This window comes from Salegentibacter holothuriorum (assembly GCF_900168045.1).
Taxonomy (GTDB): domain Bacteria; phylum Bacteroidota; class Bacteroidia; order Flavobacteriales; family Flavobacteriaceae; genus Salegentibacter; species Salegentibacter holothuriorum.
Window position 1 is genome coordinate 115,344 of record NZ_FUYY01000004.1, and the last position, 115,343, is coordinate 230,686.

A 115,343-nucleotide genomic window follows, 5' to 3' on the forward strand; every position below is an offset into this window, starting at 1 on the left:
AAAACCCTTTGAAAATACTCAAAGGGTTTAACGAATCGATTAAATTATTAATTACAGACGGCGTCCGGTTAATAATTTATACAAAATTAGGATTACGGCTACTACAATTAGAATGTGGATAATGCTTCCCAAATCTGGAAATGCAAAATAGCCAACAAGCCATCCTATTACTAGTAATACTACGATAAGCCAAATTAAATCTTTCATATTGGTTGGTTTTGTGTAGCTAAGCTACTTGGTTAATGGTTTATACAAGTTAATAAATAAATTCTCACTTTTAAAGGAGTGGAAATCATAATAATTTGATTTTTAGACCTCTATTCCTTACTAAGTAAATTTAATTCTTAGTTTTAAACGAATTTATAGAATAACTGATTTGGAATAATAGCTTTTAACTAGTGTTTAACTCGAATGTTAAAATTTTTCAGGATTCTGAATTATAGCATTTGCTCGTTCTTTTATTCTAAATAATTCATCCTCAGGCTTTTTATCCAACATATTGAGCATCATGGCCATTCTGCGATTGTCTTTAAAAAATTCTCGTTTATCATCTAAAAAATTCCAGTATAAGCTATTGAAAGGACAGGAATTCTCACCGGTTTTTTGCTTTACGTCATAATGACATTCTTTGCAATAGTTGCTCATTTTATTAATATAGGAGCCACTGGAAACATAAGGTTTGGTAGCCACAATTCCGCCATCGGCAAACTGGCTCATGCCGCGCGTATTGGTTATTTCTACCCATTGAATGGCGTCTATATAAATACCAAGATACCAGGCGTCAACTTCATCGGGATGGGTTTGGGTGAGCAGGGCATAATTACCTGTAATCATAAGTCGCTGAATGTGATGTGCGTAAGCGTTATCCAGACTTTGCCTAATACTATGCTTTAGGCAATTCATTTTTGTATTTGCAGTCCAGTAAAAATCCGGTAATTTGTTCTGATTATCCAGTTTATTACTTCTTCTATAACCCGGCATTTCTTTCCAATAAATTCCGCGCATATATTCGCGCCAACCTAAAATTTGACGTACAAAACCTTCTACCTGAGAGATGTCTACCTCATCTTTATTTTCTCTCCAATAACAAATTACCGATTCTATAACTTCTTTTGGATGGAGCATCTTGGTGTTTAAAGCGAACGAGAGTCGGGAATGAAATAAGTAGGCCTGCTCAGTATGTAAAGCATCCTGGAAATCTCCAAAATGAACCAACAGGTTTTTACAAAAAGAATTTAAAACCGAAAGTGAATCTTCCCGGCTGGTTGGCCAGTTAAATTTTTCGGCATCAATGTTTCCAAAAGTTTTTATGCCTGCTTTTTCTACTTCCTGAAGTAATGCTGAAACATCTTTTCGAAACCCCCGTTCGTGCGGAATTTCCGGTTTACCGTACCATTTTTTACGGTTAGATTTATCAAAATTCCATTTACCACCTTCCGGGTCTTTAGAGTTCACCATAAGCACATCATATTTTTTACGCATATCGCGGTAAAAATATTCCATGGTCATTTCCTTTTTTCCTTTGTAAAAATTGGCGAGATCCTCTCTGGAGGTAAGAAAATGCTCGGTATCGTATGCTTCGGTTTCAATAGTTAAATCGCTACAGAAATCTTTTAATTGACCATCAAGCCGGTATTCATCAGGAAGTTGATATTCAAACTTTTCAATTTCATATTCTGAAATTAACTGCTTTAAATTTTTAGGTAAGGTTTGTTTGTTCTTTTTGTCGTTTATCTTAAGGTAAATAACTGCGTGCCCACGTTCTCTTAAATATTCAGTAAAATTGCGCATTGCACTAAAGAAGCCAATTACTTTCTGAATATGATGCACCACATAATCGGTTTCCTGCCGCATTTCCATAAAAACATAGCGTATGTTTTCCTGTTCTTCCTTAAACCAACTGTGTTGATGGTTAAGCTGATCGCCTAAAATCAACCTTAAGGTTTTTATTCTTTCAGCCATAATTTCTGAAATTTTTGATCTGGATCATAACGTTCGGCCTGGCGTTTTATATTAAATTTTCTATCTCGCGGGTCATTTCCAACGCCGCTGTTATACATCCAGTTTCCCCAATTGCTGTGTGCATCATAGTCTATTAACAGACTTTCAAAATACGCTGCACCAATACGCCAATCCTGTTTTAATTCCTTTGCCCAGTAACTGGCAACATTTTGCCTGCCGCGGTTGCTCATAAAACCAGTAGCGGCTAATTCTTTCATATTTGCGTTTACAAAAGGCTTCTTAGTTTCTCCATTTATCCAATTTTCCTTAGCCTTTTTATCTTTATTCCATTCCAGTTTTTTTTCGAGAATTCCATCAATTTTAAAGATCTTATTGCCGTGTTTTAGAGAGATGTATTTAAAATAATCGCGCCAAATTAGTTCAAAAATAAGCCAGTAAGTATCCTGATTTTTAATGATTTTTTCTTCAAATTTTTGAACTTCCCAATATACTTGTTTGGCTGAAATACTACCATTAGCAAGCCAGGCAGAGAGCTTTGAACTATAAGCCTCTCCAATTAGACCATTTCTGGTTTGCTTATACTGGGCTAGATTCTTTGATTCCCAAAAATATTGCTTAATTCTATTTTTTCCCTGTTTCTCTCCACCTTCAAAAGGAAAAGCCGTTCTTGAATCCTTATCAAATTCTTCAAATCCTAAATTTTTTAGGTTGGGAATTTTAGTTTTATTTTTTAGATGAAAATTTTCGGTGTTTAGTGGCTTAGGTATTGGAGTGCATTCTCTAACCGAAACTTTCGCTTCACACTTTTTTCTGAATTCTGTAAACACCTTTGGGATTTCTTTGAAATTCGGGTAAGGAATATCTTCAGGATGAAATAAAAATTGATCATAAAAACTTTTAAACTGAATTTCTCCTGGAATTTCTCGTTTTAATTTCGTGATTATATCCTGCTCTTCGCTAGTCCATTCTTCCTGAAGGTAAATATTAGAAATAGCATATTGGTCTATAATACCTGGTAGATGTTTTTCCGGTTCTTCATGATAGATAAATAAAGGGATATTGAGAGCGGCTAGATTTTCTTTTAATTCGGTAATTGTTTCTATCAGAAATTTAGTCCGAAACTTTCCTGTCTTTTTAAATCCGAATTCAGTGAACTCAAATTGCCTGGGATTAAAAAAGTAAATAGCGATAACCTGATCATTTTCCTTACAGGCTTCGGCTAAAGCTGAATTATCCCCGATGCGTAAATTATTTTTAAACCAGACTAATCCTGTACTCATCTTTTATTTCTTCTGCATTTTTCACTACAATAAATTACTGATAACCAGTTTTTCTCCCATTTTTTTCGCCATTTAAAGGGCTTTTGGCAAACAGGACAAGTTTTTTCCGGCAAATCAGATTTCTTTACCGTTTTCATCAGTTAAGCTTCTTTCTTAAAAAACGATTTAATTTCCTGACCGGGCCTGGCGTAATGAAAACGGTCTAAAAGACTTGGAAGTGAATAGCCATCTAATCCGTTTATAGCCACAGTTTCGGCATCATCCAGTCTTAACCAACCATCTGGGGCCTGGATGCCTTCATCAAAGTAAATATGCTCTATGGCGCCAATTATCATTACAGTATCATTTTCTTTGATGTAATACTCATTTACAAATTTACAACCTAGTTTTACGGTAGATTGTTTAACATAAGGCGCGAAAAAATCATCCAGGTATTCCTCTTCCAGGCCGGTTTCGTGAAATTCAGAAACTTCCTCATCATACTTTGCTGCCGTTTGGTGGGCACTTTCAATCATATCTTTTTGAATATGATTTACCGTAAAATATTGATTTTCCTTAATGTTTTTATAGGTGTTTCTAGGTACTTCTTTGGTTGGGCGGGTAATAAAACCAAGCAAAGCCGGGTTGCTTCCCAGGTGTGTAACCGAACTGAATACAGCTACATTCACGCCGTTTTCCTTAGATTTTGTAGCAATTAAATTAGCAGATTTATAACCGGTAACGCTATTAATAAGGTTTAAACGGAATAATTTTTCCATTCCGGTAATTTCTTCAGAAGTAATGTGTTCCATATAATTAAAATAAAAAAAGGTGATTAAAACTTAAAAATGTCTTTATGAAAATAGATTTCTTCCTGACAAATTTATGTTTTAGTCACCTTAAGACTTTAATGATTAGCTTTTCTTTATAAATTGATTAGCCCTGATTTTCCAGTTTATTTATTCTCATTTCGTATTCTTCCATAGCTTCACGAACTGCATCTACATTATCTGAAGACTTTTGATGGGCAGCATTCATTGCTTTTTCCAGTTCTTTGTCGGGGTGTTGGAACAAATCAGTGATTACATGGTTTATCTTATCGATAATACTTTCCTGGCTATTTTTAATGTCTTCCAGTTTATTTAAAGTAGACCTCATTTGTTCAAGTTTCGACTCATCCATAATTTTTGTTTTATAGGTTGAACATTAAATTTAGTTTTTTATTCAAGGAATTTTTAACCAATTAACCTGTTTTTAAGGACTTTTAATCTAAAATTATGAATTTTCAGCTTTATTTTTTTTAGGATCATATCTTGGATAATCGGTATATCCTTTAGCCCCCGATGTATAAAAGGTGTCTTCATCCCATTTAGCTGTTGAAACATTCTTCTCAAAACGTTCGGGTAGATCGGGATTAGAAATAAATAACTTTGCAAATGACACCATGTCGGCATTTCCTTCATTAATAACTTTATTTCCAGATTTCTGATCAAACCCGGCATTGATTATTATATTTCCTTTATAAATAGGTCTATAATGTTTTGCGATATTTGGTTCTAGATAATCTATTTCGCTTACATCGGTAAAAGGTTCAGATAAATGAACATAGGCAAGATTGTAAGCATTTAATTTTTCAACTATATAGTCAAATGTGGGAATTGTTTCTTCGGTAGCGGTGATGCCAAAAGCATTGTTGAGAGAAGGGTTCAATCTTACTCCAATTCTGTTTTCTGGCCATACTTCACTAATAGCTTCAAGTACTTCAAAAAAGAACCGGGCCCTGTTTTGAATATTTCCGCCATAATCATCGGTTCTTAAATTCGCGTTTTTATTAAAAAATTGATGTATTAAATATCCGTTTGATGAATGGATTTCCACACCGTCAAAACCTGCCTTTTTTGCATTTTCTGCAGCGTGTTTAAAATCCACTACAGTTTGTTTAATATCGGCAATATTCATAGCCTGTGGCTCTACGGTATCTTCAAATCCATCTGGAGTATAGGCCTGGGTATTTGGGTTTACTGCGCTTGGCGCTAATGGTTTTTCCCCATCGTGAAACTTAGGATGTGAAATTCTACCGCAATGCCATAATTGCAAGAATATTTTGCCGTTGTTTTCCTGAACCGATTGTGTTACTTTTCTCCAGGCTTTCACCTGCCCCTCGGTGTAAATCCCCGGCGTGTTTATATATCCTTCTGCGGCTTTAGAAATTTGCGAACCTTCAGTAATAATTAATCCTGAACCGGCTCGTTGCGTATAGTATTTAACGTGTAGATCTGTAGGTTCATTTCCTTTATTATCGGCTCGGTTACGCGTCATAGGAGCCATAATTACACGGTTTTTTAACTCCAAATCACCAAGGCTAGCAGGTTTTAGTAAAGCTTGATCTTCAATCATAATATCTTTATTTTAATAATAAATTTAAGGTAAGCGTAGCGTAAGTGCTGTTAATTAAATGGTAAATAGAATTTGCTTAAAACTATCTACGCTGCTTAAAGTCGGTAGAAATAAGTATTTTCGTAGCCTAAATCGCATTTCCCAAACGCTAATAGACTTTTAGAAAGGAGATGCACAGTAGGCACTTTATGCAAACACCTAAAAGAATCGCCATTGTTGGCTCAGGACTGGTTGGATCTTTACTCGCTATTTATCTTAGAAAAGCCGGCCACGAGGTTGAAGTTTTTGATAGAAGAAAAGACGTTAGAAAGGTTGAATTCTCTGGGCGATCAATTAACCTTGCAATGTCTAATCGTGGCTGGAAGTCACTAAGAGCTGTAGGTATTGAAGATGAAATAAAACAAATAGCCCTACCACTAGATAAAAGGGCGATGCACGTAAACGATAAACCGCTTTATTATCAAAAATACGGAAAGGAAGAAGAAGCAATTTTCTCTATTTCCCGAGGTGTTTTAAACCGAAAAATGATCACTCTTGCAGAAGATGCCGGTGCTAAATTTAGGTTTGAAGAAAAGGTTTGGGATATAGATATGGCTGAAGCTAAATTGTATTCTGGAGAAAGTGAAGAAGGGGAGTGGAAGGAATATCAATTTGACCTGATTTTTGGGGCTGATGGTGCCTTTTCCAGGGTTCGGCATAAAATGCAAAGACAAAGTAGGTTTAATTATTCACAGCATTTTATAAATGTAGGCTATAAAGAATTGAGTATAGCAGCAAACAAGGATGGTAGCCATAAGTTAGATAATGCTTCTTTTCACATCTGGCCTCGTGGTGAATTTATGCTTATTGCCATGCCTAATTTAGATGGCAGTTTTACCTGTACCTTGTTTATGCCTTTTGAAGGCGAAAACTCTTTTGAAAGTATAAAAACAGAGAAAGATGCCGATTTGTTTTTTCAAAAACATTTTCCCGATATAAACCAGGAAATTGAAAACCTAAAACGCGATTTCTTTAAAAATCCTACCAGTAGTATGGTGACCATTAAATGCTTTCCCTGGTCTTATTGGGAGAAAGTGACTTTGGTTGGAGATTCGGCGCATGCAATTGTGCCATTTTACGGGCAGGGAATGAATGCCGGTTTTGAAGATATTTTGGTTTTAAGCCAAAAAATGAAAGAACACGGAGATAACTGGGAACGTATTTTTGAAGAATATCAGGAATCTCGTAAACCTAATACTGATGCTATTGCTGAACTAAGCTATCGAAATTTTGTAGAGATGAGCAGCAAAACTGCTGATCCCGATTTTTTACTGCGGAAAAAGATTGAAAACTGGTTTTCTAATAAGCATCCCGATACCTGGGTGCCTTTGTACTCAAGAGTAACTTTTTCTGATAAACCTTATGCCGAAGCATTGGCTATTGGAGATTATCAGCGAAAAATTATGGATGAGGTTATGGAAATTCCTGAAATTGAAAAGAAGTGGGATTCTTCTGAAGTTGAAAATAAAATCTTGAAACTGCTGGATAACAAACCGGTTTTTTCAGTCTAAATTTTCCTGAACTTCAGCTTGAATATTCAGGCTGTCATAAACACCAACCATGGTTTCCTGGTCTTCGGTCAATACAACTAGCATATCATTGGCTTCAACTACCGTATTTCCGTTGGGAGTAATAAATTGATCGTCTCTGGAGATCATTGCGATAATTGCTTTTTTTGGGAATTGTAAGTCTACAATTCTTTTTCCTACAGAGTGATTGTGTTCAGGGATGTTTATTTCCCTTAAAAAAGATTTAGCATCATCGGCCATAAAAGCATCTACGGGTGATTTTTGTTTCGCCTTCATAGGTAGGGCTACGTTTAACCACCTTGCCACTACAGATAAAGTAGTTCCCTGAATTAATACCGAAGTTAGCGATACAAAAAATACAATATTAAAGATCATATCTGCCTTTTCAATCCCGGCAAGTAGGGGATAGGTAGCGAATACAATAGGAACAGCCCCTCGAAGACCTACCCAGGAAATATACCAGCGCCGGCGCATCTTCATTTTAAAGAAAATTAAGCTTAAGAATACCCCTAATGGTCTTGCAATAAAAATCAGGAAAATGGAGATGAAAATCCCCACCCCAATAACCGGTACAATGTGTGAAGGGTAAACCAATAAACCTAAAGTAAGGAAGAGTACAATTTGCATGAGCCACGCCAACCCATCAAACATTCGCATAATGGTCTTTTTATGAATAATGTTATGATTGCCAAGATAAACTCCGCTTAAATAGACCGCTAAAAAACCATTGCCTCCAAGAGCATCAGTAGCAGAAAATACAATGAACATTAAAGCGATGGCCAGTACCGGATACAATCCTTCAAAATCAAGCTTTATTTTATTAATTACAATTCGACTTAATTTACCGAAGATAAAGCCAAGTGCCGCGCCAATAAGAATTTGTTGGAGAAATAATGGAATAATGCTGTAAATACTTTGATCTTGATTCACTACCAGGCCTAAAAAGGCGATGGTGAGGAAATAGGCCATAGGATCGTTACTACCACTTTCTAACTCCAGGGTAGGTCTTAGATTAGATTTTAGCGCCAGGTTTTTTGACCTTAAAATTGAAAATACTGCAGCGGCATCTGTAGAAGATACAATGGCGCCAAGTAGTAAGCCTTCATAAATCGTAAAATCGGTAATAAACCATACAAAGGTTCCCACGCTTACCGCTGTAAATAAAACTCCAAGAATAGAAAGGGAAATTCCCTGCCACATTACCGGTTTTATTGTTTTCCAACTGGTATCCAGTCCACCGGAGAATAAGATGAAATTAAGGGAAACAATACCTATAAATTGTGCCAGCTTCGGATCGTTAAAATAAATACCTCCAATGCCCTCTGATCCTGAAAGTATACCTACCGCGAGAAAGAGCACCAGGGTTGGCACTCCAAAACGATAGGAGGTTTTACCCGCCAGGATGCTTATAAACAACAAAATTGAGCCTATTAAGAGAATGTTTTCTATAGTGATGCTCATTGTAAATGTTGTTGTGCTATTTTGGTTGATTTTTAGATCTTAGGATAAGCTCGTCAATTTTTTTCTCGAATTGCTTGAAGAAGCTTAGCCTTATTTCAGTCGTAAAAATAAGTATTCGGCCTTATTAAATAAAGCTGAATATTAATAATAATCTGAGTATAAAAAATTTGAAGAATATTAATGCGACTCTTCTTTAAGTATTTCTGGGAACTTTTCCTTAAAACGATTTAATCTTGGAATTGAAACCTTTTGAACATAAGGATTGTTTGGATTGTTTTTTTCATAATTCTGATGGTAATCTTCAGCTACCCAAAATTTCTGAAAGGGTAAGATTTCAGCAGCAATTGGTTTTTTGTAATCTTTAGCTACCTCTGCTTTAACTTCATTGATGATCTCTTTTTGCGCTTTATTTTGAAAGAAAATAAGCGATCTATACTGAGAGCCATTATCAGGCCCCTGGCCATTTACTTGCGTAGGGTCTTGTGAGCCAAAATAAACTTCTACCAAAGTTTTAAAACTTACTAAGTTTGGATCGTAGATAACTTCTACGGCTTCAGCATGGCCGGTTCTCCCGGTATTGCTGGACTCGTAAGTTGGGTTTTTAGTATGGCCACCTGCGTAACCTGAAACAGCTTCTTTAACGCCTTCTATGCTTTCATAGATAGCTTCTACACACCAAAAACATCCGCTTGCAAAATAGGCTTTTTCATAACCGTTTTCGGCCGGAACTTCTACCGGATCTGCATTGGCAATTTCAGGTTTGGTTACTGTTTTTTCTTGCGCATTATTTCCGCAGGAAATTAATAAGAATATAAACGTAGGTAAGAAAAATCGTTTCATTTAATTGTTTTTTATATAAGTTCCTTCTAATGTTTTTTTACCATAAATGGCATAGTCTACGGCTAGTTCCCCATTTATAGAAAAGCCTTTCCAGTCTAATTTGATATTACCGTTTTCACCTGCGCTTAAAACTGCAATAGGTGTGTTGGTGTCAAACTCTTTCCAGGGAATATCCTTATTGGTATTTTTATTTGACGGGCTATCATAATATATATTTACCTTATTCCCAGATTCTTGATATTTGGCATTTATATAAATATTATCTTCTGAAAGGCATAATTCTATGTTATTTTCTTCCTCAGGATTTAAACAAGAACAATTACAGTCACTTTCGCCATTTTTTATGTAGCTACTATCTGAAAAGGTAGACTCTAAATTCCCTTCTGAATCCATATTTGAAGCTTCTTTAGATTCTTCCTGGTTTTCACTATAAACTACCTCAGAATTGGATCTCATAGAATCTGATTTAAAGCTACTATTGGTTTTGTTATCTTCTGTTTTAATCTCCAGGTCCCCGTTTTGGGTTTTGTCTTTGCAAGAAGCCAAACCTAACATTAGACAAAGTATAAATACATGTAACTTCATATTTATGAGGGTTGATTAATAGGAATAAAGGTAGTTTTTAAATAGGTTAAATATGTAAAAAGCTTGTTAATCAATGAAAATCAAAAAAATGAATTACAGAAAAAGTTCTCTCGGGAATGCATTTTTTTTGATTTAATTGTTTTTTGTAAATGGTGTTTCTGTAATTTAACAGAATTCAATAGATTTACGTAAATTTGATTGCAGTAAGTTATTAATAATTAAAATATTGATGCTGTTAACGTTATTACTAATTCAAAATAAAATAATATGTAAAAACCACTTATTACTTATGGAAACATCTTGGATTTTAAATTCAAGAAAATTGCAAGCTTAAAAAGATTTAGTTTGCGCAAGATTGAAAGATTTTAAAATAAATTAACCCCCCAAATCAAAATGAAGAATACATTTAAATTACTTTCAGGAATATTGGCACTATTAGTTAGCCTTCAATCCTGCAGCACATCAACAGAAGAGGCTGAGGTAGATGCCAAAGAACTCGAAGAAGAACTCGCTTTAGCAAACAATGGAGTCCTAAAGGTTGAAGCAATCACCTATATTTTTAAGGAAACAGGTGAAACCGCCAAATTTCTTGATGAGGATCGAGACTTTAATTTTAGGTTCGTTAATGAATTGTCTTATAGTACCACTACAACCAACAAGCATTCTATTGAAGGATTAACCATCACTAACCCTGAGACTGGAGAATATATGATACTTTCTAATTTTGAAGAGTTAAAGAATGGTTTCGATCAATTTGATATTGAATTAAGCACGGGCCAGACACTTACTTCAGTTTTATTTAAATCTGGAGAAGCTAATCAATCTTCCAATAAATGGCATGATGGCTGGCCTATCGTAGAAGAGCCTTCACCGGTAATTGGCGCGATGATAGAACTCTCTCTGCAAGATTCTTTAAGTGAATGCAGTGCTAATGCCCAAGCTTGTTCTAATGCAGATAATGCCTCTACAATTAGTTTAACTAATGGAAACGCATGGTTTGGTGAAATTGAGAATTGTACAGTAGAATGTCCCAATTAATTATTAAGCTAATAGAAACAAAAAGCCGTCTAAAAAATAATGTTTAGACGGCTTTTTTATAGTTCTTTAATCCCTCCAGAGGGTTTAATTCCCCGAGGCTTGCCTCGAAATTTCAAAAAGTTTTTTTTTCAATTCGTACCTCGTGGGCTTGCCCCGATGTTTTTGATTCTGGCTTTTAAACCTTAGCGAAAAGATTTTGCATTTTTTCCTGCTCTTCTTTAGCAAGTTCTTCGTCTACAAGGATTCTTCCACTATGTTCATCGGTAATGATTTTCTTTCTACCGGCAATTTCCATAATTACCTGTGGCGGAATTGTAAAATAAGAACCTCCAGAAGCACCTCTTTCTACGGGTACAATAGCAAGTCCGTTTTTAACGTTAGTTCTAATTCTTTTGTAAGCTTTTACTAAACGCTCTTCGATATTCTTTTCGAATTCAGCAGATTTTTTAATAAGTGCCTGCTCTTCCTTTTCGGTTTCAGCAAGGATTTCATTTAGTTCGCCTTTTTTGTGTTCCAGGTGTTTTTTCCTTTCTTCAAGACGTCCTTTAGTTTGCTCAATCACCTCTTTTTTCTGCTCAATCTGCGCGCGGTATTCCTTGATGTGCTTCTCAGCAAGTTCTATCTCCAATTCCTGGAATTCAACTTCCTTGCTAAGCGCATTAAATTCGCGGTTATTACGCACGTTTTTTTGCTGCTCAGCATATTTCTTCATGGTCGATTTGGACTCGTCAATAAGGTTCTTCTTACTCTTAATGTCGTTCTCGATCACTTCAATATCAGCATCCATTTTCTCCAAACGCTTGCTCAATCCTGTTACCTCATCCTCCAAATCTTCCACTTCTAGTGGAAGCTCACCGCGTACGTTCCTTATTTCGTCAATTCTGGAATCAACCAGTTGAAGGTCGTACAACGCTCTTAACTTGTCTTCTACAGTAACATCGTTCTTTTTTGCCATAGTTATATATACTTGATTGGATTGGTGTTTGTATCTGCTAAAATAAGTGCAAAATTACTAATTTTTTTTGTAAGATAAGAATGTAATAAATCTTTTGTGAATTGCTCACTTTCATAATGGCCAATATCAGCTAAAATTATGTTTTTATCAGCTTTATAGAAATCGTGATATTTTAGATCTGCAGTAAGATAAATATCTGCACCGGCCGCCTTTGCCTGGTTAATGGCAAAACTCCCGCTGCCGCCTAAAACGGCAACTTTCTTAATTTCTTTTTCACGAAATTGGGAATGTCTTATACAGCCACAATTAAATTCATGTTTAATTCGCTCTAAAAAACTTCTTTCATCTTCAGGGTTTTCTAATTCTCCAATCATTCCCATTCCTAAATGCTGATTTTCGTTTTCTATAGTACTTATCTCATAGGCTACTTCTTCATAGGGATGGTTGCTAAAAAGAGCCTTGAGCAAGTTTTGTTCTAAATGGGCGGGATAAGTTAGTCCTATTTGTGTTTCTTCTTCCAAATGGACTTCCCCGCGTGTTCCAATAACCGGATTAGCTTCTTCATTGGGTTTAAAACTGCCTTCTCCTTTTATATTAAAACTACAGTTATCATAGTTTCCAATACTTCCGCCACCGGCGTCAAAAAGAGCTTTTCTAACTTCTGCAGCCTGTTTATTGGGAACAAAAGTGGTAAGTTTTTTTATACTGTTTTTGCGCGGAATTAAGATATGCCTGTTTTTAAGGCCTATCTTTTCACTTATCATATCGTTCACTCCCTTGTACTGGTTATCTAGCGCGGTGTGAATAGCATAAATGGCAATATCATTTTTAATCGCTTTAATAACTGTTTTTTCCACATAATCTTTTCCGGTTAGTTTTTTTAGTCCCGAAAAGATAATTGGATGGAAACTTACAATAAGATTGCAATTTTTTTCTATTGCTTCGTTCACCACACTTTCTAAAGTGTCTAAAGTAATGAGTGCACCGGTTAGCTTAGAGTTTTTATCACCTACTAAAAGACCTACATTGTCAAAATCTTCGGCGTATGCAGGTGGAGCAAATTCTTCAATTATATCTATAACTTCTTTTACAAGCATTTGTTTTCAATTTTTATAAACGTAGCAGGTTGGTTTTTATTAATTTCGTGGTAATTGTTAATTCAGCTAACTTCAAATATAATTATTATAGCCCGCCCTGTATGAAGATTTTACGAAAAATGCTGATTCCTTTTGCGTTATTGTATGGTTTTATTACCTGGAGTAGGAATTTGCTTTATAATGCTGGAATATTGAAATCTAAAGCTTATGATTTTCCCGTAATCTGCGTAGGAAATCTTAACGCTGGTGGAACCGGGAAATCTCCCATGATAGAATTTTTGCTAAAATTCCTATTACCAGATTTTAAAGTTGCGACTTTAAGCAGAGGGTATAAGCGGAGCACCAAAGGCTATAAACTATTAAGCGGAAAGGAGAGTGCTGCAGAGGTGGGGGATGAGCCGCTTCAGTTTAAAAGAAAGTTTAATAAGGCAATGGTTGCTGTAGATGCCGATAGGCAAAATGGAATTTCAAAACTTCTACAAGAGCGTCCTGAAATTATCCTGCTAGATGATGCCTTTCAACATAGAAAAGTTAAGGCAGGACTAAACATCTTACTTACCGCTTATAGTGATCTATATGTTAATGATATTATGTTGCCTACAGGAAATTTAAGAGAGCCCACGGTGGGAGCAGAGCGGGCTAAAATAGTGGTCGTTACTAAATGCCCACCAAAGCTTACTGAGCAGGAAAGGGAAACGATTAGAGGGAAACTTAGATTACAGAACTATCAGCAACTTTATTTTAGCTTTATTAATTATGCTGAAGAAATAATTTCTGAAAAGACGAAAACAAAATTAAGTAGTTTAAAAGATAAAAAATTCACACTTGTTACGGGAATAGCAAATCCTAAACCGCTTGTAGGTTATTTGAAAATAAAGGGGTTAAATTTTAATCACCGTTTATTTAAAGACCATCACAATTTCACCGAAGCAGAAATAGAACAACTTACCAAAGAGTCCCTAATTTTAACTACAGAGAAGGATTACGTTCGTTTACATAAAAACTTTAAGGTTGACCAGTTATATTATCTGCCTGTAAAGACCGCATTTTTAAATAATGAGGCAGAATTTAAAGAGGAAATAATAAAATTTGTGCAGAAAAAGTGAAGTCAATTTACACTTTATCTTCCTTTTGGCTAATTCAAACTATAGATGTCTAAATATATAATTCAGCTAAACAACTGTTAATAAAGTGCAGGTGATTAAACATTACTTTCGCTATAAGCCAATTGCTTATTAATTTTTAGGAAGAATTCTTCGGTTTTATATGGTTTTGGTATAATGTCGCTGAATCCATTTAAGTAAAATTCGTCCAGGTTATCATCTAAGGTTACGGCTGTTAGGGCGATTATCGGGATTTCAGAATTAAATTTTCGGATTTCTTTGGTAGCTTCTATACCGCTAATTCCAGGCATATGAATATCCATAAGAATAAGATCGTAATTATTTTCTTTTGTTTTTTCAACAGCTATAGTCCCATTGTCTGCTACTTCACAGTTAACGTCGTGCTTTTCCAGGATTTTACGGGTAATCATTTGGTTGATCTTGTTGTCTTCAACTATAAGTATATTTTTTCCTTCTAATTTATCTTCAACAGGTTCTTCTTTCGCTTTAGGGGTTTTATTGCTATCGCTATCAATTTCCTTTGCCTCAAATTTAAGCTGGAAAGTAAACGACGATCCTTTTCCTAAATCGCTTTCCAAATCAATTTCACTGCCTAGTAAATTAAGCAAATTCTTTACGATGGAAAGCCCTAGCCCGGTGCCGCCAAATTTGCGATTAATTTGGGTAGAACCCTGGGTGAAATTCTCAAAAATTGCTTTTTGTTTTTCCTTAGAAATTCCTTCCCCGTTATCTTTAATCTCAAAATCCAGTAAAATGTTATTCCCTTTACGGGAGTTTTTAGAAACATTTATCCATATATCCCCGTCTTCGGTGAATTTTATAGAATTTCCAATTAGGTTTATTAAGATTTGAGATATTTTTAATGGGTCTCCTTTTATTTCTTCGGGAATAGAATCATCATAATTAAAATGAATCTTAGTGTTCTTTTGGTCTGCCGAGTTTTTAAGGGCAACCAGTACATCTGAAATGCGTTTTTTAAGATCGAAGGAAGCTTCCATGATCTCAACCTTATTGGCTTCAAGCTTATTAAGATCTAGAATGTTGTTAATAAGAGAGAGTAAATACTCGCCTGAAAATTTCAATGAATTAAGATGTTCTTTTTGATTTTCGGTAGGGCTTTCTTCTAATAATAAATGTGTAAGGCCTGTTACGGCATATAATGGTGTTCTTAGCTCGTGGGTAATTGTGGAAAGAAACTGGGCTTTTGCCAGGGAAGCCTTTTCAGCATTTTCTTTTGCTTTTGTAAGCTCTGTATTTTTTTTCTGTAGTAACTCATTCGCACGAGCCCTTAAATTATTGTTTTTGTAGAGGGAAAGTGTTAAAAGTGAAAGAATAGTGATAAGTGCGACACTAAGAATTGTGGTGAGTTTGTTAACTTTTAATTTGCTTTCCTGTTCAGCATTTTGAAGGCTTAATTCATTTAAACTGCTCTGCAAGGCATCTACTCCATATTTGGCATTAGCTTGCTCTGCAAGAACTTCTTTATTCATTGCAATTATAGAATCATTACGGGTATAACTTTTTTGCAGATAGGTTAAAGAGGTCTGGTAATTTCCGGTTAATTCATAAATTCTACTCAGTTGTCTATAGGTGCTCATAATCATCCCGCCATAATTTTGAGTCTTCGCAATTTCTAATGCTTTGTTGCAGTTTTTTTTAGCCAGTTCATAGTTTCCGAGGTCCATATAGGCTCTGGCGGTATAATAATAAAGCCTTGAAATTTCATACATATTTTCAGACTCTGCAAGTTGTATTTCTGCCTTCTTGAGTAGTTTTAAAGCGTCACTAACGTCTTTTTGTGTTTTTTGAATGATTATAGCGCGGTTTAAAGAAACAACTCCAAGGTATTCCTGATTGCTTTGTTTTAAATATAGTTCCTCTGCAAGATTTAGGTAGCGATTGGCTCTGGTTACATTCTCTTTAGCCATAAAAATCTTAGCAAAGTTTACATAGCTATAGGCTAATCCTTTTTCGTCACCTACTTCTCTTTGAATAGAAATAGCTCTATTTAATTCAGTTATCGCTTTATCAAACTCATGTCTTATATAATAGAGTTTTGCCAGAATACTGCTGGATAAAGCAATGAAGCGTTTATCATCAATAGATTTTGAGAGTTCTAAGGAAGAATTTAGTTGCTCAATAGCCTTATCAAAATCCAATGTATTTACAGAAACTTCGGCATCGTTAATTAGTTGCTGAATTCTCTCATTGGCTAATTGAAGGTTCTTGGGATTATCTTGCTGAATTGCATAGGAAGTATTGCACCAAAATAGGACAATTAGTATAAAAGTAAAGTTCTTCATTCGGGAAATTCAGCAAAAGCTTAATTGAGATAAATATAGTTATTTATCATTAACCATTGAAATTAAATCGATAAGACGACTGGAATAACCGATTTCATTATCATACCACCCAATAATTTTGATTAACCTTCCGCTAATAACAGAGGTCATTTGTGCGTCAAAAATACATGAATGCGGGTTGTTGTTTATATCTATAGAAACAATAGGGTCTTCGGTGTAGCTAAGAATTCCTTTTAGGGAAGTCTCTGCGGCTTCCTTAAAGATTGAATTTACCTCATTAATACTGGTTTCTTTACTAACGTTAATCGTCATATCGGTAAGGGAACCGTTGGGGACAGGAACCCTAATTCCACAGCCACCAATAACATCGCTAATATCGGGGAAAATACCGGTTAATGCTTTTGCAGCCCCGGTTGTGGTGGGAATTATAGATTGTGCCGCCGCCCGACTTCTCCTTAGATCGCGATGCGGTTTGTCATGTAAACTTTGGTCTGAGGTGTAGGAATGTATAGTAGTAATATATGCCTGTTCTACCTTGAAATTCTCATGAATTAACTTTAGCATTGGAGCTGCATTATTGGTAGTACAACTGGCGTTTGAAATTATTTTTTCACTACCATCCAAAATATGCTCATTCACACCTAAAACTACCATTTTTATCTCCTCATCTTCCGGTGGAACAGATAAAATCACTTTTTTTGCCCCATTGCTAATGTGGTGTTTAAGGTCTTTTGAAGTTTTAAATTTCCCTGTAGATTCTACTACGATATCAACTTTGTAGTTATTCCAGTCAATTTCGCTGGGATGCGATGCATTTAATAGCGGAATTGATTTTCCGTTTACTATAATATTATTTTTTTCGGAAGAAATTTCAGCCGGGGAAACTCCGTGAATACTATCGTATTTTAATAGGTGGGCCAGGGTCTTAACATCGGCCAGGTCGTTAATAGCAACGACGTTGATGCTTTTGTTTTCTATTAAAAGCCTGAAGAGGCTACGCCCAATACGGCCAAAACCGTTTATGGCTATATTGATGCTTTTGCTCATTTAATTCAATAAAAAACTTAGTCTATATGTTTGTGGGCTTTGTACGAAGAGCGAACCAGGGCGCTGCTTTCTACATGGCGAAATCCGAGATCAAGGCCAATAGCTTCGTATTTCTTAAATTGATCTGGTGTAATAAATTGTTTTACCGGTAAATGTTTTTTACTGGGCTGTAAGTACTGACCAATAGTTACTACGTCTACATCTGCATTTCTAAGATCGTGTAGCGTTTGTATCACTTCGTCTTCCTGCTCGCCAAGACCTAGCATAATCCCAGATTTTGTTCTGTTTACTCCTTGTTGTTTTAGGTATCGAAGCACTTCAAGACTACGATCGTACTTTGCCTGGATTCTAACTTCACGGGTTAATCTTCTTACAGTTTCCATATTGTGGGAAACAACCTCTGGCATTACTTCTACGATGCGGTCTATGTTACGTTCATTTCCCTGGAAATCGGGTACAAGTGTTTCTAAAGTGGTTTCAGGATTCATTCGGCGAATAGCCTTTACGGTTTCAGCCCAAATAATAGATCCCATATCTTTAAGGTCGTCGCGGTCTACACTGGTTACCACGGCGTGCTTAATGCCCATAATTTTAATAGATCGAGCTACTTTTTCAGGCTCGTCCCAATCTACCGTTTCCGGGCGGCCGGTTTTTACACCGCAAAATCCGCAGGAACGGGTACAAACATTCCCCAAAATCATAAAGGTAGCAGTACCTTCACTCCAACATTCCCCCATATTTGGGCAACTACCCGAAGTACAAATGGTATGCAAATCATATTTGTCTACCAGGCTGCGAAGTTCGGTGTATTTTTTACCGGTTGGAAGTTTTACCCTTAACCATTTTGGTTTGGCTTTCGGCTTTTCTTTAACTGGGCTTATAGTGTCTGTACTCATAGCAAAATTCTAGGTTTCAAAGATACAATAATCTAATTAACTGCATAAATTAGATCGATAAGTCCGCGAGAAATTACATCGATTTTCTTTCTTCAATAATTTTAGCCAGTAGTTTTTTGGCTCTCAGGAGTTTTACTTTTACATTATTCATGGGCTCATCAAGAGTTGCTGCAATTTCTTTATAAGATTTTTCCTGAAAATACCTAAGATTGATCACTTCCTGGTAGTGTGGCTTCAGTTGTTTAATGTCGGTAAGTAATTGAGCTAAATGTTGCTCGCTAATTAACTTATCTTCAATTGTTGGGGTTTCATCGGCAATACGATATACTTTTTCGTTTTGATCTGAAGTTGTTTGAGACCTGATGGAAGACTTTTGTTTCCTAATCATATCTACGTGGATATTCTTTGAAATAGCAATTAACCAGGTGCTAAAGGAATAATCTTCATCAAAAGTTTCAATTCTTTTAAACGCTTTTGAAAAAGTTTGAATGGTAATATCTTCTGATTCATAGGCATTACCGGTTTTTTTAAGCTGAAAACCATAAACACTATCCCAAAAAGTATCGAGTAGGTAATTAAAAGCGGACTGACTACCGTTTTTGGCAGCCTTAATCCTGGTGAGAAGCAATTGCTGATCTATTTCCAATGCCTTGGTTTTGAAATGCTGTTCGCTATAAATATGCCAAATTGGGTGAAAATTAAAAATACCTCTAAAAAGGGAAACAACCAAACTACATCGGTCTCCTGTAATTTTTGTGCTGATTTAGCATAAACGATGGCTTGTACTATTAAAACAACTCCGGCGCAGCCTAAAACCAGTTGCCATTGAAACTGCACTATTAATAGAACAGCCAGCAAGATCCAGAAAAAGAAGCGAGAGGCATAAAACAAACCCAGTAATACTTTATCTTTTGTTTTATAAAAACCCGCCACAGATGCGTGCCTTCTTTTTTGATGAAACCAGGATTTTAAATCTGTTTTAGGAACACTTCGTGTACTGGCTTCAGGATGGTGGCAAATAAAGGTGTTTTTAAAGTTTGCTGCTTCATTAACAAAAAGATCATCATCTCCAGATCTAAGATGCAAATGATTTGCAAAACCTTTTTGTTCGTAAAATTGTTTAGAGGTGTAGGCCAGGTTTCTTCCTACTCCCATATAGGGGTTTCCTAATTTAGCATAGGAAAAATATTGAATAGCTGTAAGTAATGTTTCAAAGCGAATAAGCTTATTTAGTAAAGATTTACTGTCTTTAAAATAGCCGCCATAGCCTAAAACAATGCTTTTTTCTTGCTTAAATCCACTAGCCATATGCTTTATCCAATTAGGGCTTTGCGGTGCGCAGTCTGCATCTGTGAAAATTAAATATGGATTTTGAGCTTTTTTGATCCCCAACGTAAGGGCATACTTCTTATTTGCCCAGAAAGCTTCATTATTCTGTACATTTACAAGTTTAACTCTACCATCCAGAGTTTGAAAATGCTCTATAACCTGCAGGGTGTTATCTAAAGAAGCATCATTAATAATAATTACTTCAAAATTAGAATAATCCTGATCCAGAATAGGGGGGAGAAAATTTTTGAGATTTTCAGCTTCATTTTTAGCACAAACAATCACCGAAACAGGTAAATTCACTTCACCGGGATTTTTACTTTTATCTCGCGCAAAAGCGAAGAAAGCCAGGTAAAAGGCTAATATAATTATTGAAAATAGAAAGAAAAACCCCAGTAGAATTGCTGCCATTGAATCTAGTTAGCCTTCTTTTCTCCAGAGCAATCAGACTGTTCATCAGGTAATTTTCCGCAAAAGCTGCAGGCTTCACCCTCCTTATTTAAGAATGGACTTTGGCTGGCGCAGGTTCCCGCAAATTTACCGTCTTTCTTTCCCCATATTTTAATGGCGATGCCGGCAAAAGCCAATCCTAAAAGTAAAATTGTTATTAATAGTAATTGCATAGCTGTAATATTTCTAAATCATATATGCTTACTGATTAACCCTCCAAAATTGGGGCCAGTAAAACAGGATGAGATATTTTACTGCAAAAATAACAATTAATTGACGTTTGGGAAAATTCAAGCGCATATTAGCATAAGCTTTACACACTTTAACTAAAATTTAATCGTAAACCCCTGTATTTCTAAAGTTTAGGTAATAAATTAGCTTGCTTAAACCACTAAAAACTAAATTTATGAAATCTAAAATTTTATTAATACTGCTAGCAGCTTTTGCATTCAGTTTTACTTCTTGCGAAGATACCAAGAAGAAAGAGGAAGAAAAAGCTCAAATGGAGCAGGAAGAAGCCGAACGTGAGGCTGAAATGCAAGCTGAGAAAGAACGTATGGAAATGGAATCTAACAGTATTGCTGCTAAAGCAATGGCAACCGATTCTTTAAGTACTTTGGTTAGCGCATTGAAAAATGCAGAATTAGCTACCACTTTTACCGAAGATGAAGGTCCGTATACTGTTTTTGCGCCTACAAATAGTGCTTTTGAAAAAGTTGATAAAGCTACATTGGACGAATTGATGAAGAGTGAAAATAAAGATCAATTAGCCGGTGTATTGAAATATCACGTAGTAGATAAAGAAATTACCGCTTCAGATCTAAGCAAAATGATTGAAGACGGAGATGGCGAGGTGACTTTCGCTACTATGGAAGGTGCAGAACTTACTGCTATGATGGATGGTGAGAATATTGTGCTTAAAGATGGAAATGGAAACACAGCGACTATTATCGCTACAGATATTGAAGCTTCTAATGGAATGGTACACCTTATTGACGGTGTAGTGATGAAAAAAGCTTCATAAATGTTGATTTTTTTGAAATGAAAAACCGCCGGTAAATAGCTGGCGGTTTTTTTGTGAATATTTTAAAAAGCTTAGAAGTTTTTACCTATGAAGGCTGGAATATATTGAACTTCAACTAAAAAATATTCACTTCAGCTTCTAGCTTGATCTTATATTTATTATAAATTTTCTCCTGAATTTCTTTAGATAGGGCTAAAATTTCCTGTCCGGTAGCACCACCATAATTCACTAGTACCAAAGCCTGATTTTTATGTACTGCCGCATCACCCTTGCGGTAACCTTTTAAACCAGCCTGGTCTATAAGCCAACCAGCCGGGATTTTAATTTGATTGGCGTGTATAGCATAAAAAGGCATCTCAGGAAATTGTTTTTGCAGTTTCTTAAATTCAGATTCCGTAATTACCGGATTTTTAAAAAAACTACCACTGTTCCCCAACTCCCTTGGATCTGGTAATTTCTGTTGGCGAATATTTACAACGGCATTAGAGATATTTCTAATAGTAGGTTCTTTAATTTTATGCTTATCCAGTTCTGCCTGGATCGCACCATAAGAAGTACTAAGCTTATGATTCTTTTTACTCAGTTTAAAATTGACTGAAGTAATAATATATTCTCCCTTCAGTTTATTTTTGAAAACAGAATTTCGGTAACCAAATTCACATTGTTCGGCGCTAAATGTGTCAACTTCCAGCGTTTGAATGCGCATTGCTTCACACGATTCAAAACTATCTTTAAGTTCAACGCCATAGGCGCCTATATTTTGAACGGGGGCAGTACCTACATTTCCGGGAATTAAAGAGAGATTTTCGAGTCCGCCATAGCCTTTTTCAATGCAATATAAAACAAATTGGTGCCAGTTTTCGCCGGCACCAACCTTTAAGATTACTTCATTTGGATTTTCAGAAATGAGTTCAATTCCCTTTAAGCCAATATGAATAACTGTTTTGTTTATGTCTTTGGTGAGCAGCATATTACTGCCGCCCCCAAGTACAAATATATCTGAAGCGTAGGCTTGCTGTAAAACATCACGTAATTCATTGGTCTGGTGTACAGAGATGAATTTTCTAGCCATTACGTCTACTCCAAAAGTATTGTATTCCTTCAGAGAAAAATTTTCAGCAACCTGCATAAATAGGCTATTTATTGTATTCTTCTAGAGCAATCTTAAGTATCTCAATAGCTCTCTCCAGGTTTTCTTTTTTCAGAACATAAGCAATTCGAACCTGATTCATTCCAGTATTTGGAGTAGAATAAAAGCCTGCAGCCGGAGCTACCATTACAGTTTCTTTATTAAATTCGAAACTTTCCAGTAACCACTGCGAAAATTTATCGGCGTTCTCTACCGGTAATTCTGCGATGCAGTAAAAAGCACCTTTAGGTTTGGCTACTCTTACACCAGGAATCTTTTCCAAGCCTTCAATTAAAAGGTTTCTTCGTTCTGTATATTCTTTATTTACTTCATTAAAATACTCGTCTGGAGTATCTAATGCGGCTTCTGCAGCAATTTGAGCAAAAGTAGGCGGACTTAACCTTGCTTGTGCGAATTTCATAGCCGCGCTCATTACTTCTGGGTTTTTTGAAACCAGACAGCCAATTCTTGCGCCACACATACTATAGCGTTTAGAAACAGAATCTACCATAATAGCATTTTGTTCCAGCCCGGGAATACTCATAATAGAATGATGTTTTACTCCATCGTAAGCAAATTCACGGTAAACTTCATCTGCAACAATAAAGAGGTCGTGTTTTAGCGCTAAGTCGGCCAGCTGCTGAATTTCTTCTCGCGTATAAAGATATCCGGTAGGATTTCCAGGATTACAAAGTAGAATAGCCCTGGTTTTATCGGTAATTAATTTTTCGAATTCTGAAATTGCAGGAAGTGAAAAATTATCTTCTATAGATCCTTTAATTGGAATAATATTTACTCCAGATGCTGTTGCGAAACCATTATAATTTGCATAAAAAGGCTCGGGAATAATCACTTCATCACCTGGGTCGGTAATGCTTCCCATAGCGAACATTAAAGCTTCAGAACCTCCGGTTGTGATAATAATATCCTGGGCATCTACCGGAATATCATTTTTACGATAATATTTGGCTAATTTGGTTCTATAAGACTCAAAACCTGCAGAATGGCTATAAGAAAGTACATCTATGTTGTTACTCTTTACAGCCGCCAAAGCCGCTTTTGGGGTTTCAATATCTGGTTGACCAATATTTAATTGGTATATTTTTTTTCCTTTTTTTACTGCTGCTTCAGCAAATGGAACTAGTTTTCTTATTGGAGATTCAGGCATATTACGCCCTTTATTTGAAATATTTGGCATGAGATTGGTTTTAATACCTTGCAAAAATGCAAAAATCTTATAAGATTCTAAGCTTCTTTAAGGTTAATATTAGTCAAAATAGAAAATTGATTTCTATGATCCATTTTTTAATTATATCACATAAAAAAGCCGTTTAAAATAGCAGGTAACGTCATCCTGAACTTGGTTTAGGATCTATAATATTCAGAAACTAAAACAGGTTCAGCTTGACGGGAATAATACTTTTCAAACAGCTTTTTAATTTTTCATCTTATTAATTAACGGCCACTATTATCTTCTTCAATAACTCTACCTTTAATTTTAAGTGATATTGTAGCTTCATCGGCATTTGAATAAACGGTAATTGTTTTTCTAATTGGCCCTACAAGTTTCGTGTTATATTTTACCTGAATTTCCTCGGTTTCGCCTGGTTGAATCGGCTCTTCCGGCTTTTTCGGAATGGTACAGCCGCAGCTTGATGTTACATTGGCAATAACCAATGGGACGTTGCCCGTATTGGTAAATTCAAAAACACGAACGCCATCACTTCCTTTTTTTATTTCGCCATAATCAATAGTTTTAGATTTAAATTCTATTTTGGCTGTTTCCTGTGCCATTGCAGTGCCTATACCAGCAATAACAAAAATGGCAATAGCTATAAACTTTTTCATAATAATTAGTTTAAAAAACGAAAGATAAAGATAAGCCGAATTGATGCATACTCAAAATTATAATCAAATCAACTTCTTTTATAATCCTTAAGTTATATTTACTTTTGCCATTATTTTCAAAAACCAGACCAATATGGCGATTGCTTCCCAATACGATTCAAAAAAAGTAGAAGATAAATGGTATAACTACTGGATGGAAAACAAGTATTTTCATTCTGAAGTAGATGAAAGAGAACCTTATACCATTGTAATTCCACCACCTAACGTTACTGGTGTATTACATATGGGGCATATGCTGAATAATACCATTCAGGATGTTTTAGTGAGAAGGGCAAGGTTAAAAGGCTATAATGCTTGTTGGGTTCCGGGAACCGATCATGCTTCAATTGCAACTGAAGCAAAAGTGGTGGCTAAATTAAAGGCCGAAGGAATTGATAAAAACGATCTTAGCCGTGAGGAATTTCTACAGCACGCCTGGGATTGGACCCATAAGCACGGTGGCATTATCCTGGAGCAATTGAAAAAACTTGGAGCTTCCTGCGATTGGGAGCGTACCAAGTTTACTATGGATGAGAAGATGTCAGCTTCAGTAATTAAGGTTTTTGTTGATTTATATGAAAAAGGATTAATTTATCGCGGTTATCGAATGGTGAACTGGGATCCTCAGGCTAAAACCACACTTTCTGATGAAGAAGTTATTCACTTAGAAAAACAGGGGAATCTCTACTACTTAAATTATAAAATAGAAGGTAGTGATGAGGTTTTAACTATTGCTACTACACGTCCCGAGACGATTCTTGGAGATACTGCAATTTGTATTAATCCTAACGATGAACGTTTTACTCATTTAAAAGGCAAAAAAGCAATTGTTCCTATTTGTAATCGTGTCATTCCAATTATTGAAGACGAATATGTAGATGTGGAGTTTGGTACCGGCTGTTTAAAAGTAACGCCAGCACATGATGAGAATGATAAAATGCTTGGTGATAAACATAATCTTGAGGTGATTGATATCCTTAATGATGATGCCAGCCTTAATGCATACGGAATGCATTACGAAGGCAAAGACAGATTCCAGGCAAGAAAGGAAATAGTAGAAGAATTAAAAGAAATGGGTGTGCTCACTAAGACGGAAGAGCATATAAATAAAGTAGGAACTAGTGAGCGTACAGGTGCGGTTATTGAACCAAAACTTAGCGACCAGTGGTTTTTAAAGATGAAAGAAATGGCCAAACCGGCTATTGATGCAGTAGTAGGGGATGAAATTAATTTGGTGCCCGATAAATTTTTGAATACTTATAAGCATTGGATGAACAATGTACGGGACTGGAATATCTCACGTCAGCTTTTGTGGGGACAGCAGATTCCCGCTTATTTCTACGGAAGTGGGAAAGAAGATTTTGTAGTTGCTGAAACTGCTGGAGAAGCATTGGAGAAAGCCAGAGAAAAGTCTGGAAATACTGATTTAAAAGCTCAAGAATTAATTCAGGATAAAGATGCACTGGATACCTGGTTTTCTTCGTGGTTATGGCCAATGAGCGTTTTTAACGGTATCCTCGAACCAGAGAACGAAGAAATTAGATATTACTATCCAACCAACGATCTGGTAACCGCTCCTGAAATTTTATTTTTCTGGGTAGCGCGTATGATTATGGCCGGCTACGAATATAGAGGAGAGCGACCTTTTAAAAATGTATATCTCACCGGGATTGTACGCGACAAGCAACGTAGAAAAATGTCCAAGTCGCTGGGGAATTCTCCAGATCCTTTAGGACTAATTGAGCAATATGGAGCCGATGGTGTTAGGGTGGGAATGCTTTTAAGTTCCCCTGCTGGAAACGATTTGATGTTCGAGGAAGACTTGTGTAAGCAGGGAAGTGCTTTTTCAAATAAAATCTGGAATGCTTTTAGACTGGTAAAAGGCTGGGAAGTTTCTGAAGAAAAGGAACAGGATGAAACTTCAAAAATTGCGATAAAATGGTATACGGCAAGATTTAGAAAAACGCTTGCTGAAATTGAAGATCATTACGCTAAATACCGAATGAGTGATGCTCTAATGAGTACTTATAAATTGATTTGGGACGATTACTGTTCCTGGTTCCTTGAAATGGTAAAACCCGCTTATGAGCAGCCTATAGATGCAAAAACATATAAAGCGGTAATAGAAATTCTAGAGGATAATTTAAAGATTCTTCACCCTTTTATGCCTTTTGTGACCGAAGAAATTTGGCAGGAAATTACCGAAAGAAAAGCACCTGAAGCTTTAATTATCGCAAAATGGCCTGAACTTAAAGATTTCAATGAAGAAATAATAAGTGAGTTCGCTCTGGCTTCAGAAGTGATTGCTGGAATTAGAAAAATTAGGAAAGAGAAGAATATTTCATTCAAAAACACCATAGATCTTATGGTGATGAATAATGAAAAAGCTTCAGAATTATTTGATCCTGTAATCTTGAAAATGGGAAATATAGATGCCTTTAGCTATGTTGATAAGCAGGTGGAAGGTGCACTTTCATTCCGTGTAAAATCTAACGAATATTTTATTCCAATTGCCGGTTCTATAGATGTGGAAGCTGAAATTGAAAAACTGGAAGAGGAATTAAAATATAATGAAGGCTTCCTGAAATCTGTCGAGAAGAAACTGTCTAACGAGCGTTTTGTGAATAATGCTCCGGAACAAGTTGTGGCTATAGAAAAAGCAAAAAAAGCTGATTCAGAGGCTAAAATTGAAGCTATTAAAGCCAGTTTGAAAAGTCTGAAATAAATTAAAAGGAGAGACTTTGGCGAGGTGATTATTCGGTTACTTCGCCAATATGTTCTTCTACAAGTTCTACATATTTTTCGCGAGCTTCCTGCTTGCTAAGGTTTTTCACCTGTAATAAAGCATTTATTTTAAAGGCATTTCTAATATCTCCTTCGTTAGTAGGGGGAGCGTAAAAGCCGTTAACTTGCGTAGCTTTTTTGTAATAAGCATAGAAATGAAGCATAATATCTGGAGCAAATTTTTGATTTGTTTTGCTTGCCATTTTATATGCTTTTAAAAATTTTTCTTCTGTTGTGTAAGGCATAACGTACTGCTTATTCTTCAATATTGGCTATAACACTTAGACCACCTTTTACTTTTTGATCTAGCTTAACCAAAATAGGCGTGTTTAGCGGTAGGAAAACGTCTACGCGGGATCCAAACTTTATAAATCCACTATCGCTACCCTGAATAACTTCTTCGTCAACTTCAGCATAGTTTACAATTCTTTTTGCCATTGCTCCTGCGATCTGCCTGTATAAAACTTCACCGGCAACATTGTTCTCTACAACAACGGTGGTTCTTTCGTTTTCCTCGCTGGATTTTGGATGCCAGGCCACTAAAAATTTACCGGGATGGTATTTACTGTATTTTACCTTACCACCAACGGGGTGCCTTGTTACATGCACATTTATTGGGGACATAAAAATTGAGACTTGAATCCGTCTATCTTTAAAATATTCTTTTTCCTCAACCTCCTCAATGACTACAACTTTACCATCTACCGGTGCTACCACATTGGCATCATTTAAAATAGTTGCTCTTTTAGGATTTCTAAAAAACTGTACAACGAGTAAAAATAATATGATAGAAACTACCAGGATAGCAAATTTTATCCAGTAAGTATTTATAAACGAATATGATACTGCATTTATTGCGATAAGCAGCATAACCGCTATCGCCATAATTTTATAACCTTCTTTATGAAACATAATCTAGAATATATAGATAAGCGTAGACAAACGGACTCGAAAAAATAATACTATCTAGTCTATCAAATAGTCCGCCGTGGCCAGGCATTAATGAGCCACTGTCTTTTACACCGGCCTGTCGTTTGAATTTTGATTGAATAAGATCTCCCAAAGTACCAAATACACTAAGTATTATAGCTAACCCAAGCCAGATGGGAAAAGTGAGAAATTGTGTATAATAGAAAATAAAAAAGCTGGCTATTCCACTAAAAACTACTCCGCCTAGAAAACCTTCTACTGTTTTATTCGGGGAAATTCTTTCAAAGAGCTTCTTATTTCCAAAATTCTTACCTACAATATAAGCAAATGTATCGTTAGTCCAAATTAAGATAAAGATACCTACAACCAGCTTAGGAATAAAAACTCCTTCTATAGTAGGGATAAGGGTTAGGAAAATAACAGAGGAGATGAGGTAAAAAATTATAATGATGTATTTTTTCTTCTCAAAAACAGGTATTTTTCTAACCACCAACAAATCTTTAACCAGAAATAAATTCACAAAAATGGTTATAAAAAGTAAGAGTATAGTAGCGTCTTGATTGAATTTAAGGTAACTGAATAGGTAAAATAATAAAGCCTGAACGCCATAAAGCGCGTAGCTTTTTAAATGTAGTAATTTCTGCATTTCTACCAGGCAAACAAGGCCAAGCAGATAGAACAAGCTTATAAAAATAAATTCGGAAGAAAGTATGGAGGCCACCAATATGGATACATACAACAATCCTGAAATAGTTCTAATAATGGCTTCCCTCATATTTTATAAATCTTCCAGCAGGAGCAAATATAGGTTTTTTGTACTACTTCCATAGCTCATAAAGTCTCCCTCTTTTTGAGTTTCAAAATTTTTAATGGTAGTAATATTAGAAGGAATTCGCTGTTTGTTTCTAAACTTAATGCCGCGAAGGCCTTCGCCAATGGTATCTATTAATTGGCTGGTTGAAGAAATAATGACGAAATTATCTGGTAAATCATTGAGTTTGCATTCTTTAATCTGGTTAGATGAGATAAGAATAGAACCATCATTCGCTACCAAATATTCACAGGTGGATAGAAAGAATGCTGCTCCCCCAGATCTATTGAAATTAAGGTTAAAACCTTTAAATTTATCCTGTAGATTAGCATCTAAACAGAAGCATTCCTTTTCATACCAGTCGTTCTCAAGTAAAATATTATCAAAAGCTTCCTGCATTTCTTTATCGTTCTCACAATAAAGAAATTTACCACCGTTATTTTTAAAATTTAACATAAAGCGTTCGTCGGTAGGTAGCTTTACCTCAGGCATGTATTTACCCCGTTCAGCTTTTTCAGGAGATTCCTGCTTCTTGTCTGATTTAGATTTAGGGTTAAGAAATCTTCTAAATAGACTCATAGAGTATTGGGTGTGGTTCTCAACGTCATTTTAACCAAAGGTAAAAAATCTTAATTTAACACTATGGCAAATTAAGATTTTTTAAACCGTGGTTGTAACTATTTATTAACTGAATTATTTTCAGTTAATGTATCTTTTTCGCTATCGTTTCCCGGTGCAGGATTCTGCTCTTCGGTTTCGGTAGCTTTATCTTCAATTTTAGGAGTATCTTTCTTACCTAGAACTTCGGTTTTAGCCTTTTCTTTATCGTAGGGTCTTTTTCCAAAAATTTGTTCCAGGTCATCTTTAAAGATTACCTCTTTGTCTAGAAGGATATCAGCTAATTGTCCCAACTTATCTTTATGCTCGGTAAGTAAGTCTATAGCACGTTGATATTGTGTTTCAATTAGGTTAGAGATCTCTTTATCAATAAGTTCAGAGGTGCTTTCACTATATGGCTTGGTGAAATTATATTCCCCCTGTCCAGATGAATCATAATAGGTAAGATTTCCAATCTTATCATTTAGTCCGTAGATGGTAACCATGGCTTTTGCCTGTTTGGTTACTTTTTCTAAATCACTTAATGCACCGGTTGAAATTTTGTTGAAAACAACTTTCTCAGCAGCTCTTCCTCCAAGGGCGGCGCACATTTCATCAAGCATTTGTTCTGGCCTTACAATAAGGCGTTCTTCGGGTAAATACCATGCGGCACCAAGCGATTGTCCACGCGGTACAATGGTAACCTTTACCAGCGGAGCAGCGTGTTCTAACATCCAGCTTACAGTAGCATGGCCGGCTTCGTGAAAAGCAATAGCCTTCTTCTCGTCTGGAGTAATTATTTTGTTCTTTTTCTCAAGCCCACCTACAATACGGTCTACGGCATCAAGGAAATCTTGTTTTCCAACAGCTTTATTGCCTTTACGAGCGGCAATTAAGGCAGCCTCGTTACAAACATTAGCGATGTCAGCACCGGAGAATCCAGGAGTTTGCTTTGCTAAAAATTCAGTATCAAGTTCTTCTGCTACTTTTTTAAGTGGCTTTAAATGAACTTCAAAAATTTCTTTTCTTTCATTTAAATCTGGAAGATCAACATAAATTTGTCGGTCAAATCTTCCGGCACGCATTAAAGCTTTATCTAAAACATCGGCACGGTTGGTAGCGGCTACTACAATTACATTGGTGTTGGTGCCAAAACCATCCATTTCAGTTAATAACTGGTTTAAAGTATTTTCACGCTCATCGTTTGAGCCAGAAAAATTACTTTTTCCACGTGCACGTCCAATAGCATCTATCTCATCAATAAAAATTATTGAAGGTGATTTTTCTTTAGCTTGTTTAAATAGGTCACGTACCCTTGAAGCACCAACTCCTACAAACATTTCAACAAAGTCTGATCCTGAAAGTGAAAAGAAAGGTACTTTAGCTTCTCCAGCTACAGCTTTTGCTAATAGGGTTTTACCGGTTCCGGGAGGTCCTACAAGAAGAGCTCCTTTTGGAATTTTACCACCAAGAGAAGTGTATTTTTCTGGATGTTTCAGGAAATCTACAATTTCCTGAACTTCCTCTTTTGCACCTTCTAATCCAGCTACATCTTTAAAAGAAGTTTTTACATCTGTATTTTGATCAAATAATTTTGCTTTAGATTTTCCAATATTAAAAATTTGACCTCCTGCACCACCACCGGCACCAGAGCTCATTTTTTTCATAATAAAAATCCAAACGCCTATAATTAAGATAAAAGGTAATAGTGCCCAGAAAACTTCACCCCAAACATTGCTCTGTGTATCGTAAACAACGGTAGTGTCAAGATTGTTCTCTGTTTTTATTTCCTTAATGTCGTCTTCAAGGTTTTGCAGGTCACCAAACTCAAAACTATACGCAGGAGTTTCGCCTCCTGTATTGAATAGCTCTGGATCGTTTGCGCTTTTATGAATTTCTTTTTGTGCAGCATCTTCAGTAAGGTAAACTTTTGCTTGCTTACGGTTTACAATTTCAACTTTCTTTACATCGCCGTCCCTAAGAAAATTAAGGAATTCTGCTGGGTTGGTTTTAGCAGGTTCGCTAAAACCGCCACCGCTAAAAAAGTTAAGTCCTAAAAAGAAAATTATTATAGCGGCATAGATCCAATAAGCACTAATTTTAGGCTTCTTAGGATCTGTGTTTTTTTTGGGTTGCTGTTTCGCCATTCTTGGTAATTCTAAATTAGATAATTAATAATTGGTTTCTATGGAGGTGATTTTTGCATCACCCCAAAGGCTTTCAATATCGTAAAACTCTCTTATATGTTTTTGGAAAACGTGTACAACCACATTTACATAATCTAATAGTACCCATTCTGCATTTTCTCCACCTTCTATATGCCAGGGTTTGTCTTTAAGAGCTTTACTTACAGTTTTTTGAATGGAATTCACTATGGCGTTTACCTGTGTGTTGGAAGTACCGTTGCAAATAATAAAATAATCACAAACGGTGTTTTCTATTTGTCTAAGGTCCAGAATATCAATATCGTTACCTTTTACTTCTTCAATTCCTTTAATTATATGCGCAATAAGTTGATCGTTGTTCGGTGCTTTATTTGCCATTAAAATTAATTATTTTCGCAAAGTTATTACTTTTTAGCTGTTAATAGGCGTTGTTTACATAACATTTAACGCCTGTTTTATTTCTAATTCTTACTATGCGTACAATCAAAGTTAATGCCACCAATTCTACTAACGAGTTTGCCCGGGAACTTTACCGCGGAAATACTTCATTTGAGCCTGTATGTGTGGTAGCTCATGAGCAAACCAAAGGTAGGGGGCAGAGAGGTTCTGGTTGGGAATCAAAGGCAGATGAAAACCTAACTTTTAGTGTACTATATCCTAAAATAAAGGTTCAGGTTAATCACCAGTTTTTGATGAGTGCGACGGTTTCTTTGGCAATTCTTGAAGTACTTAAGAAGTTTAATATTCCTGCCTTAAAAGTAAAATGGCCTAACGACATAATGTCAGCACGCTATAAAATAAGCGGAATTCTTATAGAAAATATTCTAAAAAATAATGAAATTGCCGCTTCGGTCATCGGGGTAGGGCTTAATGTAAACCAGACCAACTTTCCCGGTTTGCCGCAAGCTTCTTCACTTAAACTCGCTACCGGAATTAATTTTAACCTGGATGAATTGCTGAAAAGAATTACCGATGAATTTGAAGAAAAGCTAACAGAAATTACTGCTAAGGCTGAAACGTCAATTTTGGAAGAATATGCAAAGAATCTATTTAGAAAAGATAAAGTGTCTACTTTTCAGCTTCCCGATGCTAGCTTTCTTACCGGAATAATTCGTGGGGTAACCACTTCAGGAAGGTTGAATATAGAAATTGAAGATTCAATCTTTAAAACTTTCGATCTAAAAGAGATCAAATTGATGTATTGATAATTTGCGTCAACCTGAACTTGTTTCAGGTTCTAGCTTGATCTTAATTCATATCCAGCCAGAACCGGAAATTTGAGCAAGGTCTATTTAAAATATTAGCCTAACGACCTTTTAAAATTATAACGTGCCAATATTTTCGGCTAGCGTATTTATGAATTTGCTTAATGGTTTTTTAACCATCATCGCCATCATCGCGTTAAATTCTCCATTAAATTCCATGTGCACTTCACTTTGATTTTCATTTAAAGCAGCGATATGGGCTTTTAGTGTGAAATCAAGTTTATCTGAAGTAGAACCCAATACAACCAGTTCTGGTTCTATGGTTTCCCGAATTTGAAGTTTTATAACCGGCATTCCTTTAAGGCCAAAAACAAAGGTTTTTTCGTCTCTAACTTCAAATTTCTCTTTGCTCTCCGGCATTAATTGTTCGTAATTTTCAGCATTCGTCAAAAAATCGAACATTTCCTGCTGACTTTTATCAGCGGTTACTTTTGGGCTTTCAATATTCATTATTTATTTTTTCCAGTTTGCTGGATCCTGTCGCCATTCTCTTAAAATTCCGGCTTCAGCAGCATTTATATAATTGGTTCTTTGTGCAGTTTCCAAAAGGAAATCATAATCGCTAAGTGTGTGGAGCTCAATTCCTGCTTTTTCAAAGTTTTCATCGGCAGTCTTGAAGCCGTAGGTGAAAATAGCAAGCATTCCTTTTACGTTAGCTTTGGCTTCTTTTAACGCTTTTACCGCATTAAGGCTACTGTTTCCTGTGCTAATTAAATCTTCAATTACCACTACGGTTTGGCCGTCTGTTAAGTTTCCTTCTATTTGATTTTTTCGCCCGTGGCTTTTGGCCTCCGGTCTCACGTAAATAAATGGAAGGCTCAACATTTCGGCTACCAGCATCCCAATTCCAATAGCACCCGTGGCTACGGCTGCTATAACATCAGGTTTCCCATAAAGTTCTTCAACTTGTTTTGCAAATTGTTCCCTTATATGGTTTCTAATTGGTGGATAAGATAGTACTATTCGGTTATCGCAATAGATTGGCGATTTCCAACCACTGGCCCAGGTAAAAGGTTCTTGTGCATCTAATTTTATTGCTTTAATTTGCAATAACAGTTCAGCGGTTGTTCTGGCTGTTTCTTTATTTAAAATCATACTGCAAATGTATAAAGTTTTTGTAAATGATGTTCCCTTAATTTTATCTACTAAGAAAGATTTTGGTGAAAATTATGTCTCGTTACCTATTAAGAAGGTTAGAATTAAGCGAATAATTAAAAAGATTAGTAAAGGGGAGTTGCTTTATGTAAACCTCTATCATGAAAAAGAAGAAAAACTTCTGAAGCATCTTTTTAAGAAACTACGCGTGGTGACTGCAGCCGGTGGAATGGTTTTAAATGATGAAGATGAAATTTTATTTATTTATCGAAAAAAACGATGGGATCTTCCTAAAGGTAAAACCGAAAAGAATGAAACTATTGAAGCTTCGGCAATAAGAGAAGTGGAGGAGGAAACCGGTGTTGAAGGGTTGAAAGTGACAAAATTCTTACAGAAAACCTATCATATTTTTAAACGAAAGGGGCGTTACCGCCTTAAAGTTACCCACTGGTATGAGATGCGCACTTCTTACAATGGCGAACTGCGTCCGGAGACCAAAGAGGGTATTGAAAAAGCTAAATGGAAAAATTTGAAGAAAAGCCAAAAAGCACTTCAAAAATCCTATGCGAATATTAAACTTCTTTTTCCAGAAAAATTTTTAACGGGGCATTCTAAAGATAGGGTAGCGTAAATGAGCCTCTTCGTAGTATTTAGATTGCTTATGCAGCCAATCTAATTGGTTGTACCAACTATTAGAGAACTCAGCATCACTATTTTTCTTTGTTTCAAAATCTTCTTTTAGTTTTGGATTTTCGTCAAGCATTGTTTTAGCCACATCCTCGAATACATACGGGGAAAAGCCTTCTTTTTGTTGAAGAACGGTGTCAAAGAAATTCCAGTTGAAGAAAGAATCTGAAGCTTCAGGCTCTAATGTTTCAATTAAATAGCGCGCCCCATCCTGAAACGTTTTTACCACAAAATCTCCTTTCCTAAACTTAACCGAATCCATTGTTTTTGAAACTTTGGTTTCGCTATGCATATAATGACCTTCATAGGCATTACCCCGGGTTTTAAAATCTTCTATTTTATAAGTTTCAACATATAAAGTTGTATCGCGAGCTAATGGCTCTAGGTTTATATTATTCAGTTTTAAAAGATCGGTGATTTGCCACCAGCCCTGTGGAATAATATAGGCCCTGGGGATTTCAATTGTATCTTGCGCAATAAAATTATTGTAATAATCTATTTCTTTGGTGAAAGGCTTTTGGGTATCATACTTTAAACGATTACCACCGGTAATATCACTCGCAATTATTTCACCTTCATAACCTTTAAAATCTCTTTTGGTTGGATTGTCATAATCTGGTTTAAAATTGATAGGGTACCAGCGATCTGTCAGGTATTTTCTTGAAGCCCGTTTACGTATATCCTTCATTCGTTCCCTATTTGTTTCGGCAATATCTACCATACTGCGCATAAGCTCATAGGTGCCTTTTACACGTTTTGGATAAGGCTTCAGCATATGAGTTTCAATCATCATTCCAATAGTGTTCCAAAGGCTGGTGTACCCGGTAGAATACCTGGGTAGGTCGTTAAATTGGGTGAAGCCATCATCAGGAACTTTATTAAAAACATTGACATAAGGTGTGACATCCCAATCTTTTTTCATCAGTGAATCTTCTAACTGAGGCACAATTTGCTCATTTACGTAAGTGCCCAGTTCACCACCCAGTTTATTATGCTGAGTGAAAAGATGGGTGAGTGTATATTGATAATTGGCCCCATTACTCACATGGTTATCAATAAAAATATCTGGTTTAACGTGATGAAAAATTTTGTAAAAACTTTGTGTATTTCGGGTGTCAGCTTTTATAAAATCCCGATTTAAGTCATAATTTCTGGCGTTTCCTCTAAAACCATATTCTGCAGGTCCGTTTTGATTTGTACGGCTGTTAGAATTTCGGTTTAAAGCACCGCCAACATTATAAATGGGAATGGTGGCTAAAACTGTATTTTTTGGAGCCTTAATAGAATCTCCTGCCAGGTCTCTAAAAAGCATCATGGTAGCATCAATACCATCACTTTCCCCCGGGTGAATACCGTTATTTATAAGAATTATACTGTTTTTATCTCTTATTTTTTCAAAATCAAAATCTTCAGAAGGGCTATAGATCGCGAGATGAAGTGGTTCTCCGCTATCGGTTTTTCCAAATTCTTCCAGGCTTATTTTACTTGAACTTTCAGCCAATTGACTGTAAAAATCTATGACTTCGGCATAAGTTCCCGTTTCTTTTCCGTCACTTTTCTCAAAACGAGTTTCCAAATCATAGTCGGTCACCAGTTGGTATTTTTCTAAATCGCAGGAAATCAGCGAAATTAGGCCTAAAATTGGCACAAGGTATTTTTTCATAGTATCCTAAGCAATTGAAGCTGCAAAATTAACCAAAACCCGACTAGCTACCAAACAACCTAAGCTAAATAGCACTTGTTAAAGTAAACCTAATCTGCTTTAAAAACTTTTTAGCTGAAATATTTAAAAGTAATTTTATTTTTTAAAGACAGAAAAGAACTATTGTTGTCTAAGCTTTTGATTAATAGACTGTTTCAGTTAAATAAATTTTAGAATATTGGAAAAAAAATTACTGGCACTTTTGTGCCTTTTCTTTATAGGTAACCTGTTCTCACAGGAAAATCAATTTAAACTATTAAAAACAAATTCTACTGAAGTAGTTGCGGGTGCCAGCATCTCCAACACTTCAGGCATAGTAGACGTATCAGACGAAAATGGCATTTTTAGCTTAGAGGCCGAATATTTACCGGGTAGCTTTCAAATTTCTGCATTAGGTTTTGAAACTTTGGAAGTCCATTTGCGGTCTTCGCAGTCACTTCAGCAGATTTATTTAAGGCCGACTTCAGAAAATCTTTCCGAAGTGGTGGTGCGCAGTACCGTAATTCCTAAAACACTAAGAAAAGTACCGGCTTCGGTAAACCTGGTTACTAAAACTGATTTCAACCGAACCGATGCTACAAATGTGCTGGAAACTTTTAATAATGTTCCGGGAATGTTTGTAAACCAGGGTGCTTTAAACACCAATAAGATAAATATTCGTGGTATTGGTGCCCGTTCCCAATATAGCACCAATAGAATTCAGGCTTACTTCGACGGAATTCCTTTGACCACCGCCGAAGGGGAATTGACTTTGGATGATTTTGATCAGGAAAGTCTGGATAGAATTGAAGTGATTAAAGGTCCAACTTCCAGTATTTATGGTGCCGGTTTAGGGGGGTCTATCAACTTGTATTCTAAACAACCTACAAAGGAAGAAGCCCGACTCACTGCAAAAACTCAGTTTGGAAGTTTTAATACCCAAAAGCAGGTTTATCAGGCTTCAAATACCAATAAGAATTCTTCGCTTTTTGCAACGTTTACAAACCTAACAAGCGATGGCTACCGTGACAACGGAAATTACGATCGGAAATCGGCTTTGGTAAACGGAAGCCTTAAAACCAGCAAAAATGGTAGTTTATCTTATTTAGCCAATTTCACCCGATTAAAAGCATTTATTCCTAGTTCTCTAAACGAAGAAGATTTTAGAAATAACCCTGAAAAAGCAGCCTTCACCTGGGGACAATCTCAAGGATACGAATCTTATGATAAAGGCATGCTGGGTGGTTCTTATATACATTCGCTTTTCGATAATTTTAGCAACACTACAAGTATATTTCTAAGTTTTAGAGATGCTTACGAGCCTCGACCTTTTAATATTTTAAAGGAAGAAAGAGTTTCTGCAGGTGCACGTACAAAATTTAATTTAAACACCCAGATCTTTGAATTGCCTTCTGAAATAAGTTTTGGTGCTGAATATTATAACGAATGGTATGAAACCGGAACTTTTCAGAATCTCTATGAAGATTCTCCGGGTGAAGGAAGTGTGCTGGGTGAGCGGATCAGCAATAATGAACAGGATAGAAATTATGCTAATTTCTTTGCTCAGGTTAATCTTGAATTTACCAAAAAATGGAACCTGGAGGCCGGCTTTAATATAAACACTACAAATTATAGTTTAACCGATCTTTATACTCAGGATGATGTAGATCAAACCGGTGAATACGGATTTGACACCGTATTTTCGCCGAGAATTGGGACGAGTTACGAAGTAGACGAAGGCAAAAATATCTATGCGTCTATAAGCCACGGATTTTCGACACCAACGGTTGCTGAAACTTTAACCCCTGAAGGCCAAATAAACACCAATCTTGAGCCGGAAACCGGAATTAATTATGAAGCAGGATTTAAAGGAAATTGGTTTCAAAATAAATTATATACCGAAGTTTCTGTTTTTTCTATTCAGATAGAGAACTTATTAGTGGCGCAACGTGTTGCAGAAGATCAATATGTGGGAATCAACGCCGGGAAAACCAATCATAACGGGATAGAATTCCTTACCACTTACCGTTTTTTAGTAGGGTCTGATATTTCAATTAAACCTTATGTAAACGGAGCTATAAACTTTTTTGAATTTGATGAGTTTGTGAATAACGATGAAGATTTCTCTGGAAACAAGCTCCCCGGTGTTCCTAAATACACGGTGAACCTTGGTGTGGATATCAAAAGTGATTCAGGTTTTGAATTTTTCGGAAACTTTAGGAATGTAGGAGAGATTCCTCTAGATGATGCCAACTCAGGTTACACCGATCAATATAGTCTGCTGAATTTTAAAGCGGGATATTCTTTTAAAGTATTTCAGGGTTTAAACTTGAATTTATACGGCGGAGTAAACAATGCCTTAGATGAAAATTATGCCGCAAGTATAGTGACCAATGCTGTTGGATTTGGAGGCGCTGCACCACGTTATTATTACCCCGGAAATCCTAGAAATTACTATGGAGGGCTTCAGCTGAATTATATTTTCTAGAAGAATGATTCGTCAAGAATAATTCGTCATTGCGAGCGAAGAATGAGCGCGGCAATCTTTTATTAATACGTGCCGTTACTTCGAGTGTCCCGATGGAGTCGGGATGTATCGAGAAGTGCTTTGAAGTTAAAACTGTTAGTGGTTCTCGATACGCCGTTATTTTTGCCTCTGGCTCAAATAACGCTACTCGAACTGACGTTTTCGTTCTGATCAACAAACCGAAAACTGAAGTAGAATAGATTGCCACGTCGGCTATCGCCTCATCGCAATGACGATGCTTTTTTCTTTGTCATTGCGAGCGAAGGAACGTAGTGCGGCGATCTTTTATTGAAAACCTGCCGTCACTTCGAGTGTCCCGATGCAATCGGGATTTATCGAGAAGTGCTTTAAAGTTACAACTGTCATTTGTTCTCCATACGCCGGATACCATCTTCTAGCAAGGAAGAGCGTTCTCTTGTTTTATAAATCCTTTTTTAATTTTCCTGGATCCTGTCTGGTGTCAAAAACAGTTATGATTTCAATCTCATCTGATTCAATTCGATAATAAAAAGTAGTTTGATTTGTGACTACGCATTTGTATAGTCCGTTAAACTTTTCTGACTTTGGGCAACTATAAGGTTGGGATGAAATTTGATCTATTTTGTTAGTTAATTTTACGAAGAATTTATCTCTGGTTCGCCTATTCCATTTTTCTATTAAGTATTCAGATAAACGTAATAATTTTGATTCGGCAAGTTCAGAAAGATAAACTTTCATCAGGAAATCTTCTTTAAGAATGATTTATATGAAACCCTCTTTCCCTGATTTAACTCTTCAATTCCTTGTTTAATTTCTTCTCGTTCAGTTTCGCTTAATTCATTCCAAAAATCCGGGTTCTCATTTTGGACAAAATCAGCAACTTTTTGGATAAATTCTGAATTTTCATTTTCCAAAATGGTTTTTAGTAATTTCAGCTTAGTTGTTTTGATATCCATCTTAATAAGTATTTAGACAAAATTACTAAAAAATAAAATTAGATTTATTTTCTATAGTTTTGTATTACAGCTGTTTACTATTTTCTTACAACATCCGGTACCATAAACTCATAATCGCCGTTATTGCGAATCACATCCCGAACTACGGTAGAAGAAATATGACTTTTTCCTGAAGAAGTGATAAAAAACAGGGTGTCTATGCCGCTCATTTTATAGTTGGTTTGTCCAATAGCTTTTTCAAACTCCAAATCTTGTGCATTTCGCAAACCGCGTAGGAGGAAACCGGCATTTTGTTTCTTACAGAAATCTACCGTAAGTCCTTTGTAAGTGGTTACGGTTATTTTGGGTTCATTTTTAAAAGTTTCCTTTAAGAAGTGCAGTCGTTCCTCCAATGAAAACATATAGTTTTTGTTGGAATTTGTCCCAATAGCCAGAATAATCTCCTCAAAAAGCGGAAGCGCCCTTTCAATAATATCGGTGTGGCCTAAAGTAATAGGATCAAAAGACCCCGGAAAAACTGCTTTGCTCATAATAGTATTTTAGTCTTTCCCGTGAAGACGGGAAACCAAATTTAGTCATTTCAAAATTTGAAAGAAATATAGTAATAATAAATGTGGGTGAAAATCAAAATAGCCTATTAGTCAAGGGATACAATAAGAAGGTCTCAGCTGAGAACGTCATTACGAATGGAGTGCATTAATCTCTATGATGTTTACTTAAAATATGTTTTGCGTCAAGCTGAACTTGTTTCAGCTTCTAACTTGTTTTGATGTTCAAAAGCTTAGATCCTGAAATAAATTCAGGATGACGTTTAAGCATAATCAGAAAACCTAACACTTAAAATTATCGTATTGAATTACTATAGTTTTAAGTTATAGAGCCTTTCGAATTCCCTCTTCGGGGGCTAGGGGGCTTTCAATGCCGTCTCAATCGCGCTACCATAAAGTTCTGTCAAACTTATGCCTGCTGCTTCTGCCTGTTGCGGTAAAATACTTGCCTGACTTAATCCCGGCGTGGTATTCATTTCAATAAAATGAGGTTCCCCATCATGGAAAATAAATTCAGAACGGGTAAAACCGCGCATTTTAAGTTTTTTATAAATCAGTTTAGCGATTTTCTGCACCTGTTTGGTTTTTTCTTCAGAAATATTAGCCGGCGTAATCTCCTGCGATTTCCCCAAGTATTTAGCCTCGTAATCAAAGAATTCATTTTCAGAAATAATCTCGGTTACCGGAAGCGCTTTTACTTTTCCTTTATATGTAATCACTCCCACAGAAACTTCGGTGCCATCAAGAAACGACTCAATAATCACTTCATCGTCTTCTTTAAATGCATTTTTGGTAGCGGGAACCAATTCTTCTTCAGACTTAACTTTAGTGATGCCAAAACTACTACCGGCGCGGTTGGCCTTTACAAAACATGGCAAACCAACTTTGGCAATTATTTCTTCCGCATTTACTTTATCCTCTTTATCCAGAAAATAATTCACCGCGGTTTTTATTCCGTAGGGCTTTAAAACACTTATAAGATCCCGCTTATTAAAAGTTAAAGCTGCCTGGTAGTAACCACAAGTAGTCTGCGGAATACCCACTAATTCCAGGTATGCCTGTAACAATCCGTTTTCTCCCGGCGTACCGTGAATAGTATTAAAAACACAATCGAAAGAAATTATTTTTCCGTCTATTTTAACTGTGAAGTCATTTTTATTAATAGGGTAAGGCGTATCATCATCGGCCACTACAAACCATTCTTTTTGTAAAATATGCACCCGGTAAGGCTCGTACAAATCCCGGTTTAAATGTTTGTAAACCATATTCCCACTGTTAATAGAGATTCTATATTCACTGGAATATCCGCCCATGGCGATGGCAATTTTTTTCTTCATTTCTCCGTTATCAGTTTTTAGTTGACAGCTTTTCAGCTATTTGGATCTGCTTATAATGATTGCTGACACGCTTAAACCCAGACCAAATAACTGATATCACAAATCTACAAACAATCTGCCACCAAAAGCAGGGGTTTTATATCTTTGCTGCTTAGAAACAAATGTATGGGATTCTTTAAATTTATTTTCAGTAAAACATTTTTAATTCAGTTGATCATTGCCGCCATCTTAGTGGTGGTAATTGCTTTCTTAGCTTTAAGATGGCTGGATTACTCTACAAATCAAGATCAGCGTATAGCCGTTCCAGATTTGTCTAAACAGTCTTTAGATGAAGTAGACGATAAATTGGCGACACTAGATTTAAGATTTGAGATCCTGGATTCAGCAAATTTTAATCCCGATTTCCCGCGTTATTCGGTGATAGAACAAGTGCCGGAAGCGGGACAATTTGTGAAAGAAAATAGAAAAATCTACCTTACTTTAAATCCCTCAGGATATAGAAAAGTAATGATTCCCGATTTAATTAGAAAGACGCGTAGACAGGCAGAACCTACCTTGAGGTCCTTAGGCTTTGAAATAGGAGACGTAAGTTATAAACCCGATATTGCTGAAGATGCTGTTTTAGAATTAAGACATAAAGGTAAAAAACTGGAACCGGGAGACGAGATAATGAAAACTTCTACCATAGATTTGGTGTTAGGTGATGGTTCCGGAAGGTATGAAATGGATGAAGAAGGACAGGATACAACAATTCCTGCAGAGGAAGAAATTGAATTTTAATGAAAGACGAAGAACAAAACGAAATAGAGCAACAGGACGAGACTTTATACGAACATCATAAATTTGAGGCCGGTCCCGGTCAAAACCCTTTGCGAGTAGATAAATTCTTAATGAATTTTATTGAAAATGCGACCCGAAATAAAATTCAAAAAGCTGCGAAAACCGGTAATATTTATGTTAACGAAGAACAGGTAAAACAAAACTACAAAGTGAAATCGGGGGATGTGGTGCAGGTAATGTTCGAGCATCCGCCTTATGAATTTTTACTTACTCCAGAAAATATTCCTTTAGATATCGTCTATGAAGACGATACCTTGTTGGTGGTGAATAAACCTGCCGGAATGGTAGTGCATCCCGGTCACGGCAATTATAGTGGTACGTTAATAAATGCATTAATTTATCATTTTGAAAACCTCCCGAACAACTCCAGTGATCGCCCCGGGCTTGTACATAGAATAGATAAAGATACCAGCGGACTTTTAGTGATAGCAAAGACTGAAGAAGCAATGGCACATCTCTCTAAACAGTTTTTTGATAAAACCAGCGAGCGTGAATATGTAGCTTTGGTTTGGGGTAATGTTGAAGAAGATGAAGGCAGGGTAGAAGGCAATATTGGCCGCCATCCCAAAAACCGATTGCAAAATACGGTTTATGAGGGTGACGAAGCCGGAAAAGGAAAGCCTGCGGTTACCCATTACAAGGTTTTAGAACGTTTTGGTTATGTAACCCTGGTTTCCTGTAAACTGGAAACCGGAAGAACCCACCAGATTCGGGTACACATGAAACATATTGGGCATACCCTTTTTAACGACGAGCGCTACGGCGGTGAAAAGATCCTAAAGGGTACTACATTTAGTAAATACAAACAATTTGTAGATAATTGCTTTAAGATATTACCACGCCAGGCACTACACGCTAAAACTCTTGGGTTTATTCATCCAAAAACCGGCGAGGCAATGAGCTTCAATACCGAAATTCCTGAAGATATCCAGGCCTGTATCGAGAAATGGCGCAACTACGCCAAAAATCAGAAAGAGGTTTTGTAAACCATTTCCTTTACTTTTTTAACGTCACCCCGAATTTATTTCGGGGTCTAAATTGTGGAGAAATCAAAATCATACTAGATCCTGAAATAAATTCAGGATGACGCGTGTTCAATTCAGGAAGTGTCCGTCACCCTGAACTTGTTTCAGAGCCTGCCCCGATTTTTGGTCGGGGGTATAACATGTTAAAAAGTCCACCATAATGCGTATTTAAACTCATACTAGATCCTGAAATAAATTCAGGATGACGCGGTTTTCGTCACCCCGAATTCATTTCGGGGGCTAACATGAATTAAACTTTATTTATATTTATAAATGAAGAAAAGCTACATCTACATACTTTCCAATTCAACCAGAACAATGATTTATATAGGTGTGACTTCAGATTTGAAAAAACGAATCACTGAGCATAAAAGCGAAATGGGCTCATTGTTTACCAGAAGATATCACCTTAAGTTTTTAATTTATTTCGAAGAGTTTTCAGAAATTCATCAAGCCATCGCCAGAGAGAAACAATTAAAAAACTGGCATAAGGAATGAAAATGGAATTTAGCTAAATCTATAAATCCAAATTTGAAAAACCTTTACAAAGAGTTGTAATTGTTAACAAGTCTCACGTCATGCTGAACTCGTTTCAGCATCTAACAGTAAACATATTTTAGCTCAACTTAGATCCTGAAATAAATTCAGGATGACGTGGTTTTCGTCATCCCGAATTTATTTCGGGGTCTATCATGTTAGATGCTATAGCAATCCCGGAATTTCAGAACCGCGTGAAGTTTAAAAAATTCCTCTTTATTTTCAAGGGTAGGTGGCCGCAGGGGTTTCTAACTCTTACCCGTCGGTTTTATAAGCAACTCGTTTACATTCACACTATCGGGTTGCGTGGTGGCGTAAAGCACTGCATCGGCAATATTTTTAGGCGATAATTTAGGTTCATCACCGCCGTAATCTTTATCATCCAATAATTCTTCATCAGAGATATCTTCTCTAAGGCTGGTTGCCACTGTTCCCGGTTCTATAGAAGATACCCGAATATTAAAATCGGGAGAAAGTTCCATACGCATCGCCCTGGAAAGTTCTATCACTGCGGCTTTAGAAGCACCGTAAACAGCACCACCTTCAAAGATCTCTTTTCCGTCTACCGAGGCAATATTAATAATATGTCCGTTGTTTTGTTTTTTCATTGCAGGTAGCACGGCGTGTATACAGCGCAGCGTTCCTTTTACGTTTACTTCAATAGTTTGCAGCCAATCTTCAAGATTTTCATTTTTAAGATAAGTGAGGGGCATTACACCGGCCGAATTCACTAAAATATCTATCCTGTCAAAACGGTCGTAAATTTTCTCAAAAGCTTCACTAACACTTTTGTCGCTGGTTACATCTAATTCTACTTCAAAACTCTGACTAAGTCCTTTTCCAATTTCTTTTAATTTATCTAGACTTCTACTGGCAAGAGCCACTTTACAGCCTTTTTTCGAAAGTTCTTCGGCAATAGATTTTCCAATTCCGCTACTCGCGCCGGTGATAACGGCTACTTTATCATTTAAATTCATAATTCTATTTTATTGGTTGGTTTGCAAGTTGCGAGGAATTAAAAGCTTAAGGCGTTAAGAAAGTTTGAAATAACAGGATTTTAACTAGGGAGATTTTTAATTGCCAAAGGCTTAGATGCTGAAACGAGTTCAGCATGACGTAGCTTTCGTGAGACCGAATTCAAATCGGTGCAGGCTTTGAAACCAGTTCAGACGTCCTTACCGTCACCCCGAATTTATTTCGGGGTCTAGGTTGTTTTGAAATCGAGAGTATAGGTTGGTAATAATTTAGATCATGTTAGATGCTGAACAAGTTCAGCATGACGTTCCTATCGTAACCCGAATTCAAATGGGTGCAGGCTTTGAAAGAAATCAGCGTGAGTTTCCAATCGTCACCCCGAATTCATTTCGGAGCCTGCCCCGATTTATCATCGGGGGTCTAAATTGTTTTGAAATCGAGAGTATAGGTTGGTAAGAATTTAGATCGTGTTAGATGCTGAAACAAGTTCAGCATGACGTTCCTATCGTAACCCGAATTCAAATGGGTGCAGGCTCTGAAAGAAATCAGCGTGAGTTTCCAATCGTCACCCCGAATTCATTTCGGAGCCTGCCCCGACTTTTTGTCGGGGGTATAACATGTTAAGAAGTCCACCATAATGCGTAATTAAACTCATCCTAGATCCTGAAATAAATTCAGGATGACGTGGTGTTCGTCACCCTGAATTTATTTCAGGGTCTAACATGAATTAAACTTTATTTATATTTATAAATGCAAAAGAGCTACATCTATATACTCTCTAATTCTACCAGAACAATGATTTATATAGGTGTGACTGCAGACTTAAAGAAGCGCATCAATGAGCATAAAAGCGATATTGGCTCATTGTTTGCCAGAAAATATCACCTTAAATTTTTAATTTATTTCGAAGAATTTTCAGAAATTCATCAAGCCATAGCCAGGGAGAAACAATTGAAAAACTGGCATAAAGAATGGAAATGGAATCTGGTAAAATCGATGAATCCAGACTTGAAGGATCTTTACGAAGACTTGTAGTTGAGTTTCACGTCATGCTGAACTCGTTTCAGCATCTAACATGAAAAGAATTTACGCTCATCCTAGATCCTGAAATAAATTCAGGATGACGTAGAATCCATAATCCTAAATTCATTTCAAAGGTCTAAGCTGTTAAGAATTTAAATTGAGCTACGATATATAGGAAACTTTTCAATTCAACGAACAATTCACGTTAGTCATCATTTTCCAGGAACACATAAATTGCGGTAATTTTTTAGCAGAAGAGAGTTTGCGTTTAAACCTGATCTTAATGAATTTCCCACCCGAACTTTTAAACTGATAATGCGCCGAATTGAGCAACTCCCCGTTAAAGTCTATGATGATTCCGCCGGAATTTTTCCATAGAAAACTACCGCTAAATGCTTTTACCAGTTTTGGATATTTAGAAGAACCTTCCATACGTTTAAAATTTAGGAAGTTATAAGATACGGAAAAAGATGTTGTAAACGGAAAAACACATTGAAATTAACGCATCCTCAATATTTTTTCTTTGAAATTCTATTCCCGGTAATTTGGCGTTGCGCAGTAGATTTAAACCTCGAGATCTCGTTATCCCTTAGTTTTGCGTGCTTGGTCTTTCTTCCCTGCACCCTGGCGCGCCATTTTCTCCAGTTGCGCGGGTGCATTTGCTCCTGCATAAATTTTATGACATCTTTTTCAGCAAGGCCAAACTGGTATTCAATGGCTTCAAAAGGCGTGCGGTCTTCCCAGGCCATAGCAATTACGCGGTCTTGCTGGCGCTCATCTAATTCAAACTTTTCAGCGATCTTCATTTTTTTTAGCCGAAATTTAAGAAAATAGGAGCTTTTGATAGGTTGAACGGAAGTGAAGGTTTTTGTAAAAAAAAGCAGATGATTATAGAAGAATGAATAGCAGAAGCAGAATAAACATTATTTGGGCGTTTCCCTACCGGGCCGGGCTTTTCGCTGCAATCTTTTTGCTCGATAATCGAGATTTAATATTTAGGGGTTTGTCCTAAAAGTATTACCATCTTGCTACAGGCCGGGTTCTTGGTGCCTCACAAAAAGGATTTCCACTGCAATCCCTAACGCTGGAAAGTTTGCTCGCCTGAACAGGGGTGAAGATTTTTGTGAAATAAGCTAAGGAGCTTAATGTATCTGATTAAATATTTATTGGCACCGCCAAAGGGTGTAATACCCCGAGGCTTGCCTCGAAATTAAAAATTTGTTTCCAACGAATGCCTCGTGGGCTTGCCCCGAGGTAGTTTACCTAAAAATTTTTTTTAACACCTTCCAATTTTCCAGAAAGGACATAGCGGTAACCCATATGCATGAATTTATTCAATTTGAATCATTTACTCGATAATCGAGATTAAATGCTCCGAGGCTTGCCTCGAAATCAAATTATATTTTCCAATAATAATGCTTCGTGAGCTTGCTCCTAAGTTGTTTACTCTGACTTTTCAACGCTTCACAAACACCACAAAATGCTGCCACGGTATGTTGCTAATGTTCTCTTTAAGTTCAAAGGCATTGTCTTCAATTTTTTAAGGACTTCCTCAGACTACGAAGAATTTTATTTTCCTGGCTTAATTTTCTGTGAAATCGCGATCAAGGAAAGTGTGTTTTTAATGAGCATATCAATCAACTTTTGATCATAGTCAGCATCATTTTAAATTTTTCGTTTGCCTTCACCGCGTGTGGAACCTTGGCAGGTAAAATAATACTTTGTCCCGCCTGTAGATCATTTAGCTTTCCTCCGATAGTGATTTCAGCTTTGCCATCCAGAACCTGAAGCATTGCATCGTGGGGTGTGGTATGCTCAGATAAGCCTTCTCCCTTGTCAAAAGCAAATAAAGTGATGTTTCCTGTGGGTTTTTTCAGGATCGTTTTACTTACTATGGAATTTTCAGCATATTCAATGCTATCTACAGCTACAAATGTTTTTGAAGTTTCGGTCTCGTTGCTCATAATTTTCTTTTCTTAATATTTATATATGTTTTAGGGAAGTAGTCCTAAGCTTTTAAATTATTATTACCCTTAAAATTACAGGTTTCATTGGATATTTCCTTCCAATATAAAACTACTTTATAAAGCTCTCTCCACAACTTCTGCATAAAGCCTATAATATCTGGATCTACATCCTTTTTTCGCCTAACGAAAATTACTTGTTGAATTGAGTCAGCATTTTATGAGAACTAAATCCCTCACTCTTCTCCGGCCTGCTAACTTTCTTTAAACCAGCATTAAAACTTACCAGCAAAACCACCCATTTAAAACAGGAGAATTACTTCTCACAAACACTATACAGATCCTGTGCATTATTAGCCTGATCAATTCTCTTTACTTTTCTCAAGCTTCCTGTTCCCGAGTCTGAATTTGGTCTTTAGCTTATGCTTACCAGCCTTTTCACTTTCTTTATCCTGTATGATCTGTAAATAGAATTTCACCCCTGATTCGTCGAAGGAGATCTTTTCCGGTAATTTGGTCCCGTCGCGACTTTTAAGGATATTATTCCAGGGCAGGGAGATCCAGATATTATAATACTCTCCAATTTTAGATTCTCCTTCTACGAAGAAATGCAGGGCAGAAGACTGTATCTGCGTGCGCGGGATATTTATATTGCCATTGGTCACTTTAATAGTTTGCCTGATGGGCCTAAACTGTAATTTCTCAAAACGCTCTTCCTTTAAAAGCACCACGCTTTCTATAATGGGGTCAAATTCATATAAAGCAAGACTGGTAAGATCCAGGTCTAAAGTACCGTTAAGGGAATTCATTTCCAGCGAATCCTGCCCATTGAATTTTCCGCTTAGATCCAATTTCAGGTCCAGATTGCCACTTATTTTTTTAGCCTTTCGCAGCTCTATATAATTAAAGTAATCCAGGTCTTTGACCAGTTTTCCCAGGTCTATATTTTCAATTTTCATGGCTATCTTCACCGGCAGATCTTCCGGGTCTCCAACTCCGGCTTCGATCATTAGCGCTATACTACCGCCAGAATACTGAAGTTCTGTATCTGATATTCTTATCGCGCCCGCATTGTTAAAGCCAATGCCGGAAGTGAAATCTGAAACCTCCAGATCATTATATATCAAAGAATCGATCTCTATACTGGCCGAGGGAAAATAGGAGTTATTGATGTTGCTAAGAAGGTCCTTTAGATCCTGTACTTTAAATTCCTGTTTTTTAGAAGTATCTATTTTCTTCGTGGTGATTCCAAGGAATTTTTTTATATCCCAGCTATCCAGATAGGGCGACTTTATAATAAAAGAAGATCGATGTGAATCCACCGCCTGGTCATTATTGATGAAATTAGAGAAATTGTCTATCTCCCCGGTGATATCTATAGCGCTTTTCCCGGGCAGGTTTACATCCAGCTTTTCCAGCGAAGCAAGATTGTTCTTTATCTCCAGGTGCAGGCTGTCTACCGGGATCTGAATATCTGTACCTTCAATATCTACCAGGGTAGTGCCCAGTATTAGGTCTCCCCGGGCGTTTGAATTCAGGATATTAAGATCCTTTGCCTCGCCCTGGTAACTTCCGTTGAACTTAAAATCACCCGATCTCAACGTGAAATTCACCGTTTGTAAGAGCTCATTAAGATCTTTGGACTTACCTTTAGCTTCTGCTGAAAATTCAAAACTAAAGGGATTTTCATCAGCCTCAGGATCATGGAGTTTATGAGCTGCCAATTCCCCCCTGATAAGGGCTTCAGAATCCTGATACCTAATGCTTAAATCATCAAGCTTAAGGATAGAGTCATTCTCAAAATATACTTTTGCGTCCAGTTCCCTTGAGACCAGGTCCTTGTATTTTATGGAATCTACGGCGATTTTGAACTCCGGGTCAAAATGGTAGATATCGGCAAATATGGCGGCCAGATCACGGTTTTTCAGAGGCTTATTAAGTGTGTCTGGTTCTATGGAGTGTAAGGTATGCAACCATTCATCCATGTCTACATACGCCGCATCCAGAGCTACAAAAATTTTGCCCTTGCCTGGGACGCTATCCAGCAGGAATTCTGGAAATTCCTCTACGTAGCCTTGCAGCGCAAAAGGGTGATGTTCATCTATTTCTACTACAAAGTTCTTTAGCCTGATGTTAGAATCATGCACGGCCACGCTCAGGGAGTCCAGCTGAATATCCATATCTGCTTTAGGATAATAGAATTTTGTATTTGTAAGCTTAAGATCACCATTGGCGTTATTCAGGAGTTGTTCGAATTCTTGAATATTTCCGGTTACATTTCCCAGGAAACTAAAGTCCCCTGTCTTAATATCCAGCAATTGAATATTGAAAAGCTCCTGGAAAACCTTAACAGGCCCCGATGATCTTGCTTCCACATTAAGAAAAACGGGCTCCCGAACTGCATTGTTCGGTTCCGGGATCTTCAGGTTTCCTTGTAACTTGGTAAACGCGTCATTAAAATTAAAACTTAAGTTGTTCAAGTGTATAGTCTCGGCATTTAATAGCCTAATATCTGCCAGGAGATCATTAAACTGGTTCTCATTGTATTCCACCGTTTTTAGATCCAGTTTAAAGCGGGGCTGAAATTTTTTATAGAGCGCTTCAAAGCTATCATGCAGGGTGTTTAAATTATTAGCTGATTTTTCTGAAGGCGGAATAAATTCCATGGCAGTGGCAATGAGATCATTGATGTTCAGTTTTTCAGAATCGAGCCTTACATCTGCAGAAGCGGGAATTACAGGATCGCTGCCCAGAAGTGAGGCAGCATTATCTATTGTTCCCTTAAATACCAGCTGTTCTCCGTTGGGCAGGCTTATTTTAAGCTGCTCCAAAACCGAATTCTTATTATTCAGTTGAAGGTCTATGATCTCCACGGGTAGCTGAAGATTATTTTTTCGCAGCACCACCCGGGTATTTTTTAAAGTGAAATTTCCAGTAGCATAGTTGAAGACTTCCGCAAGATCGGGAATATCACCTTCAATATGAGTGTTCAGAACAAAGTTACCGCCAAGGAAATCAAAATTTTCGGTTTGCATAAGCCTGGTCAGGCTTTCGTTAGAGCCGGACATATTTAGATTGGCATTTACAAAATTCAAAGCTTCTTCTGAAGACTGAAAGTAAGAATCGAATGCTGAAATATTAATATCCTCCACATTGGCTGATATATCTTCAAAGAAGATCTTGATATCCTGCCGGGCCGGTTCCTGTTTATCCAGGCTATCTCCTTTTTTTAAGGTATTGGTTAGATAGCCGTTGAAGTTGAATCCACTTAACTGCAGACTATCACCAATTTTCAGCTTGTTATTAAGACTCGAAAAATCGGCATCGATATAAGGGATATCACCATACTGAAATTCACCGCTGAGACTGAGCTTTGTTTCCAGGGGTTCTAATATTTCATAAGTTAAAAGTTTTGCGGAAATACTATCTGGCAATAAGCCCCTGAGCTCCTGAAAATCGGTTTCAGGATTATGAAGCGAAAAGCTATAGGCATTGATCCCTTTAAAATTAAGATCGGCTTTGGTAGTGAAGGTCTGGGATCCAATTTCAAGCAGAAATTTGGGAATAGTAAGCATGGTCTTTTCCCCGTTCAATACAAATTTGGGATTACCGCTAACAAGAGACCCATTAATAAAACTTCCTTTTCTGGTATTGAAGCCGAGAGCCTTCACCAGTATATTAAAATCCAGACTTCCTATAATCTTTTCATTGTTGCTTCTTATCTTTCCCATTGCCTGCTGTACCTCTAAATTGAAATACTTATTCAGCATAGAATCTTTAGAGATAAAACTTATTTCCCGTAAACTGAAATTTGTTCTTTTAGGATCTACCCACCCGGGAAGCTCTATCCCGTTATTGGGATGAGCCTGTTTTTGCTTTTTTAACCCGATATATTCATCGACAGATCTTTCAGAGATAACTTCTGAATATATTTCTGCTTTATAAATATCTATATTTTTGAACTGAAGATCTCCGCTTAAAAGATCGGTAGCAGCGATACTTACCTGGGCCTCCTTTATGAAAATGGAAGATCTTTTATCGAGGATGGTGTCGAAACTGGTCTGGTAAATGTCCTTAATGCTAAAACTTACATTCGGAAATCCCTTTAGAAAAGTAGTATTCACCTCTCCAATTTCCAGCGTACCATTGTTGTTGTCATTATACCATTCCTGCAGTTCATCTATAAGCAGGTCCCTGTTAAACCATCCTATGGTAAACAAAAGTGTGGGTGCTAGTAGGACTATAGCCAAAGCGATACCTGCCCGCCGGAGCCATTTGGAATCTGATCTTTTATTTCCTCGGGTTTCGTTTTTCACTTAATAAGCTGGTATGTTCATTATCCGGTAAAAGTAATACTTCTATGATTCCGTTAGCTTTTCAAAATATACTAAAAATCAAATAACACCGGCCTAACCGGTGCTATTTTATAAAAAGTGATCCAAACTTAATACCTGTATCCTTTTCAAGTTTAAATCTTACCAGTTACAGGTTCTTATTTCTCCTGTAAAAATTAGATCATAAACTGCCCTTTTTTTAAGGTCCATCTTTTTTCTATTGGAATCTCGTCACTACGGTTAATGGTAATGCAGAATGAATAGGAGAAAGAGCATAAAAATTATTGGGGCGTTCCCCTAACGGGTCGGGCTTTACGTTGCAATCTTTTTGCTAGATAATCGAGATTTAATATTTCGGGCTTTGTTTTTAAATTGAGCTCAACTCAGATTAAGATCCTGGTTCCTCGCAAAAAGGATTTCCACTGCAATCCCTAACGCAAAAAAACTTATGTAAAAGATATAAAAACTAGCCAGTTCTGCTGATACTTTATGAATTTATTGTATTCATTAATTCTGTCAAAGTTGAAGTAAAGGGTTTGAAGGATTCTCTTCCTCTTTTATAATTTTTGAGTTTTGAAAATTTCCAGTCAAGGTTTTTGAATTCTTCATCCTCTACAGGAGCAATTTCTACGACCAGGTAATTTTTCCCTTTGCCTGAATCTTTAAATGGATATCCAAGTTGATGTAATCTGGTTCCGGAATATACTTTCGGACCTCTACTATTAATTTTAAATAATTTACCTGAAACTATTTCATTGAAAGTATGGATTAAAAGATATTTGGCAGATACAGTTTGCTGATCAAGGATAATAGAACCTCTCTCGGAATCCATTCTAAAATTATATAATCCCGTTTCTTCAATCCATTCTAAATGTGCGAGAGATTTATAACCTCCGATTAATACAAAGGTTTCATCCGGAATAAAGTTTCTATTTTTTCCATAAGCCTCGGGGATAGATTCTTTCAGATTATTTGGTTTCTTTTTATGGATATCAAAAGTGCGAAAAGCCATATTTTCACGTTGAGAAGCTCGATTTAAGAAATGATCTAATACATCTAAAATAAAAACTTTCAAATCTGAAGTGCCATTATCCGTCTTATTTGGGCGCACGGGAAACGCTCCTAGCCCAGGTATCAATTCGTGGAATCCTTTCTCAGTTAGTTTTTCCTCGCCCGGATAAAGTACATAAGCTCCTCCAGTACGTCTTATTGCATCCTTATAGGTATGCATTTTAAATAAATCGGCATTTTTATATTTACCTTTCCTTTCCTCTTTCTTTTCCGAGCTTAATAAATCCTCATTACTCCCTATATTTTCTGCATCTATAATTTCTATTAACTTTTCAATCTTATATTTTGCATCAAAATGTAAGTGGACAATCAGCTCTTCATTTTCTGCTTGATCTTCATTTATTTCCTCCGGCCAAATGGACAATGTATAATCAGGTCTCATCGATTTAGTCCAACTGCCACTTTTAGGAAATTTCTTTTTACCACTAAACGTTCGATTAAAACTGAATTTAATATTTAGGTTTCTCGTTCCGCTTTTATAAACCCCTTTTAAAGCCGTATGCCTTCCTTGCCTGAGCTGCAGGCCTAATCCGTCGTTCGTTTTTTTGATTAATTGAGATGTTTCTTTTCCTTTAATGTCAAATATTTCACTGATCATATCCAGTAAAGTGAAAAACAACCAATATTCATATAAAGTAGCTACATCTCTTTTATTGGCCTTATAAACATCTTCACCACCCTTCCAAACTAATTTAGCAGCTAGATCAAACATTAACCAAGATCTTAAGACCTCTCTATAGCCTTCTTTTCTTTGAAGAACCGGGCTGTTTAACTTTAAAGTGTGAGGACGAGAAATCTCTTGAAAGAATGAATGACTAAGCTGATTTTCTATATTTTCACTTAAAGCCTCAACTTCCTTAAATAATCTAGTCCCAGTTTTGATATTCGAGATTATTGTAGAGCATAACTTTAGATAGGTTTGCAAGGCGTGTTTGATAAATCTGTTCTCAGGAGTATCAACAGTATCTATTTTTCTTGTTGTCTCTATCCGGGTGGGCATGGAGTTTAATCCTCTTTTGGAAAGTGGATGATTTAGAGGGAGTTTTGCTCTCGGATTTCGATTTATTAATTGTCTCAATTCCGAATTTTTGAAACGTCTTATTTTTCTGCTATCAGTAGTCTCTAACTCCTCCATCCATGTAGTCGAGGGGAATGTAATTATCCTATAAATAGATTCTTTAAATTCGTCGGAGTTGATAATAGATTTAATAAATGCAAACCTTTGATAAATGGTACCTTCATTTTCATTTGAAAAATCTGCCTCAAAATTATGGCTTACGGGCGAATTTGCTTGCATTAGCAAATCGGTACATTTATCTGTAATAGCTTCTAACATAAACCGATAATCCTCCCTATAACTAGCCTTTACCGATTGTACCTCTATACCAACAGACCCTACTTCTATATCGAAGGATTTAAAAATATTTAGCTCTAATGTTCCAGTATAAATGTTTGGCGTAAGCCGGCCTTCACTGGAGGAAAAAGGAGAAGGTTCAACAACTTCAGATGGCTCAAAACAATATTCCTTTTTAGAAAAACGGTAATGATAAAACCGGCCTTCCATTATTTGATAAGGTGCTTCGCCATTGTACTGCGCATCAGTATAATAAAATAAAGGGTTTGAATTGTTTCCCACTACTTCAAGGGAAAGCCCGTCCTGGATATGATCTAAGGGTATATTTAATTTATTATCTTGCATTAAGCTTCAGCATAACTTGCAAAACCGTGGTCAATAGCACCTTTGTACATTCTCTTTATCTTTTCCAGAGATAATGGATATTTTACAACTTTAGATGACAAATCAAAATCGGAATTTTCAAAAACCTCAGTTTCGATATTCAGCTCCTTTTCAATACAAAAAGAACCAAGGGTAATCAACACCGGACATAACTTCCGTCTGGAGCCGTGAAGTTTAGGAAGTAATTTCTGCATAATGGCGATATCCAGCTTCTCATCTTCAGTCAAACTGTCATTTATTGTTTGTAATTGATAATAAAGTGTACTTATCTCAGAAGCCGTCCGATATCCAAATTCAGCCCCCGTTTTTTTAAGTTCATTAAAGAATTTTAACAATGTGGCTTTGAGGTTTTCATCAAATCCAGCTTTCTTTTTCCTAGAAATATCTAAAAAGCTTTGGGCCATATTTGCTCCCTGGCCCTTAAGCCCATTTAAATTTAAAGGAATAAAGTCGTTGAAAAAATCCTCTAACTCTTTTTCTGAGACTCTAAATTCGATTGTATTTGCTCTGTCTAAAACTTTAGGACTAAACATATAAGTAGTCTCGTCAATGTTTACAGTGCCAATTATAAATAAATTGGAAGGAAGTGTTATCTTAGGAGGCACTCCATTTTTTTCTTCATGCCCATTATGGAGAGATATATCTTCATCCGATTCCATTGCACTCAAAAATTCCGCAAAGTATCTTTCCACATGACTTAAGTTCATTTCATCCAGAATTAGAAAATATGGTAGATCAGAATTGCTCATAGCGTCCTTTATAAGATTTAAAACACCATTTTCTGGATTAACATAATCATTATCATCCAAAGCATTTGGGTAACCAAGAAGAGGTTCCTTATTGGTCCAATCTGCACCAACTGGAACGATGCAGTATTGACTATCATATTTGCAAATCCATTGAGCGTAGGCTTGCGCTAATTTTGTTTTACCTGAACCGGATAAACCAGTAAGTATAACGAATGGTTTTGTGCATAATGAGGCAATAAATCGTACAATCAATTTATTATTAAATATTAAACCTGCTGTTTTTGAATTCTTCTTAAATGTTTGATAATCAAATTTTACACTATCTTCCGTAACCAACCTGTCTATAGGTATTGAATTAGAATTTAGTGATTTATAGACTTCAATTAATTTATCTAAATCACGGTTTAATTTTTCCTCTGTTGGTAAATTATCAGTATCGTATGCCTTGTACACGAAAGAGTCACCATATCGACGTGGTTTTTCTAAATTGTTTTCTTTGAAATAGGAGTTAATTGTATTTAAATCATTTTCTCCATCCCACTTTCTTTTAGATTTTTTTGTTTCACTTTTTCCATAAATAAGGATTAATTTCTTTTGTTTTTTAAATAAAAGATAACCAGGATAAATTCCATCCATAACAGTATCATGAGGACCTAAGAAAGCAATCCAAGGTATCAAGGCTTGGTTTCCTTTTCCAAAACTTACCTTAACCTTTAACCCTTTATATCTCTTTTTATAATCTCCGTAACTTAAATTATCAGTTTTACTTTGATCTAAAAATCGCAATAATTCTGAAGCGAATTCTTCCTTTTTTTCAATAATTTCAAAACCTTCTGTTTTTAAAATTTTAAAAGCATCTGTGCCTTTACCTCCAGTAAAGGTGGACCTATCCAATTCATTTCCGTTCGCAAATAAGTTAGCGTAAGAAACTACAAGTTTAGGAGGATAATAATTTCCCTCGTATTCCACATCATAAGTAGAAGAATGACCATTTGCAGGAATTCCTTCTTGATCTATTTTATCGAAAGCTTTTAATAAATGTTCTTTGGTTAAGTTGGAAGGTATACTCATTAGTAGAATTAGTTAAACATCCCAATTTAACATTTAATTCAGAAACCAAAAAAGGGTTTTCCGTAAAGCGATAAAATTTTATCAACCGCAATAACTCATAACTATTCTTCCATAAAAAACTAATAAAACGCGGCTTTCCTGTTTTCTATGCTTTCACTTATATTTGGGATAAAAACCACTTGAATATGAAAATTGTTGTTTCTCCGGCCAAAAGCCTGGATTACGAATCTAAATTACCTACCACTCGCGGCACACAGCCCGCTTTTTTGGAAACCACCGCCAAGCTTAATCGCAAGATGGCGAGAATGACCAAGAATGAGATTTCAGAATTAATGAGCATCAGCGATAAGCTCGCCGATCTTAATTATACCCGCTTCCAGGATTTCGAGGAAGAACATAACAAAAAGAATTCCCGCCCCGCGATGTATGCTTTTGCCGGCGATGTTTACACAGGCCTGGATGCCTATACCATTCCCACCGAAAAACTGGATCGCCTGCAGGATAGCTTGCGCATCCTTTCCGGACTTTACGGTATATTAAAACCGCTAGACTTGATGCAACCTTATCGTTTAGAAATGGGGACTTCGGTAGGTATTGAGCGTAAAGACAGCCTTTATGAAATTTGGCAACCAAAGCTTAGCAAATTGCTAAATGAAGAAATGGAAAAAGGTGAACTTTTTATTAACCTGGCCAGCAACGAATATTTTAAAGCTATAGATACCAAAAAACTAAAAGCTGAGGTGATCTCGCCAGTTTTTAAAGATTTCAAAAACGGAAAATTAAAGATTATCAGTTTTTACGCTAAGAAAGCTCGTGGATCAATGGTGCGGTATATTATAGACAAAGATGTAAATACGCTGGAAGATCTCAAAGGTTTCGATTATATGGATTACCGCTTCAGCGAAGAACACACCGAAAAAGAAAATGAGCCGGTGTTTATTAGGTAGTTTTTTAGTGAAGAGTGAGGAGTGAGGAGTCTCCTTACCGTCATCGCGAGGGAGGGACGAGCGCGGCGATCTTTTGTAGTGAAGAGGTAAGAGAAGAGAGAAAAGAATAAAGAGGCAGAAATCAGGATATTTTTTTAAAACCCACAGCCGACAACTCACGACTGACAACCGAGAACCCACAACTATTCCGGAACAGATTGCCACGTCCTGCTATCGCAGTCCTCGCAATGACGCGCGACCCAAAACAATAAACCCCAAACAACAAACGAAAAACACAGAAAACCGATAACCGATAACCCACAACCCACAACTGATAACTGATAACCGACAACCGATAACTGAAAAAAACTTTTATATAAAATTTAGCATAATAGATATCCAATACTTCTGAATGTTTTAATAGTTTACAGCAACAACTAATTATTGCTAACTAACCTAACCAAAAACATGAAGATTCAAAAAGTATTAGTAGCCAATCGAGGGGAAATCGCGATTCGAATTTTTAGAGCCTGCACCGAAATAGGAATTAGAACTGTAGGTATTTTTACCTTTGAAGATCGCTACTCCCTGCACCGCTATAAGGCCGATGAATCTTACCAAATAGGCCCCGATAAGGAACCCTTAAAACCTTACCTGGATATAGATGCGATAATCAATACTGCAAAAGAGGTAGGTGCCGATGCTATCCATCCCGGTTACGGTTTTCTCTCTGAAAACGCCGATTTTGCACAAGCCTGTAAAGACAACAATATTATCTTTATTGGGCCCGAGGTTTCGGTATTAAAGAGTCTGGGCGATAAAGTTACCGCGAAAACAGTAGCGGTAAAGAATAATGTTCCGGTGATTCAGAGTAACGAAAAAGATCTGGAAAGCCTGGATATTGCCATAGAAGAAGCCGACCGAATAGGCTATCCTATTATGCTGAAAGCTGCCAGCGGTGGTGGAGGTCGTGGGATGCGAGTACTTAGAGAAGAAGCTGAATTGAGAAAGGCTTTTTCAGAATCTAAACGCGAAGCGTTGAATGCCTTTGGGGACGATACCGTTTTTATTGAAAAATTCATTGAGAATCCTAAGCATATTGAGATCCAGATCGTGGGAGATAACCACGGGAATATGGTGCACCTTTTTGAGCGGGATTGCTCGGTGCAACGCCGCTATCAAAAGGTGATCGAGTTTGCCCCTTCGTATAACCTTAACCAAACCACCAAGGAGAAACTTTATGAGTATGCCGTGAATATTTGTAAAGCGGTGAATTATAATAATATTGGGACGGTAGAATTTCTGGTAGATCACGATGGTAGTATTTACTTTATTGAAGTGAATCCCAGGATTCAGGTAGAGCACACTGTTACCGAAGTTGTAACGGGAATAGATCTGGTTAAAGCGCAGTTGTTTATTGCCGGTGGATATAAACTAAGCGACGAGCAGATAAAAATTAAAGATCAGGCTTCGCTAAGCACTAACGGTTTTGCACTGCAATGTAGAATTACTACCGAAGATCCCGCCAACGATTTTCAACCCGATTATGGTACCATTACCACTTATAGAAGTGCTTCCGGATTTGGGATTAGGCTGGACGCCGGTAGTTTGTATCAGGGTGTGACCATCTCGCCTTTCTTTGATTCAATGTTGGTAAAAGTTTCTTCTAGCGGAAGAACTTTAGATGGTGCCTGCCGTAAAATGCGACGTGCTTTAGCTGAATTCAGAATTAGGGGCGTAAAAACTAATATTCCGTTTTTGGATAATATTCTTCAGCATGAAAAATTCAGGGAGGGAAGCGTAACCGTGAATTTTATCGCCAATAATCCCGATCTATTTAAACTGAAAGAAACCCGAAACCGTGCAACCAGGATGGTCGAATTTTTGGGTGATGTGGTGGTAAACGGAAATCCTGATGTAAAGGAAATAATAAAAAAACCTAAACTAATTAAAGCCGATGTTCCTGCTTTTGATCGCCATGCAGCATATCCAAAAGGAACCAAAGATCTGCTTACCGAGCTTGGCCCAGAAAAGTTTGCTGAATGGTTAAAGAATGAAAAGAAAATTCATTTTACCGATACTACTTTTAGAGATGCACATCAAAGTTTGCTCGCCACCAGGATGCGAAGTACAGATATGCTAAAAGTGGCAGAAGGTTTTGCTAAAAATCATCCCGAAACTTTTAGTATGGAAGTTTGGGGAGGTGCTACTTTTGATGTTTGTCTTCGGTTTTTAAAGGAAAATCCCTGGGAGCGTTTGCAACTACTGCGGAAAGCAATGCCAAATATCTTACTGCAAATGCTAATGCGAGGTTCCAACGGTGTAGGCTATACCGCTTATCCCGATAATTTGATCGAAAAATTTGTAGCTGAAGCCTGGGAAAACGGGGTGGACATTTTTAGGATTTTCGATTCTTTAAACTGGATGAAATCCATCGCGCCCTGTATAGAGTACGTGCGTAAAAATACTTCCGGACTTGCTGAAGCTTCTATTTGTTATACCGGCGATATACTTGACAAAAACAGTAAGTATAATTTGGAATATTATCTTCAGCTGGCGAAAGATATTGAAAACGCAGGTGCACATATTTTAGCGATAAAAGATATGGCCGGGCTGCTAAAACCTTACGCCGCCGGCGAGCTGGTTTCTGCGTTAAAAGCAGAAATCAATATTCCGGTACATTTGCATACTCACGATACTTCTTCCATACAATCGGCTACTTATTTGAAAGCCATAGAGGCGGGGGTAGATGTGGTAGATGTGGCTCTAGGTGGTCTCTCGGGACTTACCTCACAGCCTAATTTTAATTCCCTGGTGGAAATGACAAAATCTGGCGAGCGTAAAGCCGATTTCAATATGGAGAAACTCAATGAGTATTCGCATTATTGGGAAGCGGTAAGAAAGTATTATTTCCCGTTTGAAAGCGGTCTTAAAGCCGGTACTGCCGATGTTTATAAACACGAAATTCCCGGCGGGCAATATTCTAACCTTAAACCTCAAGCCGAATCTTTAGGCCTGGCTTCCAGGTTTCACGAGATCACCGCGATGTATTCTAAAGTGAATAAGCTCTTTGGCGATATTATTAAGGTAACACCAAGTAGTAAGGTGGTGGGCGATATGGCGCAGTACCTGGTGAGTAATAACTTGAGTATTGAAGATGTGATGGAGAAGGGAGAAAACCTCTCCTTCCCACAGTCGGTAGTGAATTTCTTCAAAGGTGATCTAGGTCAGCCTCACGGCGGTTTTCCTGCTGAGGTGCAAAGGATCATTTTAAAAGATCAAAAACCTTATACCGACAGGCCTAATGCACATTTAGAACCCATAGATTTTGAAAAAGAATTTAAGGAATTCTGTGATATTTTTAAAGAAGGAATGGGCCGAAAATTGGAAATGACCGATTTCCTTTCGTATAAATTATACCCAAAAGTATTTACCGAATATTTTAATCATTATAGAAAATTCGGGGAAGTAATGAATATTCCTACTCCTAATTTTTTCTACGGAATGCAACCCGGAGAGGAGATTACCGTTGAAATGGATAAAGGAAAAACCCTTCTTATCGAATTCTTATCGGTGGGAACTGCAGATGAAGACGGACTCGTAGACGCTTTCTTTAAAGTAAATGGCCAGACCAGAACGGTGAAAATTCAGGATAAATCGGTCAAAGTTGAAAAAGTGGTTCATCAAAAGGTCGATAAATCGGACGATAAGGAAGTGGGCGCACCTATACAAGGATCTATTTCTTCAATTTTAGTCGAAAAAGGTCAGAAGGTGAAAAAGAACGAACCGTTATTTGTGATTGAAGCAATGAAAATGGAAACCACTATCACTGCGAATAAAGAGGGCGAAATCAATGAAATAATTCATAAAGAAGGCACTATGGTATTTGCTAATGATTTGGTAATAAAGCTAAAATAAATTATAACTATACTCGGCCTATCGAAAATTTAACGTCAGATTTGAAGCGAAAACCACGTAAAATTTTAGGCTATTTGAGCCAAACGGATTTTTGAAGTTTAATCTATTACGCTGGCGAGTTCCTAAAATTTAGTGGTTGAGCAATAAATCTAGTTGAAGTTTCGTAAGCCTAGACTTTTTTGTTTCTTTTTTGGGCAATGCAAAAAAGAAAAAGTAAGACAATTTTTTATTTTAAATATTTAGTATAGACACGACAAACAACAAACCCAAAACAAAAAACACGAAGCGACATGTTTCACCACACGCATCCATTTAAACCTTTTATTCCGGAAAATGCTACAAAACTAATTGTAGGAACATTACCGCCACCAAGGTTTACCAAAGGGGAATTTAAGGAAGGAGACGTTAATTTTTGTTACGGCAGTCGCGACGGACTTTTATGGATCGTGCTCGATAATATTTTTGAATTGGATCTTAAATTTGAAACTACGGAAGCTGCTATAAAGCAACGCAAAGATTTTCTTGAAAAAAGAGGAATTGGTATCTGCGATATGGTAGAAAGCAGTAAGAGGGAAAAGGTAGATGCTTCCGATCTTGGGATGCAGGAAGTAGAACTTAGGGATATGGTAGGGATTTTAGAAGAAAACCCGAATATAGAAACCCTGCTCTTTACCGGCGGAAATTCCAAAAATGGCCCTGAGTATTTTTTTAGAAGACATTTAAAGGAAATTGAAAGTGATATAAAATTAAAAGTTATCTCTAATGAGGTGCCTAGAATTCACCAGTTTGTTCTGGATGGCAGGCTTATAAAAACGGTTTCTCTAACCGCACCATCCGGTTCGGCTAATCGTGCTATTGGCAGTATGGAACTCTATAAACAACTTAAACAAAAAGATAAAGATTTCAATACGATAGATTTTAGGGTAATGCAGTATAGGGAGTGGTTTTGAATTTTAAGACTTTAACGTCTTGGTTTACGGAAGCTTCATGATGGTTCTAAAATTTTCACTTTAATTGCTCTCGTCATGCTGAACTCGTTTCAGCATCTAACATGAACTTAGGCCCCGAAATGAATTCAGGGTGACGAACTTATATATTTGGTAGATACAATAAGTTTAGAAAAAACAAAAACCCTGAATCTAAAAGCATAAACTTTCAAATCCAGGGTTTCCAGACGTAGTCAACTTACAACTACTGTAATTCTTTCTTTTCCTGTTCGGCCATCGTGGTTGGTTTTACCTTAAACTTTTTTCGTTTAGGGCGTAATTTCCCATGAGTGCCTATTGCAATTTTTCCTCGTTTCGTTTTCTTATCTCCACGTCCCATTAATTACTTTTTGTTTTGTTGGTCTTTTATGGTTTTCTCGTCAATATCAACCTTGTTGGTCTGTTTATCAGTTTTCCCGGTTGGATTGGTTGGATTCGTCTGATCTTTGTCTCTTTTTCTTTTATTATCTTCAATTGGTCCTCCCATAACTGTAACATTTTTCGGTTCAATCACTAAGATAAGAAATGAGAACCTAAAAAGCTCCCAAGAGCATGTTAGAATTAGGTTAAACCGGCCTGATGTTTTTTACAAAGTCAGCTATATTATCTTTTCCATTTGCATTAAGGTGCTTAATAAACGCCGATCCAATAATGGCGCCTTTTGCAAATTCAGTAGCCTGATTAAAGGTCTCTTCGTCGCTAATTCCAAAACCTACAATTTGCGGATTTTCAAGTTTCATGGCTGAAATTCTTTTGAAATAATCCCTGGTTTCTTCACTGAAGCCTGAGGTAGAACCGGTAACACTCGCGGTACTTACCATATAAATAAATCCGTTAGAAACTGAATCTATAAATCGAATACGCTCTTCGGAAGTTTGCGGGGTGATTAGAAAAATATTCTGAAGCCCGTTTTCCTCGAAAATCGATTTATATTCTTCATTATAAACATCTACCGGAAGATCTGGTATTATAAGTCCGTCAATTCCCGTTTCAGCGCATTTTTTACAGAATTTTTCTACCCCATATTGAAGAATTGGATTAAAATATCCCATAATAACTAATGGGATTTCCACAGAATCTCTAATTCCTTTAAGCTGTTCGAAGAGTTTATTTGTGGTCATTCCACTTTTTAGCGCTTTGGTAGAACTCTCCTGAATTGTTGGGCCATCGGCCAGGGGATCACTAAAAGGCAAACCGATTTCTATGAAATCGACCCCGTTCTTTTCTAAATCCTGAATAATGGAAACTGTATCTTCGGGTTCCGGATAACCAGCCGTAAAATAGATAGAAAGCATCTTTTGCTCTTCCTGAAGTTTTTTATTTATTCTGTTCATTTTCTATAATCTTAAAAATCGTCATTCTGAATTCATTTCAGAATCTAAGTTGTTTTCAATTTTTTCGTCACGAATACACTAATATTTTCTGGGCAGCTCTCGAAATACTTTTTTGGTTGACAGACCTCACAGGTTTCCAAAACCTGTGAGGTCTTATGCTAAAGATCGAAATAATCAATATATGTACTCAAATCCTTGTCGCCACGACCGGAAAGATTGATCACTACAACATCATCTTCTTTAAACTTTCGATCTTCAAAAATTGCCAGGGCATGAGAAGTTTCAATAGCGGGAATAATACCTTCCAGTTTTGCCAGTTCCTGGCCGGCATCCATAGCCGCTTTATCGGTAATTGAAATAAATTCGCCACGACCACTTCTAAATAAATTGGCGTGCATTGGTCCTACCCCGGGGTAATCGAGTCCTGCAGAAATAGAATAAGGCTCAGTAATTTGTCCGTCCTCAGTTTGCATCAGCAGCGTTTTACTGCCGTGAATAATACCTTCTTTTCCCAAAGCTGAGGTTGCGGCACTTTCACCGCTTTGTATGCCTTTTCCTGCTGCTTCAACAGCAATAATCCCAACCTCCGGATTATCTAAATAATGAAAATAAATTCCGGCTGCATTACTTCCGCCACCTACACAGGCGACTACATAATCGGGATTTTCTCGATTTTCTTTTTCCTTCAACTGCACTTTAATTTCTTCAGAAATCACCGCCTGAAACCTTGCTACCATGTCGGGATAGGGATGCGGCCCAACCACAGAACCAATAATATAATGTGTGTCTATTGGATTGTTAATCCAATCCCGAATCGCTTCGTTAGTGGCATCTTTTAAGGTTCGGCTTCCCGATTTTGCCGGAACAATTTTGGCTCCCAGCATTTTCATTCTAGCTACGTTTGGTGCCTGCCGCTCAATATCAACCTCACCCATATAAACAATACACTCTATGCCCATAAGTGCACAAACCGTAGCGGTGGCTACACCGTGCTGGCCTGCGCCGGTCTCAGCGATTATGCGGTCTTTACCAAGGCGTTTTGCCATTAGAATTTGCCCTACCGTGTTATTCACCTTGTGAGCGCCGGTATGGCATAGATCTTCTCGTTTTAGGTAAATTTTTGTCCCGTATTTTTTACTGAATCTTTCAGCATAATATAGTGGTGTGGGGCGTCCTACATAATCACGCAACAAATCTTTAAATTCTTTCTGGAAAGATTCTTCTTTCATAATATCAAGGTATTGCGAACGCAATTCCTCTACATTTGGATAGAGCATTTCTGGAATAAAAGCTCCTCCAAAATCACCGTAATATCCTTTTTCGTTAGCCTGATAACTCATTTTAATTTATTTTATTTAGCACCACAAGTGCACTATTTTTTATAATGTTTGCAATCTCCTGAACCTAGATCCTGAACCAAGTTCAGGTTGACGATCAAATTTTAATCTTTCTAGCGAGGGCATCGCCCGTGGCAATTTTTGGAATTTCAAACAAAAGATTGCTTCTCACGATTCACATCGGGATCGCAAAGACGTATTTATAGGTCAAAATGTTTTCTAAACTCTTTTAGTTTTTCCATATTTTTAAATCCCGCTTCTTCTTCAAATTTACTATTTACATCTACGGCATATAGCAAATTCCCTTTTCCATTTTTCTCAAAGTAGGCTTTAAGTTCTTGAATAGCTTCAACTTCTTCCGCTCCAATTCCGCCACTTAGGAAAAAAGGTTTTTCTGAAGGATAAACTTTTAAAAGCTCCCAATTGAAAGTAATTCCGTTCCCGCCTTTATTTTTCCCTTTAGTGTCAAAAAGGAAAAAATCTACTACTGGCTCGTAGGCTTCTAACAGGCTAAAATCGAAATCGTCTTTTACAGAAAATACCTTTATAATTTCCAACTCAGTCTCGATCAAAAGGGTTTTTAATTCAGCGCAAAAAGCCGCGCTTTCTTCTCCATGTAGCTGAATGGCATTTAAGTCGTATTCTTTAATTCTCTCAAGGATAATATTGATTTCTTCATCAACAAAAACACCGGTTTTTTTGATTGCTGAAGGAATTTCTGGAATTTCAGCATCAAAATATCTGGGAGTTTTTTCGTAAAAAATAAACCCCATATAATCAGGCTGAAGTTTCGCAACTTCACTGATGTTTTCGGGATGCTTCATCCCACATATTTTGAGTTTTAAGTTTTTCATTTTACTCGATAATCGAGATTTAATACTTCGAGGCTTGCCTCAAAATTAAAAATATTATTTTATATAAATGCCTCTTAAGCTTGCTCTGAGGTCATTTACGTCAAGCTGAACTTGTTTCAGCTTCTAGCATGTTTCGACCGGGTGTAACTTAGACCTCCGATAAAATCTGCGCAGGCTCTATAATGAATTCAGGGTGACGTGCTCAATTCTCTCACAAATTCAGCCGCAGCTTTTCCGGGATTATTAGTTTTCATAAAATTCTCACCAATTAAAAAGCCTTTGTAACCAAATTGCTGCAAATCTTTTATTGCATCAACCGAGCTGATTCCGCTTTCGGAAACTTTTACAAAATCATTTGGAATCTTTTCTGAAAGCGTCTTGCTGATATCGATGCTGACTTCAAAAGTCTTTAAATTCCGGTTATTTACGCCCAGCATATCTAAGCTAGGCATAATAGATTTTTGCAATTCTTCTTCGTTATGCACTTCCAGTAATACTTCCAGACCTATGCTTTGTGCAAATTCTGAAAGTCTTTTAATTTCTTCCCTTTCCAGCACTGCAGCGATAAGTAAAATAACATCGGCACCGTGAGCCCTGGCTTCCAGTAGCTGGTATTCGTCAATAATAAATTCTTTTCGCAACAGTGGCATTTTTACGGCTGCCCTTGCATAAAGCAAATCGTCTAAAGAACCACCAAAATATTTTCCATCTGTTAGTACCGACATTCCCGAAATGCCGGCTTCTTCATAACCTTTTGCTACATCTTCAACATTTAGATCCTGGTTAATCACCGATTTTGATGGAGAACGCCTTTTATGTTCGGCAATAATACCTGTGTTGCTGGTTTTAAGTCTTTCAGCTAGAGAAACTGTTTCGCGCTCAAAAAGTGCCGATTGTTCCAATTGTGAAACAGGAACTACCAGTTTCTTTAAGACCAGTTCTTTATGCTTATCGGCTATTATTTTGTCTAAAATGTTCATTTTATCAGTTATCAGTTTTCTGTTCTCAGTTTTGGGTTTTCGGTTTTTTACTCGTCATTGCGAAGGCGAAGCCTGCGGCAATCTGTTTTTAATGGTCGTAACTATATTCAAAAGATTGCTTCAGTCGTTCCTCTTTCGCAATGACGAAGATTTCTTATTTACTCAACTCCTGCAATTTTTCCAGAGTTTTTAATGCATTCCCTGAATTTATAGATTCCCGGGCAGTTTCAAAACCTTCTTTGACACTAATTTGTTTAGCAGTGGCGATCGCCATTCCGGCGTTAGCGCAAACCACGTTATTTTGGGCCTGGGTTCCTTTTCCTTTTAATATATTCACAAAAATTTCTGCTGAACTTTCTATAGAACCACCACCGGCAATTTCTTCCTGTTTTAGGCTCTCTACTCCAAAATCTTCCGGACTCAGCATGCCTTCGGTATTATTGGAAATGGTTTTGGTGTTTCCGGTAAGCGAAATTTCATCGTAACCATCTAAAGCATGCAAAATAGTAAAATTCTTATCGGTGTTTTGATATAAGTAACCATACATTCTGGCCAGTTCCAGGTTAAAAACTCCAACTAATTGATTTTTGGGAAAAGCCGGATTTACCATTGGCCCAAGCATATTGAAAAAAGTTTTTACCGCTAAAGATTTCCTGATGGGTGCCACGTTTTTCATCGCCGGGTGGAATAAGGGGGCGTGTAACACACAAATTCCGGCTTCAGCGATGCATTTTTCGAGGAAACCGGCATCATTACTAAATTTAATTCCCAGGCTTTCCATAACATTTGAACTACCGCTTACCGAAGAAACTCCGTAGTTTCCGTGTTTTGCCACATTTACTCCAGCTCCTGCAGTAACAAAAGACGACGTGGTAGAAATATTAAATGTATTTTTCCCATCACCACCGGTTCCACAAAGATCTATAGGGTTGTAAGCACTTAAATCTATGGCTACACAAAGTTCTAAAAGTGCATCCCGAAATCCTTCCAGTTCTTCTATAGTAATGCTTCGCATCATGTAAACCGTGAGAAATGCAGCGATTTGACTTTCGTTATATTCTCCATTGGAAATACTGAAGAGCGCCTGCTTGGCTTCATCTTTAGAGATGGTTTCGTGGTTAATGAGTCTGTTTAGTAGTTCTTTCATAATTTAAGCCCCCTCTAACTCCCCCGAAGGGGGAGAATAGTTTGGAGATGATTTTGTGATTTATAATAACATTATTATCGATTATTAAATCCTTAAACATATACTTCGAAAGAGAAATAAACTTTCGTTTAATGTCTTTTGGATTTAGCCTCAGATATTTACTCGATAATCGAGATTGAATGCTCCGAGGATTGCCTCGAAATCAAATTATATTTTTCAATATTAATGCTTCGTGAGCTTGCTCCGAAGTAGTTTACTTTGATTTGTTGGTATGAGCTCCCTCTCCTTTGGGGAGGGTCGGGGAGGGGCTTTCTACCCAATTCTGAATCATCTTTTTACCATCTGGAGTCAATACCGATTCCGGGTGGAATTGAACACCGCGGACATCAAACTCACGGTGGCGCAGCGACATGATTTGTCCTTTTTCATCGTAGGAAGTGGCTTCAAGAGAATCGGGAAGTTCTTTTAAAACTACCCAGGAATGGTAGCGGCCTACCTTCATAGTTTTAGGTAAATCTTTAAAAAGCGGTTCGTCGTCTACGCAGAGGTCCATCGTGGTGGCAATACCGTGATAAACCGATTCTAAATTGCCTAATTTCCCTCCAAAAACTTCACCTATGGCTTGTTGGCCAAGGCACACGCCCAGGATGCTTTTAGAAGAAGCGTATTTTTCTATGATAGGTTTTAACAAACCGGCTTCACTGGGAACTCCCGGGCCGGGAGAAAGCAAGATCTTATCATATTTCTCCACATCTTCCAGCTCCAGCTGGTCGTTTCTTATTACCGTGACCTCACAGTTTAATTCTTCTAAATAATGTACAAGGTTGTACACAAAAGAATCGTAATTATCTATAACTAATATTTTTTTCATTCTACGTCGTGTAAAATTCTGTTTTTAATACTAAAAGTTGCGTCAATCTGAACTCGGTTTCAGATCCTAATATGTTAGATCTCCGAATAAATTTCGGAGCAAGCTCTGAAATAAATTCAGGATGACGTATTGTTTTTATTCCTTATATATCTTCGGCGATATCCAATGCCTTGGTTAGTGCCCCTAGTTTATTGTAAACTTCCTGTAATTCGTTTTCTTCTACAGATTCTGAAACAACACCTGCACCGGCTTGATAATGCAATTGATGATCTTTACTTACAAAAGATCTGATAATAATTGCATGGTTAAAATTTCCGTGGAAATCCATAAATCCGATTGCGCCGCCGTAGGCATCACGATTTACATTTTCGTATTTTTCTATGAGCTTCATTGCACTATGCTTTGGTGCACCGCTTAAAGTTCCCGCCGGAAAAGTATCTGCCACTACCTGCATTGTAGGTGTTTTAAGATCTTTGGTGCCGGTAACTTTGCTTACTAAATGAATCACGTGAGAAAAAAACTGAATTTCTCTATATTTTTCAACCTTCACATTACTTCCATGTCGGCTTAAGTCGTTACGGGCCAGATCAACCAACATTACGTGTTCGGCATTTTCTTTTTCATCGGCGGCTAGTTTTTTGGCTAATTCGGCATCTTCCTCATCATTTCCGGTACGTTTAAATGTTCCGGCTATGGGATGAATTTCTGCCTGGCCGTCCTGGACTACCAGTTGTGCTTCGGGTGAACTTCCGAAAATTTTAAAGTTTCCGTAGTCAAAATAGAAAAGATAAGGTGAAGGGTTTACGCTGCGTAAAGCCCGGTAAACATTGAATTCATCTCCTTTAAATTTTTGAGAAAACCTTCTGGAAAGTACAATTTGAAAAACGTCACCACGATAACAGTGTTTTTTTCCAAGCCTTACATTTGCTTTAAATTCTTCATCGGTGAGGTTAGAAATTGGTTCCTGCTGACGTTCAAAATTATAGGTTGCGAAATTTTTGACTTTTATCAGTTGCTCGATTTCGGAAATTTTGGAATCGGTATCGTAGCTATGGTCAAAGATATAAGCTTCGTTATTGAAATGGTTAATTGCAATTATGTTTTGATAAACAGCATAGTAAATATCGGGAAGCTTAAGATCGCCGTTTCGTTTTTTAATCTCTAAATCTTCAAAATATCGAACTCCATCGTAAGCGATATAACCAAAAAGTCCATTATTAATAAATTTAAAATTTGAATCTTCGGTTTCAAACTGTTTTGAAAATTCCTGGATTTGATTTGGAACGTTAACTCCAGGAGTGATCTTTGTAGTTTTTTTACTTCCGTCAGGAAAAACTTCAGTAATCATTTCATTTTGAACCTTAATGGAAGCGATAGGGTTGCAGCATATATACGAGAAACTATTATCGTTGGCGTGGTAGTCGCTACTTTCCAGTAGGAGACTGTTGGGATATTTATCCCGCACTTTTAAATAAACACTTACCGGTGTAATGGTATCGGCAAGGAGTTTTTTATGGGTGGTCTTTAGTTTAAACATGAATTATTTATTTCTGTTACTCCCGCGAAGGCGGGAGTCTATTTAGTATGTTTTTGTTTGAGTTATTTAAATCTTACAGTCAAATCTCCCCAATCGGGGTTGAAATCGTTTATAAGGTTTATTTTCCAAAGTCGATTCCATTTTTTAAGTTGTTTTTCCCTTTTAATCGCCAACGATGGATATTCGATTTTTTCATAAAATACTAGTTTATTAAGTCGGTATCTGCTGCTAAAACTTTTTAGGTTTCGATTTCTATGTTGATATAATCTTTGTTTCAGGTTTCCTGTAATCCCAATATATAGTGTTCCATTTTTACGATTTGTAATGATGTAAACGTAATATTGATAATCGTTGTTCATTTTAATCTTTTAGAGATTTCCGCTTTCGTGGAAATGACAAAAAACTTCATAAAAAAAAGGCTTGTCGTGAGACAAGCCTTTTGTATGAATTTATACTATAGCAATGTTACTTCACGACGTTTGACGTAAATTGATCCACCACCAAGTATTTGTTGTAATTGTTTTCATAAAATATAATAATTGCCAATTATTGGCTTTCATTGCTTCAAAGATAGAAAGCATATTGTAATAACCAAACGAAATTTCTAAAAAGAAAAGCCGGAAAAGTAAATTTAACTTTTCCGGCTGTAATTTTGGAGGTCTATTTCTTAGAATTTCAACTCAATGTTTAAATCGAAATTATCATAAATTGTCTGGTCTCCCAATCCGCTAAAGAAACTACCGGAATTGTATTTCACGTTATATTTAGAACGATCTATTGTTAATTTAGTAGTAGCGGTATTATTGCTGTAATCTAAATCGAAAGTTACCGGATGGGTATTATCTTTAATTGTAAGGTCGCCAACCACCCCATAGGTGCCATCATCTTTTTTAGCAACACTGGTGATTACCAAAGTTGATGTTGGATGATTATCTACACCAAAGAAGTCATCTGAATTTAAGTGGCCTTCCAATCCTGCTTTATCGTCTCCTTTAAGATCTGTTACTGTAATTGTGGTCATATCCATTACAAATTTACCACCTACAATTTCATCGTTCTCAAATTGGAATTTTCCATCTTTTAGATCTATAGTTCCGGAATGAGAGCCTAAAACCTTCTTTCCTTTCCAGGCTACATTACTGGCCTGTGAATTTACTTGTTTTTCCATAATAATTTATTTTTTCTTTTTCAATAGCAATTTTCTTCCCGGTACAATTTAGAATTTTAGATCAACTTCCAGTTCAAAATTATCATAGATTGTTTTGTCTCCCAGGTTATCAAAGAAACTTCCTGAACCGTAACGAACATCGTATTTAGATCTATCTATGGTAAGCTCTGTTGAAGCTGAATTTTTATCCATATCTAAATCGAAAGTAATAGGATTTGTTTTTTCTTTAATGGTAAGATCAGCAACTACGCCATAAGTACCATTACCTTTCTTGGCTACACTGGTAAATACCAATTTAGCATTGGGATAATTACTTACACCGAAAAAGTCATCAGATTTTAAATGTCCTTCTAACTTGCCTTTATTTTCGCCTTCAAGATCGGTTACTGTAATAGAAGTCATATCCATTACAAACTCACCACCTTTAAGTTCGCCATTTTCCATAGAGAAATAGCCGTCTTTTAGATTTATGTTCCCTTCGTGAGATCCGGTTACTTTTTCTCCTTCCCATTCAATGTTACTTTCTTTTACATCAATTTTCTTTTCCTGCGCATTTACATTGGTAAAAGATAGAAGAGATACGATAACTGTAGATGCAAGTGCACCTTTAAATACATTCTTTTTCATAACAATTTTTGATTTTAATTAATTTAGATTTGATTTATATTAAATGGAATAATTCTTTGTCTTGTTTTCTTACTTTCTTTGCGTGCTGAAGTTGGTCTTCGTCACTTCTATAACCCGCAGTGGCTATCACAGCCGTAGTTAAATTTGTTCCTGAAATTCCCAGAATTTCATCAAATTTTTCAGCATCAAAACCTTCCATAGGGCAGGTATCAACCTTTAAATGAGCGGCAGCCGAAAGTAAATTTCCTAATGCAATATAAGTTTGCTTTTGTGCCCAGATTTGTTGCTGATCTTCAGGTTTACCTAATATATTTGAGGTAAGCATGTCTTTTAGTCCGCTTAAATCCTGAACCTGAACATCTCTGATTTTACTGATATTCTCTAAATAGGAATCTATATAGGCTTCATTTAGTTTTTTAAGTCCTGCAAAAATAAATACATGGGAAGCATCAGTGAGTTGCGACTGGTTCCAGGCAGCTGCTTTTAATTTTTCTTTTGTCTCTTTATCTGTAACCACAAATACTTCGTATGGTTGTAATCCATAAGAAGAAGCTGAAAGCTGAATGCTTTTTTGTAAATAATCTACTTCTTCCTGATTTAAAGATTTTTCAGAATTAAACTTTTTGGTGGCATATCGCCAGTTTAGTTTTTCATTATAATTCTCCATGACTATTTTCTTATTTCATTTAAACAATTTGTAATATATTCGATATTTTCTTCAGTTAGATTTGTGGTCATTTCTGCTTCCACGGCATCTACTTCAGGATCTATTTCTTTTAAAAGTTCAAGGCCCTTATTAGTAATACTAATTTCTACTTTGCGCCTATTAGCTTCACAAATAACCCGCTCTACTAAATCTTTAGTGATTAACTTATCTACCAGTCGGGTAGTATTACTCATTTTACTCACCATGCGCTCTTGAATAGTGCTTAAGTTTGCCGGCTTTCCTTTTTGCCCACGTAAAATTCTTAATACATTAAATTGAGGAATAGAAATATCAAAAGGTTTGAGTGCTTCAGCAACTTTATCATCTATGTAATTTGCGGTTACTAATATCCCAAGGCTTAGTTTTCTAGCTAAGGGTAAATTGCTGGTTTTTAATTGATCTTCAAGTTTCATTTGTTTTAACAACATTTGTAGGTACAAATATAAGTGAGTTTTATTATTTTGATTAAAATGAAATGTTAAATTTTTGAATTAGGAATCCTATCCTCTGAAACCTCTATTTTTTAAAACTTTCAATATCTTTACAAGAAATAAAAAGGAAGCTATTAACAAATTCCCTTGTTTGGGAATAGAAAAACTAGGAGTTTATGAAAGAACTTAGTCAGGAAGAATGGAGATCACAATTGGAAAAAGACGAAAAAGGAGTGATTTTAGATGTAAGAACTGAAGAAGAAGTAGAAGATGGATATATTCCAACGGCAAAGAACCTGGATATATACAAGGGGCAGGAATTTGTAAATGAGGTTGAGAAACTAGATAAGGATAAAAATTATTATATCTATTGCCGTTCGGGAAAACGAAGTGCCCAGGCCTGTACTATTTTAGACCAAATGGGTTTTACGAATACCTATAATCTTGAAGGTGGTTTTATGGAGTGGAAAGGAGAGAAAGTAGAAGATTAATTATTTATAGTTTTTAGATTTTATAATGCGCCATTTGATATTTTAAATGGCGTTTTTTTATTAACTATTTTCTCAGGTATAATGTCTTATTTTTGTTAAATAACGAATTATATAGGGTGAAAGTTTTGTTTTTGTCGATAAAATGATAGATTTGGTTGATCTATTAACCTTTTTTTAACCAAATAATTAAGTTTATGATTTTTAGTAAATTCAAACCACTCGCGGTAACTGCCTTAGTTGCCACTTTCCTGTTTTCATGTTCACAAGATGAACAAACAGATCAACAAATGGATGAAGAATTGGTTGCGCCCTCTTCGTCAAATATTATTGAAAGTCAATATATAGTTGTTTTTAATAAAAATGTAACCGGAGATGCTACTTCCAAGTACCCCGAAAGTTATACCAAAGCCCAGGAAGCTGTAGTCAATACTACTAAGAGAGTTTTATCAGAAGCTAATATTCCTGAAACCGAACTTCTTGCAGTTTACAGTAAAACTATAAACGGAGTAGCACTTAAATTAAATCTTGATCAGGTAGAATCATTACGCAAGAAAAAAGAGATTGCTTACATTGAAGAAGATAGGATAGTACAATTTGCCCCTCCTTGCGGAACTCCAAACGGAGGACCTTGTGATGGTGATCCAGGAGGCGGAGATGGCGGAGATGGAACCACAAGTCAGGTAATACCTTACGGTATAACACGAGTAAATGGAGTTGCTTCTTATACAGGTTCTAATGTTGCCTGGGTAATTGATTCAGGAATTGATACCGATCATCCAGATCTTAATGTTGATGCTTCAAGAGGATTTAATGCATTTACTTCTGGAAGGGATGGTAAGTCTACTGACGATGGTAATGGTCACGGCACTCATGTTGCTGGAACTATTGCGGCACTAAATAATGATATAGGTGTTATTGGAGTAGCTCCAGGAGCTACAGTAATCCCTGTAAAGGTTTTGGATAGCCGCGGTAGCGGATCTTATTCTGGGGTAATTGCTGGTGTAGATCACGTAGCTGCTTATGGAAATGCAGGTGATGTGGCTAATATGAGTCTTGGAGGCCCTACTTCTGATGCTCTGGACAGTGCGGTTCTTTCTGCTTCCAAAAACGGAATTATTTTCGCACTTGCCGCAGGAAATGAAGGCTCTGATGCTAATACAAGTTCTCCAGCAAGAGTAAACGGTGCCAACATTGTTACCATTTCAGCAATGGATTCAAACGATAGCTGGGCTTCTTTTTCTAATTACGGAAATCCACCGGTAGATTATGCTGCTCCAGGAGTTGCTATTAATTCTACCTGGAAAGGTGGTGGTTATAACTCAATTAGTGGTACTTCTATGGCTTCACCTCACGCAGCCGGAGTTTTACTTTTAGGTAATGCTTCTACCGATGGTACAGTTAATGGAGATCCAGACGGAACAGCTGACGCTATCATTGTTCACTAAAAACAATTAAACTTTATAGTTCTAAAAAAGCACTGCGAAAGCGGTGCTTTTTATTTGTTAGTCCAGATTAAATGCTAAGTCCCGAAGTATCGAGATGCCTCGAAATCAAATTATATTTTCCGTGAATAATGCTTCGTGGGCTTGCTCCGAAGTTATTTACTAATTAAAAGCCATCTTGTTCCTATACTAAGAATAGTTAATATTTCACCATTGGCGATACTCGATATACTGGTATTATTCTGAATGTCATCTATAGTATCTCCATTTAGGAAATTAAACGGCGTAGTACTACTTCCCGTACCTATTAAAACTATTTCCCGGCCTTTGAAGTTGGAAGCATCTGGAATTGTGATAGATGATGGGTTGTTTGTGATTCTCAAATAGTAAGCTTCAGGACCAATAGTATAATTTCCGCTTTGATTTCCTGTACTTATATAGTTTCTGGTATGATTATGTTTCCAATTAAGTTTGCCTGAATTATCTGAAACTAAAATCTGGTTTTCTTCTCCCCGGGAATCTGGAAACGTATATTCTTCTGCCGGGGTTTTCCCTATCCCAACCCGGCCTTCAAAATAACCCGCAAAAACCCTAGAGCTAGAATTGCCTTTGGCACGTGCATAAATTCCGTAGATATTGCCTCTACCTGAAGTTTCTCCAATTTCAGTGAAAATTCCGTAATTAGAGCTGTTAGCACCTTCCGTTCGGCCAACTGAGTTATAAATTCCGTAAATGCCCGAACCGCTAGTTCCCTGTGAGGTAGTATTGTAAATACCATACCTAAGCCCATCACCATCTCCTGTAACATGATTTTTAATGCCATATTTTATGGCGTCAGTTTTACTACGATTGGTGATTTCCAATCCATAGGTATTCCTGGTTTTTTCGGGATTATTGTTGTCTATTTCCAGACCTTTTTTAATATCCTGCGCATCACCGGGGTTTATCGAGATTTGTAGTTTACTTTCAATGGTTTCGGTGCCAATACCTATGTTCCCCATTCTGAATAAATTATCATTTATATTTCCGGGGCTTTCAGTAGTATTGGGTTCGTAAAAATCAGCCATTTTAGCATCTGAAACAATAGATTTCCACTCTCCTTCTGGCTGATGCCAATAATAAAAGCCTACAGGAGAATTATTGAAATTAGCACTTAAAAAAATAAGCATTCCGTGTTGCTCACTTCCGGGATTCTGGGAAGGGAATTTTTTAATTCTGGGAATAAGAATTCCATCTATTTTCTCCGGGTTATTTATGTCTGTAGCAACAATATCCAATTGTGCCCCGGGTTCGGTTGTGCCAATGCCTACCTGAGAAATTACAGGGATTGCAAAAAGCAAAAAGTGATAAAGTATAATTTTTTTCATCCTACTAAAAAATACAGGTTAATAATTAATGTATCTTTTAGCTAGCGGTATTTTGGATTTTTAAATATACTTTTTGAAAATCTTTCTTTGTGAAATCGTTCAATAATAAGGGATTTCCCTAGTCCTGTGCTTCCTTAACTTTATTTTGAAGCATTTTTATTTCATCACGGTGTTTTGCCGCAGCCATAAAATCAAGATCCTTAGCCGCTTTTTCCATCGCTTTTCTTTTCTCTCGAATTCTTTTTTCCAGATCAGGTTTGCTCATATAAGCAACTTCTGCTTCGGCAGCTTTGGTTGTCAGTGGTTTTTCGGCATCATACACATCCAGTTTTTCTTTGATCAACGTGCTGTTTTCAAGTTTCTTAACCAGTGGGGTAGGACTAATATTGTTTGCCTTATTATAATTTATCTGCTTTGTCCTTCTATATTCGGTTTGGTCAATGGTTTTTTGCATACTATCAGTAATCTTATCAGCATACAAAATGGCCTTTCCTTCTACGTGACGGGCTGCCCGTCCAATGGTTTGGGTAAGCGAGCGATTACTTCTTAAAAATCCTTCTTTATCGGCATCAATTACTGCAACTAGCGAAACTTCAGGAAGATCCAGCCCTTCTCTTAGTAAGTTTACCCCAATAAGTACATCAAACAATCCGCGACGTAAATCCTGCATAATCTCTACTCGCTCCAGCGTGTCTACATCAGAATGAATATAACGACACCTAATATCAATACGGGTGAGGTATTTGGTGAGTTCTTCAGCCATTCTTTTGGTAAGGGTAGTTACCAATGTTCTTTGATCCTTTTCATTCCTGGTGTGAATTTCTTCAATAAGATCGTCTATTTGGTTTAAGCTAGGGCGTACTTCAATCACCGGGTCTAAAAGTCCGGTTGGCCTAATCACTTGCTCCACATAAACTCCTTCGGTTTTTTGTAATTCGTAATCTGCCGGGGTAGCACTTACATATATCACCTGGTTTTGTAAGGCCTCAAATTCTTCGAATTTCAGCGGTCGGTTATCCATTGCAGCTGGAAGCCTAAACCCATATTCTACTAAGGTTTCTTTCCTGGATCTATCTCCGCCGTACATGGCGTGAACCTGCGGAATGGTCACGTGACTTTCGTCTACTACCATTAAAAAATCGTCTGGAAAATAATCTAAAAGGCAGAAAGGTCGCGTGCCGGGTTGCCTTCCGTCAAGATATCGAGAGTAATTTTCAATCCCAGAGCAATAGCCTAACTCGCGAATCATCTCCAGGTCAAAATTGGTTCTTTCATCAAGGCGTTTAGCTTCCAAATGTTTGCCAATATCTCTAAAGTAATCTACTTGCTTTACAAGATCGTCCTGTATATGATGAATGGCGTTTTGCATCACATCGGGCGAGGTAACAAACATATTGGCAGGATAAATATTCAGCCGTTCATATTTCTCAATAATATCATTTGTGCCGGGATCAAAAGCTTCAATTTCTTCAATTTCATCTCCGAAAAAATGAATTCTGAAGGCATTATCAGCATAACTTGGAAAAACATCTACCGTGTCTCCTTTTATTCTAAAATTTCCGTGGGAGAATTCAGCTTCGGTACGGGAATAAAGACTCTGAACAAGTTGATGTAGAAATTTGGTTCGGGAAATTTGCATATCCTGTTCAATGGAAACTACATTTTTACGGAATTCAACAGGGTTACCAATACCATACAAACAGGAAACTGAAGCAACTACAATCACATCTCGTCTTCCGCTTAATAGCGAAGATGTTGTACTAAGCCTTAGTTTTTCAATTTCTTCATTAATGGAAAGGTCTTTTTCAATATAAGTCCCCGAAGTAGGAATAAAAGCTTCCGGTTGATAATAATCGTAGTAACTCACAAAATATTCCACGGCATTATCCGGAAAGAATTGTTTGAATTCTGAATAAAGCTGCGCAGCAAGTGTCTTATTGTGAGCAAGGACCAGGGTAGGTTTTTGCACATCTTCAATTACATTGGCTACAGAAAAGGTTTTTCCAGATCCTGTAACTCCAAGCAATGTTTGGTACTGCTCGTTGTTATTAATCCCGCTTACCAGTTGCTCTATCGCTTTAGGCTGGTCCCCGGTGGGTTTGTAGTCTGATTTTATTTTAAACTTCATTCGTGTTACTGGATAATCGAGATTTAAATGTTCTGAGGCTTACCTCGAAATACAAAAATTTTTCTGTTTAATGCCCCAGGGGTAGTTTACCGGCTTATTCTCACGAAACTAATCAATAATCCTGCCTATTCAAACTCTTCGTGTTTTCCTTAACGTTTTAGGGTGAAATCTGAAAAAGATAAAGATTTATTACGGATTTTTTGGTGTTACAAATCTCTCTTTTTTAAGAGCTTGTGGGATAAAAATACAAAAATGACAGTCCATATTAGTACAATGAGTAATTGATCCCAATGAATTCCATAATCTTTATCGATTTCAGAGCCTATTTGTGTCGCCGCTGTTTGCACCGCCGACAGCCTTGAGAAAGGTTCTTTAATTAAATTGCTCATAGATTCCAGCGGAAAAAATCTTGCAATGTTATCAGCGATCTCAGAATCCCTGAATACTTTCCACTTTAAAACTCCGTAAACAATACTTTCTAATATCCACCAAATAAATAGGAAACCCAGCGCAAAGGCTGAACGTTTTATAAGAATGCCCAGAAACATACAAAAAGCAAAAAAACCGGTGAGTTTTACAAAATAGGCAATCATATATTCCATATCTGAAAAGATGATGGAAACCTCTGTAAAGTCTGAAAATGAAAGTCCTAAAATTAGGGAAACAATAAACAGGAAAATTGTAGAAACCAATGAAAATACCATAACGGTTAAGAATTTAGAAGCTATAAATTCCTTTTTGCTAAGGCCGTCAATCAAATTTTGTTTTAGTGTCCGGTTGGTATATTCGTTGGACATCATGGAAACAATTACAATAGCCAGGAACAATTTTAGCAAGGCGGCGATATAAGAATTAAAATGCCAGATATACGGGAAATTAAAAATTCCCTGGTCGGCTACGCGAAAGTTAATGGCACCTAAGTTAAATTCTATAGATGCTATTAAAGCAATAAATGTTATTAAAATAAAATAGGTGAGAACCAGTATTTTTGCCGAGCGGCTATATCGTAATTTATGATATTCTATCTCTAAAAGTCGTAACATTATGCAGATGGAGTTTGATTGGTTAATTCAAGGAATTGTTCTTCCAGGCTTTCTTTTCGTTTTACCAGGTAGGAAAGTGAAAGTCCTTTTTCAAATAGATATTCGTTAATAGTTTCAGCATCCATAGGCTCTTTAAGAATCGCCGTTACCACATTTTTTTTTGCTGATACATTTTCTATTCCCGGGTGGGCAATAAGTAACTCTTGCAATAACTGCATATTTTTAGCCTGTAGTTCAAAGAAACCATGACTGGCATTTATAGCATCTACAGGACCACTATAAAGTTTTTTACCGTTTCTTATAATAACCACGTGAGAACAAACTTTCTCTACTTCATCCAGTAAATGCGAAGCGAGTAAAATGGTAGTTCCTCCGGCTGCGATTTTCCTTATGATTTCTCTAATTTGGTGAATTCCCTGGGGATCTAAGCCATTTGTGGGCTCATCTAAAATAAGAATTTCCGGATCGTTGAGTAGGGCAGAAGCTATAGCTAAACGCTGCTTCATACCTAGAGAAAATGTACTGAATTTGCTGTTTTTTCTATCCAGCAAGTTTACTATTTCCAGCTTCTCTTCAATTTTATCCTTGGGAACATCCTTAATTTTACACACCAGGGCCAGGTTTTGAACCGCTGTCATATAGGGATAGAAGTTGGGATGCTCAATTATAGCTCCCACTTTTTTTAAAGCTTCGTGTGTTTTAATATTGCCACCAAACCAGGCGAATTCACCGGAGGTTTTATTCACCACGTTAAGCACCATCCCAAGTGTGGTAGATTTACCACTTCCGTTAGGGCCTAAAATGCCATATACATTGCCTTTTTTTATGGTGAAAGACAAGTTGTCTACCGCGGTTAATGCACCATATTTTTTAGTAAGGTCTTTGAGACTTAGAATTGTTTCCAAAATTGAAGAAAAGTTTAAAGTATGACGACGAAGTTAGACAATTGTTACATATTTCGCCTTAGAAAGCTTATTTTTGAAGAAAAGCTGATATAATATGGAAGAAAAGCTGATGTCTAAGAAAAAACCATCATTTGCTGTAAATGAGCGGTTAAACCGATATCTGGCCAAACATAACCGAAACACCAAAATCCCTGTTTTTTACGATGATTTATTGCGCTTTTCTGGCTCGGTTGTGGTTTATGATCAGCACGAAGAAGATACTTTTTGGGTGCGTTGTTATTATCCCGATTTTGAACGAGAAGAAATTGATAACAGTCTAAAGCAGGTGTATACCATTATGCACTCTGACGGTAGTGATGATTCGCTGGAATTTTTAACCGTTGATGCTATAGATTATTGCACTTTTGGGAATTCAAAACCTTTCCGTATTAAAGTGCGAAATATCCTAAATGATAGTTTTACTTATTTCTATGTAAAAAAAGCCGATGCTTCCCGAATTTACGGACTCGAGTTTGAACACTTGCTTTCCCCGCACCGAATAAATTTTTTGGTATATAAAGACACATTAATTGAAGAACATATTGCCGGTATTCCCGGAGATGTTTTTATAGAAGATCATTTGCCAGCCTGCGATAATAGGGCGCAAACCCAAATTGCAAAACAGTTTGTGAAATTTAATGAACGTTGTACCGTAAGATTGTTAGGAGATATGCGCTCTTATAATTATGTAGTAATTCCTACTCATGATTTTGACCATGTTGAATATCAAATTAGGGCAATTGACTTTGATCAGCAGTGTTTTGAAGGAAATTTGAAAGTGTATAGGCCCCAATTCTTTAAAGAAAACCTTAAAATGGTGCAGCTGGTACAGGAAAAACTTCAGGAATCCTCTATTGAACAATATAGAAAAGAGGAACGTTCGTTACTTGCCAAAAGGATAATAAACACTCGCCCGCGCTATAAAGAATTACTGCGTTGCATGATAAACGATCATGTATCTACCCAAGCCAATGTAAAAAGTTTAAGAAAAGATCTTTATAAATACACCAACGATATGAAGTTTAAACGGGCCAGTACTATGGGGCAAATCCTAAGGACTGCTTTAGACTTTGTACGCCGTAATTATGAAGATGTGAATATGAAACGTTTGCTGGAAAGTTCTTAAAAGAAGTCAGAGGTCGTGTGAAAAGTACAGTTTCGTCAAGCTGAACTTGTTTCAGCTTCTAACAAGGTTAACAACTTAGATCCTGAAACGAGTTCAGGATGACGGTTTTAAGAATTTTTTATACAACTTTTTTAATGTAAAAACAGTAGAAAAAAGCCACGAATTCACTAATATTATTTGTGTATTCGTGGCTATTATTTTTAGAAGATTACCTTAACTCTTTTCCTCCTTATTAAAATAAACCAGGTAATAATACATTTGCTTTTCTTCATCCCAGCCTTTCTCCACAAACTTATCTGCAGATTCTGCATTTACAAAATCCATTTTAATTTGGATGTGCGTATCAAGGTTTATAACACTTTTAATTTTCTTACGGGCATCTGTAACCGCTTTGTTAGCAATTGGGAAATTGGTAAGATCTTCAATTTTATATTTAGGTGCTTTTTCGGTTTTATAATGCTGAAATTCGGGTACCAAATCTGGATTATCTATCACTGAATTCAAGAAATTACTTTCTTCAAAGTCATCGTTTTTAGCGAAGTAATCCATACTACGGTTCATAAACATCACTTCTTCTTTTTTGTCTTCCGCAGGTAAAACTACGTCTTTAGCAAAATTCTTACAGAAGTTTAGGTAACTTTTAGTGTTGTAATTTTCATCTCGCATTACATCAACACCAAGAAAGTTTTCCAGCCAGTATTTAGTGTCGTATTTATTAGAGTCTACGGAGAGGATCTTATAACCTTCAGCGCGGTTTTTATTGAAAATAAGCGCACCTTTATCTAATTTGTTTAAATTGATTCCTTGCTTAACAATCATTTCCAGGATACTGCCATTTTCTTCAAACTGAAGGAAATCGTGTTTTAATTCAGATTTAAAAATACCAATTCCTGAAACTTTTTCATTATCAATTTGAAGGTTTTCGAAATGTACTACGTATACTTCCCCACTTTTAATATGCGGATGGGAAGACTGCTCAAATAACAAAGTAGTAATTTTCTTTGAGGCTTCGTGAATGCTCTCTGGATTATCAAAAACAGCGTTTGCTAAATTGTATAATTCATTGAATTCAATATCAGTATCATGAGAAAATTGGAAATAGTTTTCTTCTTTTTCCCTAAATGGTTTTAGAAAATATTCCTTGATTAAAGGAGTAATTTCATCATTCAATTGATAAGGAGCTGCAGAAAGAAAAATATTTTCATTCCGGCTTTTATTGCCAACCCTGTGAATAGACAGGGATTCAATTTGCGCATTAAAAAGATTGATCATTCAGTATGATATTTAGGTCATTTCCGTCCCGTTAAATATCGGGATAAACTGCGGCGGAAATCTTAGTTTATTAGTAATGTGTGGCGAATTAAATTTAACTTCAATTTGTCATTACGATCCCGGTAATAATCGGGAGAAGCAATCTGTCAGATTTTGGTAATTCAAGTTGGAGATTACTTCACTCCGTTCGCAATGACGATTCTTATTGAAATATGAACGACTTAGATCCTGAAATAAATTCAGGATGATGTTAGTCAAAGATCCTCAAACAAGTTCGGGATAATTGCTTCGCAATTAATTCCAGTTTTCATCAAAAGAAAGGTCGTCGTAATCGTTGGCGTTGTAGCCCTGGTCAAAAATATCATCAGAACCAGCATCACCATCATCTTCCCCTACAAAATCTTTATTTGGAGCTTCATCAGGAATTTGCCCGTGAACAAACATAAGGTTTGGGTAATCCCGCCCATCTTCAATTTCTCCAATTTGGGCTAATTCAATTAGAAAAGTCCACATTTTCAGGAAATCGTATACATAGATAATATTTCTATTATCTTCATTTAAAATAGATTCCAGGCTGGTTTCATTCATTAGTCGAACTTCACCACCCATATCAAATTGGGAAAATTCTTCGCCCTGTTCCCATTTTTCATCACTTAAATAGAACGAAGCCATCTCTGTACCATCAAATCCGAATGATTGTAAAATAGTATTATGAAGATCTTCCAGGGTGTGTTCCTGTAGTATTTCTATATCTCTAAATACATCTTCCTCAGCATCAAGAATTACTCTAAATCGGTAAACCATAATATCAAATTTTTAGCTTTCAAAGTTACATTTTTTAGATGAGAATGAAAGTTATTTGGTAAATCTATGCAGTGTATAGGTCATGGCTGCCAGGAGTAAAAATGCTCCTACCTGGTGTGCCACTCCCAACCAAACCGGTACCTGATAAATCAAGGTAAATATACCGAGGAGAAATTGAAGGACAAGTAAGATTAGCAAGGTGTTTATGGCTTCAGGGTGTCGGTGTTCCAAAGCTAATTTTTTTGATCTGTACCAAATGTAAAGGATTACAGCTACCACTGCATAGGCCATATATCTATGTACAAATTGCACCCCACTTTTACCTTCTATAAAATTCATGATCAATGGTTCTTGCTCAATCCATACGGTTTCATGAATTAATTTACCGTCTGCCATAAGCGGCCAGGAATTGTGTATAAGTCCGGCATCAAGTCCTGCTACAAAAGCTCCCCATACTATTTGAATAATAAGAACAACCATCCCAAATCTTAACAGATTTCGAAAACTTTTGTCAATACTATTTCTATGTGGATAAATTAAATCTAAAGCCACCCAAAGGGTATAAGCAAAAGTTAAAAACGCAGTTACAAGGTGGGCTGCCAACCGGTAATGGCTTACATCTGGCATATCTACCAGGCCACTTTTTACCATATACCAACCTAGAAAACCTTGAAAACCACCTAGAAACAGTAGAATGATAGTTTTTCTGATAGTAGGTTTGGTAAGTTGTTTGGTAATAAGAAAATATAAGAATGGAACGATAAAAACAATACCAATAAATCTACCGAGAACACGGTGAAGCCACTCCCAGAAGTAGATGTCTTTAAACTCTTCTAAGGTGAAATGATAATTTTTCTTTTGATATTCTGGAAACAGCTTATAATGCTCAAAGGTCTCTGTCCATTCTTGCTCATTTAGTGGAGGAATAGTACCCGTTACCAGTTTATAGTCGGATATGGAGAGGCCAGAATGTGTGAGGCGGGTTATTCCCCCAACAATTACCATGATAAAAATAAGAATACATCCCGTAAACAACCAGTAAACTACTTTCTTATTGTCTTTCATCTGAATATAATGTATTTATAAAACCACTTTTATTAGTAAATTTTTTGATAACTAGTCAGTGTAAATTTGAAATATAATTTTAAGTTTAATTAATGTTTTGCATCTCTTATTTATTTAATTTTTAAAACTATCAGCAGCTGTTAACCCGAGTTCTTTTCCTTTTTTCAGCATTAAGTTCCTTGCGGCTTTGTGCTCGTTTGGAATTTCACCTTCCAGGATTGCTTCTTTAATGGTGTCTTTTATAATACCAATTTCGCGGGAGGGTCTAATATTAAAAGTTTCCATAATCTCTTCACCAGTAACAGGAGGCTGAAAATTGCGAACGTGGTCACGTTCTTCAACCTCTTTCATTTTGGTGCGAACCACTTTAAAGTTATTGTGGTACTTTTTATAACGATTTGGGTTTTTAGTGGTGATATCGGCCTCACAAAGCGTCATCAAGTCTTCAATATCTTCACCCGCGTCAAAGATAAGTCGGCGTACCGCAGAGTCGGTCACATCGTTGTCCACAATAGCGATTGGACGCGAACTCATTAAAACCAATTTCTGCACGTATTTCATTTTATCATTAAGCGGAAGGCGAAGGCGTTTAAACAGTTTAAAAACCATTTTTGCGCCCACAAACTCATGTCCATGGAAAGTCCAACCAATCTTCTTATGAAACTTTTTAGTAGGCGCTTTCCCAATATCGTGTAGTAAAGCAGCCCAACGCAGCCAGAGATCATCGGTGTTTTTGGCAATATTATCTACCACTTCTAAAGTGTGCCAAAAATTGTCTTTGTGCTTCTGGCCTTCAATTTCATCTATGCCTTCCAGCGCAGTAAGTTCTGGTAAAATAATATGGAGTAATCCGGTTTTATGTAATAGCGAAAATCCTTTTGAAGGTTTTTCAGCCATCATAATTTTATGTAATTCGTCGGTAATTCTTTCTTTTGAAATAATCTTTATGCGTTTCTTGTTTCTTGTAATGGCATCTAAAGATTCTTTTTCAATCTTAAAATTTAACTGCGTTGCAAATCTAATAGCGCGTAACATCCGCAAGGGATCATCAGAATAGGTGATATCAGGATCTAAAGGAGTTTTGATGAGTTTAGAATTGAGATCTTCAATGCCATTAAAAGGATCTAAAAGATTTCCGAAGTTTTCTTCATTCAAGCCAAGCGCCAGCGCATTTATGGTGAAATCGCGACGATTTTGGTCGTCTTCCAAACTACCGTCTTCCACAATGGGTTTACGACTGTCTTTTTGATAACTTTCTTTACGCGCACCTACAAACTCTATTTCCATATCATAAGCGCGCAGCATTGCCGTGCCATAGTTTTTAAAAATCTGAACCTTTGGTTTATGCGGGAGTATTTGAGCTACTTTTTTTGCAAGTTCAATGCCGCTTCCTACCGCAACAATGTCAATATCTTTTGGCTCTCCCCGCTGTAAAATATGATCACGAACAAAGCCGCCAATAACATAGCTTTCAAGTTTTATTTCTTCTGAGGCCTGGGTGATGACCCTGAATATATTATGGGATAAAGCGCCTTTATAATTCTTCACTATTTTAATTTCTTTTGAAACCTAAGCTTTTAAAACTCGGTTTCATTGCTAAACACATTGAAACTAGAAATTTGGACGTCATCCTGAACTTGTTTCAGGATCTAATTTGATAAATCTAAGATCTTAGAAGCTGAAACAAGTTCAGCTTGACGTAAAAAAGTTTCCGACAAACTCATTAATAAACTTTTCGCTATTATTTCCTAATCACTTTTACCTTACCATCGTTACTTAACTTGATGATGGCGGAAGGATTAGCCGATTTTTTATTTTTTTGCAAATTTACCACATAGTCCACACCTTCTAAAATTTCGGGACTAATTTCAGCGAAGGATCCGGGTGTTTTTTTACCACTAATGTTTGCCGAGGTAGAAACGATTGGTTTCCGAAATCTTTTTGCCAAATCATTGCTGAATTTATCTTTAGAAACTCTAATTGCCAAAGAATTATCATCAGCAATTAAATTTTCTGCTACTCTAATTGGATCGTCATAAATAATTGTTGTTGGTTTTCGAGCAAATTTTAAAATATCGTAAGCTACTTCCGGTACGTCTTCTACAAATTGGTTTAACATTTTATAGTCTGAAACCAGGCAAATCAATGCCTGACTTTCCTTTCGTTTTTTAAGCGCGTACACTTTTTCTACGGCTTCAGCATTGGTGGCGTCACAGCCAATTCCCCAAACAGTATCGGTAGGATAGAGTATAATGCCGCCACGTTTTAGGGTTGCCAGGGCGTTTTGCATTTCGGTTTTAATATCTTCCATAAAGGACGTTTTTGTATTCTAGTAGTGTTTGTTGAGCCATTTGTTTTGTGGTAAAATTTTCTACCAATTTTTTATGGCCATTTTCAGTGAATCGAGAAATTAGCGTTTTGTTTTCCTGCAAAAATAGTAAGAGTTCGGCTAATTTTTCAGCGTCTTTAGCATCAGCTAAAAGCCCATTTTCCATATGGGTCACAATTTCGGGAATTCCGCCCACATTTGTGGATATAACAGGAGTTTTATGATAGAAAGCTTCATAGATCACGTTAGGGACCCCTTCTGAAATTGAGGTATGTAATAAAAAATCTAATTGAGGGATTAAGCTTGATGCATTTTCCTGGAAACCTAAAAAACTAATATGTGATTCTAACTTATTTGAAGTGAGATATTTAAGTAAAGGGGGCGTTTCAGCCGTAAAATGACCAATTTGGACAAAATGAAATTTCAGTTTTTTTTGCTGCTTAACTATTTTTTCAGCGGTTTCAATAAAAGTGGTCAGGTCTTTAGCGGGAATATGATTTCCAATATTTCCAACAAGGATAACATCTTCCTTCAACTCAAGTTTTTCGCGAAGATTAAATTTTGCAGTTAGCTTTTTTTGTTTTTCAATCGAAACTCCGTGATAGATATTTTTTAAACGACCTTCATCTTTAATTTTTTCCGCAGCTATATCTCTGCTTTTTTTAGAAACGCATAGGATACGTTTCAGTTTAGGATGGTTGTATTTATAAAGTGTTTGCTTTCTGTTTTTAATAGGAAAAGAGGTTTTTTTACTAAAAACCATTGGAGGTAAACTATAAAAATTATCGGCTAAAATCACCAGTGATAGAGCTTTAGGATCGTGAATATGAATAAGATCTATGCGCTCTTCTTTGCAGATTTTAATGATTTTTAGACTGTATCTAAGATCAAAATTAAAACTAAGTGGTGCTGTTTTGAAACTTAAGTTGTTGCGCTTTAGTTTCTTATAAAATAGACCATCTTTCACACAAAGAATAAGATTTTTTACTTCTTGAAAATTATTTTTGAACTCTTCAAACAACAGTTCTATTTGGTTTTCACCACCTCCCCAACTTTTTACTGCCGATACATGAAGGATTTTCATTAGGTCTTTCTCTTTATTCGTTGATGCAATGGTTATATTTGCCAATTACTATAAACCTAAGTTTTTGATTAGGCAATCTCTAATGCGATCGCAAAAATACTAATTTAGACTGCGATATTTGGGTATTATACTTGTCTAATTCCACAGGCGGGAATTTTTAATAAGAACTTTAATTTTATAAGTTGATGAAGATATTCATTTCAAAATATCATAAGTTATCTAAGAAGAAAATTGAAGAAATTCTATTGAATTTTAATTCTATAGGCAAATCTTTTTTTGCAGGAAAAAAAAACCGCAGAAATCATATTAAAATAGTTGAAAAAGAGGGCAGGAAATTCAATATTAAATCTTTTAAACAGCCTAATTACATCAATAGGTATGTTTATGTACTTTTTAGAGAATCTAAAGCAGAACGCTCATTTAAATTTGCAGAAAAACTGATTAAAAAGGGGGTAGGAACGCCTAAACCTATCGCTTTCGCAGAAGAGACCAGTAAAGGAGCCCTAACTAAAAGTTTTTATATAAGCGAACATTTGGATTATGACCTTACTTTTAGAGATCTGGATTTAGCTGTACCCGGGCATGAAGATATTTTGCGTGCTTTTACCCGGTTCACCTTTAACCTGCACGAAAACAATATAGAGTTTTTAGATCATAGTCCCGGCAATACTTTGATTTGTCTTAATAATGGCGATTACCAATTCTACCTGGTAGATTTAAATAGAATGAATTTTAAACCGCTTAATTTCACTGAGCGGATGAAGAATTTTGCCCGGCTCACTTCAGATAATGAAAAGATTGAAATTATGGCTGAAGAATACGCTGAACTTATTGGGAGGTCTAAAAATGAGGTGTTTAAGAAAATGTGGTTTTTTGCTCATTCTTTTTTCGTTAATCGCGGAAAAAACCGAAAATTAAAACAGAAATTTAAAAATCTTTTAGGAATTAAATAACTCGATAAGAATTTAAGGTCTTTGTCCTGAGGTTTCTAAATTATTATTTTAGTAGTTGTAATATGATATTTAAGGATTGATATTTCATTGAAAAGGCATCAAGGGCTCTTAGAATCTTTTTGGCAGTATTACCAAAACTTAGAATCAGCTCTTTAAATATGAAAATAAATTATTTCTTTATAAGCGTAGTTATTAATAAAAATTAAAAATGTTTAGCTCAAAAAATTGAGGGAGATTTTAAATTTGAAATAGTCATTTATAATTTACAATAATGTTTCAACACTATATTCTAACACGTTTTAATTTACGAGCAGAAGATTGGACTACTACAAAGAATAAAGAAGCAGTGCTAACCGATGAATGGTTAGAAGAACGCTTTGATTTGTTTGAAAATTATTGTTTTACATCGGTAAAAAACCAAACTAATCAAAACTTCAAATGGTTAGTTTTTTTTGATATTAATACTCCTGAAGTCTATAAGCAGAAAGTTGAAGATTACAAAAGTGATTATGTGAATTTTGTTCCAATTTTTATTGATGGCATGAACAATTTCTTGCCAGAAATTGTAAAAGCTATTAATAATCTGGATTCCCAAAAATATATTATTACCTCAAGGCTAGATAACGACGATTGTATTCATGAGAATTACACAAAGGTTGTACAAAGTTATTTTAACAAACAAGAGCATCAAGCTCTTGATATAATTGATGGGTATACTTTAGAAACCGGGAAGAACACACGAATGGGCGTTTTAAGAAAATTAAACAATCCATTTATTAGCCTTATAGAAAGAAAGGATAATTTTAAGACTGTTTGGTTTCGAAATCGTCATGGCTCCTGGAAATATGAAAAAAACCTGGTTAGAATAAAAAACCAAAGACTCTGGCTAAGTATTATTCATTCTAAGAATAAAGTAAATAAGTTTTGGGGATATGGAAATATAGATCCCAAAAAGATCTATGAATTTAATATTTCTAAAGCAAGAACAACAGAGATTATGGGGGATTTAATGAGTTTTAATTCATGGCGATTATTAAGTTTTAAAAATAGACTGAAGTTATCTATTAAAGAAATTTACAAAAATTTCAAGGCTTTTTTAGGACTTTATAGAAATCTCTGAATCATGTTGAAGAAATAAATTCACTTTTTACTCGATAATCGAGATTGAATGCTCCGAGGCTTGCCTCGAAATCAAATTATATTTTTCAATATTAATGCTTCGTGAGCTTGCTCCGAAGTAGATTACTTCATCATTATAAAAATCTTAGTTCTCACTTAATCGTTTTTCTATCCAATCTAATATATAATCTAATATTTTATGATTAGCCATATCCAGAGTTTGAAAAGTGAGAAAAAGTTTCCTCTGGTTTTTTTCAAACCACTTCAACTTTAAACTAGTCGACGATACGTTTTTATAAGATCGGAAGTATGTTAATTGCGAATAATTGCGGTAATGATAAGTGTTATTTTTAATTTCCAGATGCTCGGATAAGGAAGAGAGCAGAAATTGATTTTGATTTCTAAACCTGTGTTGTACATTCTGTCTAAGTAAAGAATCTTCTTCAAAAAAGTTGGTTAGGGTTGATTTTCTCACACTAACTGGTGTATGAAAACGTCTCACATATTTATCCATCCCGGCCAATTTGGCACTATTTTGTTGTAATTTCTTAAAACTAATTTTATCTTTTTTAATAGGAACATCTAAAAAGTCTAAAATTTCATGATAGGATTTTCGTAATTTTTTATCTTCATTGAAAGCTTGCCATTTACCTCTTATTATTGGCTCTCCATTAATAAAGAAATCATCTACGGAGACTTCTTTCATTACAAAAGTATCATCATTAAAAATAATAAAGTGCTCAGATAAGTTGGGGATTCTATACAACATAGATATAATAGAACACGAGTTGAAGGTGGGTAGATATTCTTCAAATCCCCTAAAAATAATTTCGTGATCTACCAGTTCTAAGTTCATACCTTTCTTTTGAGCTAATGATTTTAGGGAATCAAAAGATTCAGGCGATTGATTATCGGTTACTAAAAAAATATTCCTAATAAAAGGCGCAAACTTTATTATAGATTTAATTGCAATGTCAATCTCTCCAATTGAATTGTATCTTTTAAGATGGTTTTCAGAAGAGAAATTTATTTTGGATTCAGAATGAGCATTTATTTTTTCCTGCCAATTTTTATCGTTTCCATCCACCCAGGTTATAACGGCATCAACTTGAAAATTTTCTCGAGATTCTTTCATTCTTTGTAATTTTAACCCGGTAATTTAGATTGTAATTTGAATTATTTATTGAAAAATAAGGATTATTTTATCTTTTAATAAAACGCTAAATTATAATATTAAAAAAAGTCGTGACAAATTTAATATGTTAAAGTCACTTAATAGCTATTTAATTGTAGGTGGTTTTCGATAAGTTTTTAGAGGATAGAAATTAAGGTTTTTACGAACTTTTAGTTTTCGAATAAAATTTAAGGGTTTAGGTTTTAGATGACTCTTATCTGCGTGGAGGAATTTTATTGAAGCATTTATTAAGCGTTCACTTGATTTACCATCTTTGTATGGATGCATGTTTTTGTTAAATTCCTGTATTTCTTCAAGTAAATTTACATCTGGATCAAGTGCATTTTCTATTGCATTTTCAATTTTATTAACCTGGGTGATATTAAGTAAGTGCTTTCCAGGTTGTGTGTTTCTAAAAGTTACCACCGGTTTTTCCTGAAGCAAAAATTCTGTTACTACCGAAGTGGAATCGGCAAATAATACATCGCTTTCTCTAAAAAGTGGAATCAAATCAGTAGTGTCGTAATAGGCGAGATTTTTACCTTGAATATCTTTAAATTTCTGAACTCGTTCCTTTGGAATTTTTGGGTGTAATACCACTTTAAATTCCCACTTTCCTATTTCAGAAATACGCTTTATTTCATCTATTACATCATCATTATAAGCTAAGCTCAGTTTCTTACTAAAAGTAGAGGAAATTAGGATAGTAGGTTTTTCTCGCGGAATTTCTTCTAACGGAAACAAGGGGTCTAGTTTGGGCCAACCGGTTTCTACCACTTCAAAGTGTTGATATTTTTTCTGTAACTCTTGAAAAGGTTGTGTAGTAAACGGTCCTTGAGTTGAGTAAAGATCAAAAAATCCGCGAATTCTAAAGTGACCCTTTTTGAAATTACGTTTACTGGGCGCGATCCCATGAAAAACCTGTACTTTTAAACCCGGCAGGAAATCGGCTATACTGTTGGTTATGCTTAAAATAATATGAGGGTTATAATCAATGGCCTCTTGAATATCTTTTAAAACAGCTTTATCTTTACTAAATTTTTCTTGAGTGTCTGCTTCATCAGCAAACCATTTTACTTCGTAACCACGCTTTTTAATTTCTTTTTCCAAAGGCTCTCCAATGGGAAATGCATAGGTATAGCTTATGTAAATTAGAAACCGATAATTCATATTTCGAGGTTTTTAAAAAACTCACTTAATTTCAATTTAATGAGTTCAGGATTTAGATTCTGGTATAATGCGGCATTCTTCTGTTTACTAAACTTAGATGGGCAACTTTTAAAAAGAAGAGGCTGAAAGTCTTCCAGATGAATTGAAACATGCTTCTTATCATCTTCATAAATAGCCCAATAGTTCTTTTTTACAATTGGAGAGTGAATTGAAAAAGTAGGTATTTCCAGGGCTTTCATAATATTTGCTGCTCCACCTTCATTTCCAAAATAAAGGTCGCAATTCGCAGCATTCAAAATAAAACCCTTAAGAGAACTTTCATAAATATTCAGGAAAATTTGAGATTGGGTCCCAGGATTACACTGGTTGTAAATATTCTTCGCTTCAGTGTATTGGAAGGGTAAATAATTAAAAAGTATTTGAGCATTTGGGATATGCTTTACTAGTTCGTCTAATAGGCTAGCCATATAATTACCCGGATAAGATTTCATAGTAGAACTGCCTAAGACGCCGCACATAATCATTGGTTGATCTATCCTGATGCCCTGCTTTAAAAGTTTTTTTCTAAAGGTTTCTTTTTCTTCCGAAGAAATATAAATCTTAGGTTTTAGCTCTTTAGGGAACTCTTGATCTAAACCTTTTAAAACCTGCATTCTATTTTCTATGGCAAGTCCGCCCTTGGTTTCAGGTTTTTCTTTGTAAGTAAAGGTTTGTGTATAAAATACTCGGGTATAATTTTTCTGAAAGCCAAGTCTTATTGACGCTCCAGAGTAGCTGGCTATAATACCTGAACTTATTTTAGAGTAAATATCAATTATTACTGAATAAGATTCATTGCGAATAAAACTCAAAAATTTCAAAAATTTTATAGGATTTTTTCCAATCCCCGGAGCATATTCAATAATCTTATCTATAAAAGGATTGTTTTCTACTACTGGTTTTGTATGCGGATAGATTAAATAATGTAATTCAGCATCCGGATATTTTTTCCGAAGGGCTTCAAATAAGATTGAGGATGTGAGCACATCCCCAATCATTTTTTGCTGAATTATAAGTATTTTCATAAAAGCCCCTCCCGGCCTCCCCGAAGGGGAGGAGTCAGGTGTATTCACGTTATCTCTTATTTCTCGAGCTTTTCTCATCAAAAGAATCTTTGAATACCCCCTTCGTGGGTTAGGGGGCTACCTACACCGCTACATTGTATTCACGTAATGCATCGTTAAGGGAGGTCTTTTTGTTGGTAGACTCTTTACGCTTTCCAATAATTAAAGCGCATGGAACATTATATTCTCCGGCTGGGAATTTCTTGGTATAACTTCCTGGAATTACTACCGATCTTGCCGGAACAATTCCCTTCATTTCTTTAGGTTCATCTCCGGTAACATCTATAATTTTTGTAGAGGCGGTAAGCACAACATTGGCACCCAAAACAGCTTCTTTCTCAACTTTAATACCTTCAACCACGATACTTCTTGATCCAAGAAATGCGTTGTCTTCTATAATAACCGGAGAGGCTTGTAGAGGTTCTAAAACCCCGCCAATTCCTACTCCACCACTAAGGTGAACATTTTTACCAATTTGAGCGCAGCTACCTACAGTGGCCCATGTATCAACCATAGTACCTTCGTCTACATAAGCACCAATATTTACATAGCTTGGCATCATAATTACACCACTGGAGATATAAGCTCCGTGTCTTGCAACCGCATTGGGAACCACACGAATTCCTTTTTCTTTATAACCTCTCTTCAAAGGGATTTTATCATGATATTCAAAGATCCCTGCTTCCAAAGTTTCCATTTGCTGGATTGGGAAATAAAGTACTACTCCTTTTTTCACCCATTCATTAACCTTCCAGCCATTCTCGGTAGGTTCAGCAGTTCTTAATTTTCCCGAGTCTAATAGCGAAATAACTTCGCGAATAGCTTTTATGGTTTCTGTATCTTTTAGTAAATCCCGGTTTTCCCAGGCTTCATTGATTTTTGCTTCTAAATGATCCATTGTATTATTCTTGATTTTTAGCAAATATAAGAGCTTAAGGCTAATTTTTGGTTCTAAAGCAATATAAACCTTACCTTTGCGCAAAATTTGAAGATGGCACGAATTATGGCACTTGATTTTGGGACAAAACGCACCGGTATTGCGGTTAGCGATGAGCTTAAAATGATTGCCTCGGGATTAACTACTGTAAAAACCCCGGAGCTTCTGGAGTTTCTTGAAAAATATTTTAAAGAGGAAAAAGTAGAACTGGTGTTGGTAGGGGAGCCTAAACAAAAAGATGATACAGCTTCAGCAGTAGAAGTTTATATACAGCAGTTTTTAAAAATTTTCAGTAAAAAATTTCCTGAAATGCCCTTTAAGAGAGTAGACGAACGTTTTACTTCCAAGATGGCTTTTCAGTCTATGATAGATAGCGGTGTAAAAAAGAAAAAACGTAGGGATAAAGCGCTTATAGATGAAGTTAGTGCTACAATAATCCTGCAGACTTATTTATACGAGTGAGCTTAAAATGTATAATGCCTATTGAATAATTTATAATTTAAGTTGTTTAATTTAATGAAAACTGACTTAATTAATCGTTCCAATGTTTTTGCACATAAATGCGTAAAACTAGCAATAAATCTTCCAAAAAATAAATTAGGAAGCCATATTGAGGGTCAGTTAATTAGATGTAGTACTTCGGTTCCAGCGAATTATAGGGCCGCATGTTTAGGACAATCAAAAAAAGCTTTTATTTCAAAACTAGGAATAGTAATTGAAGAAGCTGATGAATGAATTTTCTGGATAGAATTCGCGAAAGATGAAGATCTGCTAAATGAGAAAGATTCAAAGGAATTGATAATTGAAGCCAAAGAGTTGACATCGATCTTTATCGCGTCTAGAATCACGGCGGTAAGAAACCAGAATTCCGGGAAATGATATTATAAATTATTCATTATAAAATATAAATTCTAAGAAGAATGATTTTACCAATTGTAGCTTATGGAGATCCGGTTTTACGAAAAAAATGTAAAGAAATCCCGGAAGATTACCCAAAACTAGATGAGTTAATAGAAAATATGTGGGAAACCATGTATAATGCTTTTGGAGTTGGTTTAGCTGCGCCACAAATTGGCCGCCCAATTCGGTTGTTTCTTGTAGATTCCAGTCCGTTTGCAGAGGATGAAGAGTTGCAATTACAGGAGCGGGAAGAACTTAAAAAGCTAAAAAGAGTTTTTATTAACCCGACGATTGTAGAGGAAGAAGGAGATGAATGGGCTTTCAACGAAGGCTGTTTAAGTATTCCTGAAATTAGGGAAGACGTTTTTAGAAAACCTAAAATTGTTATAGAATACCAGGACGAAAATTTCAAGGAACATCGGGAGACTTTTACAGGACTGGCAGCCAGGGTTATTCAGCACGAATACGACCATATTGAAGGCATTCTATTTACCGATAAACTATCCAGTTTAAAAAAGCGTTTGCTAAAAGGTAAACTCGCCAGTATTTCAAAAGGGAAAATTAAAATTGAGTATAAAATGCGTTTTCCTGAAATGAAAAAAGGGCGGTAATCACTTTGATAATTAGTTCTGGCAGCTGATATTTGCCAGCCTAAAATCAAAACCCTGGAAATAAGGTTTCGAGGTAAAAGTGGAAAAAAGTATTTTAGAATTTAGTGCTAAGCTTAAGATAACAAAACTCTCTTTGAGGGATTAAAAACATAATATGGGATTAGATAAAATATTAGCGATTTCGGGAAAACCCGGTTTATACGAACTTACCGCGCAAAGCCGTGGCGGATTTATTGTAAAATCAATTCCTGATGGAAAGAAAATGGCGGTAAATATACGTCATAATGTAAGTCTATTAAGCGAGATTGCCATTTATACGTATACCGAAGAAGTTCCGCTTGCGGAAATCTTTGAAAAGATAAAAGAAAAAGAAGATGGAGGAGAAGCGATTAATCACAAATCTAATAAAACTGAATTAGAGAATTATTTTGCCGAAATTCTGCCAGATTATGATGTAGATCGTGTTTATACCAGTGATATGAAAAAAATCTTTCAGTGGTACAACCTACTTATTAAAAACGGTATTACAGATTTCTCTACCGAGGAAGAAACATCGGCAGAAAAGGATAATTCTGGCGAAGAAGAATAGTAAAGCCCTCACCCCCGCCTCTCCCAAAAGGAGAGGAGCTAATTTATTGGCACCGCCAAAGGGTATAATACCGCGGGGCTTGCCTCGAAATTAAAAATTTGTTTCCAATGAATGCCTCGTGGGCTTGCCCCGAGATAGTTTACTATTTTAAACCTCACAGTCTCGAAAATTGTGAGGTTTTTTAATGCCTTAAAATTACGTTTTCTGGGATAATATTAAAGTTGATTTAGTGTTCGTGGCAGAATACCCCTGGGTTTTTTATAATTTTGAGTTCCCCTCTCGGAGCCTGTCCCGAATTTACTTCGGGAGGTTAGGGGGCTTTTAATCCAAAACCCCCAGAAACTTTAATCCAAAGATAAAGGCTCCTTCCCGCTGTCCATCTATATTGGAAACTACATAATCTAATCTTAGCAGTCTGTATTTTCCAAATCCAAGATTATCAATTCCTACCGAATATTCAGAATAAGGTTTGCTGTTTTCGGTATACAGCGCATGGGCACCAATTACAAGGTTATAATTCAACTGATTTAAAAATGGGATCTTTCCCAAAACCCAACCTTTAAAATCGTGTTCGGCGTGAGCTTCAGCATAAGTTTTATTGCTACTCATCGCATAATAGGGTAGGAGGTTGAATCTGGATAAATTGCTAAAGCCATTATTCACCCTGGTTTGGTTACCAATAAAGTGGCGGTAGTCTAGAAAGGCCATATCTTCGACATTTAAAAAAGTTCCCCCATTTAAATTATAACCAAATTCACCTTTGTTGCCTAGTTTAAGCTGTTGTGTAAGCGAGGCTTTAAATTGATCGAAATTATATGCTTCTATACTGGCACCAAAACCTTTCTCGTAGCCTAAATATAACGTTGGATATTTTTCGTTGTTAATATTGAATTTTCCGCTGGGATAGCTCATATATTTTTGCCCGAATCTTATTCTGGTATTAAGATTTAGTTTAAAAATATTGTGCTCCCTGAGAGGGGCATAACCAAAATTCTCAGGTTGTAAGGGATTATTGGAAGTGTATTGCACTCCATCATTAGCAATAATTACCTGGTCAGTTCTGTTGAATAATGGATTTCTGTTTTCAAAACTAAATTCTCCGAAAAAATAGAGTCCGTTAGAAATTTCCTGTTGATAAGCGATTTCCGCAAAAGAACGTTCGTAAAGTTTGAGGTAATTGCGTTCAAAAAAAATAGTAGTAATATCGTTTAATCGTTCCGAAATTGGAGTTCTATCGTTAATTTGTGCGGTTTCAATTCCGCCCGAAATTTTTAAAACCGGTCTACTGGAATTATTAAATTGCTTCTGAAAACCTCCCTTAATCCTAAAGCGCTCATCACTAAAACCATAATTAAGCGTGGAATATAAACGCCAGAATTTCCCGGAGTTCTCGTCTTCAGCATCATTTTGTCTATAAGAAATTGTGGTAGAAGTATTCCAGCCCTGCACGGTATTAAAATGCGTGCCCATTAGTGGAGAACTTATATTAAAATACCTGTCTTTAAAGGAATCCTGCCAGGAATAACCAAAAACTGGAGCGGTTAAGTTGAATTTATTTCGAACCGCATCAATAGAGTCTTTGTAAGGCTTGGAATTTCTTACGGTTTGAATACTGTCCTTTTTTACATAATCCTTAATTTCCTCATCGGTTAACGGCACCGGGCGCAACTTTTGCCAATAGGTTGAATCTTTTTTATTCGCTGCTTCTGCAAAAGACATAATCTCTCTGCCAAAACTGTTTTTATTGAATTCAGGTTCAAAATTGTAATTGCTGTAAACCGCTGTGAAACGCCCATCTCCGGAAATTCCAAACATCGCAAATTGAAAATCTACGGTTTGTGAAATTTGAATGTAAAAACCATTTTCTTCTGAAAACCGGTAATTTTGTTTGAAATCTAAAGTTTCAATTGGCGGCACTTGCACGGCCTGTCCAGTAGTTTGTAGTTCTACGCCAAAAATTTGCCACAGGTCTTCTACAATATAAATATGTCCTGAAAAAACACGGTCTTTTTCCCGCTTCGGACTCACTTTTATCTTGTTGATGAGGTTTCCATTTTTATCGTAGAAAGTTCCATCTAACTTATATTTGTAGTAATTAAAAGCGTATTCGGCAATAGGTGAAACCATTTCGCTATTAATCTCAATGGTGTTTTCGTAAAACGAAAAGTAAGATTCCTGGGCGGAGTTTAAACTGAAACCATTATCGTCACCGCTTACTTTAGAAGCAATTATCTTTTCTTTAAAATCGTCTGGTCTTTTATAAGAAATTTCAGAAATAGTTTCGCTTAAGTAAACGATTCCGCTTCGGGTAGAATCCAGTCCTCCCCCAAGATCGCCAATTTCCTGGCCAAGTATTTTCTCCGGGGCATTTTTAATTCGCCATAATCCACGGGAATAATAATCTGCGGTATAGGCCTCTAATTTTTCAGCATTTCGCTTTCTAAAATCAATGGATTTCCTAATAATGGCGTTTGCCGCATTTTCCCCGGAAGAAATGTTTACTTCATCTAAACTGGTGGTTTCAGGTTTCAGACTTATGTCTAATTGATATGGAAATTCTTCAATAGAAACAGTTTTCTTCTGTGTTTGATAGCCCAAAAATTGAAATACTAGATCGTAGTCTCCAGGTCTATTTATTTTTAATTCGTAAACACCGTTTTCATTAGAAGTGGTTCCGAATTTTCCGCTTTCCGTATAAATATTTACGTAAGGAAGTATCTTATTTTCGGTATCGGTAACTTTCCCGGTAATTTGTGCGGTTAAATTAAATGATGAAAAAATAAGAAAAATGATGAGGAATTTGTGATACATGATGATGAATTGATTTTATTAATGTTTTCTAATAATGCCAAATAAACCAAGTGCCGGTCCAATGGCAAGTAAACTTAAACTGTAAACTGGTTCTATTTGATGCAAATAATTGATTAACTGAAGGCTTACAATAGTAATGGCAAAACCTATTGAATTTACTATGGTGAGTGCTGTTCCTTTAATTTCCGGTGGAGCATTACTGGCAACCAGGGTGGAGAATAGGGGAGAATCTGCTATAACTACAACTCCCCAAAAGCATAAAAAGCTAATAAGAACCGCTGCTGAAGCTTGCAAGAAAATAAAAGGAAAAGCGATGCAGCATATTCCTGATAAGAGTAAAGCTGTAGTCGCAGTTTTTTTAACTCCAAGAACTTCCGAAATATAACCTCCCGCAACACAAGAAAGTCCGCCAATGCCTATGATAATAAATGACCAAAAGGGAACATCAAAATCGCTTGTGGGAAATGAAAGCTTATGAGTAGCCAGGATAATAGGAACAAAAGCCCAGAAAGTATATAGCTCCCACATATGGCCAAAATATCCAAAAGCTACGCTGCGGAGCTTTTTATTGCCGAAGACCCTGAAAACCGCATTGAAATTGAACTTTCCCTTTGCTTTTCTAAAAGGACCATTTGGGACAAAGAGTAAAATTAAAAGTCCGCCCAGAAATGCGAACAAGGAAGTCGCTATAATTACCCAACGCCAGGGAAGATCTTCCATTCCGGTAAAAGTTTTTAAAAAGTGTGGGAAAGCAGTTCCTAAAACTAATGCACCTACCAGGTATCCAAGTGATTTTCCCAGGCCTTTATTATAATAATCGGCGGCGAGTTTCATCCCTACTGGGTATATTCCTGCTAAAGAAAATCCGGTGAGAAAGCGCAGTAGAAGTAAAGTGTTTAAATTATTGTTTTCCAGAACTACTCCCAGGTTAAAGATCGAACCAAAGACAGCAGAAATAAAAAAGAGTTTTGAGGGAGAAAATCTATCAGCCAGGCTTAAAAAAGCAAAAATGAGCGTTCCTAAAATAAAACCAAACTGAACCGCCGAAGTCAAATGCCCTAGCGCTTTTTCATTCAAATTAAAGTTGAGGTAAAGCTCTGGCATTACCGCATTTCCGGCAAACCAAAGCGAGGTACAGCAAAACTGGGAAAAAACAATTATTGGTAAAATTTGTTTTGCCGGCTTCATTCAGGATTTAGTTGTATTCTTTCTTGATCCTGTCCAGTTTTCGTTTACTCTCTCTATCTTTTATTGTTTCCCGTTTATCGTAAAGTTTTTTACCCTTTGCCAGTGCAATTTGCATTTTCGCAAGTCCGCGATCATTAATAAAAACGCGCAGCGGGATAATGGTAAGTCCTGAGTTTCTTACTTCCTTTTCTAATTTTCTCAATTCGCGGCGCTGTAATAATAGCTTACGCTCGCTTTTAGGATTATGATTAAAGTGGGTGGCGTGAGAATATTCTTCAACGTGCATATTAATCACGAAAAGTTCGTTATTCTGAAACTCGCAAAAACTTTCTGCAATAGAGGCTTTTCCCTGCCTAATTGCTTTTATTTCGGTACCGGCCAGTTTAATTCCGGCCACGTATTTATCGAGAATCTCATATTCAAATCTTGCCTTTCGGTTTTTTATATTTATGGTGTTGGTAGTCTTCTTCATAATCAACAAAAATAGGAAGCATTATAGAAACTTTCTCTATGTTTATCAAATTCGTAACAAAATATCCCATTAACTTTCATCAAAATGTAATTATTTGCTGCTAAAGTTCACTAGTATGATATTCTCTTTGTGATCTTGGTCAGCATTTTCTGCTTGTAAACAGGTTTTAATTACCTTTGCTGTCTTTAAATATTTATATTGAAGAAATGAAAAAGTACGTATTAGGACTTATTATTATCTCATTGACTTATGCCTGTAATTCTAAACAGGAAAGTGCACAGCAAATTATTGATAAAGCTATTGCTAAGGCAGGTGGGGAACGCTATAAAAATGCTGAAATTAAGTTTGACTTTAGAAAAGGAAGCTATAGGAGCAAGCGTACAGGCGGAGACTATGAGTTGGAGCGTATTATTCCCGATTCTACCGGAAATCAATATCGGGATATTGTAGATAACAATGGTTTCACAAGATATTATAAAGATACGGTGGTTAAACTTACAGATTCTATGAAAACGGTCTATGCAAATTCGGTGAATTCAGTTCACTACTTTGTACAGTTACCTTTTGGCTTAAACGATGATGCCGTAAATAAGAAATTGATAGGAAAGGATACTATTGATAACAAAGAGTATTACGAGATAGAAGTCACTTTTGATGCGGAAGGCGGCGGGGAAGATCACGAAGATGTGTATATGTATTGGATAGGTACCCAAAGCTATCATGTAGATTATCTCGCTTATAGTTTTGAGGTTAATGATGGAGGATTGCGTTTTAGAAAAGCTTATAACCCACGAACTATAGAAGGAATTCGCTTTGTAGATTATGAAAATTATAAAATCGACGACCTAAGTACTCCATTAAGTAATTTGGATGATCTATATGAAGCCAGGCAATTGGAATTACTGTCTAAAATTGAAACTAAGAATATTCAGGTAGGACTTGTGGAATAAAAAACTTTTAAGAATTCTTAATTGTTAATTCCTCATAATTAACGTGCTGTTTTAAAAGCTTTAACAGCGTCTTACACCTTGTTCCTTATTACTCTTCCTAACTTGTAAATTACAAAAAAAAGTAGAGTTATGAAAGAGAAAGCATTAAAAACTATTAATCCCGCTACGGGAAAAGAATTAGAAACTTACGATTATTTTACAGATCAGGAAGCAAAAAATGCGGTGGAAGAATGTCACGAAGCATTTTTGAAATGGAAACTAAAATCTCCAAAACAGAGAGCTGAAGTAATAAAAGCCATTGGAGAAAAAATAACGGAGCATAAGGACCAATTGGTGAAGTTAATGACTTCTGAAATGGGTAAACTTCTAAAGCAGGGAGAACAGGAAGTTGATCTCTGTGCCGGTATCTGTGAGTGGACTGCCGCAAATGGTCCAGAAAATTTAAAGGATGAAGAACGCGAATTACCAGATGGTGGTCGCGGCATAGTTACTTACTCGCCACTTGGAGTAATCTACGGAATACAACCCTGGAATTTCCCTGCTTACCAGGTTATCCGTTACGCTATTGCCAACCTTATGGCTGGAAACGGAGTCTTGTTGAAACACGCCGAGAGTGTAACTGGTTCTGGTTTGCTAATTGAAAAAATATTTAATGAAGCAGGTTTACCAAAAAATCTTTTTAAGGTTATTTTGATAGATCATGATCAGTCAGATTCTATAATTGAGCATAACCTGGTACGTGGTGTTACCTTAACCGGAAGTCCTGGTGCCGGAAAAATAATAGGTGAAAAAGCAGGTGCTGCTTTAAAGAAAACCGTTCTTGAACTTGGTTCTAATGATGGCTATATGGTGCTGGAAGATGCAGATGTTGATAAAGCCGTAAAATGGTGTGTACAGGGAAGAGTTTATAATAATGGTGAAACCTGTGTTGCTGCCAAACGATTTATTGTAGTAGAAAAAGTATATGAGCAATTCAAGGAAGCTTTTGTTGAAAAAATGAAGAGCTTAAAAGCTGGAGATCCAACAAGCGAAGAAAGTGATTTAGGGCCAATGGCACGAAAGGACTTACGAGAAGAACTTCATGGGCAGGTAGAAGATAGCGTTAAAAAAGGCGCGGCTGTCTTGTGTGGAGGTAATATTCCAGATGGAGATGGTTATTATTACCCTGCTACAGTGCTGGCAAATGTAAAACCGGGACAACCGGCTTACGACGATGAGCTTTTTGGCCCAGTCGCTTCTTTAATTAAAGCCAAAGATGATGAAGATGCAATGCGAATAGCAAACGACAGCCGCTTCGGACTTGGAGGAGGAATTTTCTCTGAAGATGTAGATAAAGCGGTGGAGCTAGCCAAAAAGCATTTTGATACCGGTATGGTGTTTATTAATTCATTTGGGCTGGCACAACCAAATATGCCTTTTGGTGGCGTGAAAAATTCAGGTTACGGCCGTGAACACGGTGGTTTCGGACTTAAAGAATTTGTAAACACTAAAGCGATAAATATCCTTAATGGTTAATTAGGGCGTTGGAATTTTTAAATATAAGAATTCCGAATATAATGGAATTAAGACCGGGGAAATTTTCCCGGTCTTTTTTTATAAATTTGGTGTTATTAATCCAGCTGCAATACTGCGCGCAACTAATTGAATAGTATTTTTAGAATTGGTTTTTTTGAGGATATTTTTTCTATGAGTTCTAACAGTATGTGTTGAAATAAAAAGTCTTTCCCCAATTTCGTCAGCGTTTAAACCTTCCGCTAATAATTTAGTGATTTCTAACTCTCGTTTTGAGAGCAAAGCTGTTATATCAGAAATTTCATTAGGTCTTTGTGGTTCAAATTTCCCATTCACGGTAGCAACATTTAAATAAGATTTCCCACCGCGAATATTTAAAAATGAAACTTCTTCAACACTCTGGTTGGTTAAATGGCTTATATCTGTATGAATGCTAAAAACATGAATAAAACGGCCTTTGGAATCCTGGGAAAGCGGGGTTGCCTGCTGCAACATAACTTTGCGATTACCTTGGTAATCTTTAAGGACATAAGTATAAAGAACCTTATAACTCTGAACTTTTTCGCGAGGGATAAAATCAATAAAAAAATCTCTTATAACCTGTTCCTTTCTCTTTATTTTCTCAATTTCCTCAGGAAGTGCCAAATCTAAAATTTCCTGAAATTTAACACCATTTTCCGATACACTATCTTTATCAATATAATCACACACCGAGTCAGAAATCATTTCAATTTCCAAACTTTGGAAGTTAGCGATATAATAATAAGATTTCCCCGGAGCCATAAAATCTACCATTCTTTTAAATTGAGCAGAATGTTCATATTTTTTCGCATTCTCACCTTCCTGGCTATAAGTTTCTTTCCAGTAATGGGCAATAGAATTAAAGTCCACACTCATAAAAGTTAAATTTCTAACTATTACAATATATAAAAAATACCTCAAAAGCGGTATTGTTTTGTTAATTAGTGATGTATAGCTTTAGTCTATTAATGATTTACTCGATAATCGAGATTAAATGCTCAGAGGCTTGCCTCGAAATCAAATTATATTTTCCAATAATAATGCTCCGTGAGCTTGCTCCGAAGTTGTTTACTAATTTTTTAACGATGAAGAATTTTTTACCATTAATTCTTATAGTTTTCGCTTTAATGATTTCGCCGGCTTCATTTGCCCAGCAAATGCAAACACAAAATGAATTTGAAGATGTAAGACCTTTTCGTATCGGGCTTAAATCTGGTATTCCAAACCTATTAAGTGCAAACTTAGAATATGTGCTCCCTGTTCTAAATAGAAAATTGGCGTTAAGTGCCGATTATTCGAAATTAAATATGGATGGCGAAGATTTTGGGTTTGAAACCGAAGAGGGAACGGAAATCATGGAACAGGAGTTTAAATACTTTGAAGCTGGTATTCATTACTATCTTTTTAAACCGGGGAAAGGTTTATATGCCGGTGTAGCTTATGCAAATTATAGTTTAAACGGAAACCTGCCCAATTATGATGAAAATCAAAATGGCTCTTCCGGAGATGGCTATTTAGATTTCTCCAATAATTCCATGAATATTAAAGTTGGAGCCAAGTGGGGTGGTTTATTTTATTTTAGACCAGAGGTAGGTTACGCTTTTAACCCTTTTCCTTCCAGTTTGCCCATACGTGTTGAATATGAAGATGGTACCACAGAGAATCAAGAGCTAAGTTTGGATGCAGATAGTGGTTTCCTGGATATGATCTACAAAGGATTAATTCTTAATATCGGTATCGGCTTTTCTTTTTAAGCAGGAAAAATTCAAATTATAATTCTGTTTTTTTCTCGCTTGTTTTAATCAAAATATAAAACCTGCGCAGTGCGATTTCCGTTAGGATGAATAGTTACTATAAAGAGACTTCCGTAAACGCTTTCATCTAAATCCTGGTATTTCTTCTTACCTAAAATATAATTTACCCATTCCGGGTTAAGGTTGCTGTGGCCTACTACCAAAACCGTTTTGTTTTTCGTGTTTTCCTGAAAATCCTTGTCGTTGAGTTTTTCAGTATTATAGAATTTTATTTCTTTACTTTGATCTTCGGCAATTGGCTTTGCAGTATTAACGGTGCGTTTATAATCTGAACTATAAATCAGGTCAAAATCCAGATCTTTAAAAGTTTTCACCCAATTTTGTGCACGTTTTATGCCTGCTTCAGTTAACTCTGGATCTTTATTCGCTGCATCAGTAGTATCTTTTTCAGCGTGCCTAATAAAATAATACGTAGTGATTTCTTCTGAAGGATTTTTAGCATTATCCATAATTTCCGAAGGTTCTTTATCTCCAAAATTGCAGGAGGTTAAAAAGATAAGGCTTAATATTAAAAAATAGGTTTTCATACTTATTTGATTTCCAGCTCTAAAAGAATAAATTGCGTGATTTGGTCACTAAAACTACTAAAATTATCGTCTGAAACCAGGATTAAAGATTTTTTCTCATTGGGTAATTCGGGACCAAAAGTCATTCCCTCAATATTATCAATGGTCTCTTTGGTCAGAAATTTTTTCACCGATTTAAAATCGAAAACCAATTTTTTTTCTGCTTTTTGATAGTCAGATTCTCTGAGATTTTTCATTTCTAAAGTATTGGTCGCTTTTGAAGCATCTACATCAAAGATCTTCACCGTGTTCCCGTTGGAGCCGTAACCTGCCGAGTAGGCTCGTTCCAAAACCAGAAATTTATCTTCGGCATATTCAAGAATTTCAGTTACGCCATTTACCGCAAACCAGTTAATGGGAAGTTTTGAAATGCCGTCTAGTTTATAAGTGAATTGACTTTCTGCCAACTGTGATTTTTTGTTGAATTTGGTAATTCTAATAGGAGAGTTGGTAGGATAGATTTTAGGTTTTGGACCATCTTTTTCTAGCGGAAGTTCCATAGCAACCCAATACCCGGTTTTATCAAAACTTTCAGCGATACCTTCAAAAACACCATTATTCCTTGGTTTTTGCGATCCTGAAGCTTTAAAATAATCGGGAATCTTATAGGCTGAAATAAAATTACCTTCAGTAGATATTTTAAAAACAGAAGGATCTTTTGCATTTTGAATAGAGCCTTCAGCAGAAACAATAAAAGCTTTATTTTCAGCATCAAACCGAATGCCTTCCAAATCTGGTGTATGTTTTTTATAAAACTCTTCATTTTTATTCAGCTTAATCACCTCTGTAATTAAAACAGTATCGATAGAACGATTTATTAGTGAAATTTCAGCCTTATAAATTCTTGGGTTGGATGGCTGGTCGCACACCAAAAAATAGTCTCCCTGGTGATAATCTATTCCTGAAAGTCCACCAACCACGGTTCCATCAATTTCAAGGTTTTGAGGAATTACAAAATCGTCTAAATAACGAAGTTTAATAACAGAATTATCAAGCTTTCTAGTGGTGGCACAGCTAAAAAGACTAAGAGAAAGGAGCAATAAAATGAAATTTTTCATCAAAAGATTTTAGGCTTCAAAAATAACAAATCCTTAAGAGAACTATGGGAGTTTCTTGAGAGTTTAGGAGAACATCATATTGTAAATTAGTATTTATAATTAACACCTAAAACCAATTATTATGAATGAAGATCAATTAGAAGGAAAGTGGAAACAAGTAAGAGGTCAGTTTAAACAAAAGTATGGCGAAGTTACCGATGATGATACCACTTATTCTGAAGGAAAGTTTGATGAAATGTTAGGTCGTTTGCAGGAAAAAACCGGTAAGACTAAAGAAGAACTAAAAGACGAAATAGATAAGATGTAATTCTTATTTTTTCAAATGAAAAGGCTGGGTGAATTTTTACCCAGCCTTTTTTTGTTCAATAATTTAAAGAATTATGATGTTTCTACTTGTTTGGTTTCATTTCTAAATACCAACTCGTCATTAAATTCATCTATCAGAATAATACTGTCGGTTTTTATATTTCCGGCGAGAATCTCTTTCGATAATTTATTCAAAACTTCCCGCTGTACAACTCTTTTTACCGGCCTGGCTCCAAACTGCGGATCAAAACCGCGACTGGCAAGGAAATTAATTGCTTCTTCGGTAGCATCAAGAATAATATGTTGTTTTTCTAGCATTTTCTTCACGCCTTTAAGCTGAAGGGAAACAATTTTCCTAATATCTTGTTGGGTTAAAGGACTAAACATAATAATGTCATCTATCCTATTTATAAATTCTGGTCGAACATTTTGTTTCAGCAGAGCTAAAACTTCTGTTTTAGCAGACTCCATTGCGGTATCCAGGTCTTTCATATTCTCATATTTATCCTGAATAATATGGCTTCCCATATTGGAAGTCATAATTATAATGGTGTTTTTAAAATCTGCCAGGCGTCCTTTATTATCGGTTAATCTTCCTTCGTCCAGTACCTGCAATAGAATATTAAAAGTATCTGGGTGCGCTTTTTCAATTTCATCAAGTAATACTACAGAGTAAGGCTTTCTACGAACAGCCTCGGTAAGTTGGCCACCTTCATCATAGCCAACATATCCCGGAGGTGCGCCTACCAAACGACTCACCGAATGTCTTTCCTGGTATTCACTCATATCAATACGGGTCATTGCAGATTCGTCGTCAAATAAGTATTCTGCAAGGGCTTTAGCCAGCTCGGTTTTTCCAACTCCCGTTGTTCCCAGGAATAAGAAAGAGCCAATTGGTCTTTTTTGATCCTGTAAACCGGCCCGACTTCTTCTTACCGCATCACTTACTGCGATTATAGCCTCGTTTTGGCCAACTACGCGTTTGTGTAACTCATCTTCAAGTTTCAATAACTTTTCACGGTCGGTTTGTAGCATTTTGGTTACCGGAATTCCAGTCCATTTGGCTACAACTTCGGCGATATCTTCGTTGGTTACTTCTTCCTGGATCAGGGATTTTTCATTTTGATTTTCGGCAACGGTTTTTTGTAATTCTTCCAGTTTTTCCTGGGCTTCTTTTATTTTTCCATAGCGAATTTCAGCTACTTTTCCGTAATCTCCTTCACGCTCGGCACGTTCAGCTTCTAATTTAAAGTTTTCTATATCAGATTTTAAATTCTGAATATTATCTACTACCCCTTTTTCATTTTGCCAACGCGCATGTAGCTCGTTTCTATCTTCTTTTAAATTAGCCAGTTCTGCCCGAAGTACTTTTAGTTTAGCTTCGTCTTTTTCACGTTTAATGGCTTCAATTTCAATTTCCAACTGCATGATGCGTCTATCTAAAACATCCAGTTCTTCAGGCTTGGAATTGATTTCCATACGTAGTTTGGAAGCAGCTTCATCCATTAAGTCAATGGCTTTATCTGGTAAAAAACGGTTGGTGATATAACGCTGAGATAATTCTACCGCTGCGATAATGGCCTCATCTTTAATTCTAACCTTATGGTGAGTTTCATATTTCTCTTTGATTCCGCGTAAGATAGAAATGGCACTTTCGGTATCAGGTTCGTCTACTACTACTTTTTGAAACCTTCTTTCCAGGGCTTTATCTTTCTCAAAATATTTTTGATATTCATCCAGGGTAGTGGCACCAATCGCACGTAGTTCACCTCGAGCCAAAGCAGGCTTTAGGATGTTGGCCGCATCCATGGCGCCCTGGCCACCGCCGGCACCTACCAGGGTATGAATTTCGTCTATAAAGAGTACGATATTTCCATCGCTGGAGGTCACTTCTTTAATTACAGCTTTAAGACGTTCTTCAAATTCACCTTTATATTTTGCACCGGCAATAAGAGCGCCCATATCCAAGTTGTAAATTATCTTGTCTTTAAGATTATCTGGAATATCACCGGCAATAATCCTATGCGCTAAACCTTCGGCAATTGCGGTTTTACCGGTACCCGGTTCTCCCACTAACATAGGATTGTTTTTGGTTCTTCGGGAAAGGATTTGTAAAATTCTTCTAATTTCCTCGTCCCGACCAATCACAGGATCTAATTTCCCTTCTTCGGCCATTCGGTTTAAATTAATGGCATATTTATCTAAAGCATTATAAGTTTCTTCAGCGCTTTGCGAAGTCACTCGATCGCCTTTTCGCAATTCTTCTATTGCTGCTTTTAACGATTTTTCAGTCGCTCCCTGGTCTTTTAATATTTGAGCCACTTTACTGGAAGATTTAAAAATAGCCAGAATAAGATGTTCAATAGAAACATACTCATCTTTCATTTTTTTAGCAATAGTAGAAGCTTCGTTTACTGCTTTTCCTGCCTCGCGAGAAAGAACAATATCACCGCCGCTAACTTTTGGAAAACTTTGTAGGGTTTTATCCAGAATATCGTTAAAAAGACTTACGTTAATGTTCAATTTTTTCAAAAGAAAAGGGGCGACATTTTCATCTACAATACTTATTGCTTTAAAAATATGCTCATTTTCAATTTGTTGATGTCCCATCTCCTGAGTAAGCTGCTGAGCCTGTTGGATGGCTTCTTGTGATTTTATGGTAAAGTTTTGAAAATTCATAGTCGTTGTTTTTTGAAGAATAAAGCAATTGATATACCATTAAAATATTAAGACAAATTGACCGTTTCTATTCTGAAATTAACGCCAAATTGACACTTAGGTTAAAATTTTGAAAATAATTTTGAATTGAGGAGCAGAATAAATTTATTAAGAATTAATTTTATACGAAAGAAAATTAACTATGGGATTACTGGATAAACTATTTAAAGGTGACGGAGATGAGACGAAGGAAAAGTCGTCTTTTCCCTGGACAGATTTAACCGATAAAGATCAAATAACTATAGCCAAAGAGGAATCTAAAGAGAAGCTTATTGGTATTTTTAAACATTCTACACGCTGCGGAATTAGTAAAATGGTGCTTAGGAATTTTGAAAAGCAGTACGAAGAAGAGGAAAATGTAAAATTATATTTTCTAGACCTGGTAAAACACCGTGAGGTCTCTAACGCTGTTGCTAACGAATTAAGTGTACAACATGAAAGTCCGCAGTTTATTGTTTTAAGTGATGAGAAAGTTGTTCACCACGCTTCCCATCAGGATATTGATGCAGAAAAACTGAAGGAACTTAGCTAGGGCGATAAATTCCTGTTAAAATTCTTTATTGCCTAAATTTGATGGAATCACCTTCGTATCTTTTTAGTAGTAAATAACTAATAATTTATTACGATGACGAAGAAGGAAGATATTAAAAAGCTGGAAAAAAACTGGGAGTCCTTAAATCAAGAGGATAAAGAAAGAGAAAAGAATGAGTTTCGTGATCTAAAACAAAAGGAAGCTGATAAAAAGAACGACTCCAAAGACAAAAAAGCCAAAGAGAAATCTGAAACTTCCGAAAAGGCCAGTGCTCAGGAAGAACGGGAGTTTATGGATCAGACTCAAAAAGAAAAGACAAATAAAAAAAAGTAGAATAAGTTGTGAAGCTTACTTTAATAAGAGGCACTTCATTAAATATATAAAGCTGTTTGAAAAGTTTTATCGCCGTCAAGCTGAATTTATTTCAGCTTCTAACTTGTGATTAATTCCCTCAAGTTATATCCTGAAACATTTTCAGGATGACGTTAAAATAGCTTTTCAAACAGCTTTTTTTAAAATTATATGTAAGATCTATTTTTTCTTAGGTTCAAAAACCGGTAATAATTGGCTGCTTACCTCGCCAAAACCAATTCTACGGCCTTCGCTTTCGCAATAGCCACGCATAATAACTGTATCGTGGTCTTCAATGAACTTACGTTCGCTACCATCTTTAAGTTTAATTGGTTTCTCACCTTTCCAGGACAGCTCTAACATAGAACCATAACTATCTGGTGTTTTTCCTGAAATTGTTCCGGAAGCCATCATGTCTCCAGAATTTACCGGGCAACCGTTAACGGTATGGTGAGCTAATTGCTGACTCATATTCCAGTACATATGCTTGAAATTGGTCTTTGCCAACGGGGTTTCTTCAGAATTTTCAGGTTTTAAGGAAACCTCAAGGTTAATATCAAAGCTTTTCTTCCCGGTGCTTTGTAAATATGGGAATAATTCTACTTCAGGTTTAGGTCCTTCAGTTCTAAAAGGCTCTAGAGCATCTAAAGTAACAATCCATGGGGAGATTGAAGAAGCAAAATTCTTAGCAAGGAATGGTCCTAAAGGCACATATTCCCATACTTGGATATCTCTTGCGCTCCAGTCGTTAAACAATACCATTCCAAAGATATATTCTTCGGCTTCTTCTATTGGGATGGGTTCTCCCAGAGGATTGGCATCTGTAGTAATAAACGCCATTTCTACTTCAAAATCTACTCTTTTTGATGGTCCAAAAACAGGAGTGTCAGAATCTTTTGGTTTGGTTTGTCCTTGTGGCCTGTGAACAGGAATTCCACTCGGGATTATAGAAGAACTTCTTCCGTGATAACCTACAGGAATGTGTAGCCAGTTTGGCAACAATGCGTTGTCTGGGTCACGAAACATAGTTCCAACATTGGTAGCGTGCTCTTTGCTTGAATAGAAATCGGTGTAATCACCAACCTGAACTGGCATTTGCATTTCAATTTCATCAAGAGTAAACAGAACGCGGCTTCTATGCTCCTGGTTGTCTCTTAATTTTTCATTATTTGCGTCAAATATATCGGCGATACGGTTACGAACCAGGCGCCAGGTTTTTTTTCCGTCAGAAATAAAGTCATTAAGTGTATCCTGTAAAAATATATCATCGGTTAACGGAATTCCTTCAAAATACCCCAATTGATGCAAAGCACCAAGATCTATGGCAAAGTCTCCAATACGGGAGCCTATGGTAATTACATCATCCCGGGTTAGGAATACCCCAAAAGGAATATTCTGAATAGGGAAATCGGTGGTTTCCGAGGTTTCCAGCCAGGTTTTTCTATCTGGGTTGTTAGCTGTAATAGGCATGTTTTTATGTTTTTATTAAGAAATCTAATGAATCCAAATATATTATTTTCCTGTTATTAACCGAATGTATTTCTTACTTTTGAGGAATATTTAACGTAAACTTTTGAGATGCAACGAGACACCGAAATATTTAATTTAATTGCGGAAGAAAAAGAACGCCAACTTAATGGGCTTGAGTTAATTGCCAGCGAAAACTTTGTTAGTGACCAGGTTTTGGAAGCAGCAGGCTCTGTTCTTACCAATAAATATGCTGAAGGCTACCCCGGGAAACGCTATTATGGCGGTTGTGAAGTGGTAGATAAAGTAGAACAATTAGCTATAGATCGTTTAAAGGAATTGTTTAATGCCGAATATGCCAATGTGCAGCCTCACTCGGGTTCACAAGCAAATACCGCTGTTTTTCATACTTGTTTGAACCCCGGAGATAAATTTCTGGGATTTGATCTATCCCACGGTGGGCATTTAACACATGGTTCTCCTGTTAATTTCTCCGGAAAATTGTACAATCCCGTATTTTATGGCGTAGATAAAGAAACCGGACTTATAGATTATGATCAGGTTGCGGAAATTGCTGAAAGAGAACAGCCTAAGATGATTATTGCAGGAGCATCTGCATATTCAAGAGAAATAGATTATAAGAGATTTAGAGAGATTGCCGATAGTGTAGGGGCAATTTTGTTAGCAGATATTGCACATCCTGCCGGTTTAATAGCCAAAGGATTAATTAGTGATCCAATGCCTTATTGCCACATTGTAACTTCAACCACTCATAAAACCCTTCGTGGACCCCGTGGCGGAATTATAATGATGGGAAAAGATTTTGATAACCCATTTGGTCAAAAACTTAAGAATGGTAAACTAAAAAAAATGTCTACGCTGCTTAATAGCGGAATTTTTCCCGGAAATCAGGGTGGGCCTTTAGAGCATATAATTGCTGCAAAAGCAATAGCTTTTGGAGAGGCTTTAACCGATGAGTTTTTGCATTACACCGTTCAGGTAAAAAAGAATGCAGCGAAACTGGCTGAAGCTTTTATGGAAAAGGGATATGAAGTTATTTCCGGTGGAACCGATAACCATTGTATGCTTATAGATCTTAGAAATAAAAATGTAAGCGGGAAAGAGGCAGAGGAGGCCTTAACTAAAGCTGAAATAACAGTGAATAAGAACATGGTGCCTTTTGATGATAAATCTCCTTTTGTAACTTCTGGAATTAGAATAGGTACCGCTGCAGTAACAACCCGCGGACTTTTAGAGGCAGATATGCCAAAGATTGTTGACTTTATAGAACGCGTTATTACTAATATTGATAATGATGGCGAACTGGAAGCTGTAAAGCAGGAGGTTAAAACAATGATGCAAGGAAAACCTCTTTTTAAAATGTAAAAAGAATAAAAATTATAGTAAAAAAGCCATTCTTAGGGATGGCTTTTTTTATAACCATAAAATTACCAAACAAATAACAAGAAGGCTTATGGCTGGCAAAGTTTGTTTGAAACTATCTTTAATTTTTAAATGCATTGCTATAGCACCAATCATCATAGCGGCCATTCCAATTGCAGCAGGATCTACCAGGTTTTCAAGCCAAATTCCGGCAATTAACATCAAGCCTAAGGTGATTTTTATAAAACCAATTAAATAGACTGTCTTTTCGGGTAATCCATAGGCTTGAAATTCACCTTTCATATTGGCGGCTTCTCCGCCCCTGTAAATTGTTTTCTTGTTAAATCGTAAAAGCCACACATTAAGAATTCCCAGGCCAACAATTAGCTGAAGAATAATTTTAAAAGTTTCCATAGTTTAAGTTTTTACTAAAGATATAAATGTTTATTGTTTAATTAAAAAGATTAAACAAAATATTGGGAGTGTTTCTTAAACTTTTTATAAGTAAATTATCTCAAAGCAAGCCGCAAGGCATTAAATGGAAATTTTGTATTTACTAGTCGGGGCTTGAAGCATTGGTATCTCAGTTATCGAGAAAAAGGAAATTTTTCTATTGTTGGAACACTCTTTTTAAATCTTCAGATATCCTGGCAGGTTTTTTCTTTTCCTGATCCATAAGTG

At 36.4% G+C, this 115,343-nt stretch carries 110 protein-coding genes (1 of these 110 only partly in view); 31 read left to right on the forward strand and 79 right to left on the reverse strand.

The window, feature by feature from the left end; genetic code table 11:
* Window positions 1-51: 51 nt before the first annotated feature.
* The 7 genes from B5X51_RS15830 to B5X51_RS11060 form a co-directional block, all read right to left on the reverse strand.
* Complete coding sequence (locus B5X51_RS15830) at window positions 52-207, reverse strand: lmo0937 family membrane protein (RefSeq protein WP_139374880.1); 156 nt, start codon at window positions 205-207, stop codon at window positions 52-54.
* A gap of 207 nt (window positions 208-414) precedes the next feature.
* Entirely contained in the window at window positions 415-1,962 is a 1,548-nt protein-coding gene (locus B5X51_RS11035; protein WP_079721239.1) for a cryptochrome/photolyase family protein, read from the reverse strand.
* Window positions 1,947-3,242, reverse strand: a complete 1,296-nt coding sequence (locus B5X51_RS11040) for a DASH family cryptochrome (protein ID WP_079721240.1) — start codon at window positions 3,240-3,242, stop codon at window positions 1,947-1,949. Before B5X51_RS11040 ends, B5X51_RS11035 begins: the two co-directional genes overlap by 16 nt.
* A complete protein-coding gene (locus B5X51_RS11045; RefSeq protein ID WP_079721241.1) occupies window positions 3,239-3,379 on the reverse strand; it encodes a DUF2256 domain-containing protein in 141 nt (46 codons plus the stop codon). The genes B5X51_RS11040 and B5X51_RS11045 overlap by 4 nt, the downstream gene beginning before the upstream one ends.
* Before the next feature lie 3 nt (window positions 3,380-3,382).
* A complete protein-coding gene (locus B5X51_RS11050) occupies window positions 3,383-4,033 on the reverse strand; it encodes a flavin reductase family protein (protein WP_079721242.1) in 651 nt (216 codons plus the stop codon).
* 124 nt (window positions 4,034-4,157) lie between these two features.
* Window positions 4,158-4,403 carry a hypothetical protein gene (locus B5X51_RS11055; protein WP_079721243.1) on the reverse strand — a complete coding sequence of 82 codons (246 nt, stop codon included), beginning with the start codon at window positions 4,401-4,403 and terminating at the stop codon, window positions 4,158-4,160.
* Window positions 4,404-4,496: 93 nt separating this feature from the next.
* Complete coding sequence (locus B5X51_RS11060) at window positions 4,497-5,618, reverse strand: alkene reductase (RefSeq protein WP_079721244.1); 1,122 nt, start codon at window positions 5,616-5,618, stop codon at window positions 4,497-4,499.
* A 188-nt stretch (window positions 5,619-5,806) separates the two neighbouring features.
* Between B5X51_RS11060 and B5X51_RS11065 the strand changes: the two genes are divergently transcribed.
* The gene (locus tag B5X51_RS11065; RefSeq protein ID WP_079721245.1) at window positions 5,807-7,168 is read left to right on the forward strand and encodes an FAD-dependent oxidoreductase; all 1,362 of its coding nucleotides are present in this window, start codon (window positions 5,807-5,809) and stop codon (window positions 7,166-7,168) included.
* Here B5X51_RS11065 and B5X51_RS11070 read toward each other — a convergent pair.
* The 3 genes from B5X51_RS11070 to B5X51_RS11080 all read right to left on the reverse strand — a co-directional run bounded on the left by B5X51_RS11070 (window position 7,160) and on the right by B5X51_RS11080 (window position 10,072).
* Window positions 7,160-8,647, reverse strand: coding sequence for a potassium/proton antiporter (locus B5X51_RS11070; protein WP_079721246.1), 1,488 nt, complete (start codon window positions 8,645-8,647; stop codon window positions 7,160-7,162). The genes B5X51_RS11065 and B5X51_RS11070 overlap by 9 nt on opposite strands.
* 177 nt (window positions 8,648-8,824) lie before the next feature.
* Window positions 8,825-9,487, reverse strand: coding sequence for a peptide-methionine (S)-S-oxide reductase MsrA (gene msrA / locus B5X51_RS11075; protein WP_079721247.1), 663 nt, complete (start codon window positions 9,485-9,487; stop codon window positions 8,825-8,827).
* On the reverse strand, window positions 9,488-10,072 hold the full coding sequence (locus B5X51_RS11080; protein ID WP_139374881.1) for a hypothetical protein: 585 nt from the start codon (window positions 10,070-10,072) through the stop codon (window positions 9,488-9,490). It abuts the gene before it with no gap.
* Between the two features lie 393 nt (window positions 10,073-10,465).
* Between B5X51_RS11080 and B5X51_RS11085 the strand changes: the two genes are divergently transcribed.
* Window positions 10,466-11,110, forward strand: coding sequence for a hypothetical protein (locus B5X51_RS11085; protein WP_079721249.1), 645 nt, complete (start codon window positions 10,466-10,468; stop codon window positions 11,108-11,110).
* 175 nt (window positions 11,111-11,285) lie between these two features.
* On the opposite strand, the gene B5X51_RS11090 is transcribed toward B5X51_RS11085, so the two are convergent.
* Together B5X51_RS11090 and B5X51_RS11095 are read right to left on the reverse strand one after the other, a co-directional pair.
* Complete coding sequence (locus tag B5X51_RS11090) at window positions 11,286-12,065, reverse strand: zinc ribbon domain-containing protein (protein WP_079721250.1); 780 nt, start codon at window positions 12,063-12,065, stop codon at window positions 11,286-11,288.
* A 2-nt stretch (window positions 12,066-12,067) separates the two neighbouring features.
* Window positions 12,068-13,162, reverse strand: a complete 1,095-nt coding sequence (locus B5X51_RS11095; RefSeq protein WP_079721251.1) for a Nif3-like dinuclear metal center hexameric protein — start codon at window positions 13,160-13,162, stop codon at window positions 12,068-12,070.
* A gap of 101 nt (window positions 13,163-13,263) precedes the next feature.
* Here B5X51_RS11095 and lpxK point away from each other — a divergent pair, with 101 nt between their 5' ends.
* Window positions 13,264-14,268, forward strand: a complete 1,005-nt coding sequence (gene lpxK / locus B5X51_RS11100) for a tetraacyldisaccharide 4'-kinase (protein ID WP_079721252.1) — start codon at window positions 13,264-13,266, stop codon at window positions 14,266-14,268.
* A gap of 95 nt (window positions 14,269-14,363) precedes the next feature.
* Here the strand turns inward: lpxK and B5X51_RS11105 are convergent, their stop codons facing one another.
* The 6 genes from B5X51_RS11105 to B5X51_RS11130 all read right to left on the reverse strand — a co-directional run bounded on the left by B5X51_RS11105 (window position 14,364) and on the right by B5X51_RS11130 (window position 20,484).
* A complete protein-coding gene (locus B5X51_RS11105) occupies window positions 14,364-16,589 on the reverse strand; it encodes a tetratricopeptide repeat-containing hybrid sensor histidine kinase/response regulator (protein ID WP_079721253.1) in 2,226 nt (741 codons plus the stop codon).
* Window positions 16,590-16,628: 39 nt separating this feature from the next.
* Window positions 16,629-17,636: a type I glyceraldehyde-3-phosphate dehydrogenase gene (gap, locus tag B5X51_RS11110; RefSeq protein WP_079721254.1), complete on the reverse strand. Its 1,008-nt coding sequence runs from the start codon at window positions 17,634-17,636 to the stop codon at window positions 16,629-16,631.
* A 17-nt stretch (window positions 17,637-17,653) separates the two neighbouring features.
* On the reverse strand, window positions 17,654-18,532 hold the full coding sequence (lipA, locus tag B5X51_RS11115; RefSeq protein WP_079721255.1) for a lipoyl synthase: 879 nt from the start codon (window positions 18,530-18,532) through the stop codon (window positions 17,654-17,656).
* Between the two features lie 73 nt (window positions 18,533-18,605).
* Window positions 18,606-19,178, reverse strand: coding sequence for an RNA polymerase sigma factor (locus tag B5X51_RS11120; protein ID WP_079721256.1), 573 nt, complete (start codon window positions 19,176-19,178; stop codon window positions 18,606-18,608).
* The gene (locus B5X51_RS11125; RefSeq protein WP_079721257.1) at window positions 19,169-20,272 is read right to left on the reverse strand and encodes a glycosyltransferase; all 1,104 of its coding nucleotides are present in this window, start codon (window positions 20,270-20,272) and stop codon (window positions 19,169-19,171) included. The genes B5X51_RS11120 and B5X51_RS11125 overlap by 10 nt, the downstream gene beginning before the upstream one ends.
* 5 nt (window positions 20,273-20,277) lie before the next feature.
* Window positions 20,278-20,484 (reverse strand): membrane or secreted protein, encoded by a 207-nt coding sequence (locus B5X51_RS11130; protein ID WP_079721258.1) that lies wholly within the window; start codon window positions 20,482-20,484, stop codon window positions 20,278-20,280.
* A 233-nt stretch (window positions 20,485-20,717) separates the two neighbouring features.
* Here B5X51_RS11130 and B5X51_RS11135 point away from each other — a divergent pair, with 233 nt between their 5' ends.
* Complete coding sequence (locus B5X51_RS11135) at window positions 20,718-21,335, forward strand: fasciclin domain-containing protein (RefSeq protein WP_079721259.1); 618 nt, start codon at window positions 20,718-20,720, stop codon at window positions 21,333-21,335.
* Window positions 21,336-21,450: 115 nt separating this feature from the next.
* On the opposite strand, the gene murB is transcribed toward B5X51_RS11135, so the two are convergent.
* The 3 genes from murB to B5X51_RS11150 form a co-directional block, all read right to left on the reverse strand.
* Window positions 21,451-22,464: a UDP-N-acetylmuramate dehydrogenase gene (murB, locus tag B5X51_RS11140; RefSeq protein ID WP_079721260.1), complete on the reverse strand. Its 1,014-nt coding sequence runs from the start codon at window positions 22,462-22,464 to the stop codon at window positions 21,451-21,453.
* 7 nt (window positions 22,465-22,471) lie between these two features.
* The gene (locus B5X51_RS11145) at window positions 22,472-23,662 is read right to left on the reverse strand and encodes a pyridoxal phosphate-dependent aminotransferase (protein ID WP_079721261.1); all 1,191 of its coding nucleotides are present in this window, start codon (window positions 23,660-23,662) and stop codon (window positions 22,472-22,474) included.
* 257 nt (window positions 23,663-23,919) lie between these two features.
* Entirely contained in the window at window positions 23,920-24,312 is a 393-nt protein-coding gene (locus tag B5X51_RS11150) for a DUF1573 domain-containing protein (protein ID WP_079721262.1), read from the reverse strand.
* Window positions 24,313-24,445: 133 nt separating this feature from the next.
* Here B5X51_RS11150 and B5X51_RS11155 point away from each other — a divergent pair, with 133 nt between their 5' ends.
* The gene (locus B5X51_RS11155; RefSeq protein ID WP_079721263.1) at window positions 24,446-27,076 is read left to right on the forward strand and encodes a valine--tRNA ligase; all 2,631 of its coding nucleotides are present in this window, start codon (window positions 24,446-24,448) and stop codon (window positions 27,074-27,076) included.
* A 28-nt stretch (window positions 27,077-27,104) separates the two neighbouring features.
* On the opposite strand, the gene B5X51_RS11160 is transcribed toward B5X51_RS11155, so the two are convergent.
* The 6 genes from B5X51_RS11160 to rsfS all read right to left on the reverse strand — a co-directional run bounded on the left by B5X51_RS11160 (window position 27,105) and on the right by rsfS (window position 32,016).
* Window positions 27,105-27,380, reverse strand: a complete 276-nt coding sequence (locus tag B5X51_RS11160) for an acyl-CoA-binding protein (protein ID WP_079721400.1) — start codon at window positions 27,378-27,380, stop codon at window positions 27,105-27,107.
* Window positions 27,381-27,390: 10 nt separating this feature from the next.
* On the reverse strand, window positions 27,391-28,047 hold the full coding sequence (locus B5X51_RS11165) for a phosphatidylserine decarboxylase family protein (RefSeq protein WP_079721264.1): 657 nt from the start codon (window positions 28,045-28,047) through the stop codon (window positions 27,391-27,393).
* Entirely contained in the window at window positions 28,037-28,840 is an 804-nt protein-coding gene (locus B5X51_RS11170; protein ID WP_079721265.1) for a phosphatidate cytidylyltransferase, read from the reverse strand. Before B5X51_RS11170 ends, B5X51_RS11165 begins: the two co-directional genes overlap by 11 nt.
* A 3-nt stretch (window positions 28,841-28,843) precedes the next feature.
* The gene (locus tag B5X51_RS11175) at window positions 28,844-29,455 is read right to left on the reverse strand and encodes an LUD domain-containing protein (RefSeq protein WP_079721266.1); all 612 of its coding nucleotides are present in this window, start codon (window positions 29,453-29,455) and stop codon (window positions 28,844-28,846) included.
* Window positions 29,456-29,553: 98 nt separating this feature from the next.
* Entirely contained in the window at window positions 29,554-31,620 is a 2,067-nt protein-coding gene (gene ftsH / locus B5X51_RS11180; RefSeq protein ID WP_079721267.1) for an ATP-dependent zinc metalloprotease FtsH, read from the reverse strand.
* A 24-nt stretch (window positions 31,621-31,644) separates the two neighbouring features.
* A complete protein-coding gene (rsfS, locus tag B5X51_RS11185) occupies window positions 31,645-32,016 on the reverse strand; it encodes a ribosome silencing factor (protein ID WP_079721268.1) in 372 nt (123 codons plus the stop codon).
* A 95-nt stretch (window positions 32,017-32,111) separates the two neighbouring features.
* On the opposite strand from rsfS, the gene B5X51_RS11190 reads away from it, so the two are divergent.
* The gene (locus tag B5X51_RS11190; RefSeq protein ID WP_079721269.1) at window positions 32,112-32,843 is read left to right on the forward strand and encodes a biotin--[acetyl-CoA-carboxylase] ligase; all 732 of its coding nucleotides are present in this window, start codon (window positions 32,112-32,114) and stop codon (window positions 32,841-32,843) included.
* Between the two features lie 117 nt (window positions 32,844-32,960).
* Here B5X51_RS11190 and B5X51_RS11195 read toward each other — a convergent pair whose 3' ends face one another.
* Complete coding sequence (locus B5X51_RS11195) at window positions 32,961-33,353, reverse strand: SRPBCC family protein (RefSeq protein WP_079721270.1); 393 nt, start codon at window positions 33,351-33,353, stop codon at window positions 32,961-32,963.
* A 3-nt stretch (window positions 33,354-33,356) separates the two neighbouring features.
* Window positions 33,357-33,998 (reverse strand): orotate phosphoribosyltransferase, encoded by a 642-nt coding sequence (gene pyrE / locus B5X51_RS11200; RefSeq protein ID WP_079721271.1) that lies wholly within the window; start codon window positions 33,996-33,998, stop codon window positions 33,357-33,359.
* Window positions 33,999-34,005: 7 nt separating this feature from the next.
* Here pyrE and B5X51_RS11205 point away from each other — a divergent pair, with 7 nt between their 5' ends.
* A complete protein-coding gene (locus B5X51_RS11205; protein ID WP_079721272.1) occupies window positions 34,006-34,629 on the forward strand; it encodes an NUDIX hydrolase in 624 nt (207 codons plus the stop codon).
* Here B5X51_RS11205 and B5X51_RS11210 read toward each other — a convergent pair.
* Window positions 34,597-36,348: a M14 family metallopeptidase gene (locus tag B5X51_RS11210; protein ID WP_079721273.1), complete on the reverse strand. Its 1,752-nt coding sequence runs from the start codon at window positions 36,346-36,348 to the stop codon at window positions 34,597-34,599. The two genes, B5X51_RS11205 and B5X51_RS11210, sit on opposite strands and share 33 nt — an antisense overlap.
* A gap of 217 nt (window positions 36,349-36,565) precedes the next feature.
* On the opposite strand from B5X51_RS11210, the gene B5X51_RS11215 reads away from it, so the two are divergent.
* On the forward strand, window positions 36,566-38,854 hold the full coding sequence (locus tag B5X51_RS11215; RefSeq protein WP_079721274.1) for a TonB-dependent receptor family protein: 2,289 nt from the start codon (window positions 36,566-36,568) through the stop codon (window positions 38,852-38,854).
* A gap of 459 nt (window positions 38,855-39,313) precedes the next feature.
* Here the strand turns inward: B5X51_RS11215 and B5X51_RS16100 are convergent, their stop codons facing one another.
* The 4 genes from B5X51_RS16100 to B5X51_RS11235 all read right to left on the reverse strand — a co-directional run bounded on the left by B5X51_RS16100 (window position 39,314) and on the right by B5X51_RS11235 (window position 41,713).
* Complete coding sequence (locus B5X51_RS16100) at window positions 39,314-39,610, reverse strand: type II toxin-antitoxin system RelE/ParE family toxin (protein WP_079721275.1); 297 nt, start codon at window positions 39,608-39,610, stop codon at window positions 39,314-39,316.
* On the reverse strand, window positions 39,610-39,828 hold the full coding sequence (locus B5X51_RS11225; protein WP_079721276.1) for a hypothetical protein: 219 nt from the start codon (window positions 39,826-39,828) through the stop codon (window positions 39,610-39,612). The genes B5X51_RS16100 and B5X51_RS11225 overlap by 1 nt, the downstream gene beginning before the upstream one ends.
* A 77-nt stretch (window positions 39,829-39,905) precedes the next feature.
* Complete coding sequence (gene coaD / locus B5X51_RS11230; protein WP_079721277.1) at window positions 39,906-40,358, reverse strand: pantetheine-phosphate adenylyltransferase; 453 nt, start codon at window positions 40,356-40,358, stop codon at window positions 39,906-39,908.
* 374 nt (window positions 40,359-40,732) lie between these two features.
* Window positions 40,733-41,713: a D-alanine--D-alanine ligase gene (locus B5X51_RS11235; protein ID WP_079721278.1), complete on the reverse strand. Its 981-nt coding sequence runs from the start codon at window positions 41,711-41,713 to the stop codon at window positions 40,733-40,735.
* Between the two features lie 165 nt (window positions 41,714-41,878).
* Here B5X51_RS11235 and B5X51_RS11240 point away from each other — a divergent pair, with 165 nt between their 5' ends.
* The 3 genes from B5X51_RS11240 to B5X51_RS11250 all read left to right on the forward strand — a co-directional run bounded on the left by B5X51_RS11240 (window position 41,879) and on the right by B5X51_RS11250 (window position 44,076).
* On the forward strand, window positions 41,879-42,493 hold the full coding sequence (locus B5X51_RS11240; protein WP_079721279.1) for a PASTA domain-containing protein: 615 nt from the start codon (window positions 41,879-41,881) through the stop codon (window positions 42,491-42,493).
* Complete coding sequence (locus tag B5X51_RS11245; protein WP_079721280.1) at window positions 42,493-43,539, forward strand: RluA family pseudouridine synthase; 1,047 nt, start codon at window positions 42,493-42,495, stop codon at window positions 43,537-43,539. The genes B5X51_RS11240 and B5X51_RS11245 overlap by 1 nt, the downstream gene beginning before the upstream one ends.
* A 312-nt stretch (window positions 43,540-43,851) precedes the next feature.
* Window positions 43,852-44,076, forward strand: a complete 225-nt coding sequence (locus B5X51_RS11250) for a GIY-YIG nuclease family protein (protein WP_079721281.1) — start codon at window positions 43,852-43,854, stop codon at window positions 44,074-44,076.
* Between the two features lie 287 nt (window positions 44,077-44,363).
* Here B5X51_RS11250 and B5X51_RS11255 read toward each other — a convergent pair whose 3' ends face one another.
* Entirely contained in the window at window positions 44,364-45,092 is a 729-nt protein-coding gene (locus B5X51_RS11255) for an SDR family oxidoreductase (protein WP_079721282.1), read from the reverse strand.
* A gap of 748 nt (window positions 45,093-45,840) precedes the next feature.
* Between B5X51_RS11255 and B5X51_RS11265 the strand changes: the two genes are divergently transcribed.
* On the forward strand, window positions 45,841-46,125 hold the full coding sequence (locus B5X51_RS11265) for a GIY-YIG nuclease family protein (RefSeq protein WP_079721284.1): 285 nt from the start codon (window positions 45,841-45,843) through the stop codon (window positions 46,123-46,125).
* 171 nt (window positions 46,126-46,296) lie between these two features.
* Here B5X51_RS11265 and B5X51_RS11270 read toward each other — a convergent pair whose 3' ends face one another.
* The 6 genes from B5X51_RS11270 to B5X51_RS11295 all read right to left on the reverse strand — a co-directional run bounded on the left by B5X51_RS11270 (window position 46,297) and on the right by B5X51_RS11295 (window position 57,040).
* Window positions 46,297-46,545: a hypothetical protein gene (locus tag B5X51_RS11270; RefSeq protein ID WP_079721285.1), complete on the reverse strand. Its 249-nt coding sequence runs from the start codon at window positions 46,543-46,545 to the stop codon at window positions 46,297-46,299.
* 77 nt (window positions 46,546-46,622) lie between these two features.
* Window positions 46,623-46,919, reverse strand: coding sequence for a TIGR03643 family protein (locus tag B5X51_RS11275; protein WP_079721286.1), 297 nt, complete (start codon window positions 46,917-46,919; stop codon window positions 46,623-46,625).
* An 831-nt stretch (window positions 46,920-47,750) separates the two neighbouring features.
* A complete protein-coding gene (locus B5X51_RS11280; RefSeq protein WP_079721287.1) occupies window positions 47,751-48,077 on the reverse strand; it encodes a cupin domain-containing protein in 327 nt (108 codons plus the stop codon).
* 362 nt (window positions 48,078-48,439) lie between these two features.
* Complete coding sequence (locus tag B5X51_RS11285) at window positions 48,440-52,393, reverse strand: AsmA family protein (RefSeq protein ID WP_079721288.1); 3,954 nt, start codon at window positions 52,391-52,393, stop codon at window positions 48,440-48,442.
* 505 nt (window positions 52,394-52,898) lie between these two features.
* The gene (locus B5X51_RS11290; RefSeq protein ID WP_079721289.1) at window positions 52,899-55,181 is read right to left on the reverse strand and encodes a DUF2357 domain-containing protein; all 2,283 of its coding nucleotides are present in this window, start codon (window positions 55,179-55,181) and stop codon (window positions 52,899-52,901) included.
* Window positions 55,181-57,040: an MrcB family domain-containing protein gene (locus B5X51_RS11295; protein WP_079721290.1), complete on the reverse strand. Its 1,860-nt coding sequence runs from the start codon at window positions 57,038-57,040 to the stop codon at window positions 55,181-55,183. Before B5X51_RS11295 ends, B5X51_RS11290 begins: the two co-directional genes overlap by 1 nt.
* A 185-nt stretch (window positions 57,041-57,225) precedes the next feature.
* On the opposite strand from B5X51_RS11295, the gene yaaA reads away from it, so the two are divergent.
* The 3 genes from yaaA to B5X51_RS11310 all read left to right on the forward strand — a co-directional run bounded on the left by yaaA (window position 57,226) and on the right by B5X51_RS11310 (window position 62,834).
* Window positions 57,226-57,987 (forward strand): peroxide stress protein YaaA, encoded by a 762-nt coding sequence (gene yaaA, locus B5X51_RS11300; protein WP_079721291.1) that lies wholly within the window; start codon window positions 57,226-57,228, stop codon window positions 57,985-57,987.
* Between the two features lie 447 nt (window positions 57,988-58,434).
* Window positions 58,435-61,884 (forward strand): pyruvate carboxylase, encoded by a 3,450-nt coding sequence (locus B5X51_RS11305; RefSeq protein ID WP_079721292.1) that lies wholly within the window; start codon window positions 58,435-58,437, stop codon window positions 61,882-61,884.
* 290 nt (window positions 61,885-62,174) lie between these two features.
* Window positions 62,175-62,834: a uracil-DNA glycosylase family protein gene (locus B5X51_RS11310; RefSeq protein WP_079721293.1), complete on the forward strand. Its 660-nt coding sequence runs from the start codon at window positions 62,175-62,177 to the stop codon at window positions 62,832-62,834.
* Between the two features lie 241 nt (window positions 62,835-63,075).
* Here B5X51_RS11310 and B5X51_RS11315 read toward each other — a convergent pair whose 3' ends face one another.
* The 14 genes from B5X51_RS11315 to B5X51_RS11375 form a co-directional block, all read right to left on the reverse strand.
* A complete protein-coding gene (locus tag B5X51_RS11315; RefSeq protein WP_070054019.1) occupies window positions 63,076-63,210 on the reverse strand; it encodes a 30S ribosomal protein THX in 135 nt (44 codons plus the stop codon).
* A 3-nt stretch (window positions 63,211-63,213) separates the two neighbouring features.
* Window positions 63,214-63,357 (reverse strand): hypothetical protein, encoded by a 144-nt coding sequence (locus B5X51_RS15935; protein WP_176132755.1) that lies wholly within the window; start codon window positions 63,355-63,357, stop codon window positions 63,214-63,216.
* Window positions 63,358-63,436: 79 nt separating this feature from the next.
* Entirely contained in the window at window positions 63,437-64,204 is a 768-nt protein-coding gene (trpA, locus tag B5X51_RS11320; protein WP_079721294.1) for a tryptophan synthase subunit alpha, read from the reverse strand.
* 158 nt (window positions 64,205-64,362) lie between these two features.
* Window positions 64,363-65,544, reverse strand: a complete 1,182-nt coding sequence (gene trpB, locus B5X51_RS11325) for a tryptophan synthase subunit beta (RefSeq protein WP_079721295.1) — start codon at window positions 65,542-65,544, stop codon at window positions 64,363-64,365.
* A gap of 197 nt (window positions 65,545-65,741) precedes the next feature.
* A complete protein-coding gene (locus B5X51_RS11330) occupies window positions 65,742-66,365 on the reverse strand; it encodes a phosphoribosylanthranilate isomerase (protein ID WP_079721296.1) in 624 nt (207 codons plus the stop codon).
* Between the two features lie 218 nt (window positions 66,366-66,583).
* On the reverse strand, window positions 66,584-67,375 hold the full coding sequence (gene trpC, locus B5X51_RS11335) for an indole-3-glycerol phosphate synthase TrpC (RefSeq protein ID WP_079721297.1): 792 nt from the start codon (window positions 67,373-67,375) through the stop codon (window positions 66,584-66,586).
* Between the two features lie 154 nt (window positions 67,376-67,529).
* The gene (gene trpD / locus B5X51_RS11340) at window positions 67,530-68,522 is read right to left on the reverse strand and encodes an anthranilate phosphoribosyltransferase (RefSeq protein ID WP_079721298.1); all 993 of its coding nucleotides are present in this window, start codon (window positions 68,520-68,522) and stop codon (window positions 67,530-67,532) included.
* A 253-nt stretch (window positions 68,523-68,775) separates the two neighbouring features.
* The gene (locus tag B5X51_RS11345; protein WP_079721299.1) at window positions 68,776-69,393 is read right to left on the reverse strand and encodes an anthranilate synthase component II; all 618 of its coding nucleotides are present in this window, start codon (window positions 69,391-69,393) and stop codon (window positions 68,776-68,778) included.
* 142 nt (window positions 69,394-69,535) lie between these two features.
* Window positions 69,536-70,930, reverse strand: a complete 1,395-nt coding sequence (locus B5X51_RS11350) for an anthranilate synthase component I family protein (RefSeq protein ID WP_079721300.1) — start codon at window positions 70,928-70,930, stop codon at window positions 69,536-69,538.
* 62 nt (window positions 70,931-70,992) lie between these two features.
* Entirely contained in the window at window positions 70,993-71,289 is a 297-nt protein-coding gene (locus B5X51_RS11355; RefSeq protein ID WP_079721301.1) for a GIY-YIG nuclease family protein, read from the reverse strand.
* A 308-nt stretch (window positions 71,290-71,597) separates the two neighbouring features.
* Window positions 71,598-72,098 carry a YceI family protein gene (locus B5X51_RS11360; RefSeq protein WP_079721302.1) on the reverse strand — a complete coding sequence of 167 codons (501 nt, stop codon included), beginning with the start codon at window positions 72,096-72,098 and terminating at the stop codon, window positions 71,598-71,600.
* A 48-nt stretch (window positions 72,099-72,146) separates the two neighbouring features.
* Window positions 72,147-72,725, reverse strand: a complete 579-nt coding sequence (locus B5X51_RS11365) for a YceI family protein (protein ID WP_079721303.1) — start codon at window positions 72,723-72,725, stop codon at window positions 72,147-72,149.
* Window positions 72,726-72,759: 34 nt separating this feature from the next.
* Window positions 72,760-73,392 carry an NAD(P)H-dependent oxidoreductase gene (locus B5X51_RS11370; protein ID WP_079721304.1) on the reverse strand — a complete coding sequence of 211 codons (633 nt, stop codon included), beginning with the start codon at window positions 73,390-73,392 and terminating at the stop codon, window positions 72,760-72,762.
* Between the two features lie 2 nt (window positions 73,393-73,394).
* Window positions 73,395-73,844, reverse strand: coding sequence for a MarR family winged helix-turn-helix transcriptional regulator (locus tag B5X51_RS11375; RefSeq protein WP_079721305.1), 450 nt, complete (start codon window positions 73,842-73,844; stop codon window positions 73,395-73,397).
* Between the two features lie 194 nt (window positions 73,845-74,038).
* Between B5X51_RS11375 and B5X51_RS11380 the strand changes: the two genes are divergently transcribed.
* Together B5X51_RS11380 and B5X51_RS11385 are read left to right on the forward strand one after the other, a co-directional pair.
* Window positions 74,039-74,353 (forward strand): rhodanese-like domain-containing protein, encoded by a 315-nt coding sequence (locus B5X51_RS11380; protein WP_079721306.1) that lies wholly within the window; start codon window positions 74,039-74,041, stop codon window positions 74,351-74,353.
* A 194-nt stretch (window positions 74,354-74,547) separates the two neighbouring features.
* Window positions 74,548-75,798: a S8 family peptidase gene (locus B5X51_RS11385; protein ID WP_079721307.1), complete on the forward strand. Its 1,251-nt coding sequence runs from the start codon at window positions 74,548-74,550 to the stop codon at window positions 75,796-75,798.
* Between the two features lie 152 nt (window positions 75,799-75,950).
* On the opposite strand, the gene B5X51_RS11390 is transcribed toward B5X51_RS11385, so the two are convergent.
* The 4 genes from B5X51_RS11390 to B5X51_RS11405 form a co-directional block, all read right to left on the reverse strand.
* The gene (locus tag B5X51_RS11390) at window positions 75,951-77,162 is read right to left on the reverse strand and encodes a hypothetical protein (protein ID WP_079721308.1); all 1,212 of its coding nucleotides are present in this window, start codon (window positions 77,160-77,162) and stop codon (window positions 75,951-75,953) included.
* Window positions 77,163-77,280: 118 nt separating this feature from the next.
* Complete coding sequence (gene uvrB, locus B5X51_RS11395) at window positions 77,281-79,290, reverse strand: excinuclease ABC subunit UvrB (protein WP_079721309.1); 2,010 nt, start codon at window positions 79,288-79,290, stop codon at window positions 77,281-77,283.
* A 206-nt stretch (window positions 79,291-79,496) separates the two neighbouring features.
* Window positions 79,497-80,333, reverse strand: coding sequence for an ABC transporter permease (locus tag B5X51_RS11400; RefSeq protein ID WP_079721310.1), 837 nt, complete (start codon window positions 80,331-80,333; stop codon window positions 79,497-79,499).
* Window positions 80,333-81,238 carry an ABC transporter ATP-binding protein gene (locus B5X51_RS11405; protein ID WP_079721311.1) on the reverse strand — a complete coding sequence of 302 codons (906 nt, stop codon included), beginning with the start codon at window positions 81,236-81,238 and terminating at the stop codon, window positions 80,333-80,335. Before B5X51_RS11405 ends, B5X51_RS11400 begins: the two co-directional genes overlap by 1 nt.
* A 94-nt stretch (window positions 81,239-81,332) precedes the next feature.
* On the opposite strand from B5X51_RS11405, the gene B5X51_RS11410 reads away from it, so the two are divergent.
* Entirely contained in the window at window positions 81,333-82,403 is a 1,071-nt protein-coding gene (locus tag B5X51_RS11410; protein WP_079721312.1) for a hypothetical protein, read from the forward strand.
* Window positions 82,404-82,616: 213 nt separating this feature from the next.
* Here B5X51_RS11410 and B5X51_RS11415 read toward each other — a convergent pair whose 3' ends face one another.
* The 6 genes from B5X51_RS11415 to B5X51_RS11440 all read right to left on the reverse strand — a co-directional run bounded on the left by B5X51_RS11415 (window position 82,617) and on the right by B5X51_RS11440 (window position 88,957).
* The gene (locus tag B5X51_RS11415) at window positions 82,617-83,675 is read right to left on the reverse strand and encodes a nucleoid-associated protein (protein WP_079721313.1); all 1,059 of its coding nucleotides are present in this window, start codon (window positions 83,673-83,675) and stop codon (window positions 82,617-82,619) included.
* 294 nt (window positions 83,676-83,969) lie between these two features.
* Window positions 83,970-84,479 (reverse strand): IS1096 element passenger TnpR family protein, encoded by a 510-nt coding sequence (locus B5X51_RS11420; protein WP_079721314.1) that lies wholly within the window; start codon window positions 84,477-84,479, stop codon window positions 83,970-83,972.
* Window positions 84,480-84,530: 51 nt separating this feature from the next.
* Entirely contained in the window at window positions 84,531-85,544 is a 1,014-nt protein-coding gene (locus tag B5X51_RS11425) for a COX15/CtaA family protein (RefSeq protein WP_079721315.1), read from the reverse strand.
* A gap of 114 nt (window positions 85,545-85,658) precedes the next feature.
* Window positions 85,659-87,092, reverse strand: a complete 1,434-nt coding sequence (locus B5X51_RS11430) for a CCA tRNA nucleotidyltransferase (RefSeq protein WP_245828745.1) — start codon at window positions 87,090-87,092, stop codon at window positions 85,659-85,661.
* 193 nt (window positions 87,093-87,285) lie between these two features.
* Complete coding sequence (locus tag B5X51_RS11435) at window positions 87,286-87,855, reverse strand: L-threonylcarbamoyladenylate synthase (protein WP_079721317.1); 570 nt, start codon at window positions 87,853-87,855, stop codon at window positions 87,286-87,288.
* The gene (locus B5X51_RS11440) at window positions 87,842-88,957 is read right to left on the reverse strand and encodes a glycosyltransferase family 4 protein (RefSeq protein WP_079721401.1); all 1,116 of its coding nucleotides are present in this window, start codon (window positions 88,955-88,957) and stop codon (window positions 87,842-87,844) included. The genes B5X51_RS11435 and B5X51_RS11440 overlap by 14 nt, the downstream gene beginning before the upstream one ends.
* A 185-nt stretch (window positions 88,958-89,142) precedes the next feature.
* Between B5X51_RS11440 and B5X51_RS11445 the strand changes: the two genes are divergently transcribed.
* Both B5X51_RS11445 and B5X51_RS11450 read left to right on the forward strand, forming a co-directional pair.
* A complete protein-coding gene (locus B5X51_RS11445; RefSeq protein WP_079721318.1) occupies window positions 89,143-89,910 on the forward strand; it encodes a lipopolysaccharide kinase InaA family protein in 768 nt (255 codons plus the stop codon).
* 271 nt (window positions 89,911-90,181) lie between these two features.
* Complete coding sequence (locus B5X51_RS11450; protein ID WP_079721319.1) at window positions 90,182-91,030, forward strand: glycosyltransferase; 849 nt, start codon at window positions 90,182-90,184, stop codon at window positions 91,028-91,030.
* A gap of 144 nt (window positions 91,031-91,174) precedes the next feature.
* Here the strand turns inward: B5X51_RS11450 and B5X51_RS11455 are convergent, their stop codons facing one another.
* The 4 genes from B5X51_RS11455 to B5X51_RS11470 form a co-directional block, all read right to left on the reverse strand.
* Window positions 91,175-92,164: a Stealth CR1 domain-containing protein gene (locus B5X51_RS11455; RefSeq protein ID WP_079721320.1), complete on the reverse strand. Its 990-nt coding sequence runs from the start codon at window positions 92,162-92,164 to the stop codon at window positions 91,175-91,177.
* Window positions 92,165-92,308: 144 nt separating this feature from the next.
* Entirely contained in the window at window positions 92,309-93,373 is a 1,065-nt protein-coding gene (locus tag B5X51_RS11460) for a CDP-glycerol glycerophosphotransferase family protein (protein WP_079721321.1), read from the reverse strand.
* A complete protein-coding gene (locus B5X51_RS11465; RefSeq protein WP_079721322.1) occupies window positions 93,370-94,515 on the reverse strand; it encodes a glycosyltransferase family 9 protein in 1,146 nt (381 codons plus the stop codon). Before B5X51_RS11465 ends, B5X51_RS11460 begins: the two co-directional genes overlap by 4 nt.
* 43 nt (window positions 94,516-94,558) lie before the next feature.
* Window positions 94,559-95,374, reverse strand: a complete 816-nt coding sequence (locus tag B5X51_RS11470) for a 2,3,4,5-tetrahydropyridine-2,6-dicarboxylate N-succinyltransferase (protein WP_079721402.1) — start codon at window positions 95,372-95,374, stop codon at window positions 94,559-94,561.
* Between the two features lie 93 nt (window positions 95,375-95,467).
* On the opposite strand from B5X51_RS11470, the gene ruvX reads away from it, so the two are divergent.
* From ruvX to B5X51_RS11490, 4 genes are all read left to right on the forward strand, one after another.
* The gene (gene ruvX, locus B5X51_RS11475) at window positions 95,468-95,875 is read left to right on the forward strand and encodes a Holliday junction resolvase RuvX (protein ID WP_079721323.1); all 408 of its coding nucleotides are present in this window, start codon (window positions 95,468-95,470) and stop codon (window positions 95,873-95,875) included.
* A gap of 54 nt (window positions 95,876-95,929) precedes the next feature.
* Window positions 95,930-96,148 (forward strand): four helix bundle protein, encoded by a 219-nt coding sequence (locus tag B5X51_RS11480; protein ID WP_079721403.1) that lies wholly within the window; start codon window positions 95,930-95,932, stop codon window positions 96,146-96,148.
* 185 nt (window positions 96,149-96,333) lie between these two features.
* On the forward strand, window positions 96,334-96,924 hold the full coding sequence (gene def / locus B5X51_RS11485) for a peptide deformylase (protein WP_079721324.1): 591 nt from the start codon (window positions 96,334-96,336) through the stop codon (window positions 96,922-96,924).
* A gap of 154 nt (window positions 96,925-97,078) precedes the next feature.
* Window positions 97,079-97,513 carry a DUF5606 family protein gene (locus B5X51_RS11490; RefSeq protein ID WP_079721325.1) on the forward strand — a complete coding sequence of 145 codons (435 nt, stop codon included), beginning with the start codon at window positions 97,079-97,081 and terminating at the stop codon, window positions 97,511-97,513.
* A gap of 321 nt (window positions 97,514-97,834) precedes the next feature.
* Here the strand turns inward: B5X51_RS11490 and B5X51_RS11495 are convergent, their stop codons facing one another.
* Genes B5X51_RS11495 through smpB form a run of 3 tightly spaced genes read right to left on the reverse strand, consistent with a single transcriptional unit; the run spans window position 97,835 to window position 101,984 of the window.
* Window positions 97,835-100,324 carry a DUF5686 and carboxypeptidase regulatory-like domain-containing protein gene (locus B5X51_RS11495; protein WP_079721326.1) on the reverse strand — a complete coding sequence of 830 codons (2,490 nt, stop codon included), beginning with the start codon at window positions 100,322-100,324 and terminating at the stop codon, window positions 97,835-97,837.
* 18 nt (window positions 100,325-100,342) lie between these two features.
* On the reverse strand, window positions 100,343-101,512 hold the full coding sequence (locus tag B5X51_RS11500; protein ID WP_079721327.1) for an MFS transporter: 1,170 nt from the start codon (window positions 101,510-101,512) through the stop codon (window positions 100,343-100,345).
* A 7-nt stretch (window positions 101,513-101,519) separates the two neighbouring features.
* Window positions 101,520-101,984, reverse strand: coding sequence for an SsrA-binding protein SmpB (gene smpB / locus B5X51_RS11505; protein ID WP_079721328.1), 465 nt, complete (start codon window positions 101,982-101,984; stop codon window positions 101,520-101,522).
* Between the two features lie 206 nt (window positions 101,985-102,190).
* Here smpB and B5X51_RS11510 point away from each other — a divergent pair, with 206 nt between their 5' ends.
* Complete coding sequence (locus B5X51_RS11510; RefSeq protein WP_079721404.1) at window positions 102,191-102,934, forward strand: DUF6503 family protein; 744 nt, start codon at window positions 102,191-102,193, stop codon at window positions 102,932-102,934.
* A 129-nt stretch (window positions 102,935-103,063) separates the two neighbouring features.
* A complete protein-coding gene (locus tag B5X51_RS11515) occupies window positions 103,064-104,449 on the forward strand; it encodes an NAD-dependent succinate-semialdehyde dehydrogenase (RefSeq protein WP_079721329.1) in 1,386 nt (461 codons plus the stop codon).
* Window positions 104,450-104,527: 78 nt separating this feature from the next.
* Here the strand turns inward: B5X51_RS11515 and B5X51_RS11520 are convergent, their stop codons facing one another.
* On the reverse strand, window positions 104,528-105,343 hold the full coding sequence (locus B5X51_RS11520) for a response regulator transcription factor (RefSeq protein WP_079721330.1): 816 nt from the start codon (window positions 105,341-105,343) through the stop codon (window positions 104,528-104,530).
* A 209-nt stretch (window positions 105,344-105,552) separates the two neighbouring features.
* Here B5X51_RS11520 and B5X51_RS11525 point away from each other — a divergent pair, with 209 nt between their 5' ends.
* The gene (locus B5X51_RS11525) at window positions 105,553-106,221 is read left to right on the forward strand and encodes a hypothetical protein (protein ID WP_079721331.1); all 669 of its coding nucleotides are present in this window, start codon (window positions 105,553-105,555) and stop codon (window positions 106,219-106,221) included.
* A 44-nt stretch (window positions 106,222-106,265) separates the two neighbouring features.
* On the opposite strand, the gene B5X51_RS11530 is transcribed toward B5X51_RS11525, so the two are convergent.
* Both B5X51_RS11530 and B5X51_RS11535 read right to left on the reverse strand, forming a co-directional pair.
* Entirely contained in the window at window positions 106,266-106,808 is a 543-nt protein-coding gene (locus B5X51_RS11530; RefSeq protein WP_079721332.1) for a phosphoglycerate mutase family protein, read from the reverse strand.
* A 2-nt stretch (window positions 106,809-106,810) separates the two neighbouring features.
* Window positions 106,811-107,905, reverse strand: a complete 1,095-nt coding sequence (locus B5X51_RS11535) for an esterase-like activity of phytase family protein (RefSeq protein ID WP_079721333.1) — start codon at window positions 107,903-107,905, stop codon at window positions 106,811-106,813.
* Between the two features lie 121 nt (window positions 107,906-108,026).
* Between B5X51_RS11535 and B5X51_RS11540 the strand changes: the two genes are divergently transcribed.
* Window positions 108,027-108,212, forward strand: coding sequence for a CsbD family protein (locus B5X51_RS11540; RefSeq protein ID WP_079721334.1), 186 nt, complete (start codon window positions 108,027-108,029; stop codon window positions 108,210-108,212).
* Window positions 108,213-108,283: 71 nt separating this feature from the next.
* Here the strand turns inward: B5X51_RS11540 and clpB are convergent, their stop codons facing one another.
* Window positions 108,284-110,890, reverse strand: coding sequence for an ATP-dependent chaperone ClpB (clpB, locus tag B5X51_RS11545; protein ID WP_079721335.1), 2,607 nt, complete (start codon window positions 110,888-110,890; stop codon window positions 108,284-108,286).
* Between the two features lie 181 nt (window positions 110,891-111,071).
* On the opposite strand from clpB, the gene ytxJ reads away from it, so the two are divergent.
* Both ytxJ and B5X51_RS11555 read left to right on the forward strand, forming a co-directional pair.
* Window positions 111,072-111,461 carry a bacillithiol system redox-active protein YtxJ gene (gene ytxJ, locus B5X51_RS11550; protein ID WP_079721336.1) on the forward strand — a complete coding sequence of 130 codons (390 nt, stop codon included), beginning with the start codon at window positions 111,072-111,074 and terminating at the stop codon, window positions 111,459-111,461.
* 93 nt (window positions 111,462-111,554) lie between these two features.
* Window positions 111,555-111,794 (forward strand): hypothetical protein, encoded by a 240-nt coding sequence (locus B5X51_RS11555; RefSeq protein WP_079721337.1) that lies wholly within the window; start codon window positions 111,555-111,557, stop codon window positions 111,792-111,794.
* Window positions 111,795-111,992: 198 nt separating this feature from the next.
* Here the strand turns inward: B5X51_RS11555 and fahA are convergent, their stop codons facing one another.
* The gene (fahA, locus tag B5X51_RS11560; protein WP_079721338.1) at window positions 111,993-113,282 is read right to left on the reverse strand and encodes a fumarylacetoacetase; all 1,290 of its coding nucleotides are present in this window, start codon (window positions 113,280-113,282) and stop codon (window positions 111,993-111,995) included.
* Window positions 113,283-113,390: 108 nt separating this feature from the next.
* On the opposite strand from fahA, the gene B5X51_RS11565 reads away from it, so the two are divergent.
* Window positions 113,391-114,665 (forward strand): serine hydroxymethyltransferase, encoded by a 1,275-nt coding sequence (locus B5X51_RS11565; RefSeq protein WP_079721339.1) that lies wholly within the window; start codon window positions 113,391-113,393, stop codon window positions 114,663-114,665.
* A gap of 48 nt (window positions 114,666-114,713) precedes the next feature.
* Here B5X51_RS11565 and B5X51_RS11570 read toward each other — a convergent pair whose 3' ends face one another.
* Together B5X51_RS11570 and B5X51_RS11575 are read right to left on the reverse strand one after the other, a co-directional pair.
* The gene (locus B5X51_RS11570) at window positions 114,714-115,076 is read right to left on the reverse strand and encodes a DoxX family protein (protein WP_079721340.1); all 363 of its coding nucleotides are present in this window, start codon (window positions 115,074-115,076) and stop codon (window positions 114,714-114,716) included.
* A gap of 196 nt (window positions 115,077-115,272) precedes the next feature.
* Window positions 115,273-115,343, reverse strand: partial view of an acyl-CoA thioesterase gene (locus B5X51_RS11575; RefSeq protein ID WP_079721341.1) — the final stretch only. 334 nt of this gene lie beyond the right edge of the window; 71 of the gene's 405 nt are visible here — the last part of the coding sequence; its start codon lies off the right edge, out of view; its stop codon occupies window positions 115,273-115,275.

Coding starts and splice junctions, on each gene's coding strand:
- B5X51_RS15830 (WP_139374880.1), bottom strand. CDS start 207: ATGAAAGATTTAATTTGGCTTATCGTAGTATTACTAGTAATAGGATGG.
- B5X51_RS11035 (WP_079721239.1), bottom strand. CDS start 1,962: ATGGCTGAAAGAATAAAAACCTTAAGGTTGATTTTAGGCGATCAGCTT.
- B5X51_RS11040 (WP_079721240.1), bottom strand. CDS start 3,242: ATGAGTACAGGATTAGTCTGGTTTAAAAATAATTTACGCATCGGGGAT.
- B5X51_RS11045 (WP_079721241.1), bottom strand. CDS start 3,379: ATGAAAACGGTAAAGAAATCTGATTTGCCGGAAAAAACTTGTCCTGTT.
- B5X51_RS11050 (WP_079721242.1), bottom strand. CDS start 4,033: ATGGAACACATTACTTCTGAAGAAATTACCGGAATGGAAAAATTATTC.
- B5X51_RS11055 (WP_079721243.1), bottom strand. CDS start 4,403: ATGGATGAGTCGAAACTTGAACAAATGAGGTCTACTTTAAATAAACTG.
- B5X51_RS11060 (WP_079721244.1), bottom strand. CDS start 5,618: ATGATTGAAGATCAAGCTTTACTAAAACCTGCTAGCCTTGGTGATTTG.
- B5X51_RS11065 (WP_079721245.1), top strand. CDS start 5,807: ATGCAAACACCTAAAAGAATCGCCATTGTTGGCTCAGGACTGGTTGGA.
- B5X51_RS11070 (WP_079721246.1), bottom strand. CDS start 8,647: ATGAGCATCACTATAGAAAACATTCTCTTAATAGGCTCAATTTTGTTG.
- msrA (WP_079721247.1), bottom strand. CDS start 9,487: ATGAAACGATTTTTCTTACCTACGTTTATATTCTTATTAATTTCCTGC.
- B5X51_RS11080 (WP_139374881.1), bottom strand. CDS start 10,072: ATGAAGTTACATGTATTTATACTTTGTCTAATGTTAGGTTTGGCTTCT.
- B5X51_RS11085 (WP_079721249.1), top strand. CDS start 10,466: ATGAAGAATACATTTAAATTACTTTCAGGAATATTGGCACTATTAGTT.
- B5X51_RS11090 (WP_079721250.1), bottom strand. CDS start 12,065: ATGGCAAAAAAGAACGATGTTACTGTAGAAGACAAGTTAAGAGCGTTG.
- B5X51_RS11095 (WP_079721251.1), bottom strand. CDS start 13,162: ATGCTTGTAAAAGAAGTTATAGATATAATTGAAGAATTTGCTCCACCT.
- lpxK (WP_079721252.1), top strand. CDS start 13,264: ATGAAGATTTTACGAAAAATGCTGATTCCTTTTGCGTTATTGTATGGT.
- B5X51_RS11105 (WP_079721253.1), bottom strand. CDS start 16,589: ATGAAGAACTTTACTTTTATACTAATTGTCCTATTTTGGTGCAATACT.
- gap (WP_079721254.1), bottom strand. CDS start 17,636: ATGAGCAAAAGCATCAATATAGCCATAAACGGTTTTGGCCGTATTGGG.
- lipA (WP_079721255.1), bottom strand. CDS start 18,532: ATGAGTACAGACACTATAAGCCCAGTTAAAGAAAAGCCGAAAGCCAAA.
- B5X51_RS11125 (WP_079721257.1), bottom strand. CDS start 20,272: ATGGCAGCAATTCTACTGGGGTTTTTCTTTCTATTTTCAATAATTATA.
- B5X51_RS11130 (WP_079721258.1), bottom strand. CDS start 20,484: ATGCAATTACTATTAATAACAATTTTACTTTTAGGATTGGCTTTTGCC.
- B5X51_RS11135 (WP_079721259.1), top strand. CDS start 20,718: ATGAAATCTAAAATTTTATTAATACTGCTAGCAGCTTTTGCATTCAGT.
- murB (WP_079721260.1), bottom strand. CDS start 22,464: ATGCAGGTTGCTGAAAATTTTTCTCTGAAGGAATACAATACTTTTGGA.
- B5X51_RS11145 (WP_079721261.1), bottom strand. CDS start 23,662: ATGCCAAATATTTCAAATAAAGGGCGTAATATGCCTGAATCTCCAATA.
- B5X51_RS11150 (WP_079721262.1), bottom strand. CDS start 24,312: ATGAAAAAGTTTATAGCTATTGCCATTTTTGTTATTGCTGGTATAGGC.
- B5X51_RS11155 (WP_079721263.1), top strand. CDS start 24,446: ATGGCGATTGCTTCCCAATACGATTCAAAAAAAGTAGAAGATAAATGG.
- B5X51_RS11160 (WP_079721400.1), bottom strand. CDS start 27,380: ATGCCTTACACAACAGAAGAAAAATTTTTAAAAGCATATAAAATGGCA.
- B5X51_RS11165 (WP_079721264.1), bottom strand. CDS start 28,047: ATGTTTCATAAAGAAGGTTATAAAATTATGGCGATAGCGGTTATGCTG.
- B5X51_RS11170 (WP_079721265.1), bottom strand. CDS start 28,840: ATGAGGGAAGCCATTATTAGAACTATTTCAGGATTGTTGTATGTATCC.
- B5X51_RS11175 (WP_079721266.1), bottom strand. CDS start 29,455: ATGAGTCTATTTAGAAGATTTCTTAACCCTAAATCTAAATCAGACAAG.
- ftsH (WP_079721267.1), bottom strand. CDS start 31,620: ATGGCGAAACAGCAACCCAAAAAAAACACAGATCCTAAGAAGCCTAAA.
- rsfS (WP_079721268.1), bottom strand. CDS start 32,016: ATGGCAAATAAAGCACCGAACAACGATCAACTTATTGCGCATATAATT.
- B5X51_RS11190 (WP_079721269.1), top strand. CDS start 32,112: ATGCGTACAATCAAAGTTAATGCCACCAATTCTACTAACGAGTTTGCC.
- B5X51_RS11195 (WP_079721270.1), bottom strand. CDS start 33,353: ATGAATATTGAAAGCCCAAAAGTAACCGCTGATAAAAGTCAGCAGGAA.
- pyrE (WP_079721271.1), bottom strand. CDS start 33,998: ATGATTTTAAATAAAGAAACAGCCAGAACAACCGCTGAACTGTTATTG.
- B5X51_RS11205 (WP_079721272.1), top strand. CDS start 34,006: ATGTATAAAGTTTTTGTAAATGATGTTCCCTTAATTTTATCTACTAAG.
- B5X51_RS11210 (WP_079721273.1), bottom strand. CDS start 36,348: ATGAAAAAATACCTTGTGCCAATTTTAGGCCTAATTTCGCTGATTTCC.
- B5X51_RS16100 (WP_079721275.1), bottom strand. CDS start 39,610: ATGAAAGTTTATCTTTCTGAACTTGCCGAATCAAAATTATTACGTTTA.
- B5X51_RS11225 (WP_079721276.1), bottom strand. CDS start 39,828: ATGGATATCAAAACAACTAAGCTGAAATTACTAAAAACCATTTTGGAA.
- coaD (WP_079721277.1), bottom strand. CDS start 40,358: ATGAGCAAAGCAGTTTTTCCGGGGTCTTTTGATCCTATTACTTTAGGC.
- B5X51_RS11235 (WP_079721278.1), bottom strand. CDS start 41,713: ATGAAGAAAAAAATTGCCATCGCCATGGGCGGATATTCCAGTGAATAT.
- B5X51_RS11240 (WP_079721279.1), top strand. CDS start 41,879: ATGGGATTCTTTAAATTTATTTTCAGTAAAACATTTTTAATTCAGTTG.
- B5X51_RS11245 (WP_079721280.1), top strand. CDS start 42,493: ATGAAAGACGAAGAACAAAACGAAATAGAGCAACAGGACGAGACTTTA.
- B5X51_RS11250 (WP_079721281.1), top strand. CDS start 43,852: ATGAAGAAAAGCTACATCTACATACTTTCCAATTCAACCAGAACAATG.
- B5X51_RS11255 (WP_079721282.1), bottom strand. CDS start 45,092: ATGAATTTAAATGATAAAGTAGCCGTTATCACCGGCGCGAGTAGCGGA.
- B5X51_RS11265 (WP_079721284.1), top strand. CDS start 45,841: ATGCAAAAGAGCTACATCTATATACTCTCTAATTCTACCAGAACAATG.
- B5X51_RS11270 (WP_079721285.1), bottom strand. CDS start 46,545: ATGGAAGGTTCTTCTAAATATCCAAAACTGGTAAAAGCATTTAGCGGT.
- B5X51_RS11275 (WP_079721286.1), bottom strand. CDS start 46,919: ATGAAGATCGCTGAAAAGTTTGAATTAGATGAGCGCCAGCAAGACCGC.
- B5X51_RS11280 (WP_079721287.1), bottom strand. CDS start 48,077: ATGAGCAACGAGACCGAAACTTCAAAAACATTTGTAGCTGTAGATAGC.
- B5X51_RS11290 (WP_079721289.1), bottom strand. CDS start 55,181: ATGCAAGATAATAAATTAAATATACCCTTAGATCATATCCAGGACGGG.
- B5X51_RS11295 (WP_079721290.1), bottom strand. CDS start 57,040: ATGAGTATACCTTCCAACTTAACCAAAGAACATTTATTAAAAGCTTTC.
- yaaA (WP_079721291.1), top strand. CDS start 57,226: ATGAAAATTGTTGTTTCTCCGGCCAAAAGCCTGGATTACGAATCTAAA.
- B5X51_RS11305 (WP_079721292.1), top strand. CDS start 58,435: ATGAAGATTCAAAAAGTATTAGTAGCCAATCGAGGGGAAATCGCGATT.
- B5X51_RS11310 (WP_079721293.1), top strand. CDS start 62,175: ATGTTTCACCACACGCATCCATTTAAACCTTTTATTCCGGAAAATGCT.
- B5X51_RS11315 (WP_070054019.1), bottom strand. CDS start 63,210: ATGGGACGTGGAGATAAGAAAACGAAACGAGGAAAAATTGCAATAGGC.
- B5X51_RS15935 (WP_176132755.1), bottom strand. CDS start 63,357: ATGGGAGGACCAATTGAAGATAATAAAAGAAAAAGAGACAAAGATCAG.
- trpA (WP_079721294.1), bottom strand. CDS start 64,204: ATGAACAGAATAAATAAAAAACTTCAGGAAGAGCAAAAGATGCTTTCT.
- trpB (WP_079721295.1), bottom strand. CDS start 65,544: ATGAGTTATCAGGCTAACGAAAAAGGATATTACGGTGATTTTGGAGGA.
- B5X51_RS11330 (WP_079721296.1), bottom strand. CDS start 66,365: ATGAAGCATCCCGAAAACATCAGTGAAGTTGCGAAACTTCAGCCTGAT.
- trpC (WP_079721297.1), bottom strand. CDS start 67,375: ATGAACATTTTAGACAAAATAATAGCCGATAAGCATAAAGAACTGGTC.
- trpD (WP_079721298.1), bottom strand. CDS start 68,522: ATGAAAGAACTACTAAACAGACTCATTAACCACGAAACCATCTCTAAA.
- B5X51_RS11345 (WP_079721299.1), bottom strand. CDS start 69,393: ATGAAAAAAATATTAGTTATAGATAATTACGATTCTTTTGTGTACAAC.
- B5X51_RS11350 (WP_079721300.1), bottom strand. CDS start 70,930: ATGTTTAAACTAAAGACCACCCATAAAAAACTCCTTGCCGATACCATT.
- B5X51_RS11355 (WP_079721301.1), bottom strand. CDS start 71,289: ATGAACAACGATTATCAATATTACGTTTACATCATTACAAATCGTAAA.
- B5X51_RS11360 (WP_079721302.1), bottom strand. CDS start 72,098: ATGGAAAAACAAGTAAATTCACAGGCCAGTAATGTAGCCTGGAAAGGA.
- B5X51_RS11365 (WP_079721303.1), bottom strand. CDS start 72,725: ATGAAAAAGAATGTATTTAAAGGTGCACTTGCATCTACAGTTATCGTA.
- B5X51_RS11370 (WP_079721304.1), bottom strand. CDS start 73,392: ATGGAGAATTATAATGAAAAACTAAACTGGCGATATGCCACCAAAAAG.
- B5X51_RS11375 (WP_079721305.1), bottom strand. CDS start 73,844: ATGAAACTTGAAGATCAATTAAAAACCAGCAATTTACCCTTAGCTAGA.
- B5X51_RS11380 (WP_079721306.1), top strand. CDS start 74,039: ATGAAAGAACTTAGTCAGGAAGAATGGAGATCACAATTGGAAAAAGAC.
- B5X51_RS11385 (WP_079721307.1), top strand. CDS start 74,548: ATGATTTTTAGTAAATTCAAACCACTCGCGGTAACTGCCTTAGTTGCC.
- B5X51_RS11390 (WP_079721308.1), bottom strand. CDS start 77,162: ATGAAAAAAATTATACTTTATCACTTTTTGCTTTTTGCAATCCCTGTA.
- uvrB (WP_079721309.1), bottom strand. CDS start 79,290: ATGAAGTTTAAAATAAAATCAGACTACAAACCCACCGGGGACCAGCCT.
- B5X51_RS11400 (WP_079721310.1), bottom strand. CDS start 80,333: ATGTTACGACTTTTAGAGATAGAATATCATAAATTACGATATAGCCGC.
- B5X51_RS11410 (WP_079721312.1), top strand. CDS start 81,333: ATGGAAGAAAAGCTGATGTCTAAGAAAAAACCATCATTTGCTGTAAAT.
- B5X51_RS11415 (WP_079721313.1), bottom strand. CDS start 83,675: ATGATCAATCTTTTTAATGCGCAAATTGAATCCCTGTCTATTCACAGG.
- B5X51_RS11420 (WP_079721314.1), bottom strand. CDS start 84,479: ATGGTTTACCGATTTAGAGTAATTCTTGATGCTGAGGAAGATGTATTT.
- B5X51_RS11425 (WP_079721315.1), bottom strand. CDS start 85,544: ATGAAAGACAATAAGAAAGTAGTTTACTGGTTGTTTACGGGATGTATT.
- B5X51_RS11435 (WP_079721317.1), bottom strand. CDS start 87,855: ATGGAAGATATTAAAACCGAAATGCAAAACGCCCTGGCAACCCTAAAA.
- B5X51_RS11440 (WP_079721401.1), bottom strand. CDS start 88,957: ATGAAAATCCTTCATGTATCGGCAGTAAAAAGTTGGGGAGGTGGTGAA.
- B5X51_RS11445 (WP_079721318.1), top strand. CDS start 89,143: ATGAAGATATTCATTTCAAAATATCATAAGTTATCTAAGAAGAAAATT.
- B5X51_RS11450 (WP_079721319.1), top strand. CDS start 90,182: ATGTTTCAACACTATATTCTAACACGTTTTAATTTACGAGCAGAAGAT.
- B5X51_RS11455 (WP_079721320.1), bottom strand. CDS start 92,164: ATGAAAGAATCTCGAGAAAATTTTCAAGTTGATGCCGTTATAACCTGG.
- B5X51_RS11460 (WP_079721321.1), bottom strand. CDS start 93,373: ATGAATTATCGGTTTCTAATTTACATAAGCTATACCTATGCATTTCCC.
- B5X51_RS11465 (WP_079721322.1), bottom strand. CDS start 94,515: ATGAGAAAAGCTCGAGAAATAAGAGATAACGTGAATACACCTGACTCC.
- B5X51_RS11470 (WP_079721402.1), bottom strand. CDS start 95,374: ATGGATCATTTAGAAGCAAAAATCAATGAAGCCTGGGAAAACCGGGAT.
- ruvX (WP_079721323.1), top strand. CDS start 95,468: ATGGCACGAATTATGGCACTTGATTTTGGGACAAAACGCACCGGTATT.
- B5X51_RS11480 (WP_079721403.1), top strand. CDS start 95,930: ATGAAAACTGACTTAATTAATCGTTCCAATGTTTTTGCACATAAATGC.
- def (WP_079721324.1), top strand. CDS start 96,334: ATGATTTTACCAATTGTAGCTTATGGAGATCCGGTTTTACGAAAAAAA.
- B5X51_RS11490 (WP_079721325.1), top strand. CDS start 97,079: ATGGGATTAGATAAAATATTAGCGATTTCGGGAAAACCCGGTTTATAC.
- B5X51_RS11495 (WP_079721326.1), bottom strand. CDS start 100,324: ATGTATCACAAATTCCTCATCATTTTTCTTATTTTTTCATCATTTAAT.
- B5X51_RS11500 (WP_079721327.1), bottom strand. CDS start 101,512: ATGAAGCCGGCAAAACAAATTTTACCAATAATTGTTTTTTCCCAGTTT.
- smpB (WP_079721328.1), bottom strand. CDS start 101,984: ATGAAGAAGACTACCAACACCATAAATATAAAAAACCGAAAGGCAAGA.
- B5X51_RS11510 (WP_079721404.1), top strand. CDS start 102,191: ATGAAAAAGTACGTATTAGGACTTATTATTATCTCATTGACTTATGCC.
- B5X51_RS11515 (WP_079721329.1), top strand. CDS start 103,064: ATGAAAGAGAAAGCATTAAAAACTATTAATCCCGCTACGGGAAAAGAA.
- B5X51_RS11520 (WP_079721330.1), bottom strand. CDS start 105,343: ATGAGTGTGGACTTTAATTCTATTGCCCATTACTGGAAAGAAACTTAT.
- B5X51_RS11525 (WP_079721331.1), top strand. CDS start 105,553: ATGAAGAATTTTTTACCATTAATTCTTATAGTTTTCGCTTTAATGATT.
- B5X51_RS11530 (WP_079721332.1), bottom strand. CDS start 106,808: ATGAAAACCTATTTTTTAATATTAAGCCTTATCTTTTTAACCTCCTGC.
- B5X51_RS11535 (WP_079721333.1), bottom strand. CDS start 107,905: ATGAAAAATTTCATTTTATTGCTCCTTTCTCTTAGTCTTTTTAGCTGT.
- B5X51_RS11540 (WP_079721334.1), top strand. CDS start 108,027: ATGAATGAAGATCAATTAGAAGGAAAGTGGAAACAAGTAAGAGGTCAG.
- clpB (WP_079721335.1), bottom strand. CDS start 110,890: ATGAATTTTCAAAACTTTACCATAAAATCACAAGAAGCCATCCAACAG.
- ytxJ (WP_079721336.1), top strand. CDS start 111,072: ATGGGATTACTGGATAAACTATTTAAAGGTGACGGAGATGAGACGAAG.
- B5X51_RS11555 (WP_079721337.1), top strand. CDS start 111,555: ATGACGAAGAAGGAAGATATTAAAAAGCTGGAAAAAAACTGGGAGTCC.
- fahA (WP_079721338.1), bottom strand. CDS start 113,282: ATGCCTATTACAGCTAACAACCCAGATAGAAAAACCTGGCTGGAAACC.
- B5X51_RS11565 (WP_079721339.1), top strand. CDS start 113,391: ATGCAACGAGACACCGAAATATTTAATTTAATTGCGGAAGAAAAAGAA.
- B5X51_RS11570 (WP_079721340.1), bottom strand. CDS start 115,076: ATGGAAACTTTTAAAATTATTCTTCAGCTAATTGTTGGCCTGGGAATT.